Raw genomic sequence first — 115,343 nt, 5'->3', positions numbered from 1 at the left:
CTCGACACGCTCGAGGACCTCCTGCCGATCCTGAAGAAGATGCAGGATCTGGAGCCGACCGCCCCGAACGGCGCGAAGACCTACGCGATCTCCCTGTTCAAGGACTGGGACGGGAACATGATGGTCACGGCCAAGCAGCCGGCCACCTTCTACGGCTACGACGAGATGGGCTTCACCCTCGCCAAGGCCGACGGCTCCGACTATCAGAGCCTGCTCGACGACAAGGGCCAGTACCTGCGCGCCGTGAAGTTCTATCAGGAGGCCAACGCGATGGGCCTGGTCGACCCCGAGTCGACCACGCAGAACTTCGACACCATGCAGGCGAAGGTGAAGAACGGCCAGGTGCTGTTCTCGTGGTGGCCGTGGCTCGGCCAGGCCGCGTACAACACCGACGCGAACACCCAGGCCGGCAAGGGCTTCGAGATCGCCCCGGTCAAGGACATGAAGGTGTTCTCCTACGGTGCCGCGGCCTACGGCGGCACCCAGGTGCTGGCCATCGGATCCAAGGCGAAGGATCCGGAACGGATCGCCGCGTTCATCGACTGGCTGTACTCCGCCGAGGGTGCGTACAGCAACAACAGCCAGACCATGGGGGCCGCGGGCCCGAAGGGGCTCACCTGGGACGTCGACCCGTCCGGCAAGCCCCAGCTGACCGACTTCGGCAAGAAGGCGTTCCTCACCGGTGACGCCGATGTTCCGGCGGAATGGGGCGGCGGCACCTACACGAAGGGCGCCTCGGCACTGAACGTCACCACGGTGCTCCCCGTCGACATCGACAAGAGCACCGGGTACTCGTACAGCTACAAGGGCTGGCCGTCGTACCTCGCGCTCACGAAGACCCCGCTGAGCGAGGACTGGTCCGCACACATGGGCGGCGCGGCGACGACCATGGACTACCTGAAGGACAACCATCAGCTCCTGGTCGCTCCGGGCGCGAGCTTCACGACGCCGACCGACTCCTCGGAGATCCAGACGCTGCGCAACCAGATCAAGGCCGTCATCATCCAGTACTCGTGGCAGATGGCGTTCGCGAAGGACGACGCGGAGTTCACCTCCCTGAAGAAGGAGCTGCAGGAGAAGGCCAAGGGCCTCGGGTACGACAAGGTGCTCAAGGTCGACATGGCCAACGCCAAGGAGCAGAACGACCAGCGCCTGAAGGTCGCCAAGGAACTGGGCTGACCGGATCCGCACTTCATCGGGAACGCCCCGGGGCTTCGGCCCCGGGGCGCTTCCGTGTCCGCTCGGACCGGGATCAGGCGGCGGGGGAGTGGCGGCGGTGCACGCTGCGGAAGAGGTAGGCCGAGACGAACGCCCCGACCGAGAAGCCGATCGTGCCGACGATCACGAGGAACATCGGGAACAGGATCGACAGGCACACGAGCGTGACGGGGATCAGCAGGATCCCGAGGGTGCGCACCGGCTCAGCGGCCGTGAGCAGCAGCGCGTTCTTCAGGGTGCGCCGCACGCCGTCCTGGAACACGGCCACCAGGGACTCCCCCTGCAGGAACGCCGCGAACAGGAAGGCGGCGGCCGCGATCGAGACCACGCCCGCGGCGCCGCCGGCGAGCGAGGGCGAGGCGAACCAGTACACCGAGCTGAACGCGAGCATCGCCGCAGGCAGCAGCAGGATCAGGGCGACCAGACTGCCCCGGCGGAAGTTGCGCAGGAACGCCGGCAGATAGTCCGCGACGGGGCGGCCGCTCTCGTCATCCGAGTAGCGGATGGTGACCTCGTACAGCGCGCTCGTGGCGGCGCCGATCGTGACGATCGGCAGGCACGTGACGAGGTACATCACGTTGAGCGCGACGAAGGCGAGGAACGTGGACAGGCCGTGGACGGTCCTGCTGCTCGGGTCGATCTGCATCAGGGCATCTCCGGCTCGGGATCCGCCTCCGCCGGGACCGCCGTGGCGGCGCGCGAGGAGAGGAACACCGGCGGCAGCAGCTGCACGCGGGGGACGGGGGCGCCGCTGAGGAGGGCGAAGACCGTCCGCGTCGCGGCCTCGCCGATCCCCTCGGCAGGGATCTCGATGCTGTCGACGAGTCCGGGGACTGTCCCGGCGAGGTCGGCGGGGCACAGCGCGAGCGCCTCGATCCCGCCGATGTCCGCCGCCCGGGCCGCGACGTGCGCGAGCGCGCCCTCGTTGTGGATCAGCAGCCCGGTGACGCCCGGGTCCGCGGCGAGCACCTCGTCCAGCGCTTCCGCGCCCTCGACGCTGCTCGGACAGGGGTGCACGCTGCCGACGATCCCCGCGTCGGCACACGCCGCGAGGAAGCCGCGGTTCAGCCGATCCGCATAGGACGTGTGCCGGTCCAGCACCTCGCGCGGCGCGCCGAGCAGGGCGATGCGGGTGTGCCCGAGCGCGGCGAGGCGTTCGGCGGCCAGCCGGCCGGCCGCCTCGAAGTCGAAGTCGACGCAGGTCAGCTGATCCGATCCGGCGGGCAGGCCGATGAGCACGCTCGGCGTGGAGAGCTCGTGCAGCGTGCCCAGACGCGGGTCGTCGGACTCGACGTCCATGACCAGCAGCGCATCGACCATCGAGGCGCCGGCCGTGCGGCTGAGGCCCTCGCCGTCCTCGCTGGTCAGCAGCAGGATGTCGTACTGGTGGGCGCGCGCCTCGCGGACCACGCCCGCGACGATCTCCATCACGACGTGCACGTCGACGCCGGAGCGCAGCGGAGCCTGCAGGCCGATCACATTCGCGGACCGGGAGGCGAGCGAGCGNCATGCGGCCGGTACTCGAGCGCGTCGATGGCGGCCTCGACGCGGTCCCGGGTGTCCTGCGAGATGGTGCGCTTGCCGCTCATCACGTACGACACGGTGGAGATCGAGACGCCGGCCTTCTGCGCCACGTCGGCGATGGTCACCATCCGGACTCCTCAGGTTCGATGACAGCGGATTCACCCGCGGCGAGGTCCACGGTGCGGGAGCCGAGGCCCGGCCCGCTGACCTCCATTGTGACGGCGCGAGGGGCGTGCAGGCGCAGGCGCGTGACCCGCCTCTGCGACCAGTCGATGTCGACGTGCGCGCCGCCGCGGGCACGCAGCCCCCGGACGCGACCCTGCGCCCAGTCCGGGGGCAGGGCGGGCAGGACCCGGATCCTCCCCGCGTGCGATTGCAGCAGCGCCTCGGCGATGCCGGCGGTCAGGCCGATGTTGCCGTCGATCTGGAACGGCGGGTGCGCGCTGAACCCGTTCGGATACAGGCCCCCGCGATGCTCAGCGGCAGCGCCCGGCGTCCCGGCGGCGGGTTCGGCGGGGCGCAGCGCGAGGCGCACCTGCGCCTGCACCTGGGCGCCGTCGCCGAGACGCGCCCAGAGGGCCGTGCGCCAGGCGAGGGCCCAGCCGGTGGACTCGCTCCCGCGGGAGCGGATCGATGCGGCCGCGGCGGCGGCGAGCTCCGGGGTGCGCTCGGGATCGATCTGGTCGAAGGGGAACAGCCCGACCAGGTGCGACAGATGGCGGTGGGCGGGCTCGGCGTCGGGGCGCGGGCGGTCCCATTCGCGCAGCGTCCCGTCCGCCGCGACCACGGGATCGGGCAGGGCGGCCACGGCGTCCTCGAGGGCGCCGATCCACGCGTCGGTGCGGCCGAGGGCGTCGGCGGCGCCGCGGCACGCCTCGGCCAGCGCGCGCAGCAGCGCGACGTCCGCCGTGCACGACTCGCCCACCCCGGACGCCGTGCCGTCGGGCAGCAGGTAGTGGTTCTCCGGCGAGGTCGACGGGCTGGTGCGGGCTCGGCCGTCCGGATCCCGGAGGATCCAGGACAGCGCGAACCGTGCCGCGGACGCCAGCACCGGCCAGGTGCGCGCGCGCAGTTCGCCGAGGTCGCCGCCGAACAGGTGGCGTTCCCAGAGGTGCGTGCTCAGCCACGCGCCGCCGAGCGGCCAGAACGCCCAGGCCGGGTCTCCGTGCCCGGCGCCGACCGGGGCGGCGTGCGCCCACGCGTCGGTGTTGTGGTGCACGGTCCAGCCGTCCGCGCCGTGCAGGTCGCGCGCGACGATCGCTCCGGGGCCCGCGGCGAGACGGGCGATGAAGCGCAGCAGCGGCTCATGGCACGGGCCGAGACCGGTCGTCTCGGCGGCCCAGTACGCCATCGGCAGGTTGATGTTGGTCGTGTACGCGCTCGACCACGGCCCCGGCAGCTCCGCGTTCCACAGGCCCTGCAGGGTGAGCGGCAGCCCGGTGTGGCGCGAGGAGGACAGCAGCAGGTAACGGCCGTAATGGAAGGCCAGGGCGGCGAGCGCCGGGTCGGGGGTGTGCGCGGCGGCCGCGATCCGCTCGGCGAGGTCGGGAAGCGGGGCGTCCGCGTCGCCGGCGTCGCCGAGCTCGAGCGTGCACGCCCCGTACAGGAGCTCGTGCGCGGCGCGGTGGCGGGCGTGCCGGAGCTCGGCCTCGGCGGCGGGATCGGCGTGGGCGACGACGCCGAGCACGTTCAGCGCCCGGGTGACCGCGTCGGCCGCCGGATCCGGATCCGCCTCCCCGGGCAGGGAGGGGGCCGAGGCCGTGCCGATGACGAAGGTGTGCGAGCGGGCCGGCGCGGTGCGCAGGGTGCCGCCCTCGATCGTGGCGGGTCCGACCGGCTGCACGGCGATCGCGGCCTCGCGTCCCTCGCCGTAGCGCACTGGTTCCTCCGGGCTCTCATGCCCCGGCGCGACGTCGATCGGGAGCGCCCAGTGCGCGACGAGGGCGCCGTCGACGGACAGGTCGGCGGCGGCGCGGCGGAGCAGTCCGTCGATGCGCACGACGACCGAGACGGGTTCGTCGGCGTCGATGCGGTGCACGATCGCGCCGCCGTCGGAGTCGGCCCAGGTGCGGTGCCGGACGGATCCGCCGCCCGCGGTGTACGTGAGCGTCTCGGTCGCGGTGCGCAGGTCCAGCTCCCGGGTGCACGAGGGATCGGACGGGCCGGCGTCGACCTCGACGTCGATCCAGCCCAGAGGCAGGAACGCCTGCACCCACGGCGTCTGCTGGCGTTGCAGCAGGCGCTCGGCCTCGGCCGGGTCGTCGCGGGCGATCGCGGCCCGGGCGCGGTCGAGCAGCTCCGGCCCCGGTTCCACGACCCCGGCGAGCGGGTCTGCGGGCCGCCCGGACCACACGGTGATGTCGTTCAGATGCAGTCGGATACCGCCGGCGCGGCCCTGGCAGGAGGCGCCGCGCACCCCGTTCCCGACCGGGAACGCGTCGATCCAGCGGGCGGCGGGGCGCGACGAACGGAGCAGGTGAAGCGCGTCGCGACGCATCGTGGACATCGGCACATGGCTAGTATATGGTCCAACTGTTGAAGCGCTTCGACAATCGTCCGGAAAGGACGATGGTCCGGAAAGGGCAATCGTCCGGAAAGGACGGGGGAGCGGCGAGAAGATCGAGAAGATCGAGAGAGACATGTCGACGAGGACCACCGCGCCGGGCTGGGCCGCGCTCACGGCGGAGCGCGGACTGTGCTTCGGCGGCGACTACAACCCCGAGCAGTGGGGGCCGGAGATCTGGCGCGAGGATGTCGCGCTGATGCGGCAGGCGGGCGTGAACCTCGTCAACGTCGGCGTGTTCAGCTGGGCGCGCATCGAGCCCGTCCCGGGCGCCCGCGACTTCGCCTGGCTGGACGAGGTGCTCGAGCTCCTGCACGCCGGCGGCATCGCCGTCGACCTCGCCACGCCGACCGCCTCACCGCCGCCATGGCTGGGGATCCGGCACCCGGAGACGCTGCCCGTCGACCGTGACGGCGTGCGCCTGATCCCCGGCTCGCGCAACCAGTTCTCCCCGGCCTCGACCGTCTACCGCGAGCACGCGCTCGCGATCACCCGCGACCTCGCCGCCCGGTACGCCGGGCACCCGGCCGTGCGGATGTGGCATGTGGGCAACGAATACGGCCAGGTCGACTTCGGTGACGAGGCCGCGCGGGAGTTCCGCCGGTGGCTGCAGGAGCGGTACGGATCCGTCGACGCGCTGAACACCGCCTGGGGCACGACCTTCTGGTCGCAGCACTACGCCTCGTTCGAGGAGATCCTGCCTCCACGCCGCGCGCCCTACCTGATCAACCCCACGCAGTCCCTCGACTTCCGCCGGTACACCTCCGACCAGCTGCGCGACTGCTACGTCGAACTGCGCGACGCGATCCGCGACGTGGGGGCGACACAGCCGATCACGACCAACTTCATGGGCTTCTTCGCGCTCGCCGACTACTTCTCCTGGGCGGACGAGGTCGATCTGATCGCCGACGACCAGTATCCGGATCCCGCCCGTCCCGAATCGGTCGTGGACATCGCTCTCACGCAGGACCTGATGCGCTCCCTCGGCGGCGGCGCCCCGTGGCTGCTCATGGAGCAGGCCACGAGCGCCATCTCCTGGCGGGCGCACAACGCGCCGAAGAGCCCGGAGAAGGCGCGACTGGACACCCTGCAGGCGGTCGCCCGCGGTGCCGACGGCATCGGCTACTTCCAGTGGCGGGCATCGCGCGCGGGCGCGGAGCGCTTCCACGCCGCGATGCTGCCGCACGCCGGCGCCGACACCGACCTGTTCCGCGGGATCTGCCGCCAGGGTCAGGACCTGAAGCGGCTGCGTCCGGTCGTCGGCGGTCGGATCCGGGCCGATGCGGCGATCGTGTTCGACTGGTCCGCCTGGTGGGCGGCCGAGGAGCCGGCCCGCCCGACCGAGCGGCTCGACACGATGGCGCAGCTGAACCGCTGGTATCTGCAGCTCTGGCGCCGCGGGATCGCGGTCGACGTCGTCCCGCCGGACGCGGATCTGTCCGGATACCGGCTCGTGCTCGTGCCGCAGCTGTACATCCTCGAGCCGGACGCCGCGGCCCGCCTCGAGGCCGCGGTGCAGCGCGGCGCGCATCTCGTCGTCGGGCCCTTCAGCGGCGTGGCCGACCGCAACGCGCACATCCTCACCGGCCGCTCACCCGTGCTCCTGCGCGACACCCTCGGCGTCAGCGGCGAGGAATGGTGCGCGATCGTCGAGGACGCGGTGGCCCTGCACGACGAGGCCGGCCGGGCCGTGGCGGGAGCGACCGCCGCGATCCTCGGCGAGCGGATCCGCTCCGACGGGGCGGAGGTGCTGCTGCGCCACGCCGCGGGCGACCTCGCCGGCGTCCCTGCGGCGACCCGTCACCCGCGCGGCTCCGGTGCCGCCTGGTACCTCGGCGCGGTCGTCTCCGACGAGGTGCTGTCGCGCGTGATCGGCGACGCGGCCGCGCAAGCGGGCGTCCGCCGCGCGGTCGAGGGGATGGACCTGCTGCCGGACCGGGTGGAGGCGGTGCGGCGCGGCGACGTGCTGTTCCTGCTGAACCACGGATCCGCAGCACAAGACGTCCCGGTGCCGGCGGGTCTGGAAGACCTGCTCACCGGGCAGACGACCGGCGACGTCGTGACGGTTGCGGCCGGCGACGCCCGAGCACTGATCGAGAGGCACTGATGAAGTTCACCGACGGATACTGGCTGTTCCGGCCCGGGCTGACGCCGCTGTTCGCCGTGGAGGTCGACGACATCCGCGTCGACGAGCAGGCCGGCACCATGACCGTGTACGCCGCGACCACGCAGATCCGCCACCGCGGCGACACCCTGAACCGGCCGATGCTGACGATCACGTACTCCGCTCCGGCGGAGGGAGTGATCGGCGTGCGCGTGCAGCACCACGCGGGCGGCCTCGAGCCGCGGCCGGCGTTCGCGATCGAGGCGGACGGCTCGTTCACCCCGACGATCACGGTCGACGAGGCCGAGGGCGTGCTCGATGCCGGGAGCCTGCGGGTGCGCGTCTCCCGCGGCGCCTGGCGGGTCGACGTCGAGCGCGACGGCGGCGCCCCGGTCACCCACGCGCTGCCGCGCTCGACCGGCTACATCCGTGCCGACGACGGCGCGACCTGGGTGCACCAGCAGCTCAGCCTCGAGCCCGGCGAGCGCATCTACGGCCTCGGCGAGCGCTTCGGCGCGCTGATCAAGAACGGCCAGAGCGTCGACACCTGGAACGCCGACGGCGGCACCTCCAGCGAGCAGTCCTACAAGTCGATCCCGTTCTACCTGTCCAGCCGCGGGTACGGCGTGCTCGTGGACAGCCCCGACAACGTCTCGTTCGAGGTCGGCAGCGAGGTGAACACCCGGGTGCAGTTCTCGGTGCCGGGGGAGACGCTCGAGTACTTCCTCATCGCGGGGCCCACGCCCAAGGACGTGCTGCGCCGCTACACGGCGCTCACCGGGCGGCCCGCGCGGGTGCCCGCCTGGTCGTTCGGCCTGTGGCTCACCACGTCGTTCACCGCGGAGTACGACGAGGCGAGCGTCAACGAGTTCATCGACGGGATGGCCGAGCGCGACCTGCCGCTCAGCGTCTTCCATTTCGACTGCTTCTGGATGCGCGAATACCAGTGGGCCGACTTCGAATGGGATCCGCGCACGTTCCCGGATCCCGAGGGCCAGCTCGCGCGCCTGCATGAGCGGGGCCTGAAGGTCTCCGCCTGGATCAACCCCTACATCGCCCAGCGCTCGCGCCTGTTCGACGAGGCGAAGGAGCGCGGCTTCCTGCTGCGCCGCACGGACGGCGGCGTGTGGCAGTGGGACCTGTGGCAGGCGGGCATGGGGATCGTCGACTTCACGAATCCCGAGGCGACCGAGTGGTACGTCGGGCATCTCGAGCGTCTCATGGCGCAGGGCGTCGACACGTTCAAGACCGACTTCGGCGAGCGGATCCCCGAGACCGGCGTGGTCTGGCATGACGGGTCGGACCCGGCGCGGATGCACAACTACTACCCGTTCCTCTACAACCAGGCCGTGTTCCGCGCCCTCGAGCGGCACCGCGGCGAGGGCGATGCGGTCGTGTTCGCCCGGTCGGCCACGGTCGGCTCGCAGCAGTTCCCGGTGCACTGGGGCGGCGACAACGACTCCACGTACCTCTCCATGGCGGAGTCGCTGCGCGGCGGGTTGTCGCTCGCGCTCAGCGGCTTCGGGTACTGGAGCCACGACATCGGCGGCTTCGAGGGCACGCCCGACGCCGGTCTGTTCAAGCGCTGGCTCGCGTTCGGACTGCTCTCCTCGCATTCCCGGCTGCACGGCTCGGGCTCGCTGCGGGTGCCGTGGGCCTTCGACGAGGAGGCGGTCGACGTCACCCGGACGTTCACGCACCTGAAGATGCGGCTCATGCCCTACCTCATGGCCGCGGCCGAGGAGGCGCACACCGACGGCGTCCCGATGATGCGCCCGATGGTGCTGGAGTTCCCCGGCGACCGCAGCGGCTTCGACGCCGACGCGCAGTACCTCCTGGGCCCGTCGCTGCTGGTCGCCCCCGTGTTCTCCGGCACCGGCGATGTGGAGTACTACCTGCCCGAGGGCGAGTGGACCTCGCTCCTGGACGGATCCGTGCAGGACGGCCGGCGCTGGGTCGCCGAGAACCACGGCTTCGACTCGATCCCGGTGCGCGTGCGCCCCGGCACGGTGCTGCCCTGGGGTGCGGTCGAGGACCGGCCGGAGTACGACTGGGCCGACGGCGTCACGCTGCGCTGCTTCGCGCTGCCGGACGGCTACGACCAGGTGACGACCGTGCCCGGCGCGGACGGCACCCCGACGACCTTCCGCGTGCGGCGCGAGGGCGCGAGGATCATCGCGACCTCGGACGACGCCCGCGCGGAATGGTCGCTGCAGGCCGGATCCGCCCTCTCCCGCGCCGCCGGCGCCGGGGAGCTGACCGTCACGATCGAGAAGGAATCCCGATGACCGCTCCCACGCCCGTCGCCGACCTGTCGGTGCTGCCCTTCCGCGACGTCACGCTGTCCGTCGTGGAACGCGCGCAGGACCTGCTCTCCCGGCTCACCGCGGACGAGCGGATCGCCATGCTGCATCAGGCGACCCCGGCCATCGATCGGCTCGGCATCGCCGAGTACCGCACCGGCGTGGAGGCGCTGCACGGCGCCGCCTGGATGGGGCGAGCCACGGTGTTCCCGCAGCCGGTGGGGCTCGCGGCGACCTGGGATCCGGACCTCGTCGAGCGGGTCGGGAACGTGGCCGGCGAGGAGGTGCGTGCCAAGCGCGCCGCCGACCCGCTCACCAGCCTGAACGTCTGGGCGCCCGTCGTGAACACGCTGCGCCACCCCGCCTGGGGGCGCAACGAGGAGGGGTACTCCGAGGATCCGCATCTGACCGGTCAGCTCGGCGCGGCCTACGCGCAGGGCCTGCGCGGCCGGGACGAGCGCGTCTGGCGCACGGTTCCCGCCCTCAAGCACTTCCTCGCGTACAGCAACGAGACCGACCGCTCGGCGACGTCGTCCGAGATGTCGCTGCGCACTCTGCACGAGGAGGAGCTGCCGGCCTTCCGCGCCGCGATCGAGCAGGGGGCGGCGGGCAGCATGATGCTCGCCTACAACCAGGTCAACGGCACCCCGGCGCATACGCAGCCGGAGCTCGTCGCGGAGGCCCGGTCCTGGGCGCCCGGCTCGCTCGCGGTCGTGTCCGACGCCGGGGCGCCGACGTTCGTCGTCACCGTGCAGCGCGCCCAGCCCGACCACGAGCATGCCGCCGCAGCACTGCTCCGCAGCGGGATGGACTCGTTCACCGACCACGACGCCGACGCCGCCCCGACGATCGCGCACGTGCGCGGCGCGCTGGAGCGGGGCCTGCTCACGCCGGAGGACGTCGACCGCGCCGTGCTGCGCCTGCTCGAGATGCGGATCCGCACGGGCGAGTTCGACGCGGGCGCCGACCCGTACCGCGCGATCACCGCGGACGACCTCGACGCCCCCGCCTCCCGCGCGCTCGCCCGCGAAGCCGTCGCGCGCAGCGTGGTCGTGCTGCGCGACGACGCTGACGTGCTGCCGCTCGCCGCGCCGGCCTCGATCGCCGTCGTCGGCCCCCTCGCCGACCTCGTGCTCACGGACTGGTACGCGGGCACTCCGCCCTATGCCGTCGGCATCGCGCGGGGCCTCGGCGAGCGATACCCCGACGCCGCCGTCCGGGTGGAGACGGGCGCCGACACGGTCGCGCTGCTGGACACCGCGAGCGGCCGCTACGTCGCCGCGAGCGCGGACGGCGCACACGTCGACGCGTCCGCCGGACTGCCCTCCGACGCGGCGCTGTGGGATGTCACGGACTGGGGTGACGGGATCCTCACCCTCCGCGCGCACGCGAGCGGACGGCTGCTCACCGGCGGCGCCTGGCCGATGCGCGCCGACGCCGACCGAGTGGGCGGCTGGGTGGTGCAGGAGACGTTCCGCCGCACCGTGCACACGGACGGATCCTGGTCGCTGCTGCACCTCGGATCCGGTCGCTGGGTGCGCGTCGTGCGCGAGGTCGGGCTGCTGGCCGCCGAGGGGGTCACGCTCGAGCAGGCCGCCCGCTTCCACCGGCGCATCGTGCGCTCGGGCGAGGGCGCCGTGGCGGAGGCTGCGGCGGCCGCGGACCTGGTCGTGGTCGCGGTCGGCAACGACCCGCATCTCGCGGGACGCGAGACCGAGGACCGTCCGCATCTGTTCCTGCCGGATTCGGCGGTGGCGGTGTGGCGCGCGGCCCGCGAGGCCAACGCGCGCGCGGTGCTGACGATCGTGTCGAGCTACCCGTACGTGCTGGGCGAGGGCGTCGCGGACGCCGAGACGGTGGTGTGGACCAGCCACGGCGGGCAGGAGCTCGGCCGCGGCCTGGCCGACGTGCTCAGCGGCGACGTCGCCCCCACCGGCCGGCTCGCGCAGTCGTGGCCGGCGGATCCCGCTCAGGCCGGCGACCTGTTCGACTACGACACCCTGCGTCAGCAGGCGACGTACCGGCACCAGCCCGCGCCCTACGCGTTCGCGTTCGGACACGGGCTCACCCTGAGCGAGGTGTCCTACGAGGCGATCGCGCTGTCGACCGCAGCGGTCTCCGCGCAGGAGCCGACCCACCGCCACCCCGCGCTGGGTGCGACGGAGGCGGCCGACACGGTCCGCGCGACCGTGACCGTCACCAACCGGGGCGAGCGGGTCGCCGAGGAGCTCGTGCAGTTGTACTCCCTCGCGCCCGAGCACCTGGCGATCCCGACGCCGCGGCGGCTGCTCGTCGCCTACGCGCGCGTGCGTCTGCAGCCCGGCGAGAGCCGCGACGTGGAGCTCGCGTTCGAGCCGGCCCGCCTCGCGGTCTGGGACGACGCGGTGCGCCTCGACGGGGCGCCGCGCGACTGGCTGCACGCCGGTGCGCTGCGCGTGCAGCCGGGCGCGTACCGCATCGCGGCCGGCGCCTCCGCCGACGCCCTCGCGGTGAGCGCGGAGCTCGTGGTGACGGACTGAGCACCGGATCCCGGGCCTCTCGCCCGGGATCCGGCACCTCTGTTGCGGCACAGGACGGTCGGAGGGCTCGGCCTTGTAGGCTGACTCCCGCGGGGATCCGACGCATCTGCAACGTTGTAGAATGGCCGCGAGCAAGGGGGTGCGCATGGCGGTGACGTTGCACGACGTGGCGCGGGTCGCCGGCGTCTCGATCAAGACGGTGTCGAACGTGATCAACGACTATCCGTACATCCGTCCCGCCACGAAGCAGCGCGTCGAGGACGCCATCGCCGAGCTCGGCTACACCCCCAATCTCACCGCGCGCAATCTGCGCTCCGGGCGCACGGGCGCGATCGCGCTCGCGCTGCCGGACCTGAGCCTCGCCTACTTCGCCGAGCTCGCCGCCGCCGTGATCGCCGCCGCCGAGGCCTCGGGGGTCTCGGTCATCGTCGAGCAGACGGGTGCGGATCCCGTGAGGGAGCGCGAGCTGCTGCGGAGCCCCCGCCTCAAGCTCACGGACGGGCTGATCTTCAGCCCGCTGGGGCTGGGCCAGGACGATGTCGACGCCCTGGACGTGCCCTACCCGCTGGTGCTGCTCGGCGAGCGGATCTTCGACGGGCCGACCGATCACGTCACGATGCGCAACGTCGAGGCCGCACGTGCTGCGACCGCATTCCTGCTGGCGTCGGGTCGCCGCAGGATCGCCGTGGTCGGCGCGCATGAGGGCGAGGTGATCGGATCCGCAGCGCTGCGTCTGCAGGGATACCGCGAGGCTCTGGAAGCGGCCGGGGTCGCCTACGACGAGGACCTGATCGGATACACGACCTTCTGGCACCGCGCGAACGGAGCGCTGTCGATGCGCGAGCTGCTCGCGCGCGGAGTGGAGTTCGACGCCGTCTTCGGGCTGAACGACACCCTGGCACTCGGTGCCATGCGCGCCCTGCAGGAGTCGGGTCGGCACGTGCCCGCGGACGTCGCCGTGGTCGGGTTCGACGGGCTGGACGAGGCCGAGTACTCGATCCCGTCGCTCACGACGATCGATCCGGGACGCGAATGGATCGCCAAGACGGCGGTGAAGACGCTGCTCGAGCGGATCGCCGGAGCAGCGGACGAGGCTCCGCGGACGCTGCTCGCCGACTTCCGCATCCTCGAGCGCGAGTCCGCCCCCGCCGGCTGACCGCGCCCGCTCAGCTCGGCGCTTGGTTGACGCCGCCGCTCGGTGGACGCCGCCGTTCAGCGCCCCGACTCCGGCGCGCTGGATCCCGAGCTGATCGGCCGCTCCCGGTGACCGGGATCGGGACCGCGATCAACGATGTCGATCGGCGCGGTTGACAGCGCGTGCGTCGTGCCGCAGAATGCTTCTACAACGTTTACCAACAACGTTGTAGAACTGCCCGGATCCCTTCAGGATCCGGAGCGCGACATCGCCGTCATGCGTCCCCGAGAGGAAATCAGCACAATGAAGTCACGGGTCCTGGCAGCAGCGGGCATCATCGCCATCGCCGCCGCCTCCATCACCGGCTGCTCGTCAGCCGCATCGTCGTCGGACAGTCACGCGCTGACCTTCATGTTCCGCGGCAACGATGCGGAGAAGGCGGCCTACACGGCGGCGATCAAGCAGTTCGAGAAGGACAACGGCGCCACCGTCAAGATCATCATGACCACGGCGGACGACTACAACACCAAGCTCAAGGCCGCGATCACGGGCAAGAAGGTCCCCGACGTGTTCTATGTCGACCCGGGCAGCGTCCAGTCGTATGTGAAGTCGGGCATCATCCGCGACATCACGAAGCAGGTCGAGGCCGCGCCGACCTACGACGACATCTGGAAGTACGGCATCGACAGCTACCGCTACGACGGCAAGCTCGTCGGCAAGGGCGCGATCTACGCCGTGCCCAAGGACGTGGGCCCGTTCTCCTTCGGCTACAACAAGACCATGTTCGAGAAGGCCGGCGTCCCGCTGCCCGACAAGGACAAGCCGTACACCTGGGCCGAGTTCCTCGACGTCGCGAAGAAGCTCACCCAGGACACCAACGGCGACGGCAAGCCCGACCAGTGGGGCACGGGCCTCAACGTCACCTGGAACCTGCAGTCGTTCGTGTGGTCGAACGGCGGCGACTGGGTGAACAAGGACCGCACCAAGGTCACGGTCGACACCCCGGAGTTCACCGAGGCGCTGCAGTACTTCGCCGACCTGAGCGCGAAGGACGGCGTCACCCCGTCCGCGACGGAGGCGGCGAGCCTCGACACCTACCAGCGCTGGATGAAGGGCCAGATCGGGTTCTTCCCGGTCGGCCCGTGGGACGTGCCCACCTACGAGAAGCTGCCGTTCCAGTGGGATCTGATCCCCTACCCGGTCGGCAAGACCGGCAAGCCCGCGACCTGGGTCGGCACGCTCGGCATCGCCGTCAGCGAGACGGCGAAGAACCCCGATCTGGCCACGAAGCTCGCGCTCTACCTCAGCACCGACAAGACCGCGCAGAAGTCGCTCGTCGACGCCGGCGTGCAGATCCCGAACCTGAAGAGCGCGGCCACGACCTGGGCCTCCTCGTCCACGCTGCCGCCGGCCAACAAGCAGGAGTTCCTGAAGATCGTCGAGGACTACGGCCGCCCGCTGCCCGCGAACTCGACCTACAGCGGCGAGTGGTACGACGAGTTCTGGAAGAACATCCAGCCGGTGCTGGACGGCAAGGTCACGGCCGCGGACTACGTGAAGAAGGAGCAGCCGGCGATGCAGAAGCTGCTCGACAAGGCCAACCAGGACGCCAAGCAGGGCTGATCCGGCCGCGGGGGCGCCGTGCCGGCACCCCCGCACCCACCATCCGGATCCGTCCGGGCACGCTTCGTCACACCTCGGAGGTGGACCATGGCGGCACTGCCGCACGCCGCGCGTCGTTCCACGCTGCACCGGAGGGAGCATCTGGCCGCCCTCGCCTTCATCGCCGTGCCGGTCCTCGGGTTCCTCGTCTTCGTCGCGTTCCCGATGGTCTACGCGGTGTACATCTCGTTCACGAAGTGGAACGGGCTCACCGATCCTCGTCCGATCGGGATCCAGAACTACCTCGACATCGTGGCCGATCCCTACTTCTGGCAGGCGATGGGAAACACGATCTTCATGATGATCGGCATCCCGATCGGCCTGGTGCTCTCGCTGCTGCTGGCGCTCGCGCTGAACCGCAGGATGCGCGGCACCACGTTCTTCCGCACGGTCTACTACGTGCCCGTGATCTCCTCGCTCGCCGCGGTCGCGATCCTCTGGCAGCTGGCGTACAACGGCGATGTCGGACTGGTCAACCACCTGCTCGCGCTGGTCGGCATCGACGGGCCGAACTGGCTGCAGGATCCGCTCTGGTCCAAGCCCGCGATCATCATCATGGCGGTCTGGAAGGGCCTCGGCTTCTCGATGCTGCTCTACCTGGCGGCGCTGCAGTCGGTGCCCCGACACCTCTACGAGGCGGCCGCGATCGACGGCGCCGGCGCGTTCCGCCAGTTCCGCTACATCACCGTCCCGATGCTGCGGCCGGTGACCTTCTTCCTGGTCATCACGAGCATCATCGGCGGATCCCAGATCTTCATCGAGATCAACATCATGACCCCGACCGGCGGGCCCGAGTTCTCCACCGCTTCCATCGTCTGGTACATCTGGCAGAAGGCGTTCAACTACTCGCAGATGGGCTATGCGACGGCGATGTCGGTCGTGCTGGGCCTGCTGGTCTTCGTCGTCACGGCGATCCAGTTCCAGATCAACCGTCGGTCCCAGTTCTCCATCGAGTGAGGCAGCCATGACTCTTGACGCCCTTGACACCGTGGCCACCGTCGTCCCATCCTCCGCGGGAGACCGTCGCCGTCGCCGGCTCCCCGGCGCCCCGGCCGAGCCCTCGCGGGCAGGCACGCGCACGCGTCGGCACCGCCTCACCAACGCGATCCTCACGATCGTGCTCGCGCTCGGCGGGATCGTCATGATCGCGCCGCTCGTGTGGACCCTCAGCACCTCGCTCAAGTCCAAGACGGCAGCGCTGACGGATCCGCTGCAGTGGATCCCGGATCCCCTCCAGTGGGACAACTACCTGCGCGTGTGGGACGCGGGCCCGCTCGCCGCAGGCATCATGAACAGCGTCATCGTGTCGGTGAGCGTGACCGTCGTCGGCACCGGGTTCTCGGCCCTCGCCGCCTTCGCCTTCGCGAAGATGCGGCTGCCGTTCAAGAACGGCATCTTCCTCACGCTGCTCGCCGCGATCATGATCCCGTTCCCGACGATCATGATCCCGCAGTTCATGATGTTCTCGAACCTCGGCCTCGTGGACACGTTGTGGCCGCTGATCCTGCCGGGACTGTTCGGGAACATCGTGATGATCTTCTTCCTGCGGCAGTTCCTGGACACCGTGCCGGACTCGATCATCGAGGCCGCCAAGCTCGACGGGGCCGGATACCTGCGGATCTTCACCACGCTGATCTTCCCCGCGATCCGTCCTGCGGTCGCCGCGCAGTTCATCCTCTGGTTCATGGCGGTGTGGAACGACTACCTCGCCCCGGTCATCTACCTGAACACGCCGGAGAAGCAGACCCTGCAGGTCGTGATCGCGACGTTCAACGCGACGTACGCGACGCAGCGCGACTACCCGCTCATCATGGCGGCCTCCTTCATCGCCCTGATCCCGGTGCTCATCGTGTTCGTGGTGTTCCAGCGCCAGATCATCGAGTCGGTCGCGCTGACCGGGGCGAAGGGCTGAGCATGTCCACCGCATCCCTGACCGCCGAGGCGGCCGCCGCCCTCGCCGGCACCCGCGGCGCGCACGACCCCACCGTCGTGCGCGGCGAGAACGGCCTCTGGTACATGTTCGGCACCGACGCCGCGCCCGGCGTCGCCGACATCCCCGCGGGCGCGCACGTGCGCACGTCGCCCGACCTGGTGCGGTGGAGCTTCGCCGGCACCGCGCTCGACGGCGTCCCGGCCGCGGCCGCGGAATGGTCCGGAGCCTCCGGGCTGTGGGCGCCCGAGGTGGTGCGCTGGCCCTCCGGAGGGTGGCACATGTACTACTCGGCGTCGACGTTCGGATCCCGGACGTCCGCGATCGGGCTCGCGAGCGCCGAGACGCCGGCCGGGCCGTGGACGGATCGCGGCATCGTGATCGCCACCCGGCACGACCGCGACGCGCACAACGCGATCGACGCGGCCGTGACGTTCGACCGGGAAGGGCGCCCGTGGCTCGCCTACGGATCCTTCTTCGACGGGATCCGGATCGTCGAGCTGGATCCGGTGACGGGCCTGCGGGCCGGCGAGGAGCAGGGCGCGCTCATCGCGCGGCGCCCCGCCTCGGTCGACGGCGCGATCGAGGGCGCGTACATCCTCTATCGTGCCGAGGAGGACCGCTACGTGCTGTTCTGCTCGTACGACTCCCTCGCCAGCACCTACAGCGTGCGCGTCGGCGCCTCCCGCGAGATCACCGGCCCGTACCTGGACGCGAACGACCGACCGCTCGTGGCGGCCGAGGGGCAGGATCCGCTCGAGACCGGCACCAAGGTGCTCGGCGGTCACCGGTTCCCCGGCGGCACCGGACTGATCGCCCCCGGTCACAACTCGATCCTGCGCGACGGCGACGCGACGTTCATGGTGCACCACGTGCGCCTCGCCGACGACCCTGCGCAGCACGAGGCGCAGATCCGCCGGCTGCACTTCACCTCGTCCGGCTGGCCGGTGGTGTCCCCGCACCCGTTCGCGGGCGCGGAGCGCGAACTGCTCGACGCGCCGGCCGCGGTCGCCGGGCGCTGGCAGGTGATCCGCTGGGATCCTCGCGACGCCGGTATGCTCGCGTCCACCCGCGCCGAGGTGGTGCGCACCGGGCTGCTCACCGACGGCGAGCCGGCGTCCGCGACCCTGCGCCTGCAGGTCGACGCGACGGACGAGGGCGAGGGACGGCGGGTGGATCTCGACGCGGTCGTGTTCGGCGCCTGGGATCCGGTGGCCGCGCGCACCGTGCTCGTCTTCGGCGGCATCGACGCGGACGGGATCGTCTGGTCGGGATCGCAGGAGGCGATCGCATGAGCCTGGGATGGACCGGCCGGGTCATGCGCATGCTGCAGGTCGTCGTCACGCTCGTCGCGGTCGACCTGCTGATCCTGGGCGGGACGATCCTCGGTCTCGTCGTGCTCGGGCTGTTCCCGGCCCTCGTCGCCGGGGGAGCGGTGCTGCTGCGCGACGCCGGGGAGGGCGGCACGGTCCGCGGCTTCGCGCGCACCTACCGGGCGGAGTTCCGCCGGGCCAACCTGGTCGGTGCTCCCTTCCTCGGCGCGGCGGCGCTGCTGGCCGCCGACGCCGCCGTGCTGCCCCGCGTGGCCGGACCTCTCGGCGCGGCGCTGCTCGTGCTCACGATCGCGCTGTCCGCCGGGGTGCTCGTGACGGCCGCGGTCGCCGTCGCCCTGCTGGTCCGCTACGACGGAGGGCCGGCGACCGTGCTGCGGCACGCGGTGCTGATCGCCGCGGGCAGCCCGGGCACAGCCCTGGCGGTGCTCGTCACCGCCGTGGCCCTCGGCGCGGTCTGGATCGCCCTCCCCGTCGCCCTCGCGCTCGTCGGGGCATCCCTGCCGCTGCTGCTGGCGCTGCGGCTGATCGACCGCCGGCTCCTCCGGATCGACCAGGACCACCCGCTGCGCCGGCCCGATCCGGCCCCGGTCCTCGACTCCTGATCCCGCCCTTCCCGACCCGATGTCCTTGCACACCGGCGGCGTCCGCCGCCCCCTGCCGCTGTCCCCAGCCGGCCCGTCCCAGAAGGAAAGACACCCGTGACCACCGCACGCATCACCATCGACCGGAACGAGGTCGTCGCCCCGATCGACCGGCGCATCTTCGGATCGTTCGTCGAGCACCTCGGCCGCTGCGTCTACGACGGCATCTACGAGCCGGGACACCCCACCGCGAACGAGGACGGCTTCCGCCTGGACGTCGTCGACCTCGTGCGCGAGCTCGGCGCGACCACCATCCGCTACCCCGGCGGAAACTTCGTCTCCGGCTTCCGCTGGGAGGACTCCGTCGGCCCGCGCGACCAGCGCCCCGTCCGCCGTGACCTCGCCTGGCACTCGATCGAGACGAACCAGGTCGGCGTCGACGAGTTCTCCCGGTGGCTGAAGCTCACCGGATCCGAGCTGATGATGGCCGTCAACCTCGGCACCAGAGGCATCGAGGCGGCCCTCGACCTGCTCGAGTACTGCAACCACCCGTCCGGCACCGCGCTCAGCGACCAGCGCATCGCGAACGGCACCGTCGAGCCGCACGACGTGCGCATGTGGTGCCTCGGCAACGAGATGGACGGCCCCTGGCAGACCGGCTACATGACCGCGGACGACTACGGCAAGATCGCCGCCCGCACGGCGCAGGCGATGAAGGCCGCCGACCGCACGCTCGAGCTCGTGGTGTGCGGGTCGTCCGGATCCTCGATGCCGACCTTCGGCGACTGGGAGCGCACGGTCCTCGAGCACGCCTACGAGCATGTCGACTACATCTCCTGCCACGCGTACTACCAGGAGCGCGGCGGCGACCTCGACTCCTACCTCGCCTCCTCGCTGGACATGCAGTACTTCATCGAGACCGTGGTCTCCACCGCCGATCACGTCGGCAACAAGCTGAAGTCCAAGAAGAAGATCAAGCTCTCCTTCGACGAGTGGAACATCTGGTACCTCGACGAGCACCGCGAGTCGGACGAGGTCAACGACGAGTGGCGGGTCGCCCCGCGACAGCTGGAGGACGTGTACTCGGTCGCCGATGCGGTCGTGCTGGGCAACCTCCTGATCACGCTGCTGAAGAACCACGACCGCGTCGCCTCGGCCTCGCTCGCGCAGCTCGTGAACGTGATCGCACCGATCATGACCGAGCCGGGCGGCGACGCGTGGCGGCAGACCACGTTCTTCCCGTTCTCGGTGACCTCGCGGCTCGCGCGCGGCGAGGTGCTGCGCCCGCGCATCGACGCCGGCACCTACTCGACGGCGGTCTACGGTGCCGCCCCGCTGGTCGACGCCGTCGCGACGACCGCCGAGGACGGATCCGCCGTGTTCCTGGTGAACCGCAGCCGCAGCGAGTCGATCCAGGTCTCGATCGACGTCGCCGGCCTCGGCGTCTCGACGATCGCCGAGGCGGTCACCCTGTGGGACGACGACGTGTACGCGAAGAACACGCTCGCCGATCAGGACCGCGTGGGCCTGAAGGCGCTCGAGGGCGCCGTGCTCGACGGCGGCGTGCTCACCGTGACGCTGCCCCCGGTGTCGTGGTCGGCACTGTCGCTGGCGTGACCTGAACGGCTTCGNGCGACGGCAGGCGCCCGCCTGCCGTGAGGACAGTGGAGAGGACAATGATGTTTCGCAGACGCTCGAAGGTCAGGAACGTACTGCTGGCGGCGGCCGCGGCGGTCGCCGTCGCCGGCGCGGCACTCGGGATGAGCGCCGCCCCCAGCTCGGCGCACGCGGTCGCCGCGCAGCGGGTGGCGGTGCAGGGCGATCTCGTCGTGCACGACCCCGCGCTCGTGGCCGGCCGCAACGGCGCGCCCTGGTACGTGTACTTCACCGGTGACGGCGCGATCGGTGACGGCAACATCCGCATCAAGCGATCGACCGACGACGGCCGCACCTGGCACGACATCGGAACGGTGTGGGACACGAAGCCTGCGTGGGTGAAGGCGGCCGTGCCGAACGTCGACAACCTCTGGGCGCCGGAGATCTACCGCCACGGCAACACCTACTACCTGTACTACGCCGCATCGAGCTTCGGCTCGAACAACTCCGTCATCGGGCTCGCCACGAACACGACGCTCGACCCCTCGAGCGCGGATTACAAGTGGGTCGACCGGGGGCCCGTCGAGACGTCCTCGACCTCCGACGACTTCAACGCGATCGATCCGGCGATCGTGCAGGACCACGACGGAACGCCCTATCTGGCGTTCGGGTCGTTCTGGAGCGGCATCCGCATGGTGAAGCTGTCCTGGCCGACGGGTACGCGGGCGGACCAGGCCGTTCCGCTGCGCATCGCGGATCGGCAGTCGCCGCCGAACGCCGTCGAGGGCGCCGCCATCGTCCCGCACGAGGGCAAGTTCTATCTCATCGTGTCTCGCGACTTCTGCTGCCGCGGTGTGAACAGCACCTACAACATGGTGGTCGGGAGGGCGGACTCCGCGGCCGGGCCGTACTACGACAAGAACGGGGTCTCCATGCTCGCGGATGGTGGTACTCCGCTGCTGGCATCGAAGGGATCCGAGATCGGTCCGGGCGGAGCCTCGTACTCGCACGGATATCTCGCGTGGCACTTCTACGACGCTGACCACAACGGCGTGCCGACCCTCGCGCTCGCGAAGCTGGGCTGGGGCGCCGACGGCTGGCACGACGATCGGCTGAGAAGCCGGCAGGGGCCCGGAAGCGCCCGCCGGCGTGCCCCGCGTGACGGCGGCCGTTCCTGCTCGCGGGAACGGCCGCTTCACGCGGCGCGGCTCCACGGCATCTCCTGCCGGACCAAGGTCGGGCGCTGCCTCAGAACGGCGGCGGGTCTGCGGTGCGGAATCCGGTCGGGCTGGTGACTTGGACCGACCGGTCGGGGCGGCTGTCGAAGCGGAACCGGGTGCGATGGTTGCGCACGTGGTCCGCCGGGCACAGGGGGCGCAGATTGCTCGCATTGGTCGGGCCGCCGTGGGCCCACATGCGCTCGTGGTCGAGGTCGGCGTCGAGGGCGAGTCGTGTGCAGCCATCCCGTGCGCAGGTGCCGTGCTGGAGCACGAGCCAGTCGCGCTGCGCCTTGGTGGGCCGGTAGCTGCGGCGGTCCATGTCAAGGACGACGCCGCGGACCGGATCCGTGATCACCCGGCGGAACGCGGACGCGTCGAGGAACGCCTGCCGTGCGGTGAGCGGATCGATCGGGCCGTGTCCGACGAGCTGCGCCTGGCTGAGGGACGTGATCGGGTTCAGCGCTTCGCCGGGGCTCGAGAACCCAGTTCCCGAACCGCCGCCCCGGCCCGTCAGCAGTCCGACCGGAACGGTGACGAACACGCGGGTCTTGACCGCCGTCGATGTTCCCACCCCGCACAGCCAGTCCGTGAACAGATCGGCGTGGATCTGGTCACGCGTGCGCTGTTCCCGCGTGTCCTTCTTCAGGTGCTTCGCTGTCGCCGTCAGGCGCCGCTTGATCGCGAGGGCCTTGACCGTCGGCACGAGTGCCATGATCCAGCTCATCCCGTCGTCGATCTCCTCCAGCACGACCCGCCGATCCACCATGGCTCGTGCGTGCCGCACCTCGGCCGGAGCCGGGTCCAGCCGCTCCGTCAGCGCCTTCAGCCGGCGCCGGAACGCGGCGAGGGGCAGGTGCAGCACCCATCGCGCGCACGCCTGGTCGATCAACGCGATCGCCTTATCCGCATGTGCACGCTGCTCCGCGGTCGCGCCGACAGGTGCACGCAGTCGTAGCGCCGCAGCGACGGCCGCGTCGACGAACCTCATCGCGGCGACGCCGTCCGCCGCCCGCTGCCACATCAGTGGAAGCGATTCCTGAGCGGTCTCCGCCGTGCACAGGACCCGGCGCACCTCATTCTCGGAGACCTGCAACCGCAGCGCCACCTCGAACACGATCGACCGGATCGCGTGGTCCAGATCGTCTACCCCGTCGCCGACCGTGTAGATCTCGGGATGACGGCGGACATGCGCCACCACCTCCGCGATCCCGGCCGCCTGTTGGAACGCGCGACGATTGATCGCGAACTCGTCCTCGATCAACCCGTCCAGCATGCGCGCCGCCAGGAACGTCTCATCGACCTGCTCACGGACCACCTCGACGTCGGGGATCCGCACCCTGTCGTCGCCTTCTTCCGTGATGAACTCCATACTCCAGAATAGCATAGATGTCCGATTTAAGCTTAAGAAAGAGGAAAAAATCATAGAAGAAAAGTCGCACACGAGAGAGGGGTCAAGGTACGCCGACCGCAGCAATCTCGCGGCGCGAACGCTCGACGCAGCGGAAGACACCGTCTCACGCATCGCCACCGACGGCCGCCCCGTTACTGAGATGGCCGATGAAGTCATAGCCAGGGCCGGATGGCTGCCAGCCCGTGACACTGCCGAGGGCGTTGTGCCCGGCGGGCGCTTCTGACGTCCGGGCGCCGGCACGACGGAGGAAGGGGATCCGGCATCACAAGAACGGCCGTCCCCTTCTCAGGAACGGCCGACCTTGTGGCAAGGGACCGCGAGCGCGGCCCGACTCGGGGAGATTCAGGACCGCGCGACTTCGAGCTCGACCGCCGACCACGACAGGGCCGGCAGCGTCAGCCGCACCACGCCGTCGTCCAGCGCGACGCCCTCCAGCGGGCGCAGGCCGACCGTGCGCTGCGCGTCGAGCGTGTTCGCACTGTGCCGGTCGCCGCCGTCGGGCACGGCCAGCACCTCGGCCGAGTGCACCGCGGTGGCGGACAGCCCGCGCAGGTCGAGGTCGACCGTGGCCTCGGAGTCGAGCGAGCGGTTCGCCAGGAACAGCGCGATCCGGCCGGACTCCTCGTCCCAGGTCGCCACCGCGTCGACCTCGTCCACATCGCCGAAGCGAGCGGTCGGGGTCTGCGTCGACGAGACCGCGAGCCGCAGGATCCGCCCCTTCGCCATGCGGGCCATCCGGGCGAACGGCCAGAAGATCGCCTGCCGCCAGGCGGGCCCGCCCTCCTCGGAGAGGATCGGCGCGATCACGTTCACGAGCTGCGCCTGGTTGGCGATCTTCACCCGGTCGCCGTGCCGCAGCAGGCTGTGCAGCAGCGTCCCGACGACGACGGCGTCCGTGACGGAGTAGACGTCCTCGATGAGGCGGGGGTGCTCGTGCCAGCCCAAGGCGGCGATCGCCGCAGCCTCCACGTCGTTGTACCGCGAGGCGTACCAGACGTTCCACTCGTCGAACGAGATGTTCACCTGCTTGCGGTGCTTGCCGGCCGCCTTGACCGCGTCGATCGTCGACACGACGCCGTCGATGAACGTGTCCATGTCGACGCCCTCGGCGAGGAACGAGGCGACGTCGCCGTCGTGCTCCTCGTAGTACGCGTGCATCGAGATGTAGTCCACCTCGTCGTACGCGTGCGTGAGCACCGTGTGCTCCCAGGTGCCGAACGTGGGCATGCCCCGGTTCGAGGATCCGACCGCGACGAGCTCGATCGAGTCGTCGACGAGCTTCATCGCCTTCGCGGTCTCCTGGGCGAGCCGGCCGTACTCGGCGGCCGTCTTGTGACCGATCTGCCACGGGCCGTCCAGCTCGTTGCCGAGGCACCACAGCGTGATGCCGAACGGATCCTCGGCGCCGTTGCGGCGGCGCAGATCCGACCAGTACGTGCCGCCGGGGTGGTTGGCGTACTCGACGAGCGCCCGCGCCTCCTCGACCCCGCGGGTGCCGAGGTTGATCGCCTCCATGACCTCGACCTCGGCCTCGCGCGACCAGTCCATGAACTCGTGCAGGCCGAACGCGTTCGTCTCGATCGTGTGCCAGGCGCCGTCCATCCGCACCGGGCGATCGGCGATCGGGCCGACGCCGTCCTCCCAGCGGTAGCCGGAGACGAAGTTGCCGCCGGGGTAGCGGATCACGGTCGGGCCGAGCTCGCGGACCAGCTCGAGCACGTCGGTGCGGAAGCCGCGGGCGTCGGCCGCGGGATGACCGGGCTCGAAGATCCCGGTGTACACGCAGCGGCCCATGTGCTCGACGAACGATCCGAACAGGCGGTGCGGCACGTCCGCGATCGTGAAATCGCGATCGATGGTGATGCGGGCGTGAGTCATGCGGAGGGATCCCTTCGGGTCATTGGCCGCCGAAGCCGCTGGTGGCGACTCCCTTGACGATCTGCTTCTGGAAGATGAGGAACACGATGATGAGCGGCAGAGCCGCGAGCACGGCCTGGGCCATGACCTGGGCGTACTGGACGCCGTAGGCGCTGATCACGGTCTGCAGGCCGACCGGCAGCGTCATCAGGTTCGTGTCGTTGATGACGAGGAACGGCCAGAGGAAGTTGTTCCACGCGCCGATGAACACGAAGATCGCGACGGAGGCGAGGATCGGTCGCGACAGCGGCAGCACGATCGACCAGAACACCCGCAGCCGGCTCGCGCCGTCCACGCGTGCCGCATCCTCGAGCTCGATCGGGATCGCGTCGAAGAAGCGCTTCAGGATGAACACCATCGCCGGGGCGACGACCTGCGGCAGGATCAGGCCCCAGTGCGTGTCGATCAGGTGGAACGCGAGCATCTCGTAGAACAGCGGGATGATCAGCACCTGCGGCGGCACCACGATCGAGGCGATGATGACGACGAACAGCCACTTGCGACCGCGGAAGTCCAGGCGGGAGAACGCGTAGGCGGCGAGGGCCGAGATCGCGACCGTGATCACGGTGATCGCCGTCGCGGTCCACAGGCTGTTCCACGCCCAGAGGTAGACGTTGCCCTGCGACAGGATCGCGGTGAACGCCTGCACGGTCGGGCCGCTCGCGCCGATCCAGCTCGGGTCTCCCGACGCGGCGTCGGTCTCGGTCTTGAACGCGGTCGCGACCGCCCAGAGGAACGGCAGCAGCCATCCGATCGCGAGGATCAGCAGCACCACGAAGGCGAGCACGGTCAGAACGGTGAACCGGCGGCCGATCGGCCGGCGGGTGCGGATCCGGGAAGCACCCGGGGCGACGAGGGTGCTGGTCGCAGTGGTCATCAGGCGTCCTTCCGCCGACGGGTGATCAGCGCCTGGGCGACGCCGAGGATGATGATGATCGCGAAGAACACGTACGAGATGGCGGCCGAGTACCCGAAGCGGTAGCCGACGAAGCCGCTCTCGTAGATGTACTGCACGATCGATCGGGTGGTGTCGCTGGAGAGGCCGCCGAGCATCTGGTACGCCTGGTCGAACAGCTTCAGCGACGCGAGGATCTGCAGCAGGCCGATGAGAGTCGTGGCGGGGCCCAGCTGGGGGAGTGTGATCGACCAGAACTGCCGCCAGCCCCCTGCGCCGTCCAGCGACGCCGCCTCGTACTGCTGCGCCGGGATGTTCTGCAGGGCCGCGAGGTAGAGCAGGAAGTTGAACCCGACGGTCCACCACACGGTCGCGATGACGATCGCGAGCATGTTGACCTTCGGATCCTGCAGCCAGGCGATCGGCTCCAGCCCGAACGCCTTCAGCACGTTGTTGGCCGCGCCGATCTGCGGGTTGAAGATCCAGATCCAGATCTGCGAGATGACCGTCGAGGCGAGCAGGTACGGCATGAAGAACGACAGCCGCCACAGCCACTGGCCGGGGAGCCCGCGGTCGACGAGCACCGCCATGATCAGCGCGATGAGGACGAGCGGGATCGTGGAGAGCAGGGTGAACCACACGGTGTTGCCGAACGCGCCCCACATCACCGGGTCGGTGAGGGCCTCGGCGTAGTTGGCGAAGCCGACGAAGCGCCCGCCCGTGCCGGTGAGGGACTGGTCGGTGAAGCTCAGGTACAGCCCGTGCAGGATCGGCCAGACCAGGAACAGCGCGAACGCGATCAGGAACGGCGTGAGGAACGCCCAGCCGATCAGCTGCTCGGTGCCGCGGGATCCGCCCGCGTGCTTGCGGATCGCGCGGCTGGCGGCGCGTCCCGAGACGATGGTCGTGGTGGTGGGGGCGGCCGCGGTCATCTCCGTGCTCCTTCCGGATCGGCGGGATTGGGTTGGGCGAGGAACTGCTTCACGGCCTGCTCGAAGCGGTCCACGGCGTCGGACGCGCTGCCCCCGCTGAGCAGGGCGGGCTGGGCGGCCGCACCGAACTGGCCCTGGAAGTTCGAGCCGGATCCGGTGAACCAGGCGGGCGGGTCGTAGCGCACGTGCTTGGCGGCCTCGGCGTAGTGCGCCTGCGGCAGCAGCTTCGCGTACTTCGGGGATTCGGTGACGGGCAGGTAGGCGGGGATGTGCCCGGCCTCGGCCCAGCCGTAGGAGCCCTTGAGCATGTCCGCGACGAAGCGGTAGACCAGGTCGCGCTGACCGGAATCCGGAGCGGTCTGGTGCGGCAGCACGAAGGAGTGCGAGTCGGCGTAGGCGGTCTGCGTGCCGAACAGCGGCGGGATCATCGTCACGTCGAACGGGATCTTCGCGGCCTGCATGGTGCGCAGCTCCCAGACGCCGCTGAGGAACATGCCGCTCTTGCCGCCCGCGAACTCCGCCACCGCCGTGCCGTAGTCGGCCTGCTTGGCCGCGCGCTTGCCGTTCAGCAGCTTCTGCATGAACTCGAGCGAGGCGACGGCGGCGTCCTTGTCGATCGTGGCCGTGCCGCCCTGGGGCATCTCCATCTCGATGCCGTGCTGGGTGTACAGCGTGTAGAACAGCCGCCACATCTGGGCGCCGTCGCCGAGGTAGCCGTAGGAGAGGCCGTGGCCCCCGGTGACGCCCGCGATCGCGTCGACCATCGCGAGGAACTCGTCCGGCGAAGTCGCGACCTTGAGCCGGCCGTGCTGGTCGAGCACGCCCGCCTTCTTGCAGACGTCGGTGTTGTACATCAGCACGAACGGGTGCGCGTCGAGGGCGACGCTGAAGCGCTTGCCCAGGGCCTCTCCCTTCTTCCAGATCGGATCGGGGAAGGTGCTCTTGTCGACGCCGAGGTCGGCGAGGCGGCCGGTGTCCCAGGCGTCCAGCAGGCCGCCGGGCGCCCAGCCGAGCACGCGGGTGGCGTGCATGATCGCGACGTCGGGGGCGCGGCCGCCTGCCGCGGCCATCGCGAGCTTCGTGTAGTACGGCGTGCCCCAGGCGAGCACGGTGGGGCGGATCCGGTAGGCGGACTGCTTCTTGTTCACGCCGTCGAGCAGGCCGGTCATGGTGACGCCGTCGCCGCCGGACAGCAGGTGCCAGAACTGCAGCGTGCGGGGGCCGGTCGCAGATGCCGCGGCGGGGGCGCAGCCGGCGAGCAGGGCGGCGCCGGCGGTCAGGCCCGCCGCGCCGAGGAACTGCCGCCGGGAGAGGTCGAGCGATGGGGTCATCGTCACTCCTTCGTGGACGATCAGGGGGATGCGGACATCATTACATCGATGAAATGGGAGTGCAAGAGGAAACCGAGACCGGTCACGAGGTCGATCGCCCAGAGGGGGCGCGGTGCTTTGGCGTGGGCTGCGGCGTGCGGATGGAAAACGTCGTTCAGAGGGCCCGGGGAGGAGCGTTCTCCATCTCGGGGGGCCGGCGCGCGCCGGGGTCAGGACGCAGGAGTCCAGCCGCGGGGGGCGGCGTCGGTGCTGTCGCGCAGGACGAGCCGGTGCGGAACCGTGATCGAGCGGGACGTCCCGCTCGGATCCGCGATCCGCTCCGCAAGCAGGTCGACGGCGGAGCCGGCGAAGACGGCGCGGTCGATCCGTACGGTGGACAGGGCCGGATCCGTGTAACGGGACAGCTCCACGTCGTCGAAGCCAGTGACGAGCACGTCGTCCGGAACGCGGATCCCGCGGGCGTGCAGCACGTGCAGGGCGCCCGTCGCGAGGGAGTCGGTGAACCCGATCACGGCGTCGAACGGCACGCCTCTCGAGAGCAGCTGAACCGTGGCCTCGGCGCCGCCTGCGATCGTCCAGTCGGCGTGGTTCGCCGTGAGCCGGGGATCCGCGGGGAGCCCTGCCTCGGCCAGCGCCAGCCGCACGCCCTGCAGACGGAGCCGGCTCGTGGCGGTCGCGATCGCATGCTGGTCGTCGCCTCCGACGACCGCGATGCGGCGGGCACCGCGTTCGATGACATGCCGGGTCATCTCCGCCGCCCCCGCCACGCTGTCGATCCCGACGTGGTCGGCGAGGTTCTGCTCGACCTCGCCGATCAGCACGACGGGCAGTTGCCGGTCATCGTCGGTGAGGGCGCTGTCCTCCAGGCGGATGGGGTTCAGGATCAGGCCGTCGACGAGGTGCGCGCGGGCGCGGGAGAGCAGCTCGCGTTCGCGTCGCGGCTCGGATCCGGTCTGCTCGATCTGCACGGCGAAGCCCTTGATCCGGGCGGCCTGCACGATGTGGTCGAGGAGCTCGGCGGAGAACGAGGTCGCCAGGAAGGGAAGAGCGACCGCGATGACCCCCGAGCGACCGTTGCGCAGGCTCCGCGCGCTGAGGTTCGGCACGAAGTCGAGTCGGCGCATCGCCGCCTCGACGCGCTCACGGGTGTCCTCGCGCACGAAGGCGGCGCCGGTGACGACGTTCGACACGGTCTTCGCCGAGACGCCGGCGAGCGTCGCGACATCGCGCATCGTCGCGCGGGTGCTCCCTCCCATGCGCTCAGCCTATGCCCGCGCGGCACCGAACCCGGTCGCACGATTCCATCGATGTAACCCTGCCGGACTCCGACCCGCGCGTCGCGCCACCTCCGGAATGCGGGGCGCGACGGCGCACAGCGGTCCGCGTCGGCTAGAGCGCCGTGAGCGGGACCGGGGCAGGCCGCTCGACGGTGGACGAGACCGGTACGCTGCGGCCCTCTCCGGCCGACTGCAGCAGCGAGAGCATGACCTCGAGGACGTGGAACCCGACGGCGCCGGACGCGCGCGCGTCGCCGGGGTCGCGGGCGATCGCGCGGTCGTGCACGCCGACGCCGCGGCCCGCGCCGACGTAGCCCGCGGCGGGCGGCAGCGCGATCCACTCGCTCGCGCCCAGCGCGTGCAGCCGCGTCTCGCCGTCGAAGTTGTTGGGATCCGGCACGGTGAGCGATCCCGTCTCGCCGTGCACCTCGATGTTCGCGGAGTGGGTGGCGACCGCGTCGAACGACATCACGAGCGTCGACAGGGCGCCGGACTCGTGCGTGAGCACCCCGCTGATGTGCGTGTCGGTCTCGACCGGCACGCGCTCGCCCTCCCGCGGCCCGGATCCGATGACCCGCTCCGTGCGGAGGCGGCTCGCGGCCCCCGACACCTCGACCACGGGACCGAGCAGCTGCACGAGGGCCGACACGTAGTACGGGCCCATGTCCAGGAGCGGCCCGCCACCGGGCAGGTAGTAGAAGTCGGGATTCGGGTGCCAGCGTTCGTGCCCCGGCGTCACCATGGTCGCGGTCGCCGCGATGGGCCGGCCGATCGCTCCGTCGTCGATCGCCTTGCGTGCGGTCTGCAGCCCGACGCCCAGCACCGTGTCGGGCGCGCACCCGACCCAGAGCCCGGCGCGGCTCGCGGCCTCCAGGACGTCCCTGGCCGCGGGAAGCTCGGCCGCCAGCGGCTTCTCGCTGTAGACCTCCTTGCCCGCGGCGAGGATCCGCAGCGACACCTCGGCATGCGCGGCCGGGATGGTCAGGTTGACGACGAGCCGGATGTCGGGATCCGCGAGCAGCTCGTCGATGCTCATCGGCCGCACGCCCGGAACACGGGCCGCCACCTCGGCCGCGCGCTCTGGGACCAGATCGGCGACCGCGACCAAGTGCACGGTGTCGATCCGGGCGAACGTCTCCAGATACTGGGCGACGATGTTCCCGCATCCGATGATCCCGACGCGCAGCGGCGTCAACGGCTGGCCCACAGCATTCCCCTCTCGATGATGGTCTTGACGTTCTCGTCCTGCAGCACGTCGACCGAGTGCCCCGGGGTGGCGACGAAGATGCGGCCCTTCCCCCACAGCCGCGTCCACACCGCGGGCGAGGTGATCGGCCGGTGCCACGGGTGGTACGGCTGCGTCGGATGCGTGGTCGTGGCCAGCACGTCGATGAGGTCGTCGTGCAGAACCCAGTACTGCTCCGTCGTCAGCGGGAAGTCCTCGATGCCCGCCATGATCTCGTGCGTGCGCCCCAGATCGGTCAGCTCGACCGTGTACGGCAGGTAGTTGTCGGCCTGCTCGCCGTGCCGCTCATCGGGGTGCTTTCCCGGGTGCGTGGCGAACTGCCCGCCGATCAGTTGCAGGTAGTCGGCGCTGTTGCGGTACGAATCGGCGATCCCGCCGTGCCAGCCCGCCATGCCGGTGCCCGCCTCGATCGCGGCGCGCAGACCCTGCACCTCCGCGTTCTCGATCGTGTTCATGGTGTTGCACTGCACGATCAGATCCACGTCCGCCATCGCCTGCGCGTCGGCGTACACGGCCGGGCTCTCCTCGATCCGCACCCCGAACCCGTTGCTCTCCAGGAAGGGCAGGAACAGCTCCGTGGCCTCCACCGGGGCGTGCCCGTCCCACCCGCCGCGCACGACGAGTGCCGAGCGCGACGTCCTCCGATCCGTCATCTGATCACCTTTCGTATGAGTTCCGGTCGTCACTTGCTGAATCCCGCGGTCAGTCCGCTCACCAGCTGGCGGCGGCCGAACACATAGACCACGACCAGCGGCAGCGTCGTCAGCACGACGCACGCGAGCACGGCGGGGATGTTCACGCTGAACTCGCCCTGGAACGTCCACAGCGCGAGCGGGAGCACCCGAAGGTCGGGGCTCTGCGTGAGCACGAGCGGCAGGAGGAAGCCGTTCCAGACACCGAGGGCGTTGTAGATCGCCACCGTGACGATCGCGGGCCTGGTCAGCGGCATCGCCAGCCGCCACATGGTCGCCCATTCGCTGCAGCCGTCCAGGCGCATCGACTCGAACAGCTCGTTGGGCACGTCGCGGATGAAGTTCGCGAGCAGCATCACGCTCAGCGGGATCGCGAACGCGATCGACGGCAGCACGATCGCCAGCAGGCTGTCGTACAGGCTGAGCCGGATGATGATGAGGTAGACGGGGATGATGGTCGCCTGCAGCGGGATCGCGAGCCCCATCAGGAACGTGGTGTTGACGAGCCGGAGGAACCGCCCGCGGCCGCGGACGATCGCGTACGCCGCCATGAACGACAGGATCAGGATCGGCACCACCGCGCCGACCGTCACCAGCACGCTGTTCAGGAAGTACTGCGCGAAGTCGGCCTGCAGCACGGCTGCGTAGTTGTCCAGAGTCGGGTTCGCCGGCAGCGCGAGGGGATTCCTGCCCACGTAGTCGGACTGCTTCTTCAGGCTCGTCACCACGATGTAGTAGACGGGGACGATGATGATCGCGAGCCAGATCCAGCCCGCGAGACCGCCGAGCACGTTGGGCCGGCCGTTCGCCGTTCGCCGGCGGGCGCGCCGCCGATCGGCTTCCTTCGGGAGGATGACGGTGGTCGTCGTGGTCATCTCATGCTCCTTCCAGCTGGCTCGCAGAGAGATCTTTGCCGCCGAGGCGCTGCAGGAACAGCGCCAGCGCGAGGCCGAGCAGCACCAGGATGACGGCGATGACGCTCGCCAGACCCATCTGGTTCGCCTTGAACCCCGTGAGGTACATGTCCAGCGGCAGGATCCTGGTGGCGTTGGCGGGACCGCCGGCGGTGAGCACGAAGATCAGGTCGAAATAGGTCAGCGACCCCACCGTCATCAGCGTCGACGACGTGATGATCGTGTACTTCAGCTGGGGCAGCGTGATGCGGAAGAACTGCGCGATGCGTCCGGCGCCGTCCAGTTGCGCCGCCTCGTACATGGACTGCGGGATCTGGCGCACGCCGCCCTGGTAGATGAGCGTGTGGAACGGGACGAACTGCCAGGCGATCACGAAGATCACCACGCCCATCGCGAGGGCGGGATCGCCCAGCCAGTCCTGGGCGAGGAACGGCAGGCCCAGCCCTGCGGCGAGGCCGAAGTTCGGGTCGAGCAGGGCCTTGTACGCCACCGCGATCGCCGCGGAGGACAGCAGCAGCGGAAGGAAGTACAGCACGGCGAGCACGGCCCGGTACCTCTGGGCGCCTGCGGTGAAGACCCCCAGCAGCAGGCTGAGCGGGGTCTGCACCACCCAGGAGAGCACCATCACGAGGATGGTCAGCCCGAATGCGTGCCACATCCCGGGATCGGTGAGGGCGGATGCCCAGTTCCCGAGGCCGGAGAACGAGATCGCCCCGATGCCGTCCCAGTCGGTGAAGCTCAGCGCGAGCACGCCGACGAGGGGGAGGACCGCGAGCGCGAGGAAGTAGACGAAGGCGGGAACTGCGAGCCAGCCCAGGCCTCCCGTCGCCGAGCGACGGGAGGCCGTGCGCGCAGACGTCGCCGGTGCGCTGACGGTCATTTGCCGATCGTCTTGTTCATATTGTCGGCGAACTGCTGCGGCGTGATGGCGCGCGAGAACAGCTGGTCGATGTTGTTCAGCAGTGTCTCCGAGGCGGCCGGGCTGAGCGCCTGATCCCAGGACTGCTGGAAGCTCTTCGCGTTGCTGGAGAGCTTGTACACGAACGTGAGGTAGTCGGCGTCGTCCGTCTTGGCCAGCTTGTCCTCGATGCCGTTGACGATCGGCACCGCGCCGTTCTTGATGTAGGCGTCGACCTCGGCGTCGGTGAAGAGCCCGTCCTTGACGTAGGAGAGAGCCGTCTTCTTCTGCGCCTCGGTCGCCGTCGCGGAGATCGAGAGATAGTTCGCGGGATTGCCGGCGACGTCGCTCGGGTCGCCCTTGCCGCCCTCGACCGTGGGGAATGGGACGAATCCCAGATCGCCCTTCTGCACGAAGTCGCCGCCGTCGGTCTTCATGGATCCGAACGTCCAGCCTCCCTGCAGCATCATGGCGGCCTTGCCCGTGTAGAGCAGTGCCTGATCCGCGTTGGAATCGGCGGTGATGGTGGCGAAGCCCTTGATGAAGCCGTCCGCTGCGGCGAGCTCCTGGATCTTGGTCAGCGCCTCGATCGCGGCGGGGTTCGACCAGGCGTTCGGCTTGCCGTCGAAGATGTCCTGGAACACCTCGGGGCCGCCGATCCGGTCGAACAGGTACTCCAGCCACATCATCGAGGTCCACCGCGACTGGCCGGCGAGCGAGATCGGGGCGATTCCCTTGTCGTTGAACACCTTGACGTCCGCCATCAGGTCGTCCCAGGTCTTCGGCGGCTGGAGCCCGGCGTCCTTGAAGACCTTCTTGTTGTAGAACAGCACGACGGGCTGGACGTCCTGGATCGGCATCGCGTAGATCTTGTCGTCGACGGTGGCGGCGCCGAAGGCGCCGGGGAAGAGCCGGTCCTTGACCGCCGGATTGTCGGCGAAGAAGCTCGTGAGGTCCTGCACCTGCTTCGCCTCGACGTAGGACTTCAGCGTCCCGCCGCCCCAGCCGTAGATGAGCGTCGGCGCCTGGCCGGCGCCGATGGCGGTGCGGATCTTGGTCTTGTAGGCGTCGTTCTGGAAGAACGTGACGCTGAGCTTCTCGTCGGGGTGCGCCTTCACGAAGGCGTCGACCGTGTCCTGGCGGATGCCCTCCTTCGGCTGCCCCGACAGCGCCCACATGGTCGCGGCGTCCTTGCCTCCGGAAGCCTGGGGGCCGGACGTGCCGCACGCAGCGAGGGACAGGACGAGGGCGGGGATCGTCACGGCGGCGGCGAGCCGACTGCGACGGAAGGGGCGGGGGCTGCGTGGTGCCATCTCAGTTCTCCATTGAATGTGTGACGGGAAAGTGCGAAAGTGCGAGTAATTTTCGTCGAGAACTTTCGCGAGGTTCACGGTAGGGCACTGTTTCGTCCGCTGTCAACCCTTCCCGGCGACGCGCCTGCTTGCTGCTCAGGCGGATCCCCCGCACAATGAGGTCACGAAACTTTTCTTTGGAGGATGATGAGCGACACGAAGCGCACGGTGAATCTGGCGAGCATCGCGAAGGTCGCCGGCGTGTCCGTTCCCACGGTGTCGAAGGTCATCAACGGCCGCGAGGGGGTCTCTGCGGAGACCCGCGCGCGTGTGCAGCAACTCATCGATGACGCCGGCTACCGCTCTCCGAAGGCGAGGCGCAATCGCGCTATGAGCCGCGCCATGGTGGACCTCGTGATCGGCGAGGTGCGAGACGCCTACTCGATGGGGGTCTTCAACGGGATCCTCGACGCCGCGCGCGAGATCGGGGTCGACGTGGTCGTCTCCAGCGTGGAGCCGGGCAGGTTCCATCTGGCCAACGCGGACGAGTGGGCGGAGCGGATGGTCGACTCCGGACGCCGGGGTCTGATCGCCGTGACCTCGCGGCTGACGCCGGAGCAGCATGCCGCGTTCACCCTTCGGGGGCTGCCGGTCGTGGTGGTCGATCCGCTGAACGCGGGGGAGCCGGATCTTCCGAGTGTCGGCGCCACCAACTGGGCCGGCGGAAGGGCGGCGACCGAGCATCTCATCGCGCTGGGGCACCGGCGCATCGCGTTCCTCGGCGGACCGCCCGAGGCGGAGTCGAACCAGGCCAGGATGCACGGCTACCTGGCCGCGCTGATGGCGGCCGGGATCACGATGCGCCCCGAGTACCTGCCCGCGGGATCCGCCTACAACCGCCGCACGGGCCTCGCCGGCGCGAAGGCCGTGCTGTCCCTCGCCGAACCGCCGACGGCGATCTTCGCCGCCAGCGACACCATCGCCCTGGGCGTGCTCGAGGAGGCCAGCCGACGCGGCCTGGACGTGCCCGGCGACCTCAGCCTGGTGGGGTTCGACAGCACTCCGCTTGCGGAGCACACCCTGCCTCCGCTCACCTCCGTCGCCCAGCCGCTGCACGACATCGGGCGCACCGCGCTGCGCATGCTGTTGCAGATCGTCGCGGGTGAGCGGTTGGAGGCGTCGCGGGTGGAGCTGGCCACGGAACTCGTCGTGCGCGGCTCGTCGGCGCCTCCGCGCGACGTCACGCTCTGAGCTTCGTCGAGCCGGCCGGAGCGGTCGTGCGTCGCTGGACAGGCGTCGTCTGCGGCTATATGTTGTTGTAATCAACAATTGCAGCAACGGGATTCAGAGAGGATTCTCATGGGTGATTCGCTGCGCGTGGCCATGATCGGCCACGGCTTCATGGGGGCGGCGCACTCGCAGGGATGGCGGGTCGCGCCGCGGTTCTTCGACCTGCCGGCGACGCCCGAGATGCACCTCATCGTGGGGCGCGACGCCGCCGCGACCGACGCCGCCGCGCGGAAGTGGGGATGGGCCGAGAGCGCGACCGACTGGCGCGAGGCCGTCGCCCGCGACGACGTCGATGTGGTCGACATCGTGACGCCCGGCGACACGCACGCCGAGATCGCGCTCGCGGCGTTGAACGCCGGCAAGCACGTGATCTGCGAGAAGCCCCTCGCGAACACCGTCGCCGAGGCGGAGCGGATGACGAGCGTCGCGGAGGAGGCGGCGGCACGGGGCATCCGCTCGATGGTCGGCTTCTCGTACCGGCGGGTGCCCGCCGCCACGTTCGCACGGCGGATGATCGCCGACGGGAGGCTCGGCGAGATCCGGCAGGTGCGCGCCGAGTACCTCCAGGACTGGCTGAGCGACCCGGAGGCTCCGCTCACCTGGCGGCTGCAGAAGGAGCGCGCGGGATCCGGATCCCTCGGGGACATCGGCGCGCACGCGATCGACATGGTCGAGTTCGTCACCGGCTCGCGCCTGGAGGGCGTCTCCGGGATCCTGGAGACGCTCGTCCCGGAACGCCCGCTCCTCGGCGAGAGCGTCGGCCTGTCCGGCACGGCGTCGAGCGAGCGCGGCGCGGTCACCGTCGACGACGTCGCGCTGTTCCACGGACGCTTCGAGAACGGCGCGCTGGGCTCGTTCGAGGCGACGCGGTTCCGCACCGGGCGCAAGAACGCGTTCCGCTTCGAGATCTCCGGATCCCGCGGCGCGATCGCCTTCGACATGGAGCGCATGAACGAGCTGGAGTTCTACGACGCGACCGCGCCCGAGCTGGAGCTCGGGTTCCGCCGGATCCTGGTCACGGAGCACGAGCACCCCTATCTCGCGCCGTGGTGGCCGACCGGGCATCTGCTCGGCTACGAGCACGCCTTCTCGCACCAGGTGGCGGACTTCGTCACTGCGATCGCCGAGGGGACGCAACCGCGCCCGTCCTTCGCCGACGGCCTGCACGTGCAGCGGGTGCTCGAGGCGGTCGAGCGCAGCTCCGCAGCGGGCAGCGCCTGGACCACGGCCGCCCCTAGGATGTCCCGGTGAGCATCGGGACGAACTGGGCAGGCAATCTCCGCTACGGCGCCGCGGACATCGTGCGTCCGCGGGACCGCGACGAGCTGCGCCGCGCGCTGGAGGCGCCCGGTCCGCTGCGGCCGCTCGGATCGCGGCACAGCTTCAACACCCTCGCCGACACCACGGGCACGCTCATCGACCTCTCGGCGATGCCCGCCGTCGTCGAGCAGACGGCTCCCGACGCCGTGCGCGTGGCAGCCGGCATGCGCTACGGCGAGCTCGGCGCCGAGCTGCACCGGCGCGGGCTGGCGCTGTCGAACCTCGCGTCCCTGCCGCACATCTCCGTCGCCGGGGCGATCTCCACCGGCACGCACGGATCGGGCGACGCCACCGGATCCCTCGCCACCGCCGTGCGGGCGATCACCCTGGCCGGTCCGGACGGCGAGCGGACGCTGCGCCGCGGCGACGCCGACTTCCACGGCGCCGTCGTCTCCCTCGGCGCGCTCGGCGTGATGGTCGAGCTCGAGCTCGACGTGGAGCCGACCTACGACGTCGCGCAGACGGTGCACGAGGGGCCGGCGTGGGACGCGATCCTCCCGGAGCTCGACCGGGTGACCAGCCTCGGCACGAGCGTCAGCATCTTCAGCCGCTGGACGGACCGCGATCGGGCCGACCAGCTCTGGGTGAAGAACCGCGTGGGCGGGGTCGCGCTCGACGAGGACCTGCTCGCCCGGCTCGGCACGGTTCCGGCGACCGTGCAGCGGCACCCGATCCTGGGCTCGCCGGCCGAGGCGTGCACTCCGCAGCTCGGCGAGGCCGGCCCGTGGCACGGGCGGCTGCCGCACTTCCGCCTCGAGTTCACGCCCTCGGCGGGGGAGGAGCTGCAGAGCGAGTACCTCGTGCCGCGCCGCGACGCCGTGGCGGCGATCGAGGCGATCCGCGGACTCGCCGACCGGATCGCACCGCTGCTGCTCGTGAACGAGATCCGCACGGTGGCCGCGGACGACCTGTGGCTGAGCTCGTCCTACGGCGAGGGCGCGGTCGGGATCCACTTCACCTGGCGCCGGGACCAGCCCGCGGTCGAGGCGCTGCTGCCGGTGATCGAGGAGGCCCTGCCCGGCACCGCCCGCCCGCACTGGGGCAAGCTGTCCACGCTGGACGCGGCCGAGATCCGCCGCCGCACCCCTCGCTGGGACGACTTCGCGGCCCTGGTGGCGCGGACGGATCCCGCCGGGCGGTTCCGCAACGCGCACCTGGAGCGACTCGGGCTCTGAGGGCCGAGCAGGACAGCGACGCGTCGGATCCTACTTCCGGATCCACACCTGGTTCGGCTGTCCGCTGCACAGCCACAGGTCGATCGCGGTGCCGTTGCCGGTTCCGGCGCCCGCCGCGTCGAGGCACAGATCCGGCGCCGCGACCGGGCTGATCGTGCCGTCCGCGTTCGCGTTCCAGTGCTGCACGTCGGCGCCCGTGCACGCGGCGATGGTCGCCGGTGCGCCCGCCGTCACGGTGCTGCCGTCGGTGCCGGCCTGCAGGCACCGGTCGCCGTAGACCGTGAGCTGCTTGTCGGCGGTCGCGTTCCAGGACTGATTGCCGCCTCCGTTGCAGTCCCAGAGGTCGAGCGCCGTCCCGGGCGTCGTGCTGAAGCCCGGCACATCGACGCAGCGGCCGGACGCCTGGCCGACGAGCGCCTGCCCGGGAGGTGAGGCGGGAAGGTCGTTCACGGGCTCCTGGTCGCCGTAGCCGTAGCCCCACTTCAGCTGTGCGACGCCGGTGGCGCTGTTGTCCCTCAGCGTGCCGTCGGGCTGGAGCGACTCGATCGAGTACGAATCGCCAGCGCGCAGGCCCGGCCAGTACACGATCCCCATCCGGTGCGCGCGGGCGAAGTCGGTCACCGCGGCGAGGTAGGACGTGTAGACGTTGCCGTCGTGCGCGCCGTAGTTGAGCCCGATGGTCATCGGAGAGCCGGCCTCGTCGATGATCGTGCGGCCCGCGTAGACGCCGATCCGTGCGCTGAGGTCGGCGGTCCAGTCGGCCTCGGTGGTGTGCGACGCCCAGAACCCGTAGAAGTGCAGCGACAGCAGCGTTCCCTTCAGCTGCGGCGCGTCGCCGACCCCGACGACATCGTCGTTGTAGCCGGATCCGCTGATGACGACGCGGTTGCGCGGGACCTGCGGGTGATCCGCCAGCCACCCCGAGGCCACGCTCACCCACTGGTCGAGGGAGTACCCGTGCGGCTCGTTCATCGGCTCGAAGTAGACGTTCGGGGTGTGCCGGAACTCGTCCACGACGGTGTCCCACATCCGCTTCCACGACGGGACGTCGTCGATCAGGCCGTCCTTGCTGTCATCCGCCTCCCAGTAGCTGAGGATGACCTTGTCGCCGCGCGCCGTCGCGGCGTCGATGGCCGCCCGGTACGAGCTCCACCAGCTCGTGCCCACGCTGACCGGGTTGATCGGCAGGCGGACCGTGTTCGCGCCGAGATTCTGAGCGAAGCCCTCCAGGATCCGCTGCGACACGGCGAGCACCTGGTCGTAGTCGTCGGCGGCGCCGAGGCCGGTGGGGACGACGGCGTCACTCGCATAGTTGTCGCGCGGATCCGCCCAGTTCACCCCTTTGAACTCGGACGTGCCGGGACCGTGAGACGGGCCCGGCTGCTCGGCCTGCGCGGGGGCCGCGGCGCCGAGGCCGGCGAGCACGAGGGCGCCGGCGATCGCGACCGCCAGCCGGCCTCCTCCTCGTCGGCCCTTCATGGGAGTTGACGTCAACATATCAGGTCGCATGCGGATCCTCGTCGATCTTCGGTGGGGGGAATCGTCCCGGGGCGGTCTGTCTCGCGCCGGTGGCCACCGATCGTGCCACCGCTGAACCGGATCCGTCAAGGGACCGGTCACAGAATCCGGACGGGGCGGCCTCGTCACTCATCGCGCTGGTCCGCCGTCCGGGATCGGAGAAGCTCTTGTATCGCTACAGAACTTTCTGCTACTGTCTCGCAGAGTTAGATCAGGGGTTAGTTTTATCCCTGATGTTGCTCGGGCGGCTCGGACGCCCCACCCCACGCAGAGAGGCGGAGGATGTCACTGACAAAGGTGCCGGCGCGGCGGAAGTCGCTGTGGCGGCAGGTCAAGACCAGCAGAGTGCTGCTGCTGATGTGCCTGCCGGCCGTCGCGTTCTTCCTCGTCTTCAACTACGCGCCGCTGCCGGGGATCTGGATCGCGTTCACCGACTTCAACTACCGGGACGGCATCTTCGGCAGCCCGTTCGTGGGCTTCCGGAACTTCGAGTTCCTGTTCAAGTCGGGCCAGCTCTGGATCCTGACGCGCAACACGGTCCTCTACAACGTCGCGTTCATCGTGCTGGGCAACGCGCTGCAGATCGCGATCGCCATCATGTTCAACGAGATCCGCCTGAAGTACTTCAAGAAGATCACGCAGGGGATCATGTTCCTGCCGTACTTCATCTCCGTCGTGCTGATCGGCGTCATCGCCTTCAACATCCTGAACTACGACAACGGAGCGCTGAACAGCCTCATCAAGCAGGCCGGCGGCGACCCGGTCAAGATCTACAGCATGGCCGGGCTCTGGCCGCTCATCATCATCCTCGTGCAGCTCTGGCAGAGCACCGGCTACGGCTCGATCGTGTACTTCGCCGCCATCATGGGCATCGACAAGGGGCTGTTCGAGGCCGCGGAGATCGACGGGGCCTCGGCCTGGCAGCGGATCCGGTACGTGATCCTGCCGAGTCTCAAGCCCACGTTCGTCATCCTGCTGCTGTTCTCCCTGGGCGGGATCATGCACGGCAACTTCGGCCTGTTCTGGAACCTGATCGGCAACAACGCCCAGCTTTTCCAGACCACCGACGTCATCGAGACCTCGGTCTACCGGATGGTGATGTCGCAGAACAACTTCACCACCTCCACCGCGGTGGGCCTCTACCAGTCGCTGTTCGGGTTCGCGATCGTGATGACCGCGAACTGGATCGTTCGAAGGATGAACAAGGACTATGCACTCTTCTGACACGGCCACCGGAGCGACCAGAGCGATCATCCTGCCCCATCGCCGGCGCACGCTGTTCGAGCGCACCTCCCGTCGCCCGATCCGCCTCGACGCCAGCGATCGCTGGGTGCGCGGCATCTCGTACGTGACGATCAGCCTGTTCACCCTGTTCTGCCTGCTGCCGTTCGTGCTGATCCTGTCGGCATCGCTGTCCAGCGAGTCGGAGATCCGCAAGGACGGGTTCGGCCTGCTGCCGAAGGGCTTCACCCTCACGGCGTACGAGTACATCTTCCAGTCGCCGCGGCAGATCATCGGGGCGTACGTGGTCACGGTCCTGATGACGACGTTCGGAACCGCGATCGGGCTGTTCATCATCTCGATGACCGGCTACGCGCTGTTCCGGCAGGACTTCCCGTTCCGCAACGCGATCTCGTTCTTCATCTACTTCACGACGCTCTTCTCCGCGGGCCTCGCCCCCACGTTCCTGTGGGTGGGCAAGACCCTCGGACTGCGCGGCAGCTATGCGGCGGTGTTCCTGCAGCTGCTGATCACTCCGTGGCTGATCATCCTGATGAAGAACTTCATGCGCATCGTGCCGTTCGAGATCGTCGAGTCGGGCAAGATCGACGGCGCCGGGGACTTCCGGATCTTCGTGCAGCTCACCCTGCCGATGATGAAGCCCGCGCTCGCGACGGTCGGCCTGTTCCTTGCGCTCGCGTACTGGAACGAGTGGTACCTCTCCTCGCTCTACCTGGGCAGCACCGTCGAGTTCAAACCGCTGCAGTACTACCTCTACAACGTGATCAACACGGCGAACGCGCTGCAGAACTCGGTCGCGGGCGCCAACGTGAGCATCGCCGAGCTGCCCAGCAACACCCTGAAGATGGCGAGCGCGGTCGTGGCCACCGGCCCGATCCTCCTGCTCTACCCGTTCATCCAGAAGTACTTCGTCAGCGGCATCACCGTCGGCGCGGTCAAGGGCTGACCCCGCCCGTCCACCGAGCACCACCCTCCTGCACCACCCTCCTGCACCACCCCTCACCGAGAGACGAGTCGAAGGAGACTCCTATGAAGAGAAGGATCGTCAAGATCGCCGCCGCGGCGGTCACGCTCGGCCTCGCGGCCGGCGCGCTCGCCGGCTGCACGGCCGGCGGCGCCGGCGACAGCGGCGCCCCCACCAAGATCACCATGCTGGTCCTGGGCGACAAGCCCACCAACGGCCACCTCGAGGCCATGCTCAAGAAGCTCAACCAGCGGTTGAAGAAGCAGGCCAACGCCACCCTCGACCTGTTCTACGTCGAGTGGGCCGACTGGCAGACGCAGTACAACGTGCAGCTGCTGAGCGGTGACAGCAAGGTCGATCTGATCACCACCGCCACCGACTGGCTGTTCGGATGGGAGAACGCGCAGAAGGGCGCCTTCCTGCCGCTCACCGAGGACATGCTGAAGCAGAACGCGCCGAAGACCTGGGCGCAGGTGAACAAGGACAAGCACTGGGATCTCACCAAGCTCGACGGCAAGATCCAGTTCATCCCCGAGGACAACTACACGCAATACACCAACCACGGCTTCTTCTACCGCGGCGACTGGGCCAAGGAGGCCGGGTTCCCGAACGGCGAGATCACGAAGTACGAGGACTTCACGAAGTACTTCCAGTGGATCAAGCAGAACAAGCCGGGCGTCGTGCCGTGGGACGTGGCGGGCGCGAGCAACGGCGAGGCGGCCCTCACCGGCTACCTGCAGTCGCACACGGACGCGCTCCCGCTGCAGGGCGTGAGCGCGGGGAACTACGCCCCGTTCGAGACCTCCGAGTCCGACCCCGGCAAGCTCACCTCCTGGTACATGGAGAGCGATCAGCTGGTGAAGGCCGCGCAGCTCGCGAAGCAGTGGAACGACCTGGGCGTCTGGCGCCAGGACGCGGTGAACTACACCGGGACGACCCGCGACGAGTTCTACGCGGGACAGACGGGCACCGACCAGCACCACACGCAGACGTTCGTCGGCCAGATCTACAACAACATGACGACCAAGCAGCCGGGGTCCGACCCGAAGATGTACTACTTCGGCGAGGAGAACAAGAACCTCTACAAGGACATCCTCACGCACGGCGCGATGGCGGTCAGCGCGAACTCGAAGAACCCGGAGAAGGCGCTGCAGGTGTACGACCTCATCCGCAACGACAAGCAGGACTACGATCTGCTGAACTTCGGCATCGAGGGCACCGACTACGTCATGAAGGACGGCAAGCTCGGCTATCCCGAGGGCTACGACCCGTCCAAGGACGCCCTGGGCTCGAACTTCTGGGCCGGCCGGATGGACCAGTACGAGCCGCCCAAGGTCACCGACGACCCGCAGACGAAGGAGATCTACGCGGGCCTCGACAAGGTCGCGCGCGACTACCCGTACTCCACGCTGATCGTGAACAAGAGCGCGATCGACCCGGAGCTCGCCGCGATGGGCAGCGTGCTCTCCGAGTACATCCCGCAGCTCGAGTACGGCAAGTTCGACGACCCGGCCGCGGCCATCAAGGAGATGCGCCAGAAGCTGAAGGACGCCGGCTACGACGACGTCAAGGCCTCGATCCAGAAAGACCTGAACGCCTGGGCGAAGACGCACAAGCTGAAGTGATCCGCTGACCACGGAGTCCGGCCGGTCCGCACCCGCGGCCGGCCGGGCTCCGTTCCAGACCAAGGAGGAGCCATGACGAGCATCTTCGCCGAGGATTCCGCTCTCATGCGCGTGCTCACGCGCATCGCCGACCTGATGATCCTGAACCTGCTGTTCCTGGTCGCGTCGATCCCGCTCGTGACGCTGGGCGCGTCGCTGACCGCCCTGAACTTCACCGCGCTGCGGATCGGGACGGGCGAGTGCGTGTCGGTCTCGAGGGACTTCTTCCGCTCGTTCCGGCGCAACCTCCGGCAGGCGACCGTGATCCTGGGGATCTTCGTCGCGCTCGGGATCGTCTTCGCCGCCTGGTTCCTCGTGGTCACCCGGCTCGTGCCGAACACGCTGCTGCAGATCCTGCTGCTGGCCGTCTGGTACGTGCTGGTGGCGGTCGCCGGGCTCACCGCGTTGTACGCGTTCCCGTACCTGGCGACCTTCGACGACCGCACCCGCGAGGTGCTGCGCAACGCCCGGCTGCTGTCGTGGCGGCATCCGCTCACCTCGATCGTGGCCGTCGCGGTGATCGGCCTGGCGACGATCGTCACGATCTTCTCCCCGCAGGCGACCGGCTACGGCCTGGCCTGGTTCCTGATCGGCTTCGCCGGGATCGCCCTCGTGAACGGGGTGCTGTTCCGGCGGGTGTTCGACCGGTACATCCCCGCGGTCGCGCCTGCGCCCGCCAGACCCTCGGCCTGGGAGCCGACCGACGCCGCGCAGCGCGCGGAGGAGGAGTGAGCGGAGTGCCCGCATTCCCGATCGAGCGGTGGGCGTTCCTGCTCGCCGACGAGCCAGGCGCCTGGACGAAGGGCTTCGACGACAGCGCCTGGCGACCGGTGCGGGTGCCGCACGACTGGAGCGTCGAGCTCGACTTCTCGCCGGAGTGCGCGAGCGGGACCGGCTATCTGCCGGGCGGCATCGGCTGGTACCGCGCGCACGTCCCGATGGCCGCGCTGGGGCTGCGCCCCGGCGCGGGCGGGGCTGAGGCGGCGTGGTCGGGCGACGGGCCGCACGTGCGGCTGGTCTTCGACGGCGTGTACAAGAACTCCGACGTGTGGGTGAACGGCTACCACCTCGGCGGAAGGCCGTCCGGGCACACCGGCTTCTCCTTCGACGTGAGCGAGATCGTCTCCTACGCGCCCGATGAGGATCTCGTCGTGAGCGTGCGGGTGGACCGCACCGAGATCGCCGACGCGCGCTGGTACAACGGCGCGGGGATCACCCGCGGTGTGCGGCTCGAGGTGCACGACGCGGTCCGCGTGGACGAGCACGGCACCACGTTCGCAACTCTCGCCCTCGACGACGCGGCGGCGACGATCCGGATCGACCAGGTCGTCGTGAGCGACCTCGCGGCCCCCGTCGCCGTGCAGGCGCGGCACGAGCTGCGCTCGCTGAGCTCGGATCGCGTGCACGTCTTCGAGACGGAGGTCCTCGTGCCCGCGGGCTGCCGTGCTGCCTCCGCGGTCGTCGCGACCGTGCCGGATCCCGAGCGCTGGTCCGACGACGCGCCGCACCTGCACCGGCTGACCTCGGTGCTGACCTGGACGGCCGACGGCGTCGCGCGCCGGGCCGAGCACGCCGAGATCGTCGGGATCCGCACGATCGCGTTCGACCCGGACCGCGGCCTCCTCGTGAACGGGCTGCCGCGGGTGCTCAAGGGGGTGTGCCTGCACGAGGACGCGGGTCCCTTCGGCACCGCCGTTCCGGCCGACGTGTGGCTGCGCCGGCTGCTGACGCTGCAGGACGCCGGATGCAACGCGATCCGGATGGCGCACAATCCGCACGCGCCCGAGCTGTACGCGCTGTGCGACGCGCTCGGGCTCTTCGTGATCGACGAGGCCTTCGACGAGTGGGAGAGCCCGAAGAACAAGTGGTGGCAGGGGCACAACGTGTACCCGCCCAAGCACGAGGGGTACGCGACGCACTTCCCGGACTGGCATGGGCGTGATCTGCGCGCGATGGTCGAGCAGAACCGCAACCGTCCCTCGATCGTCGCGTGGAGCATCGGGAACGAGGTCGACTACCCGAACGATCCGTACGCGAGCCCGTTGTTCGCCGAGATGACCGGCAACAACGACGCCGCGAAGCCGGCCGAGGAGCGCCGCTACGACCCGGGCCGCCCGGACGTGCGCCGCCTGACGACGATCGCACGGCGTCTCGGCGCGATCGTGCGCGCCGCGGATCCCACCCGGCCGGTGACGCTCGCGGCCGCGTTCCCCGAGCTCTCCAGCCGCACCGGGCTCCTCGACGACCTCGACCTGATCGGCTACAACTACAAGGAGCAGCTGTACGACGCCGACCACGAACGCTTCCCGCGCACCCCGCTCCTCGGCAGCGAGAACGGGCACGGCTACGCCGAGTGGCGGGTCGTCGCGGACAACGACTTCGTCGCGGGGCAGTTCCTGTGGACCGGGATCGACTACCTCGGAGAGGCGCACGGCTGGCCCGTGCACGGGTCGGGCGCGGGGCTGCTCACGCTCGCCGGCTTCCCGAAGCACGGCTGGCACCTGCGCCGGAGCTGGTGGTCGGATCGCCCGACGGCGTCGCTCGTCGCGCGGCCGCTGCCCGGGCCGGGAGAGCCGCGGGATCTCTGGTCGCACCCCGTGCATCACGTCGTACCGGCGTCAGGGGAGATCGAGGTGCTCGCGTTCACCGCCGGCGGCGAGCCGCGCCTGTCACGGGACGGGAGAGTGCTGCCGCTCGAGTTCGACGCGGACGGCGGGTACCTGCGCACGGTCGTCGCCGCGGACGGCGGGCCGTTCGTCCTGGAGGTGCGCGACGCGGCCGGCTCGGTCGTGGCGCGCGACGAGCTGCACCCGCCCGGCGAGCCGGTGCGCCTCGAAGCCGTCGCGTGGACCGCGCCCGCCGCGGCCGTCGACCGCTGCCGTGCGGCGGGCATCGACGTCGGACGCGTGCTGCAGGTGGAGTGCGTGCTGCGCGATGCGCAGAACGCGATCGCGGTCGGCGACGTCGAGGTGTCGGCGCGGGTCGATGGCGGCGTGCTGCTGGGGCTGGAGAACGGGGACCTCGCCGACGTCACGCCGTACCGCAGCGACACCCGGCGCACCCACGGCGGCCGCCTCGTCGTGTTCGCGCGGCCGGAGGACGCCTGCGCCGTCCGGCTGGCCGCGGGACTTCTCCCGGCTGTTACGGTTCAGGGATGAGCATGCCCGCGCAACGGCGGACGTCGCGTGACATCCGCAGCGATTCCCGTCTCGACGTGCTGCACGCGGTGCTGTCGGCGGGCGAGACCACGCGCAACGCGATCGCTCAGGACACCGGGCTCAGCGCGGCGACCGTGGTCACGATCGTCGGCGAGCTGATCGACGAGGGCATCGTCGTCGAGACGAAGGTCACCGCGGGACGGGTGGGCCGCCCGACCGCGACGCTGGGCATGAACCCGCAGCGCGGCCGCGTGGTCGGCATCGACGTCGCGGAGACCTACGTGCGCGCCGTCATGTTCGACACGGCGCTGAACCGCATCGGCGAGGCGGAAGGCGCGGGGGACGAGCACGTGCTCGAGCCCGACACGATCGTCGAGGGGATCGGATCCGTGCTGGATCTGCTCCTGGCACAGGAGGGCGTCGCGCGGGAGAGCGTGCTGGGCGTCGGGATCTCGCTTCCGGGTCTCGTGCAGGGGCCCGACGGCGTGGCCGTGGTGGTGCCGAACTGGGAGTGGCGCAGCGTCGAGCTGGATCACCTGCGCGAGCGGGTCGGCATGCCTCTCGTCATCGACAACCCGCTCAGGGCCATGGTCGCCGCCGAGCTCTGGCTCGGCCGCGGACGTTCGGCGTCGAGCATGGTCACCGTGAATCTCGGCACCGGCGTCGGCGCGGGCATCGTGCTGGAGGGGAAGGTGCTGCGCGGCGCCACCAACTCCGCGGGCGAGTGGGGGCACTCGCTGCTGATGCTCGACGGCCGGCTGTGCCGCTGCGGTCGCCGCGGCTGCGTCGAGGCGTACATCGGCGTCCCCGGCATCCACCAGACCCTCCGCGAGCTCGCGCCCGCGCACCCGCTCGCCGAGGTCGAGCTGCAGCACGACTTCATCGTCTCCCTCGCGGAGTCCGCGCGCGGAGCGGATCCGGACGCGGCGGCCAGGGAGACGGTCACGCGCACGGCCTCCTACCTCGGATCCGCCCTCGCCGATCTCGTCGCCGTGCTGAACCCCGAGGTCGTCACGCTGACCGGCTGGACGACGTGGGCGCTCGGGGACCTGCTGGTCCCGGTCGCGCGCGAGCGTCTGCGCTCGGAGGCGCCGGGGGAGGCGGGCGCGGCCGTGCAGCTGGAGGTGTCGACCGTGAGCGGGAACTCGGTGGCGACCGGGATGGCGATGATCGCGCTCGAGCGCACCCTCGTCGACGCCGGACTGCTCACCACCAGGATCCCGGTCGCGCTCTGAGGCGAGCCCGTTCAGCGCAGCAGTCGCACGGTTCCGATCGCCGGGCCGGCGACCGTGACCGAAGCCTCGCCGACGGCGGCGAAGGAGAGCAGGATCGTCCCCGGCTCGCCGGCGGCGGCCAGGAGCTCGCCGATCGGGTAGTCGACGTCGTACACCTCGTCGCCGGCGTCGAGGTGCTGGGTCGCCACGACGGCGTCCCCGATCCGGATCGTGATCGCGGCCGGGTCGGCGCCCGTGCGGTATCGCACGCGCAGGGTGCGCGCGCCTTCCGCGCGCATCCGCACGGCGAAGCTCTCCGCGGTGGTGCGCCAGCGATGCCCGCCGTCCGAGAACGCCTCGGTCGCGGTGCCGCGGAACGCGTGGTCGGATTCCGGCTGCTGCTCGCCCAGGGCGACGACGTCGACGGTCGCGCCGTCGACGGCGAGACCCGCATCGAGCTGCTCCAGCTCCGCGCGCCGGGCCGCCGCGTCGCCGTCCGCCACGGGCCAGTACACGGTGTACCGGGCGTCATGGAGGGCGGCGAACGGCTCCAGCTCGACCGGGTCGGCGCCTGCCGGGCGCAGCAGGATCCGCCCGTCATCGGTGCGCTCGAGCTCGGCGGCGCCGGGGCTCGTGATCGGAAGGTCGGTGAAGGGCAGCAGCGGGCCGTGCGCGATGTGGCCCATCCTGCTGTCGTCCGCGCGCAGGCCGTCCAGCTGAGCGGCGCCGGCGCGCGCGGCGAGCACGGACGGGCCGGCCAGGAACGCCTGCCAGCCGGAGCCGTCCGGCAGCCGCTCGGCGCGCAGCCGCACCGGCAGCCGGAAGGTCACCCGGTCCCCGTCCGTCCAGGTGCGTGCGATGCGGATCGCGCCGGGCTCGGTGCGCACGTCGACGGATGCGCCGTTCACGCGCAGCTCGTGGAGCCCGCCTGCCCAGGACGGCGCGCGTACCCGCAGGGGGAAGGCGCGCGGACGGTCCAGCGCGATCGAGATCGCCACCTGGTCCGACTGCGGGAGATCCGCGTCGACGCGCACGCGCGCCCCGAACTCGGGCAGCTCCGCTTCCGCGGGCAGGAACAGGTTGACCGCGAGGGCCGAATCCTCCACGCCGAACGTCCACTCCGCGGCCGCGCGCGCCTGCGTCTCCAGGCCGGTGCCGACGCAGCACCAGAACGCGTGCTGCGGCTGCGAGTAGACCCGGTAGTGCCGCGGGCGCATCGGGGTGAAGTACACGAAGCCGCCGTGCTCGGGGTGCTGCGAGGCGAGCACGTGGTTGAACAGCGCGCGCTCGGCGTAGTCGAGGTGCTCAGGCCGCAGCTCGCGCTCGGCGAGGGCTCGGGTGAGCTTGAGCATGTTGGCGGTGTTGCAGAACTCCGGACCCTCGCGGTCATCGATCATCGGGGTGAAGTCGCGGGCGTCGTGGAAGTGCTCGCGCACGCTGTTGCCGCCGATCGCCACCGTGCGGCGCTCCACCACCGTGCGCCAGAACGTGTCGGCGGCCGCCAGGAACGAGTCGTCGCCGGTCGCAGCGGCCGTGCTCGCGTAGCCCACCGCCTTGGGGATCTGCGTGTTCGCATGCAGGCCGGTCAGGGCGTCCTCGCCGCGCAGCAGCGGATCCAGGATCGCGCGGTGCGAGAACCGGCGCGCGGCGGCGGCGTAGTCGTCGCGGCCGGTGAGCAGGGCGAGCTGCGCGTAGGCGTCGTTCATGCCGCCGTATTCGGTGTCGAGCATGCGCTCGAACGTCGCGTCGTCCAGCCGCGAGGCGATCGGAAGCCACCAGTCGGCGAGGTTCTCGACGACGGCGAGAGCCTGCGCGGATCCGGCCACGACATGGGCGTCGATGAGTCCCTGGAACGTCTTGTGCAGGTTGTACCAGGGCACCCAGTGCGCGCTGGACGCGAGCTCGGCCACGGCCGTCGGGCCGCCGGATCCCAGAGCCTCGAACAGCGCCTGACCGCCGGGCACGCCTCCGACGTAGCCGCCGCCGTTCGCGGCCTGGATCTCGGCGAGCTCGGTCACCATGCGCTCCAGTCGTCGCGGCGCCTCCTCGCCGACGCCGGCGGCGGTCAGGAACGCCAGCGCCGACAGGACGTGCCCGGCGGTGTGGCCGTCCAGGCCGGAGTCCTCCCAGTTGCCGTAGCTCGCAGCCCGGGCGGGCAGCCCCGCCTCGCGGCGGAAGGGCGCCAGGAGGCGATCCGGCTCCAGGGACATCACATAGCGGAGATCGAGGTCGCGGGCGTGCGCGAAGGGTCCTCCGGTGAGGCGGACACGGTGCAAAGGGAGGAATCTCATGACAGGTTGTAACGCTACACAGAACGTGGTTTTATCGCTACAAAGAGTCGTCGTCCTCCGAGGGAACCCATGATCCGCATCGCCCGCGCCGCCGGCGCCCCCACCATCGACCGCCGCATCTACGGCCAGTTCGCCGAGCATCTCGGCCGGTGCGTCTACGAGGGCCTGTGGGTCGGCGAGAACTCCGCCATCCCGCACCGCAACGGCATCCGCAAGGATGTGGTCACGGCGCTGCGGCACATCAAGGTGCCGGTCGTGCGCTGGCCGGGCGGGTGCTTCGCCGACGAGTACCACTGGCTCAAGGGCGTCGGATCCGATCGGCAGCCGATGGTGAACACGCACTGGGGCGGCGTCGTCGAGTCGAACGAGTTCGGCACGCACGAGTACTTCGAGCTGCTGCACCAGCTCGACGCCGAGGCCTACATCAACGGCAACGTCGGCAGCGGCACGGTGGCCGAGATGCAGGACTGGATCGAGTACATGACCCTCGACGCCACGGCTCCCATGGCCGAGCTGCGCAAGCGGCACGGGCGCGAGCAGCCCTGGCGCGTCGAGTTCTTCGGCGTCGGAAACGAGAGCTGGGGCTGCGGCGGGAACATGCTGCCGCTGCACTACGCCAACCAGTACCGGCAGTTCCAGACCTACGTGCGCCAGTACGGCCAGCACCCGATCTCGAAGATCGCGTGCGGCGCCAACGCCGACGACTACGAATGGACCGAGGTGCTCATGGCGCGCGCCGCGGGGCACATGGACGGGCTGAGCCTGCACTACTACACGCTGCCCACCGGCGAGTGGGACGTGAAGGGCGCCGCACTCGAGTTCACCGACCACGAGTGGCACGAGACGATCCGCCAGGCGCGGCGGATGGACGACCTCGTCGCCCGGCACGCCCAGATCATGGACAGGCACGACCCCGCCAAGCGGGTCGGCCTGATCGTCGACGAATGGGGCACCTGGTACGACGTGGAGACGGGCACCAACCCCGGCTTCCTGTACCAGCAGAGCACCCTGCGCGACGCAGCGGTGGCGGCCGTCACCCTGAACATCTTCCACCGGCACGCCGATCGGGTGCGGATGGCGAACATCGCGCAGCTGGTGAACGTGCTGCAGGCGATGATCCTCACCGACGGCGCGCGCATGCTCACCACGCCGACCTACCACGTGTTCGACCTCTACACCGACCACCAGGACGCGGAGTACGTCGACATCGCGCGCGGATCCCTCGGCGCCGAGATCGACGCGACCGCGTCGTACAAGGACGGCGCCTACGCGATCAGCCTCACCAACACCGCCCTCGACCGCGAGATCTCCATCGAGTTCGAGCTGCCCGGCCGGATCGAGGACGTGCTGCGCGCGCAGGTGCTCGGGGGTGCTGCTGCGACGGCGCACAACACCTTCGACGATCCCGAGACGGTCGGGCTCGTCGAACTGCCGGTGTCGGTCGACGGCGCGACCGTGCGGGTGGTGCTGCCGCCGCACGCCGTCGCCACCGTCCGGCTCGCCGTCGCGGAGTAGGATCCTCGCGATGACGACGATGCAGGACGTGGCCAGGCATGCGGGCGTGTCGGCGATGACCGTGTCGAACGTCATCAACGACCACCCGCACGTGCGCGCCGCGACCAGGGCGAAGGTGCTCGCCTCGATCGCCGAGCTCGGCTACCACGTCAACACCGCGGCCAGGACGCTGCGCCAGGGGCGCACCGGCGTGGTCTGCCTGGCCGTGCCGGAGATCGACCGGCCGTACTTCGGGCACCTCGCGAGCCTGCTGATCGATCGCGCGGCCGCACGCGGCTTCGAGCTCGTCGTCGAGCAGACCGCGGCGAGCCGCGACCGGGAGCTCGACGCGATCTCCCGGTCGCGCCTGCGCAACTACGACGGCCTGATCCTCAGCGCCGTGCAGCTGCACGACGACGACGCGGTGCTGCTGCGCGGGGACTTCCCGACGGTCCTCCTCGGGGAGCGCGGGTTCACCGGCCCGCTGGACCACGTGGTCATGGCGAACGAGGAGGGCGCGGCGCTCGCCGCGACCCATCTGATCGATCAGGGCTGCACGCGGGTCGCCATGCTCGGCGGCTACCACAGCGCGGTCGGCGCGGTCGACGTGTCCACGCTGCGCACGGGCGGGTTCGAGGGGGCGCTGCGCGCGCGCGGCATCGACGAGGCCGAGGCGCCGATCCGCTCCAGCCCGTTCTCCTTCGAGGGTGCCTACTCGGCCACCGCCGCGCTGCTCGCGGACGTGCCAGACGTGGACGGGCTGTTCTGCGCGACCGACGTCGTCGCGATCGGCGCGATCCGGGCCCTCGCCGATGCAGGGCGGCGGGTGCCGCAGGACGTCAAGGTCGTGGGCTTCGACGACGTGCCGCTCGCGAGCTACGTCACACCCTCGCTGACCACGATCGCCCCGGACCACGCAGCGATGGCGGACGCGGCGATCTCGATGCTCATCGACCGCATCGAGGGATCCAGGGCTCCGGACGATTTCCGCACGGTGACCGGGCCCGTGCGACTGATCGCGCGCGAGTCCAGCGCGCGCTGACCGCTCTCGGATCCGGCGAACGGGAATCCGATCCCTTCCGATGCTGAAAGGTGCATCCCATGCGCACGTCCTTCTCTCCGCGTCCCCCGATGGGCTGGAACAGCTGGGACTGTTTCGGCACCACGGTCACCGAGGAGGAGGTGCTCGCCAACGCCCGCTTCCTGGCCGAGCATCTGCTTCCGTTCGGCTGGGACACGATCGTGATCGACATCGACTGGTCGGATCCGACGGCCCGCAGCCACGGCTACAACGATGCGGCGCCGCTGTGCATGGACGACCACGGCCGGCTCGTGCCCGACCCGGGGCGGTTCCCGAGCGCGGCGGGCGGCCGCGGATTCGCCCCGCTCGCCGAGCGGATCCACGCGCTCGGCCTGCGCTTCGGCATTCACACCATGCGGGGGATTCCGCGCCGCGCCCTCACCGCCGACGCGCTGATCCTGGGCACGGACGCACGGGCCTCCGACGTGGCGGATCCGCACAACGTCTGCGAGTGGAACCCCGACATGGTGGGGCTCGACCATTCGCACCCCGCCGCGCAGGCCTACTACGACAGCACGCTCGCGCTGTACGCGGGGTGGGGCGTCGACTTCATCAAGGCCGACGACATGCTCTGGCCGTACCAGGCGGCCGACATCGAGGCGTACGCGCGAGCGATCGAGCGCACCGGCCGGCCGATCGAGTTGAGTCTCTCGCCGGGCCGCGACCTCTCGCTCGCGCAGCTGGAGCATCTGCGCGAGCACGCCACGATGTGGCGCATCTGCGACGACCTCTGGGACCGCTGGGAGGACATCGAGGCGAACTTCGCCCGCTTCGCGCGGTGGGCGCCGCATGCCTCGCCGCGCGGCTGGCCCGACGGCGACATGCTGCCGCTGGGCAGGATCGGGATCAGGGCAGAGCGGGGCGAGGCACGGCAGGACCGGCTCACCCCTGCCGAGCGGGTCTCGCTGCTCACGCTCTGGTACATCGGCCGCTCTCCGCTCATGCTCGGCGGCGACCTGCCCACGAGCGATCCTGCGACGATCGCGCTGCTGCAGAACGCCGAAGCGCTCGCGGTGCACCGCGACTCGATCGGCAACCGCGAGCTGTTCCGTGAGGGCGATACCGTCCTCTGGGGCGCCGAGCACGCCGACGGCACCCGGTTCGCCGCCGTGTTCAACCTCGCCGACGCGCCGCGGGAGCTCGTGCTGGATGTGCGCGCGCTCGCCTTCGAGGGTGGCGGCGCGATCACTGAGCTGTGGACGAGTGAACCGCTGCGCGCCGAGGCGGTGACCGAGCAGTCCGACGCGGCGCGCGGCGTCGCCCCGGGCAGCCGAGCCGTGCGCCTCGCCCTTCCCGCGCACGGGGCCGCGCTGCTCCGCTGCGACCCCGCGGATGGCGCCGCCCTGATCCGACGTCGGGTCCACGGCGCAGGCCGCAGGGCCGTACACTCACAGGCGTGAGTGACCGCAAGCCGCAGCGTGCCGTCGGGGTGCGGGACGTCGCCGCGCTCGCCGGCGTCTCCCGGCAGACCGTGTCGCGCGTGCTCAACGACCATCCCGACGTCGCGCCCGAGACCCGCGCCCGCGTGGTGGCCGCGATGGAGGAGCTCGGCTACCGCATGAACAACGCGGCACGCGCTCTCGGCACTCAGCGCACGCGCACGATCGGCGTGCTCGCCTCCGACGCGCTGCAGTACGGCCCCTCCCGCAGCATGGCGGCCGTCGAGGCCGCGGCGCGGGCGGCCGGCTACTGGCTCACCGCCGCTTTCGCCGACTCCGGCGATGCGGCGTCGGTGATGGCCGCGATCGAGCACCTGCAGGCGCAGTCGGTGGACGGCCTGGTGGTGTTCGCCCCGCACGCGCGCACCCTCGACGTGCTCGACGAACTGCGGATCGGCATCCCCACGGTGATCCTGCACGCGGCGGAGCGATCCGTGTTCTCGCTGGATCAGCGCGCGGGGGCGCGGATGGCGGTCGCGGCGCTGGCCGACGCGGGGCACACCCGCATCGCGCACCTCGCCGGGCCCGTGGACTGGCTCGAGGCGGAGGCGCGCGCGGCCGGCTTCGCCGAAGAGGTCTCCGCTCGCGAACTGCCCCCCGGTCTGGTCTTCGCGGGGGATTGGAGCCCGCGCTCGGGCCATGCCGCGGCGTCGGCCGTGATCGCCTCGGGCGCGACGGCGGTGTTCGCCGCGAACGACCAGATGGCGCTCGGGCTGATCGGCGGACTGCGCGCGGCCGGCGTCGCGGTGCCGGAGCGGATCAGCATCGTCGGCTTCGACGACATCCCGGAGGCGGCCTACGGCTGGCCGCCGCTGACGACGATCCGCCAGGACTTCGAGGAGGTCGCGCACCGGGCGGTCGCGCAGCTGATCGCGACTCCGGGATCCGCCGCCGCCGGCCCGGGGGCGTCGGATCCGATCGCCCCGGTCCTGGTCGTCCGCGACTCGGTGGTGCCTCCGACGGTGTGACCGGCGGCGCGCGACCGGCGGTGCGTGACCGGCCGCGCGTGACGGGGCAGTGCGCCCCGTGCCGTGACCGTCGCGAACGACCAGATGTCGATCGGGCTGCTGGCGCTCGGACAGCTGATGATGCAGAAGGTGCTGCTCGCCCTGGAGGAGCCGGACACGCTCACCGAGGACACGCCCATCCCGACCCAGCTCATCGTGCGCCAGTCGACGCGCGCGGCGCAGTGACGGCAGGGGCCCGCCCCTCTTCTTGACGCCGGCGCCGTCGGATGGCACAATTGCCGTGACCGGTCACAGTCGCCCAGGAGGATCCTCGGGCGGAACCCGAGAGGATCCGAATGACGACTTTCGCCCCCGAGGTGGAGCAGGCGATCGCCGCCGTCCGCGCGGACGTCGCGCGGCTGCACGCCGAGCTCGTGCGCTACGGCCTGGTCGTGTGGACCGGCGGGAACGTGTCCGGCCGCGTGCGCGTCTCCGAGGACGGCAGCGCCGACCTCTTCGTGATCAAGCCGTCCGGCGTGAGCTACGACGATCTCGCCCCCGAGAACATGATCCTCTGCGACCTCGACGGGAACGCGATCCCCGGCGCCGCCGGCTCCGAGCGGTCGCCGTCCAGCGACACCGCCGCGCACGCCTACGTCTACCGGAACATGCCCGAGGTGGGCGGGGTCGTGCACACGCACTCGACCTACGCGGTCGCCTGGGCCGCCCGCGGCGAGGAGATCCCGTGCGTGATCACCGCCATGGCGGACGAGTTCGGCGGCCCGATCCCGGTCGGCCCGTTCGCGATCATCGGCGACGACTCGATCGGCCGGGGGATCGTACAGACCCTGCATGGGCACCGCAGTCGTGCGGTGCTCATGCAGAACCACGGACCGTTCACGATCGGCGTGAATGCTGCGGACGCGGTCAAGGCCGCGGTCATGGTCGAGGACGTGGCCCGCACCGTGCACCTCGCGCGCGAGGCGGGACCCCTCGTCCCGATCCCGCAAGAGGCGATCGACAGCCTCTACAACCGCTACCAGAACGTGTACGGCCAGAACTCGGACGCCCGCCGATGAGCGCCCGCGACGACATCCTCGACGCCCGCACGAGCCTCGGCATCGAGCTCGGCTCCACGCGGATCAAGGCCTGCCTGATCGGATCCGATCCCGCAGACGTGCTCGCGACCGGATCCTTCGCGTGGGAGAACCGGCTCTCGGACGGCCTGTGGACCTACGGCCTGGACGAGGTCTGGGCGGGGCTGCAGGCGGCGTTGGCCGGCCTCGTCGCCGACGCGCACGACCGCTACGGCGTGCGCCCGGAGCGCTTCGGCGCGATCGGCGTCTCGGCGATGATGCACGGCTACCTCGCGTTCGACGCGGCGGGCGAGTTGCTCGTCCCGTTCCGCACCTGGCGCAACACGAACACCGGGGTCGCTGCGGCCGAGCTCACCGAGCTGCTCGGCCTGAACATCCCGCTGCGCTGGTCGATCGCGCACCTGCACCAGGCGGTCGTGGACGGCGAGGAGCACGTGCCGCGGCTGCACTCGGTGAACACGCTCGCCGGCCATGTGCACGAGCGCCTCACGGGTCGTCGCGTGCTCGGCGTCGGCGACGCCTCCGGCATGTTCCCGATCGACTCCGCGACCGGCGGCTACGACGCACGCATGGTCGCGGCCTACGACGCGCTCGCCGCGGGCCGGCTGCCGGCGCCGCTCACCGCGCTGCTGCCCGAGGTGCTGCCCGCGGGCGCCGCCGCCGGCGAGCTCACGGACGAGGGCGCGCGCTTGCTGGATCCGACCGGATCGCTCGCCGCCGGGATCCCGTTCTGCCCGCCCGAGGGCGATGCGGGCACCGGCATGGTCGCGACGAACTCGGTCGCACCGCGCACCGGGAACGTGAGCGCCGGCACGAGCATCTTCGCGATGGTCGTGCTCGAGCGTCCGCTCGCCGGGACGCACCACGAGCTCGACCTGGTCACCACGCCCGCGGGTGACGCGGTCGCGATGGTGCACTGCAACAACGGCGCCAGCGAGCTCGCCGCGTGGGCCGGTCTGTTCTCGCGCTTCTCCGCGGCGGCTGGGCGGCCGCTCGACGACGACACGGTCTTCGACGTGCTGTTCCGCGAGGCGCTCGCGGGAGAGGCAGACGCGGGCGGCCTGCTCGCCTACAACCACCTCGCCGGAGAGCCGATCGCCGGCCTCACCGAGGGAAGGCCGCTGCTCGTGCGCACGCCGGACAGCGCGTTCACGCTCGCGAACGTGCTGCGCGCGCAGCTCTACGGCGTGTTCGGCACGCTCGCGCTGGGCATGAAGGTGCTCGCCGCCGAGGGCGTGCAGCTGGATCGCATGTTCGCGCACGGCGGCATGTTCCGCACCGCCGGCGTCGCGCAGCGCTTCCTCGCCGCGGCGCTGGACGCGCCCGTCGCCGTGGGCGAGCTCGCCTCCGAGGGGGGAGCGTGGGGGATCGCGGTCCTCGCGTCCTACCTCGCGCACTCCGGCGACCTCTCCCTCAGCGACTACCTCGACCAGCGGGTGTTCGCCTCCGCGGCCCTCGCCGTCGCGGATCCGGATCCCGCCGACGTCGCCGGGTTCTCCGCCTACCTCGACCGCTACCGGGCGGGCCTGGCCATCGAGGCCGCCGCCGTCGACTCCCTGTAAGGACACGAACATGCCCACGCTCACCACCTCCCTCGACGGCTACGAGGTCTGGTTCCTCACCGGAAGCCAGCACCTCTACGGGCCGGAGACGCTCGCGCAGGTCGCCGAGCAGTCGCAGCAGATCGCGCGGATCCTGGACGAGGCCGCAGACGTGCCGGTGCGGATCGTCTGGAAGCCGGTGCTCACCGACGCGGCCTCCATCAAGCGCACCGCGCTCGAGGCCAACGCCGCCGACAACGTGATCGGGCTGGTCGCCTGGATGCACACGTTCAGCCCCGCGAAGATGTGGATCGCGGGCCTCGACGCGCTGCAGAAGCCGCTCGCGCACCTGCACACGCAGGCCAACGTCGAGCTGCCCTGGGCCGACATCGACTTCGACTTCATGAACCTGAACCAGGCGGCGCACGGCGACCGCGAGTTCGGCTACATCCAGACCCGCCTCGGCGTGCCCCGCAAGACCATCGTCGGCCACGCCTCCGACCCGCGCGTGCAGCGCGAGCTCGGCATCTGGCAGCGCGCCGCCGCCGGCCTCGCCGCGAGCTGCGACCTCAAGCTCGCCCGCTTCGGCGACAACATGCGCTTCGTCGCCGTCACCGAGGGCGACAAGACCGAGGCCGAGCTGCGCTTCGGCGTGCAGGTGAACACCTGGGGCGTGAACGAGCTGGCGGACGCCGTCGCCGCGGCGAGCGAGACCGACATCGACGCGCTCGTCGCCGAGTACGAGGAGCTGTACGAGGTCGCGCCAGAGCTGCGCAGGGGCGGAGAGCGGCACCAGTCCCTCCGCGACGGCGCGGCGATCGAGCTGGGTCTGCGCTCGTTCCTGGAGAAGGGCGGGTTCGGCGCCTTCACCACCTCGTTCGAGGATCTGGGCGCACTGAAGCAGCTGCCCGGCCTCGCCGTGCAGCGGCTCATGGCCGAGGGCTACGGCTTCGGCGCCGAGGGCGACTGGAAGACGGCCGTGCTCGTGCGCATCGCGAACGTCATGGGCGCGGGACTGCCCGGCGGCGCCAGCCTCATGGAGGACTACACCTACGACATGACCCCGGGCGACGAGCTGATCCTCGGTGCGCACATGCTCGAGGTCTCGCCGACGCTCACCACGCAGAAGCCGACCCTCGAGATCCACCCGCTCGGCATCGGCGGCAAGGACGACCCGGTGCGCCTGGTCTTCACGGCGGATCCCGGACCGGCCGTGGTCGTCGCGCTGAGCGACATGCGCGACCGGTTCCGTCTCACCGCGAACGTGGTCGAGAACGTGGAGCCGCGCGCCGCGCTGCCCAAGCTCCCCGTCGGCCGCGCGGTGTGGAAGCCGCAGCCCGACTTCACCACCTCGGCCGCCGCGTGGCTCACTGCAGGTGCGGCGCACCACACCGTGATGTCGACGGCCGTCGGGATCGACGCGTTCCGCGACTTCGCCGAGATGGCCGAGGTCGAGCTGCTCGTGATCGACGAGAACACGACGCTGCCCGAGTTCCAGAAGAACGTGCGCTGGAACCAGGCGTACTACCGCCTCGCGCAGGGCCTGTGAGGTCGGCCTCCGTGGTCTCTCCTGCTTCTGAGCCCGGGGGCGCGCGGCCGCGCTCCGGCCGTCAGCTCCGGATCGCGGCGCACGGCTACGAGGCGGACATCGCCTCGGTCGGCGCGACCCTGCGCGCGCTGCGATTCCACGGACGCGACCTGGTCGTGCCGTTCGACGCGGACGAGGTGCGGCCGGGGTACCGCGGGGTCACGCTCGCGCCCTGGCCGAACCGTATCGTCGACGGCCGCTACACGTTCGCCGGCGTCGAGCATCGGCTGCCGCTCACCGAGCCGGATCGCGGCCAGGCGCTGCACGGCCTGGTCGCGTGGAGCGAGTTCGCCGACCGGATCGTCGAGCCGGACCGCGTCGTGCTCGCGGCGACGATCGAGCCGCAGACGGGCTACCCGTTCCGCGTCGAGGTCGAGGTGGAGTACCGGCTCGGCGCCGACGGGCTCACGCAGACGGTGACCGGCAGCAACCGAGGTGCGGATCCCGCCCCCTGGGGCACCGGTCCGCACCCGTATCTGGTCGCGGGGGAGGGGCGCGTCGACGAGTGGACGTTCACCCTGCCGGCCTCGGCCGTGCTCACCGTGACCGAGGACCGGCTGAGCCCGATCGCCGTGGAACCCGTCGACGCGCACCCGGAGTGGGACTTCCACGTGCCGCGGCCGATCGGTCCGACCTTCATCGACCATGCGTTCACTGCGCTGTCGCGCACGGACGGATCCACCTCCGTCGAGCTGCGCACGGACGGCGGAGCGGGCGTCGCGATCACGTGGGGAGAGGACTGCGCCTGGGTGCAGATCCACACGGCGGACACCCCGTCCGCGCCGGGCACGCACCGGATCGGCCTCGCGGTCGAGCCGATGACCTGCGCACCCGACGCCTTCAACTCCGGCGCGGGGCTGATCGCCCTGGATCCGGGTGCCGCTCACGCCGCGTCCTGGCGGATCAGCGCCCTGGATTGACCGCTCCGCGGCGCCGCTCCGATCGCTAGAGTATGTGCCATGGTGAATGAGGGGGAGCCGCCGCAGGGCGGTCATCAGATCGATTTCGGATCCGGACCGCAGGATCCGCCTCCGCCACCGCCTGCGGCGCCCGCGCCGCCGACGGCGCCCCCGCAGCCCGAGCCCGAGCCGGACGGGGCGCAGCCCACCGAGGCCTATCCCGCCCAGCCGTTCCCGGCTCCGGCGGCGCCCGCCTACCCCGAGGCGCCGCTGGGGTTCCCCGGAGCCTCCGCTCCGCAGAGCCCCGCGCCGCCCGAGGCGTTCGGGTACGGCCAGCCGGAGCAGTACGGCCAGCCCGGCCCGCAGTACGGTCAGCCGGGCCCGCAGTACGGCGCGCCTCAGCCCGGTCCGTACGGCGCTCAGCCGGGTCCGGCGTATCCCGGTCAGCCGTACGGCGGCCAGCCCGGCCAGCCGGGCCAGCCCGGCCAGCCGGGTCAGGCTTACGGCGGCCAGCCCGGCGGCCCGAAGAAGTCGTCCAAGGGGCTGCTCTGGGGCCTGATCGGCGGCGGCGCGGTGGTGCTGATCGCGATCGTGCTGGTCGTGGCGCTGCTGGTGGTCCCGGCGATCACCCGCTCCTCGGTGACCGCGGCGGACGCCGTCAAGGGATATCTGACGGCCGTGTCGAAGAGCGACGCCAAGACCGCGCTCGGCTACCTCGAGGGCTCGTTCGACAAGGACCTCCTCACCGACGCGGTGCTGAAGGAGTCGAACAAGCTCGCGCCGATCAGCCACATCGCGGTGAAGCAGCGCACATCGGGCTCCACCATCGGCGACGTCGCGGCGACCTTCTCGGTGGGCGGAAAGACCGTCACGACCACGTACCAGGCGTACAAGATCAAGGACGACTGGAAGATCACCAACGGCGTCCAGATGGTCTCGTTCGACTCCCTGAAGGGGCTCGACGCGTCGGTCAACGGGGTGCCCACGGCCAAGCTCACCGAACCGTACGTCTTCCCCGGCACCTACAAGCTCACGCTCCCCTCGAAGTACTTCTCGTTCAAGGGCGACTCCACCTTCACGATCGTCGACGAGAACGACGCGTCCGGGCTCTACGACGTGCAGGTCGAGCTGAACGACACCGGCGTGAAGGAATACCGTTCCCTGGTGCGCACCGCCGTGGAGGTCTGCGTGGCGATGAAGACGCTCTCCACGCCGTGCGGCATGGACATCACGGCGATCGACCTGTCCGGCGCCACGCCCGTGGAGGGAACCGTCACCCGCACCCTCACGGCCGAGGGCAGCGCGGCACTCGACGCACTGCAGCCCGAGGTCTCAGGGGCCACGCCGACGGTGGTGTCCAGCTACGACTCGGTCAGCGTCGACATGACCCTGCAGGGCAACGACGGACAGACCTACTCGGTGACGTACGGCGGCTACCTCGACACGCCGACGGTGGACTTCGGCGCCGCGGATCCCAAGGTCGTCTGGGAGCAGTGACCCGCTGATCTCAGGATCGCGAGGGCCGGGTTCCGCGTCGGAGCCCGGCCCTCGTCGTTCAGGCCGCGCGCTGTCGCACACGAGAGGACCCCCGCCGACCCGATTCGGCGGGGGTCCTGCGGTTCGTGACCGCCTGGGCGCCCGAGCAGGAAAAGCCGGGCGCATCCCGTGGCGCGGGGCGACGAGCACCCGATCCGGTCAGCGTCTGCGTCCCGCGCACGATCGTTTGTACGTGCCGAAGGTGACCGGCAGGTGAACGCGCTGGCAGGTGTCGATGAATTACGTGGAACCCCTCCTAACTAGATGGACGGCCATGTAATCTGGATCCTGCGTCGACGACGACGCAGAAACAGGAGCACATGATGGTCCGCGACATCACCCACTTCATCGGAGGAACCGGAGTCCCCGGCAGCTCGGGACGCTGGGGGGAGGTGTTCGACCCCTCGACGGGCGCCGTGCAGGCGCGGGTGCCGCTCGCGAGCGCGGACGAGGTGCGCGCTGCGATCGCGAACGCCGAGGCCGCGCAGCCGGAGTGGGCCGCGACCAACCCGCAGAAGCGTGCGCGGGTGCTCATGCGCTTCCTCGAGCTGGTCCGCGACGACCTGGACGACCTCGCCGCGCTGCTCTCCAGCGAGCACGGCAAGACCCTGGACGACGCGCGCGGCGACATCCAGCGCGGCGTCGAGGTGATCGAGTTCTGCGTCGGCGCCCCGCACCTGCTCAAGGGCGAGTACTCGACCGCGGTCGGCACGGGCATCGACGTGTACTCGCTGCGCCAGCCGCTGGGCGTGGTCGCCGGCATCACCCCGTTCAACTTCCCCGCGATGATCCCGCTGTGGCAGATGGGCCCCGCGATCGCCGCCGGCAACGCCTTCATCCTCAAGCCCAGCGAGCGCGACCCCTCCGTGCCGGTGCGGATCGCCGAGCTGTTCCTGGAGGCGGGCCTGCCCGCGGGGATCCTCAACGTCGTGCACGGCGACAAGGAGGCGGTCGACGTGCTGCTCACCGACGAGCGGGTGCGCGCGATCGGCTTCGTCGGATCCACCCCGATCGCCGAGTACATCTACACGACCGCGAACGCGCACGGCAAGCGCGCGCAGTGCTTCGGCGGTGCGAAGAACCACCTCGTGGTGATGCCCGACGCGGATCTGGATCAGGCCGCGGACGCGCTGATCGGCGCCGGCTACGGCTCGGCGGGCGAGCGCTGCATGGCGATCTCGGTCGCGGTCCCCGTCGGTGCGGAGACGGCGGACGCACTCGCCGCGAAGCTCGTCGAACGGGTTAAGGCGCTCAAGGTCGGCCCCTCGGGCGAGCCCGGCATGGACTACGGCCCGCTCGTGAACCGCGCCGCCGTCGACCGGGTCACCGGCTACATCCAGCAGGGCATCGACGCCGGTGCGGAGCTGCTCGCCGACGGTCGCGGCTTCTCCGTCCCCGGCCACGAGGACGGCTTCTACCTCGGCCCCACCCTGTTCGACCGGGTCACCACCGACATGTCGATCTACTGCGAGGAGATCTTCGGTCCCGTGCTGGTGATCGCGCGGGCCGCCGACTACGAGGAGGCGCTGCGGATGGCGTCCGAGCACGAGTTCGGCAACGGCGTGGGCATCTTCACCCGCGACGGCGACGCGGCGCGGGACTTCGTGGCTCGGGTGAACGTCGGCATGGTCGGCGTCAACGTGCCGATCCCCGTGCCGATCGCCTACTTCACGTTCGGCGGCTGGAAGCGGTCGGGCTTCGGCGACCTGAACCAGCACGGCGCCGACGCCTTCCGCTTCTACACGAAGACCAAGACCGTGACCTCGCGCTGGCCGGCTGCCGGCGTGCGCGAGGGCGCGAGCTTCGTCATCCCGACAATGCACTGAGGGGGCCGCACATGACCATCGTCACCACCACCGCCGAAGAGCGCGCCGCCATCCTCGGCGCCGTCCGCGAGTTCGCCGAGACCGAGCTCGCCCCGTTCGCCGCCGAGCGCGACGAGAAGCACCTGTTCCCCCGGGACGCCCTGCGCAAGGCCGGCGAACTCGGTCTCGGCGGCATCTACGCCCGCGAGGAGTACGGCGGCTCCGGGCTGCCGCGCGTGGACACCGTCGCGATCTTCGAGGAGCTCGCGAAGGGCGATCCCACGATCGCCGCCTACATCTCGATCCACAACATGGTCGTCTGGATGATCGACACGTACGGCGCCGATGCGCAGCGCGCGCGGTGGCTCCCCGAGCTCACCGCGATGGACGGCGTCGGCAGTTACTGCCTCACCGAGCCCGGGGTCGGATCCGACGCCGCGGCGCTCGTCACGAGCGCGACCCGCGACGGCGACGACTACGTGCTGACCGGGGTGAAGCAGTTCATCTCCGGAGCCGGTGAGGCCGCCGTCTACATCGTGATGGCGCGGACCGGCGACCCTTCCGGTTCGGGGCAGGGCGGCGGCGCCCGCGGCATCTCCGCGTTCCTCGTGCCGGGGGACGCGGCGGGGCTGAGCTTCGGCGCGCTCGAGAAGAAGATGGGCTGGCACGCCCAGCCCACCCGCCAGGTCATCCTGGACGGCGTGCGCGTGCCGGCGAGCAGCATGCTGGGATCCGAGGGTCAGGGCTTCGCGATCGCGATGAGCGCGCTGAACGGCGGGCGGCTCAACATCGGCGCGTGCTCCATCGGCGGTGCGCAGTGGGCGCTGGACCGGGCGGTGCAGTACGTGCACGAGCGCGAGGCGTTCGGCGAGCCCCTCGCCGAGAAGCAGTCGATCCTGTTCGCGATCGCCGACATGCGCACGGACCTGCAGGCGGCGCGGCTCATGGTGCGCGACGGCGCGGAGGCCGTCGACGAGAAGGCGCCGGACGCCGCGATGCGCTGCGCGATGGCCAAGCGCTTCGCGACCGACGCCGGATTCGACGTCGCGAACAGGGCCCTTCAGCTGCACGGCGGCTACGGGTACCTTCAGGACTACGGGATCGAGAGAGTCGTCCGTGATCTGCGGGTGCATCAGATCCTGGAAGGGACGAACGAGATCATGAGACTCATCGTCGGGCGCGAGATGCTGCGCCCCGCCGGATCCGCCAGCCTCCAGCGAAGCGGCGGAGACCAGCACCAGCGAAGCGGCGGAGACCAGCACCAGCGAAGCGGCGGAGCCGCGGACGTGCGGAGCGCATCATGACCCGCATCGCGTTCCTCGGGCTGGGGCACATGGGACTGCCGATGGCGAAGAACCTCCTCGCCGCCGGGCACGACGTGGTCGGCTTCGACGTGGTGCCCGCCGCGGTCGACGCCGCCTCGGCGGCAGGCCTGCCCGTGGCGCAGTTCGGGGTCGACGCCGTGTCCGGCGCGGAGGTCGTCATCACGATGTTCCCTGCCGGCAGGCACGTGATCTCGGCCTATCAGGACGGGCTGCTGGCCGCGGCCGAACCCGGCACGCTGTTCATCGAGTCCTCGACGATCGCCGTCGACGAGGCCCGCACGGCGCATGCGCTGGCGATCGAGGCGGGGCACCGCAACATCGACGCGCCGGTCTCGGGGGGCGTCGTCGGGGCCGAGAACGGCACGCTCGCGTTCATGGTGGGCGGATCCGACGACGACTTCGAGGCCGCGCGACCGTTGCTCGAGGTCATGGGCAAGAGGATCGTGCACTGCGGCGGTCCGGGACTCGGCCAGGCGGCGAAGATCTGCAACAACATGATCCTCGGCGTCTCGCAGATCGTGGTCGCCGAGGCGTTCGTGCTGGCAGAGCGGCTCGGGCTCGAGCATCAGGCGATGTACGACGTGGTGTCGCAGGCGTCGGGGCAGTGCTGGGCGCTCACGACGAACTGCCCGGTGCCCGGTCCGGTGCCGACGAGTCCCGCCAACCGCGACTATCAGCCCGGATTCGCCGGCGCACTGATGGCCAAGGACCTCGGGCTCGCCCTGCAGGCGATCGAGGGCACCGGCACGGACGCGCGCATGGGCCGGCTCGCCCAGCAGATCTACGCCGCCTTCGCCGACGGCCCAGGGGCGGCCCGAGACTTCTCCGGGATCATCACCGACATCCGCGACGCGTCCTGACCGGAGCACGGCCCCGCCTCGGCGCGGACACCGTCCGTTCACGGGGATCGGGGATACTGGGAGGGCCGTGCCCTTCGACGGGCTGCTGAGCAAGTCGAAGCACAGGGACCGGCGGCGAAAGGAAGATCATGGCCACGAGCGAATACGAGACGATCCTCACGGAGCAGCGCGGACGCGTCGGCTGGATCACCCTGAACCGCCCGCAGGCCCTGAACGCCCTGAATTCTCAGGTCGCTGCCGAGGTCACCGCCGCCGCGGTCGCGTTCGACGCCGACGACAGCATCGGCGCGATCGTGGTCACCGGATCCGAGAAGGCGTTCGCCGCCGGCGCCGACATCAAGGAGATGGAGTCGATGTCGGCCGCGGAGATGGTCGAGACGGACCACTTCGGGGTGTGGCGCGACTTCGCCGCGGTCCGCAAGCCGGTCATCGCGGCGGTCTCCGGCTTCGCTCTGGGCGGCGGTTGCGAGCTCGCGATGATGTGCGACATCATCCTCGCCGCCGACACGGCGAAGTTCGGCCAGCCGGAGGTCAACCTCGGCGTCATCCCCGGCATGGGTGGCACGCAGCGGCTGATCCGCGCGGTCGGCTACTACAAGGCCGCCGAACTCGTCCTCTCCGGGCGGATCATGGGCGCTGAGGAGGCGGAGCGGGCGGGACTGGTCTCCCGCGTCGTGCCCGCGACCGAGCTGCTCGCCGAGGCCTCGGTGCTGGCAGAGGGTATCGCCGCGAAGTCGCTGCCCTCGATCGTCGCCGCGAAGGCCGCGCTCGACACCGCGATGGAGACCACGCTCGCGCAGGGGCTCGAGGCGGAGCGCGGGGCCTTCGCCGCCCTGTTCGACACGGCGGACCAGAAGGAGGGCATGGCCGCCTTCCGCGAGAAGCGCCCGCCGCAGTTCGTGAACCGGTGACGACCGTGGCGGATACACATTCCCGCGGATCCTTCGCGGATCCGCATCGCGCGACCGGCTCGCCGGCCGAGCAGGCGTCCAACATCGTGCCGCTCTTCGCCGACGGCGCCCTGCCCGACGTGACCGACCTGCGTCTCTCCGAGGACGACCGCCGCGAGCTGGTCGGCTGGACGATCGCGTGCGCCGAGCGGCTGCTGCCGCTGTTCCAGAGCGAGCGGCCGGACGACGACCGGCCCCGGCAGGCGCTCGCCGCTGCCGAAGCGTTCCTGCGCGGAGAGCTCGACATCGACGCGGTGCGCGAGAAGGCGTTCGCCTGCCACGAGGCGGCGCGGGCGGCGCAGGATCCGAGCGCGGTCGCCGCCGCCCGCGTGTGCGGTCAGGCCGTCGCGGTCGCGCATCTCGCCGGGCACAGCAGGCAGGTGCCGCGGCACACTGCGCGCGCCTTCCCCGGCGACCGCTCCCGCCGCGACGAGGAGCTGGCCTGGCAGCGCATGAACATCCCCGCCCGCTTCGACGCCTACGTCTACGACGGCGACTGATCCGCCGTCCGTTGAGACGAACGGCGCCGGGTCAGCCGCGCAGCTCGTCCACGGCCTTCGCGATGCGCCGCTGGCGGGTGGCGTCCTGCTTGGCGCCCGCCACCGAGACCGCGAGTTCCTTGCGGCGGGTGAAGCTGAGCGCGTCGAAGGCGGCGGTCAGCCCGGCCTCCTCGAGAGCCGCGGCGAGCTCGGCGGGCACCTCGACCGTGCGCTCCGCCGTGTCGGGGACGATCACCGCATCGAACTCGTCGCCGAGCTCCAGGCCGCACGCCTGCCGGTTGGCCTTGCTGAAGCCCACGAGGTTCTTGCCGCCCATGCGCGCGAGCCGCAGCCGCACCGTGTGCGCGCCGACGGTCACCGCCACGGGGAACGCCTTCGCCGTGCTGAGCTCGGCGACCTGCTCGTCGCTGAGCACGATGGCGCCGGCCGGGCCCATGGGCTCGAGGACGGTGCGGATCCGCAGTTCGGTCATGCGGGAAGCCTACGACGCGACGGCCCGAGCGGCGACGGTGCGCTCCAGGACGAAAGCGACCATCAGAGCGGATCCGGCTGCGGGCGCGGATCGGCGAAGTCTCCGGCCGCCTTGCGCATGCGCGCGACGATCGCGACCAGGTCGGCCGCGTCCTCCGCGGAGATCCCGGGATCGGCGAAGACCTCGTCGTTCAGGGCGGTCGTGGCGCGCTCGACCAGCGCACGGCCCTCCTCGGTGAGCTCGAGCAGGGCGGCTCTGCCGTCGTGCGGGTCGCGGTGGCGCAGGATCAGGCCGTCGCGCACGAGCCGGTCGGCGGTGCTGGAGACGCTGGTCGCGTGCACCTGCAGCCGCGCGACGACGCTGGACAGCGGCAGCACGCCGGTGCGGCTGAACGCCAGCAGCCGCAGCACCTCGAAGCGCGCGAACGACAGCGCGAACGGGCGCAGTGCCGCGTCCACCCGCGCGAGCAGCAGCTGCTGCGCCCGCATCACGGACGTGACCAGAGACATCCCGTCGGCCGCCTCGGTCCAGCCGTGCGCGAGCCATTGCCGCTTCGCCTCGGCCAGAGGATCGATGGGCAGCGGGTGCTGTCTTGCCATGCCCCTACGTTACCGATCAGGCCGGCTCCGCCCCGCGCCATCCGGGCCGTTCCGGTCGCGTTCGTGCCGCTCCGCCAAAGGCCCGGCGGGGATCGGGGCCGTCCTTGGAGGGTTGCGCCAGCGGGCCGCGAAGGTGGTGCGGCACGGGTCGGATGGCGTGCCCGCACTGGGGTACGCTGGCACCACGTTATCGCCCGGTAACCGGGCGACGCCTGTGCGACCGAGTGGTCGATGGACCTCGTGTGAGGAGGCTCGATGAAGATCTTCGTCCTGGTGAAAGAGGTGCCCGACACGTACGGGGACCGCCGGCTCGACCTGGAGACCGGGCTCGCCGATCGTGCGGCGGGCGACGTCGTGCTCGACGAGATCACCGAGCGTGCGCTCGAGGTCGCGCTGACCCACGCCGACGCGAACCCTGGCACCGAGGTCGTCGCCCTGTCGATGGCGCCGGAGTCGGCGACCGCGTCGATCCGCCGGGCGCTCGCGATCGGAGCGGGATCCGCGGTGCACGTCGCCGACGAGGCGCTGCGCGGCGCCGATCTGGGGCTCACCGCGACGGTGCTCGCCGCCGCTCTGAGGCGAGGCGAGCCGGATCTGGTGATCACGGGCAACCTGTCCACGGACGGATCGGGCGGGGTCATCCCCGCGATGCTCGCCGAGCACCTCGGGTTCGCGCAGGCCACCGCGATGAGCGCGGTGCAGATCGGCGCCGACGCGGTGACCGGCACCCGTGCGACGGACTTCGGATCCCAGCAGGTCACGGTGCCGCTGCCGGCCGTGATCTCGATCACCGAGGCGCTCCCGGATGCGCGCTTCCCCAACTTCAAGGGCATCATGGCGGCCAAGAAGAAGCCGCTCGAGGTGCTGTCGCTCGCCGATCTCGGCGTGAGCGCGGATCCTGCCGAGGCGCCGCAGACGATCCTCACCTCGGTCGCCGAGAAGCCGCCGCGCGCGGCGGGCGTGAAGATCACGGACGAGGGCGACGCCGCCGCGCAGCTCGTCGACTTCCTCGTGCAGAACAGGCTGGTGTGACATGGCATACCCCGACAACGCGATCCTCGTCCTCGTCGACGTGACGCCCGCCGGCGACGCCGCCCCGTCGACCGCGGGCCTGCTCGGAGCCGCGGCCCAGCTGGGCGCGCCCGTCGCACTCGTCGCCGCGCCCGCCGGCAGCGCGCAGGCCGCGGTGGATGCGGCAGCCGCCGCCGGCGCGCAGGTCGTGCTCACCGCCGACATCGATCCCGCCGTCGTCACCGTCCCCGTCGCGGACGCGCTGCAGGCGGCCTATCAGGCGGTGCGGCCGGACGCGGTGCTGGCGTCGAACTCGATAGCCGGGCGCGACGCCGCCGGCCGGCTCGCGGTGCGCGAGCGCCTCGCGCTCTCGGTCGACGCGATCGGCCTCTCCCGCGACGACGAGGGCGTCGTGGCGCGGCACTCGGTCTACGGCGGAGCGTTCCTCACCGACTCGGCGCCCACCTTCGGCGTCCCCGTGATCACCGTCCGCCAGGGCGCGATCGACGCGCGTGCGGAGGCGGTGGCCGACGCCCGCATCGAGGCGCTCGAGGTCCAGGCGTCCGGTGCGCCTGCCGCGACGGGGGACGCGATCGAGGCCGTCGAGGCCGCGTCGTCGCGTCCCGAGCTGCGGGGCGCCAAGGTCGTCGTGTCGGGCGGGCGCGGGCTGGGATCCAAGGAGAACTTCGCCCTCGTCGAGGAGCTCGCCGACGAGCTCGGCGGAGCGGTCGGCGCGTCCCGCGCCGCGGTCGACGCCGGCTACATCCCCTACGCGCACCAGGTGGGCCAGACCGGCGTCTCGGTGTCGCCGCAGCTGTACATCGCGCTCGGCATCTCGGGCGCGATCCAGCACCGTGCCGGCATGCAGACGGCGAAGACGATCGTCGCGATCAACAAGGATCCCGAGTCGCCCATCTTCGACGTGGCGGACTTCGGCATCGTCGGCGACCTGTTCACGATCGTGCCGCAGGTGGTCGAGGCGCTGCGCGCACGGAAGAAGTAGCCATGACCACGTTGCGCAGGGGACTGCCTCGCACTCCCGGCGGCGAGGCCTGGCCGCCCGCCGGCGTCGTGGCGGGCGTGTTCGGCGATGTCGCTCCCGGCGAGGACCGCGCCGTCGAGATGGAAGACGCCGCTCCGGGCGTTCCCGCGGCAGCGGAATCCATCTCCTCGTCGCCCGGTGCGGCGCCGGGGATGGAAGGTGCGGCGCCGGGGATGGAAAACGCCGCTCAGAATCTCGACGAAGAAGCGAAAACCATCTCGGCATCGGCGGATCCGGGTCATGGCACCGCCGCCGAGGTGGCGGCCGGATCCGCGCTGCGCCGCGGCCTCCCGCGGGTCGCGGGCGGCGAGCCGTGGCCTCCGGCGGCTGCCGCGCCTGTTGTCGCGACGAGTCCGGCCGCCCAGGCCGTCGAAGGATCCGCAGCCGGGGGGCCGCGCACCGCGAGTGCCTCGGCTGCCGAGGCCTCGCCGGCCGCTGCGGCACGTCCCGCGACGCCGGCCGGTGCGGCCGTTCCCGCGACGACGGCCGCGTCGAGTGCCGCCGCGTCCGCGGACGCTCCGGGCGCGACCGGATCCGCCCTGCGCCGCGGTCTGCCGCGCGTCGGCGGGGGAGAGCCCTGGCCTCCGGCCGGGACGGCCGCCATGGTCGCGGAGCGCGTGGTCGCGCCCGCCACGACCGAGCCGGCCGCCGTGGGATCCGCTGTCGCGACTGCCACGGCCCCGGCAGCGCCGTCGACCGCCTCGGTGCCGGCAGCTCCCACGACCGTCCTCGCCGCAGGCCCGGACGTGTCGGTGCCGCTGCCGTTCACGCGGACCGTGTGGGACGGATCCGCCCCTCGGCATGTCGCCGAGCCGGCGCCGTCGAGGCTCCGGCCGACCTGGCCGCAGGCGCTGGGCGGGCTCTTCGCCGCGGCCGGGCTCGCAGCCCTGGCCGGTGCGGCGGTCATGCTGGTGCGGGCCTTCCTCAGCCTGCCGTTCATGCAGGACTTCCTCACGACCTATCCGGGGGAGTACCGCCTGCCCGCGGGCGCGCCGGTCGGCATCCCCGGCTGGATCGGCTGGCAGCACTTCTTCAACGTGTTCCTGATGACGCTGATCATCCGCTCCGGGCTGCGGGTGCGCACGGAGAAGCGCCCGACCGCATTCTGGACCCCGCGCGGCAGGCCGAAGGGCAAGATCAGCCTCACGCTGTGGTTCCACCAGGCGCTCGACCTGCTCTGGATCGTGAACGGGGTGATCTTCGCGGTGCTGCTGTTCGTCACCGGTCAGTGGATGCGGATCGTGCCGACGAGCTGGGACGTGTTCCCGAACGCGCTCTCGGCGGCGCTGCAGTACGTCTCGTTCGACTGGCCGACCGAGAACGGCTGGGTGAACTACAACAGCCTCCAGCAGCTCGCCTACTTCACCATCGTGTTCCTGGCCGCGCCGGTCGCCATCGCGACCGGCTTCCGCATGTCCGGACTGTGGCCGAAGAAGGCGGAGGGGTTGTCGAAGGCGTATCCGATCGAGATCGCCCGTGCCGTGCACTTCCCGACGATGCTGTTCTTCACGGCGTTCATCGTGGTGCACGTGGCGCTCGTGCTGCTGACCGGCATGCTGCGCAACCTGAACCACATGTTCGCCGCGCAGGACGCCGTCACCTGGACCGGGTTCTGGGTGTTCGTGCTCTCGCTCGCCGTGATCGCGGTCGGGTGGATCGCCGCGCGCCCACTGGTCCTGGCACCGATCGCGAAGCTGTTCGGGCAGGTCTCGGCCCGGTAACTCCGCGCCCGGTGCCGCCCCGGATCCGGATCCGTCGTCCTCGCCCCCTCGCAGCGTCGACGCCCCCTTCCAGGGCCGCACGCCGGAGGGGGCGTGGATACTCAGAGGGGGCGTCGACGCCGAAGACCCGAGAGGTCAGAGGTCAGACGGCGGAGAGGTCAGCGCACGAAGCGGACCTCTTCGATGGTCTCGCCCAGAAACGGCTCCTGCTGCAGGGCGCCGTCGAGGGCGAACCCGTTGCGGACGTAGAAGCGGTGCGCGCGGGGGTTGTCCTCGGCGACCCAGAGGTAGCAGGACTCGTCCTTGGCGACCGCCGCGTCGAACAGGCGCTGGCCGATGCCCGTGCCGTGCCACGCGTCGAGGAGGTAGATGAAGTACAGCTCGCGCTCGGCGGGCGGATTCTCGTCGCGGGCGGGGCCCGATCCGACGAAGCCGACGATCTCGCCGTCGACGAGCGCCGCGCTCATGCGGTACTCCTCGCCCTGCGCCGCCCAGTGCGTCCACAGCTCCGCGAGCCGCTTGGGCGACACGGCCTCGAGCGCCGCCTTGCTGATCAGGTGGTCGTAGGTCTCGTGCCAGCACTGCGCGTGCACGCGGCCGAGCGCTTCGGCATCGACATCGCGAACAGGTCGGACGGTGACGGCGGGAAGGGCTTCGGCGCTCATGTTCGCGACTCTACGCGCGCCCCCGCGCTGACGCGAAATCGAGCGTTGCGGTGTTCCGAACGCGCCTGCAGACGACCAGAGGGACCTGTGCGGTTCCGACAAACGATCCGGGGGTTCCGTGCCGGATTCACTACGCTCCGTCGTGTGAATGTGATCTGGCGCACCCTCCTCGTGATCCTCTCCGCCCGCTTCCGCGTCCGGCGCAGCGGCCTGCTCGCGCCGACCGCGGTGGGGCGGATCCGGCTCACCACGCTGCCGACGGACATCGACATCCTGAAGCACATGAACAACGGGCGGTACCTGTCGCTGTTCGATCTGGGCCGCTGGGACCTGCTCATCCGCACCGGCCTGTTCGACGCGATGAAGGAGCGCGGCTGGTACGCCGTGGTCTCCAGTGAGACGGTGACGTTCCGCAAGTCGCTCGAGCTGTGGCAGCGCTTCGACGTCGAGTCGCGCTTCATCGGCCACGACGACAGGGCGATGTTCATGGAGCACCGCGCGGTCGTGGACGGGGAGGTCTACGCCAGGGTGATCGTGCGGGCGCGCATGCTGCGCCGCACCGGCGGCACGGTCTCGCACGAGGAGTTCTTCGGTGCGCTGGGCCGCCCGGAGGACGTGCCGGGGGTCGAGGACTGGATCCACGACTGGGCGTCCGCCTCGGCGCTGCCGCCCACCAAGGCGCCCGCGCCGAGCGTCTGGGCGGACTGAGGCCGCAGCGACGACGATCCCGCACCCCCGCGCGATCCTGGCCGCCGGCGCGAGGACCGCCGGCGCGAGGACCGCCGGGGCGTGGCATGGAGCCGGAGACCGCAGACCGCGGCATGCTGGAGGCAGGTGATTTCGCGCGCCCCGGCCAGGGGCGGAGAAGAGAGGCGATGCCGATGCCGCAGTGGCTGAACGACGAGGAGACAGAGCGCGCCCGCAGGGCCGTCGACCTCGCCCAGCGCTGGATCTCCGAGGCCGCGGAGGCGCACCCGGATCCTGCGGCCGCGCGGCTCGCGGGGGTGCTGCAGGATCCGAACGGGCTGCCGTTCACCCTCGGCTTCGTGGACGGGGTGATGCGCCCGGAGAGCCTCGGCGCGGCCGCCGCGAACCTGAACCGGGTGGCGCCGCTCGTGCCCGGCTTCCTGCCCTGGTATCTGCGCGCCGCCGTCCGTGCGGGAGGCCTGGTCGCGCCCGGCCTGCCGGCGCCGACCGTGCCGATCGCGCGCACCCTGCTGCGCGAGATGGTCGGCCACCTGGTCGCGGACGCGCGCCCGGCCAAGCTGGGCCCGGCGCTGGAGAAGCTCCGGCAGAGCGGGGCACGACTGAACCTGAACCTGCTCGGCGAGGCGGTGCTCGGCGAGGACGAGGCCCATCGCCGGCTCGACGGCATCCACGACCTGATCCGCCGCGAGGACGTCGACTACGTCTCGGTCAAGGTGTCCGCCGTGGTGAGCCGCATCTCGATGTGGGCGTTCGACGAGGTCGTGGAGCAGGTCGCGGCCCGCCTGCTGCCGCTCTACCTGACCGCGGCGACGGACGGCACGTTCATCAACCTCGACATGGAGGAGTACCGCGACCTCGACCTCACGATCGCCGTGTTCACCAGGATCCTGGAGGATCCGCGGCTCGCGCAGCTCGAGGCGGGCATCGTGCTGCAGGCCTATCTGCCCGACGCGCTGCCGGCGCTGCGCGAGCTCACGGCCTGGGCGCGCGACCGCGTCGACCACGGCGGAGCGCCGATCAAGGTGCGGCTGGTGAAGGGCGCGAATCTGGCGATGGAGCGCGTCGAGGCGGCCATGCACGGCTGGACGCCCGCGCCCTACGACACGAAGGTCGACACCGACGCGAACTACCTGCGCTGCCTGAGCGCGGCGTTGACACCCGAGTCGCTGCGGGCGGTGCGGATCGGCATCGCCGGCCACAACCTGTTCGACATCGCCTACGCCTGGCTGCTCGCGGGGGATCGCGGGGTGCGCCCCGCGCCCTCGATGAACCCCGATCCCTCGATGAATCCCGATCCTTCGGCCGCCGACGGGACCGCCGCGGGGGCCGGGGCGGCAGGATCCCCGCCGATCGAGTTCGAGATGCTCCTGGGCATGGCGCAGGGGCAGGTCGAGGCGGTGAGCCGCGAGGTCGGGCACGTGCTGCTCTACGTCCCCGTGGTCAAGCCGCAGGAGTTCGACGTCGCGATCAGCTACCTCGTGCGCCGGCTCGAGGAGAACGCCTCCAGCGAGAACTTCCTGTCCGCCGCGTTCCAGCTGCACGACGACCCCGACCTCCTGGACCGTGAGGTCGGCCGGTTCGCCCACTCGCTCGAGCGCTCCGCCGATCCCGCACTGCCCACCGGCCCGCGCCGGCGGCAGAACCGCCTCGCCCCGGTGCACGAGTCGATCGCGCGATCCGCCGACGTGGGCGCCGCGGACAGCGCGCTGACCCAGGCGGTGCTCGGCATCGCTGGCTCCGTCGACCGCAACGACACGTACGTGGAGACGGCGGTGTTCGCGAGCCGCGAGGACGACTCCGCCGTCGCCATCGGCGCCCCCGGCTTCAGCAACACCCCGGACAGCGACCCCGCCCTGCCCGCGAACCGGGAGTGGGCGGGGGAGATCCTGGCCCGGATCCCCGGATCCACGGCCGGGGAGGGGATCCTGCGCGGCGCCCGCATCGAGGACGCCGCGGTGCTCGACGAGACCGTGGCGCGCGTCCGCCGCGCGGCCGGCCGCTGGGGCACCAGGCCTGCCGCCGAGCGCGCCGAGGTGCTGCTGCGCGTCGCCGCGGTGCTCGACTCCCGCCGTGCCGAGCTGATCGAGGTGGCCGCGGCGGAGTGCGGGAAGGTGCTCTCCGAGGGCGACATCGAGGTGAGCGAGGCGGTCGACTTCGCGCGGTACTACGCGGCCAAGGCGCGCGAGCTCGACGCCGTGCCGGGTGCCGCGTTCACGCCGTCCCGCGTCACGGCCGTCGTGCCGCCGTGGAACTTCCCGCTCGCGATCCCCTCCGGCGGAGTGCTGGCCGCCCTCGCGGCCGGTTCCGGCGTCGTGTTCAAGCCGGCCCCCCAGGCCCGGCGCTGCGCGGCCGTGATCGCCGCCGCGCTCTGGGACGCCGGGATCCCGCGCGACCTGCTCGCGCTCGTCGACATCGAGGAGGGCGAGCTCGGCCGGCAGCTGATCGCCCACCCGGACGTGGACCGGGTGATCCTCACCGGCTCCTGGGACACCGCGGCGCTGTTCCGCAGCTGGCGGCACGATCTGCCGCTGCAGGCGGAGACGAGCGGCAAGAACGCGATCGTGATCACCCCGTCCGCCGACCTCGACCTCGCGGTCGCCGACCTCGTGAAGAGCGCGTTCGGCCACGCCGGGCAGAAGTGCTCGGCGGCGTCGCTCGCGATCCTCGTCGGTCCGATGGGACGCTCGCGCCGGTTCGCCCGCCAGCTCGTGGACGCCACCCGGTCGATGCGGGTCGGCTGGCCGGAGGATCCGCTCGCCGAGGTCGGACCGGTCATCGAGCGGCCGCAGGGCAAGCTCCTCTGGGCGCTCACCGAGCTCGAGGGCGACGAGAAGTGGCTGCTGAAGCCGCGGATGATCGAGCAGTCGGACGGCCGGCTGTGGACCCCGGGGATCCGCGTCGGCGTGCAGCCCGGTTCGCGCACGCACCGCGAGGAGTTCTTCGGCCCGATGCTCGGGATCATGCACGCGCCCACGCTGCCGCGCGCGATCGAGCTGCAGAACGCCGTCGACTATGGCCTCACCGCCGGGCTGCACACTCAGGATCCCGACGACCTGGCGCTGTGGCTGGACCGGGTGCAGGCGGGCAACCTCTATGTGAACCGCGGCATCACCGGTGCGATCGTGCAGCGTCAGCCGTTCGGCGGCTGGAAGCGCTCCTCCGTCGGCACCGGGACCAAGGCGGGCGGCCCGAACCACCTGATCGGCCTCGGATCCTGGCGGGACACCGGCGGCGGCGGGTCGACCACCCTGCACCTGCGCGGTCTGGACACCCGCATCACCTCGCTGATCGAGGCGGCGCAGCCGTCGCTCGACTACACCGCCTTCGAGTGGCTGCGCCGGGCGGCGCTCTCGGACGCGCTCGCCTGGGATCGCGAGTTCGGGCGGGTGCGCGACGTCTCCCACCTCGGCGTGGAGCGCAACCTGTTCCGGTACCGCCCGGTGCCCGTCGGCCTGCGCGCGACCGGTGAGGCGCCGCTGCGGGAGCTGCTGCGCGTCACGATCGCGGCCATCCGCAGCGGAGGCGACTTCACCGTGTCCGTGCCGGCCGGGCTGCCGGCGGCCGTGCGCCGGGTGCTCGGCGAGGCGGAGATCCCCGTGTTCGTCGAGAGCGACGCGGAGTGGATCCAGCGGTTCGCACCCCCGGCGGCCACCGACTCGGTCGAGGGCGCAGCCGAGGAACGGCAGCCCCGTCCCTCCCGCGTGCGCATCGTCGGGAAGCCCGGCGATGTCGCCGCCCTGCACTCCGCGCTCGCCGAGGCCGTGCAGGGGGATCCCGACCTCGCGATCCACGCCGGCGGGGTGACGACCGCGGGCCGGATCGAACTGCTCCCGTTCCTGCACGAGCAGGCGATCGCGATCACCGCGCACCGCTACGGCAACCCGGACGACTGGAGCGCCGAGGTCATCTGAGCAGGCGGGATCCGCAGGCGTGGCACGGTGGATCGCGTCGATCTGGCGGCGTTCAGGCTCGGGTGAGAGGATGGATCTCGGCGTGCCCGTGTCGCATCTTCTCCCCGCATCCGCCGATGCGCCGGATCGAAGGACCGCCGGGCCTGAGGACAGCGTCCGCCGAGACCGAAGATTCCCGAGGAGCCTCATGTCGACGCCCGAGACCGCCATCGCGACCGTCCCCGCCCGCACCGCCCACCACCGCCGCTACCTGATGTGCAAGCCGGAGCACTTCACGGTGAACTACAGCATCAACCCGTGGATGGAGCCGGCGAAGCCGACCGACACCGCGAAGGCCGTCGCGCAGTGGCAGAAGCTGTACGACCTGTACGTCGAGCTGGGCCACGAGGTCGAGCTGATCGAGCCGCTGGAGGGCTACCCGGACATGGTCTACACGGCCAACGGCGGCTTCGTGATCGACGGCCGCGCGTACGTGCCGTCCTTCCGCTTCGTGGAGCGTCAGGGGGAGGCGCCCGCGTTCGCCGAATGGTTCCGGGCGAACGGCTTCGACACCGTGCTGCCGGAGGAGGTCAACGAGGGCGAGGGCGACTTCCTGCTCGCGGGCGACATCATCCTGGCTGGCACCGGCTTCCGCTCCACCGGCGACAGCCACCGCGAGGTGGGCGAGGTGTTCGGCCGCGAGGTCGTCTCGCTGAACCTCGTCGACCCGCGCTTCTACCACCTGGACACCGCGCTCGCCGTGCTCGACCCCGTGGTCGGTGCGGAGAACGGCGGGCCGGAGGCGGCGAACATCGCCTACCTGCCGCAGGCCTTCGACGACGCCAGCCGCGCGATCCTCGAGGAGCGCTTCCCCGACGCGATCCTGGTCTCGGACGAGGACGGTGCCGTGTTCGGCCTGAACTCGGCGAGCGACGGCTACAACGTCGTCATCTCGCCGCGCGCGAAGGGCTTCGAGAAGCAGCTGCGCGAGCGCGGCTACAACCCGATCACCGTCGACCTCAGCGAGCTGCTGCTCGGCGGGGGCGGCATCAAGTGCTGCACCCTCGAGCTCAGGGCCGCACGATGAGCACGCCGGGGACGGTCGCCGGGCCGCCCGCCGCGCAGGATCCCGGCGCAGCGGCCGTGGAGACTTCGGAGCCGCAGTCGGTCGCGGAGCCGCACGTGGCGCGCAACTACGCACCCCTCGATGTGACGATCGCGCGGGCCGACGGCGCCTGGGTGACCGACGTCGAGGGCAAGCGCTACCTCGACCTGCTCGCGGCGTACTCCGCCGTGAACTTCGGCCACCGCCACCCCGCGCTGGTCGCCGCCCTCGAGGAGCAGCTCGGCCGGGTCGCGCTCACCAGCCGCGCGTTCCGCAACGACCGCCTCGAGCCGTTCGCCGCCGCCCTCGCGCGGCTGTGCGGCAAGGACCTGGTGCTGCCGATGAACACCGGCGCCGAGGCCGTCGAGACCGGGATCAAGGTCGCCCGCGCGTGGGGCTACCGGGTCAAGGGGGTCCGTGCGGACGCCGCGCGCATCATCGTCGCGGGCGGCAACTTCCACGGCCGCACCACCACGATCGTCGGCTTCAGCGACGACGAGTCGGCCCGCGACGGGTTCGGCCCGTTCACGCCCGGCTTCGACCTCGTGCCGTACGGCGACGCCGAGGCGATCGCGAGCGCGATCACCGAGGACACCGTCGCGGTGCTCGTCGAGCCGATCCAGGGCGAGGGCGGCGTGATCATCCCGCCGGACGGCTACCTGCGCCGGATCCGGGAACTCTGCACCGAGCGGAACGTGCTCTTCATCGCCGACGAGATCCAGTCGGGCCTCGGCCGGGTAGGGGAGACCTTCGCGTGCGACCGCGAGGGCGTCGTGCCCGACCTGTACCTGCTCGGCAAGGCGCTCGGCGGCGGTCTGCTGCCGGTGTCGGCCGTCGTCGGGGACGAGGACGTGCTGGGCGTCATCCGTCCGGGCGAGCACGGATCCACCTTCGGCGGCAACCCGCTCGCGGCGGCGGTCGGGCTGCGCGCGGTCGAGATGCTCGAGTCGGGCGAGTTCCAGGAGCGCGCCAGGGCCCTCGGCGAGCACCTGCGCGAGGGCCTCGAAGGGCTCCTCGGCCACGGCGTGACCGCGGTGCGCGTGGCCGGTCTCTGGGCGGGTGCGGACATCGATCCGGCGCGCGGCACCGGCCGTGAGATCGCGGAGAAGCTGCTCGACCGCGGCGTGCTCGTGAAGGACACGCACGGCCAGACCATCCGGATCGCCCCGCCGATCGTGGTGCGCGCGACCGAGCTGGACTGGGCGCTGGAGCAGCTGCGGCACGTGCTGGCGCACTGACGTCCGCGGCTGTCCGGATCCGCGAGAAACCAGATCCGGCATGAGACGCACCCCCAGCGGGCAGGTCTCATGCCGGATCTGGTTTCTCACATGAGCGGCGGCGCCGTCACGGCGGGCGGGCGCCGTCGTGCCGCCGCTGGGAGGCGCGGTGTCACTGCGCCAGGCGGTGCTCCGCGCGGTAGGTCTCCCATTCGTCGACGAGCTCGGGCATGCGCCGTGCCATGAAGCGGAAGAACTCCGCCATCTCGGTGGCCCGCGTGCGCGCGATCGGATCGTCGGTGTGCTCGGCGCCGATCGCGTCGATGTGCGTCGCCATCCGGTCGTAGATGGGGCTGTTGTTCGTCATCATCGCGTACCAGGTGTCCTCGACGATGATGTAGCGGTCGCGGCGCTGATCGGCCCGGGAGACGCGGTGCACCACGTGCAGGGTCTGCAGGTAGCGCACCGCCCCGGAGACGGCGGCGGCACTCACGCCGAGCCGGTCCGCGAGCTCCGCGGCGGTGTACCCCTCGGCGGGCGCCGCGATCAGCGCCATCATCACCCGCCCCGGCATCCGCGGGAAGCCGACGGCGGTGATCATGGCGGCGGCGGACTCCGCGGCATCGACCCCGCGGTGCGCCGACGGGGCCGCGTCGTTCTGCTCGGTCATCGCTCTCCCTCCCTCTCCATCATGGCCTTCCCCGGCGCGGACACCGCCGCGAGACGGATCCGGCCCCGTCCGGCACGCCCGTCACGCGGCGGTCCCTTCGTCCGGCATCCCTGTCACCCCGCGGTCTGCAGCTCGCGTCGGCGCATCAGGCTGAGGGCCGCCGCGGCGCCCAGAGCGACCACCAGCACCAGCCACCACGTGCCGCGCAGGTCCGCACCGCCGTTCGTCACGATCGGGGTGACCGCGAACGGCGAGAACCGCGTGGTCCACTCCGGCAGCCCGAACAGCGGTCCGAAGAGCCCGAACACCGTGGCGAGGAGCACGAGCGCCCAGGCGACGCCGATCGTGCCACGGGGGAGCAGCACGAAGACGAGCGCGGTGAGCGCGGTGAACACGCAGGCCGCGAGCCCCTGTCCGAGCCCGACCACGGTGACGACGTGCGCCAGCGACGACGCGTGCGCGTTGCCGGCCAGCCCGGCGTAGGCCGCCAGCATCGCCGCCACCACGATGATCGCGATCGCGAAGGTCGCCACGAGCAGGTAGTCCAGCAGCCACCGCACCCGCCCGACGGGCCGGGACAGCACGCTCTCGGCGGTGCCGTGCGCCTCCTCCTGCCGGGCACGGACGACGATCTGCACCGCCGCGCACGCCGCGAGAATCCCCATCATCGTGAAGAACACCGTCACGACCGTCTCCTCGAGGTTGCCGGCCCTGCCGATCTTGTCGAGGATCTGCTGCACCGCCGGGTTCTGCCCGGAGATCTGCCCCGCGAGCCCGGACAGCCTGGTCGCCAGCACGCCCGTGAGCGCGCCGCCCACGGCCCAGCCGATGATCGCGCCGCCCGTGAGCCGCCAGACGAGGGCGTGCGGGGTCGACAGGGCGGGGCCTGCATGCACCCGGCCAGGCCGCGCGGGGATGAAGCCCTCGCCGAGGTCGCGTGCGGACTGCAGCAGCGCGGCGAGGAGCGCGAGGACGAGACCGGCGGCGAGTCCGAGCAGTGCCGGTGCCCAGGCGTCCGCGTCATAGGGGCGGGCCTGCTCCGCCCAGCCGAACGGAGACGCCCACACCAGCCCTGAGCTTGTGATGCGGGTGAGGTCGTCGCTCGGGGTGCCCGCCACGTTGCCGATCCCGTTGATCAGGAACGTGCCGACCAGGATCCACACCGTCAATGCGTTCGCCCCGCGCGAGGTGCGCATCAGCTGGGCGGCGATGAGGCCGATGCCGAGGAACACGATCCCGGTCGTCGCGGAGGTCGCCCCCATGAGCCAGGATCCGCTCGCGTCGAGCTTCGATCCGAGCAGGGCGAGCGCCACCAGCACGCCCAGGACGACGTTCGCCGCGATGCCGTGGATGATGGTGGCGACCGTCGGCAGGGCGCGGCCCGCCGGCGTCGCCGCGACGAGCTCGGCGCGGCCGGCCTCCTCGTCGCCTCGGGTGTGCCGGACCGCGAGGAACGTGCTCATCAGCGCGGCCAGCATCGTCAGCCATGGCAGGATCTCGAACGACAGGAACTGCCCCTGCGAGGCGCCGGACGGGAGCCCGCGGAACATCATGATGACGGGGTTGGCCATGACGGCGGCGAGGACGTCGACGCGGTCCTTGAGCGTGGCATAGGACTGTGTGACGCCCGCGAAGCCCGCGTAGGCCATGAGGACCGTCGCGAGGATCCACAGCAGCAGCTGCAGCCAGTCCCGGCGCAGGCGCTGGCGCAGCAGCGCGCTCACCGGGACTCCTTCACGACCGCGCGGCGCGAGGCGCGGGTGCCGGTCGGCGAGCCGGGCGAAGAGCCCTCTTCCGCGTCGCGCAGCGAGGCGAGGTCGTCGCCGTAGTGGCGGAGGAACAGCTCCTCGAGGGAAGGCGGCTCGATCCGCAGGCCGGTGACCCCGCGCTCGGCGAGGACCGGGAGCACCGCCGCCATCGCATCGCTGTCGACGGTGAAACGCGCCCGGCCCGCATCGAACGCCTCGTCGTGCGTCTGCGGGATGCCGCTGAGCGCGGAGGAGTCCGCGGCCTCGAAGGACACCTCGGTGCGGGTGAGGTGGCGCAGCTCGGCGAGGGTGCCGGACTCGACGATCCTGCCGGCGCGGATGATGCTGACCCGGTCGCAGAGCAGCTCGACCTCGGAGAGGATATGGCTGGAGAGCAGGACGGTCGCCCCGGTGCGGCGGATCCGCTGCACCTCGTCGCGGAAGACGACCTCCATGAGCGGATCCAGCCCGCTGGTCGGCTCGTCGAGGATGTACAGGTCGGCGGGGACGGCGAAGGCCGCGATGAGCGCGACCTTCTGCCGGTTGCCCTTCGAGTAGGCGCGGCCCTTCTTGCGCGGGTCGAACTGGAACGCCGCCATCAGCCGTTCCCGCTCGGCGCGGTAGGCGGCGTCCTTCGTCCTGGCGCCGCGCAGGCGCGCGAGGAAGTCGATCGCCTCGCCTCCGGAGAGGTTCGGCCAGACGCTCACGTCACCGGGCACGTACGCGACGCGGCGGTGGATCGAGACCGCGGAGGTCCACGGATCCTGCCCGAAGACGGTGGCCGCGCCGCTCGTCTTGCGGGCGAGGCCCAGCAGGATCCTGATCGTGGTGGACTTGCCGGCGCCGTTCGGGCCGAGGAAGCCGTGCACCTGGCCCTCGTCGACGCGGAGATCCAGCCCGTCGAGCGCACGCACGGAACCTTTTCCGAGCGGGCCGTAGTGCTTCGTGAGGCCGTCGGTGCGGATGATCGTGGTCATGCCGGTGATGCTACGCCGATTTCACAAATTCGTGAAGCAAATGAAGAAAGTTGCTCACGAGGGTCCGGATCAGCCGTTCACGGTCACGCTCACGGTGTGCCAGCCGGTCGCGCCGTCGGGTGCCGGGGGCGCCATCTGCGGCGTCTGCACCGTGCCGTCGGCGCCGGTCGCACGGCATCGGATCACGCGCTGTCCGGCGGACGCCTGCCACGGCAGCCGCCACTGCACCCAGGTGTCGGCCGAGATCGCCGAGGCCAGCTCGGCCCGCTGCCACGGTCCGTCGTCGACCTGCACCTCCACCGCGGAGACCCCCGCGTGCGGCTGCCAGGCCACGCCCGCGATCACGGTCCTGCCCGCGGCGATCGCGCTGCCCTCCCGCGGCACGTCGATGCGCGATTCGAGCTTGATCGGGCCGCGGGCGGACCAGCCGCGGTCCGTCCAGTATGCGGTCGCGCGATCGAACCGGGTGACCTCGAGGTCGGTGACCCACTTTGTCGCGGAGACGTAGCCGTACAGCCCCGGCACGACCATCCGCACCGGGAAGCCGTGCTCGAACGGCAGCGGCTCCCCGTTCATGCCGATCGCGAGCAGGGCGTTGCGGTCGTCGGTGAGCGCCTCGAGCGGCGTCCCCGCGGTGAAGCCGTCGACCGAGGTGGACAGCACCATGTCGGCGCCCGCAGCGGGCTGCGCCTTCGCCAGGAGCTCGCGGATCGGGTACCCCAGCCAGACGGCATTGCCGATGAGGTCGCCGCCGACCTCGTTCGACACGCAGGACAGCGTCGCCGCCGCCTCGACGAGAGGCAGCGCGAGCAGCTGATCCCAGGTCAGGGTCACCTCGTGCGCGACCATCCCGTGGATCCGCAGCCGCCAGTGCGCCGGATCCAGCTGCGGCACGACGAGCGCCGTGTCGATGCGGTAGAAGTCGGGGTTGGGGGTGATCAGCGGACTGATCCCGGGAACGTCGAGGGAGGCGCCGGCGGGGATCGCCGGTGCCGGGGTGACCGGCTTCGGCAGGCGCAGGGCGGTGCGCACGGTGGTCGCGACGGCGGTCCCGGCGCGCCCGGCCGAGGCGACCACCGCGGCCAGGACGCCGGCCGCGGCGCTCGCGGCGGCCCATGCCAGGAACCGGCGGCGGGACGGTTCGGCGCGCCCCGGAATCGCGGCCGGATGAGCGGCCGGGGGATCGTTCTCCGGGCGCAGCATCCGCACCAGGAGATGCAGAGCGGTGCCCGAGATCAGCCCGGACAGCAGCGAGGGCAGCCAGGACAGCGTCCCCGCATCCGCCCTGGTCGGCGCGAGGAGCGCCACCGCCAGTCCGATCACGATGAGGCCGGTCACGCCCGAGCGGCGCCAGCGCAGCTCGCACATGCCGAGCGCGGCCGCCAGCACGAGCAGCACGAGCGCGATCCCGGTGAGCAGCGCGGCCTTGTCTCCGGTGCCGAACCACGCGATCGCCGTGTTCTTCGCCCAGGCGGGCGCCGCGTCGATCAGCGCGCCGCCGACGACCGCGAACGGGCTGGACGAGGGCGCGATCATCGTCGCGGCGAGCTCTCCCGCGCCGGCGCCGAGCAGGGTGGCGGCGACGCCTGCTGCGGCGGCCATCGCGCGGCGGCGCGGCGGGGATCCGGTCATGCTCTCAGCGTAGGAAGCAGGCGGATCCGCCGGCGCGCAGATCACGAACTCGTAAGAACTTCGCGGTTTCGCGGTCTCGTGCGTCCCAGCGGCGAACCGGGTCAGGTCTGCGAGCGCGCACGGCGCCCGGCGACGGCGAGGACCAGGAGCGCCAGGGTGAAGGCCGCGAGCATCGTCGCACCCATGAGCACGGCCGAGACCCCGGCACGGGACAGCAGCGGCGGCACGAGCGCGCCGAGCAGCGCGGCGAGGGTGCCGAGCACCGCGGACGCGGATCCGGCGCCGTGGCGGATCCGGCCGAGCGCGAGCGCCGTGAGCGTCGGGTTGTTCACGCCGTGCAGGGCGACGAGCAGGAAGAGCGGGGCGAGCAGCCACGGCAGCGCGCTGTGCAGGAGACCGGTGGCCAGCACGGCGGCGGCCGCCGTCGTGCCGAGACCGAGCGAGCAGAGCACGAGGCGCCGGCCGTCGGTGCGCCCAGCCAGGCGGCGGCTGAGCCGGGCGCCGAGCACGATGCCGGCCGAATTCAGCGCGAAGATGAGCGCGAAGCCCTACGCACCCACGCCGTACTCGTTCTGCAGCACGAACGACGACATCTGCAGGTAGGTGAAGAACCCGGCGGTGGCGAGCCCGAGAGTGACTGCGAACACCAGGAACGGGCCGTTGCGCAGGGCGGCGCCGATGCCGCGCAGATCGTTGCCGACCCCGCCGGTCGTGCGCTCCACGGGCGGCAGGGACTCGGGGACGAACAGCGCCGCGACCAGCAGCAGCGCCGCCCCGATCACGGCGAGCGCGACGAACAGCCCGCGCCAGTCCGTGACGGAGAGCAGCACGCCGCCGAGCAGCGGGGCCAGCACCGGCGCCGCCCCGGCGATCGCGGTGAGCGTCGCGAATCCGGCCGTGGCCTCCGGGCCGTCGAACAGATCGTGGACGACGGCGCGGCCGATCGCCATTCCGGCCGCTCCGCAGATGCCCTGCACGAGGCGGATCCCGATCAGGATCCCGATCGACGGGGCGAAGGAGCATGCGATCGACGCGACCGCGAAGCCGGCGACGGCCCACAGCATCGGCCGGCGCCGGGCGTACCGGTCGCTGACCGGCCCCCACAGCAGCTGTCCCAGCGCCAGGCCGATCAGGCACGCGCTCATGGTCAGCTGCGCGAGCGCGTCGGTGGTCGCCAGGTCGCGACCCAGCTGCGGGAGCGCGGGGATGTACAGGTCCATCGAGATCGGCCCGAACGCCGAGAGCGCGCCGAGCGCAGGCAGCAGTGCGCGACGGGATCCGGCGTCGCCAGGGCCCGCCGCCAGACGGCCGGCGTGGATCACTCGCGGTCGTCCTTCGGGTCGCCGTGGTCGCCGGCGCCCCTGTCGGCGCCGCTCTCGGGGCGGCCCTTCTCGGCGTCGCCCATCTCGGCGTCGCCCTTCTCGGCGGTCGCCAGCTCGGTGCGGATCGGCGTGGTCGCGCTCGTGATCGGCGTCGTGGGGGAGACCGCCGGCGGCGTCACGGCGCGATCCATCGCCTCGACCACGGTGACCGGCCGCGTCTCGTCCAGGGTGAGCAGGAACCGGGCGTCCTCGCGGCGGTGCAGCCGGCCCGAGTACAGCATCCACCCCGCGCCGATCGCGAACGAGAGCAGCCCGGCGACGCCGCCCACCGAGATCGCGGCGCGGGGCCCGAACGTGTCGGCGACCCAGCCGGCGATCGGCGCCCCGATCGGCGTCGCCCCCATCACGACCGCCATGTACAGTGCCAGCACCCGCCCGCGCAGCGCCGGATCCGTCGTGGTCTGCACATAGCCGTTCGCCGTGGTCAGCATGGTCACCGTCGAGAAGCCGACGAACACGAGCGTGATCGCGTACCAGAGGTAGCTCGGCATCTGCGCCGACACCAGCGATGCGGCGCCGAACCCTCCTGCGGCCAGCATCAGCACGCGCACCCTGGCGCGGTCGCGGCGGGCGGCGAGCAGCGCGCCGGTGAGGGACCCGATCGCGAGCACCGAGCTGAGCACGCCGTAGCCGTCGGCCTGGCGGTGGAACTCGAGCGCCATGGTCGAGGCGAAGATCGGGAAGTTCATGCCGAACGCGCCGATCAGGAACACCATCACGAACACGACCGTGAGATCCGGACGGCTGCGCACGTAGCGCAGGCCCACCATCAGCCCTCCGGCGCGGTGGTGTCGTGGGCGCGGCACCAGCTCGCGGGTGCGGATCAGCAGCAGGGCCACGATCATCGCGAGGAACGTCGCCGCGTTCGCCACGAACACCCAGCCGGATCCGAGTCCGACGATCGCGAGCCCGCCGACGGCGGGGCCGATCAGGCGCGCCATGTTGAACGAGGCGGAGTTCAGGGCGACCGCGTTCGAGGCGTTCTCCATCGACACCATGTCGGACACGAACGTCTGCCGGGCCGGCGCGTCGAACGCGTTCGCGATCCCGAAGCACGCCGCGAACACGAGCATGAGCGGCAGCGTCATGACGTTCGTGAGCAGCAGCGTCGCGACGCACAGCGCGAGCAGCATCAGCGTCGACTGCGTGACGAACAGGATCCGGCGCCGGTCGAAGCGGTCGGCGACCCGGCCGGTGAGCCCGACCAGCACGAGGGGAGGGCCGAACTGCAGCGCCATGGTCGCGCCCATCGCGGTGGCGTCGTGGCGGGTGAGCTCGGTGAGCACGACCCAGTCCTGCGCGGTGGACTGCATCCAGCCGCCGACGTTCGAGATCATCGCGCCGAAGAACCAGACGCGGTAGTTGAACACCCCGAACGATCGGAACATCTGGCTCACTGCTCGGCCAGCTTCCGCATCAGCATGCTCGCCTCGTGCAGGGTCCGCAGCTCGTCGTCGCTGAGGCCGAGCTCGACGATCTCGGCCTCGAGCAGCTCGGTGCGGCGCTCGAAGGTCGCCACCACGAGGCCGACTCCGTCGGGGGTGATCTCGACGTGCACGCGGCGGCGATCCTGCTCGTCGGGGATCCGCGTCACGTAGCCCTGCTCCTCGAGGCTCGAGACGAGCGCGCTCATGGTCGGGGCGGTGACGCGCTCCCGGTCGGCGAGGGCGGTGAGGGAGTGCCGGCCGTGCGTGCGCAGCGCGGCGAGCACGGCGAGCTGAGCGTCGCTCATCGCCGAGTTGCGGCTGTCCAGCGGACGGACGGAACGGAGCCTGCGGGCGAGGCGGAAGGTGGCGAGACGCAGTTCGGTCGCGGTCTCGTGCAGGGTGTCGCGGTCCATATACTTAGTTAGCCTACCTAAGCATCTGCGCGAAGGAAAGCGCATAGCACGCGTGCGTGACGGGATCCCGGCGCGGATCCGTAGACTCGGGACATGGCTGAGCCCCGCACCGCCGAGTTCACCGACGCGCACGGCATCGCGATCGTCTACGACGTCCATCCGGCGACCGCGCCGGCGAGGGGAGTCGTGCAGCTCCTGCACGGCGTCGGCGAGCACGCCGGGCGCTACGCGAAGACGATCGCGGCCCTGACCGGCGCCGGGTTCACGGTATACGCCGACGACCACCGCGGGCACGGGCGCACCGGCATGAAGCAGCACGGCGACGCCGCGCGGCTGGGGCGCCTCGGCCCCGGCGGCATCCGCGCCGTGGTCGCCGACGAGTGGCAGCTCACCGAGCTCATCCGCGCCGAGAACCCCGGCCTCCCGCTCGTGCTGCTCGGGCACTCCTGGGGATCCTTCCTCGCGCAGATGGTGCTGGATGCGCACCCCGACGCGTACGACGCGGTGATCCTCACCGGCTCGGCGCATCGCACCGTGCGAGACCTGAACTCGATGCCGCTGAACGCGCGCTGGAAGGGGCCGGACGCCACCGGCCTGGAGTGGCTGTCGCGGGATCCGGCGGTGTGGAAGGAGTTCTCCGAGGATCCGCTCACGACCGAGGAGCCGCTGCTCAAGCTGTTCGGCGTGGTCGAGTCGCTGCGGCTCTACGGCCGCCCGGGCAAGGCGTATCCGCACGACGTGCCGGTGCTGCTCATGGTCGGGCGGGACGATCCTGTCGGCGGCCCGCGCAGCGTGCACCGCCTGGCCGACGACTACCGCTCGCGCTCCGGGCTGACCGACGTCACGACCCTCGTCTATCCCGAGGCGCGGCACGAGATCTTCAACGAGCTGCAGCAGGACGAGGTGCGCTCCGACCTGCTCGCCTGGCTCGACAAGCACATCCCCTCGCGCGGCTGACCGCCGCGGACGGTCCCGGTCGCTGAGCCGAGCCGGACCGCGCGGAGCGGGCGCCCGCGTAGGCTGGAGCGGTGCACGGTGAGTACAAGGTTCCTGGCGGCAAGCTCGTCGTCGTCGACTTCGAGGTGACGGACGGCGCGATCGCCGACTTCCGGCTCGCCGGCGACTTCTTCCTCGAGCCCGACGACGCGCTCGACAGCATCAACGGCGCGGTCACCGGGCTGCCGGCCGAGACCGATGCGAGCGCGATCGCGTCGGCCGTCCGCGCCGCGCTCCCCGAAGGCGCCCAGCTGCTCGGGCTCACCCCCGACGCGGTCGGGGTCGCGGTCCGCCGCGCGCTCGTCACCGCCCCCGGCTGGCGCGACTTCGACTGGGAGATCCTGCACGAGAAGGCCGTCTCGCCGCGCATGAACCTCGCCCTCGACGAGGTGCTCACGACGCGCGTCGGCGCCGGGCTGCGCCGCCCGACCCTGCGGATCTGGGAGTGGGACGAGTCCGCGGTGGTGATCGGATCCTTCCAGTCGTACCGCAACGAGGTCGACCCGCAGGGCGCCCTGCGGCACGGCTTCGACGTGGTGCGTCGGATCTCAGGCGGCGGGGCGATGATGATGGCCGCAGGGCAGATCATCACCTACTCGCTGTACGTGCCGGCGTCGCTCGTGCAGGGGATGACCTTCGCGGACTCGTACGCGTTCCTCGACGACTGGGTGCTGCAGGCGCTGCGCTCGCTCGGCATCGACGCCACCTACCAGCCCCTCAACGACATCACCGGCCCGAGCGGCAAGATCGGCGGGGCCGCGCAGAAGCGTCTCGCCAACGGCGGCGTCCTGCACCACGCCACGCTGTCGTACGACATCGACGGGCAGACGATGACCGAGGTGCTGCGGATCGGCCGCGAGAAGCTCAGCGACAAGGGCACCGCCTCGGCAGCGAAGCGGGTGGACCCGCTGCGCAGCCAGACCGGTCTCAGCCGCGCCGAGATCATCGAGCGGTTCAAGGACACCTTCCGCGGGATCACCGGTGCCGAGGACGGCTCGATCTCCGCCGACGAATACGAGGCCGCGGAGGAGCTGGTGCGCACGAAGTTCTCCACCGAGGCCTGGCTGCACCGCGTCCCGTGAACGACTCATCGGAGCCGGTCGTCGAGGCGGACGCGGCGCCCGCGGGGATCGGTGCCGTCGAGATCGTGCACGGCGAGGCGCTCGACGTCGCCCGGACCCTTCCCGGCGGGTCCTTCACGCTGGTGTACCTGGATCCGCCGTTCAACACCGGGCGCACGCAGGAGCGGCACGCGGTCTCGACCCGCCGTGCCGACCGTGCGGCCGACGCAATTCAGGATGGATCGGTCGAGGTCAACCACGGCTTCCACGGGCACCGCTACGAGCGGGTGCGCGAGCTGCTGCACGCCTACGACGATCGCTTCGACGACTACGGCGACTTCCTGATGCCGCGGCTGGAGGAGGCCTGGCGGCTGCTCGCCGACGATGGCACGCTCTACCTGCACCTCGACTACCGCGAGGCGCACTACGCCAAGGTTATGCTCGACGCGGTGTTCGGCCGGGACTGCTTCCTGAACGAGCTGATCTGGGCGTACGACTACGGGGCGAAACCGCGCACGCGCTGGCCCACCAAGCACGACACGATCCTGGTCTACGTGAAGACGCCGGGCGGGCACGTGTTCAACGTCGACGACGTCGAGCGCGAGCCGTACATGGCGCCGAGCCTGGTCAGCGCCGAGAAGCGCGAGCGCGGCAAGCTCCCCACCGACGTGTGGTGGCACACGATCGTGCCGACCTCGGGCCGTGAGAAGACGGGATATCCGACGCAGAAGCCGGAGGGGATCCTGCGTCGCATGATCCAGGCGTCCAGCCGGCCGGGGGACCGGGTGCTCGACCTGTTCGCCGGATCCGGCACGACCGGCGCCGTCGCCGCCGCCCTCGGACGCGACGCCCTGCTCGTGGACGTGAACCCGGAGGCGATCCGGATCATGCGACAGCGGATCCCGCACGCCACGGTGCACGAGGCCTGAGCGGTCGCGGTCGCGGGCGAACGCCGCCGGGCCGAGCGGAAGCGCGTCCCGGATCCGCGCGGCGTTCCGAGTCCGGTCGCGGTCGGTGCGGGCTCAGAAGTACGCGGCGAGCATGAGCAGACCGCCGATCCCGCCCAGCACCATGCCGGCGATCGCGAGGCCGCGCACCGCGCCCGCACGGGGGCCGGCGAAGCGGCTCTGCCGCAGCGCGCCCGAGCCCAGAGCGATCGGCAGGATCACGATCCACACCCAGATGAACCGGTAGTTGAAGGCGCCGAGCAGCTCTGCGAGCGAGAACAGCGTCAGCAGTGCGCCGATCACGACGCTCGCGACCGCGCTGCCGAAGCCGGTCTTCGCGCCCGCCGAGGGGACGCCGTAGGGCGCACCGCCGTAGGGCGCACCGCCGTACGGCGCCTGCGGGGACTGCGGCGGGACGTACTGCCCGTACTGCGGCGGCACGGATTGCGCGTACTGCGGCGGGGCGGGGTGCGCGTACTGCGGCGGAGCCGGCTGGCCGGGATGACCCGGCTGCGGCGGGGCGTAGGGGGAGGCGCCGCCCGCGGGCGGGGCGCCGAAGATCGGCGCCTGCGGCAGGGGCGCAGCGAGCTGCGGACCGGCGGCCGGCTGTCCGTAGGCGGGCGGGGGCGGAGGGGGCGCGTAGCCCGGCGTGACAGGGTCACTCGTCGGAGCCGCCGCGCCCTGTGGCTCCGGGACGGGCGGAAAGGAGTTCGGCTGCGACATGTGTCCCCCTGCTGTTCGTGCCGAGCATAGCGGCTTCCCCGGCTCCGGGCGCAGGGTCCGCGGGTCGCTGGATGCGGGGCCGCGCTCCCGTCAGCGCGGGCGACGGCTCGGCGCGAACGCCTCGACCAGAGCCGCGCGGACCGCGGCGACGCCCTCGGACGCGCGGGTGCCGGCTCGCACCGCGGTGAAGACCTGTCGCACCGGGGATCCGGGAAGCTCGGCGAGCACCACCGGCGCCGGCGTGTCCCCCCAGATCAGATCGGGCAGCATGCCGACCGCGTGCCCGGCCTCGATCAGCCGCACGTGGGCGGTGAGGTCGGCCGCCTCGAAGCGCACGTCGGGCTCGAATCCCGCGGCGCGGCACTGCTGCACCGCCCACTGCCGCGCCGCGGATCCGACGGGTTCGAGGACCCACGCGCGGTCCTGGAGCGCGCCGAGAGGCACGGGGGACCGCCCCGGGGGCAGCGCCAGGCGGATCGGATCCTCGCCGACCAGCTCGTGCTCGGTCCCCTCCCGGCGCTCCCTGGTGTGTCCCGGATACTGCTCGGCGATCACGAGGTCGAAGCGGCGGGCGGTCAGCTCGAACAGCCCCTCCTCGGGCGGCGACTCGGTCATCTCGACCCGCAGCTGCGGATGCGTCGTCGCGAGGGCGGTGAGCGCGGCCGGCACGATCGTCTCGGCGGCGGTCGGCATCGCGCTGATCCGGATGGTCTCGGCGGGGGCCTGCGCGAGCGACTGCCTGGCCTGTTCGTCGAGCTCGAGAGCGCGGGCGGCGTGCTCCGCGAGCAGCCGGCCCTCGGCGGTCAGCCGGATCCGCCGGCCGTCCGGCTCGAGCAGCGGGACGCCCGCTTCGCGCTCGAGCAGGGCGAGCTGCTGCGACACCGTGGACGGGCTGTACGACAGCGATCGCGCGACCTCGGCGACCGTGCCGCGCAGGGCGAACTCGTGCAGCAGGCGGAGTCGGCGGAGCTCGAACACGGCCTCTCCTATCGTTCGGTTCCTACGAATGATATCTGTCGCGAACGATCGCTTTTCCTGCAGGGAATTCGGATCCATGCTGAGAACATCCCCCGCGCGTGCGCGAAGAACTCCCGAAACCCGAGGAACCATGACCGCCACCGAATCCGCGAGCACCGCTGCCCGCGACTCCGCCGCCCCCGCCACCGCCCTCTCCGCTCTCGCCGAGGACGCCGTCGCCCTCGTCCAGAAGTGGCTCGCGGAGAGCCGCGAGGTCCCTGTCGACGCCGCGGGTCAGCGCCTCGCCGGCGTGCTGCGCGACCCCCACGGCCTCGACTTCACCGTCGGCTTCGTCGACGGCGTGGTGCGCCCGGAGGACCTCGACGTGGCGGCGGCCAAGCTCAAGGACCTCGTCCCGCTCACGCCCGGGTTCCTGCCCGCGCCCATGCGGGCCGCGATCGGCCTCGGCGGCGCGACGGCGAAGATCGCGCCCCGCCTGGTCGTCCCGGCAGCGCGTGCGGTGCTGCGGCAGATGGTGCGGCACCTGATCGTCGACGCCCGTGACGAGAAGCTCGGCAAGGCCATCGCGCACATCCGCGAGACGCAGGACGTCAAGCTCAACATCAACCTGCTCGGCGAGGCGATCCTCGGCCGCGAGGAGGCCGCCCGCCGCCTCGAGGGCACTCGCCGCCTGCTCGAGCGCGACGACGTCGACTACGTCTCGATCAAGGTGTCGTCCACGGTCGCCCCGCACAGCCCGTGGGCGTTCGACGCGGCCGTCGCCGACGCCGCCGAGGCCCTGCTGCCGCTGTACCGGATCGCGCTGAAGGGCCCTTCGACAGGCTCAGGGACCGGTGCCTCGACAGGCTCAGCGACCACGAAGTTCATCAACCTCGACATGGAGGAGTACAAGGACCTCGACCTCACGATCGCCGTCTTCACCTCGATCCTGGACCGTCCCGAGTTCCACAGCCTCGAGGCAGGCATCGTGCTGCAGGCCTACCTGCCCGACGCGCTCGGCGCCATGATCCGGCTGCAGGAGTGGGCCGCGGCACGCGTCGCGAACGGCGGGGCCCCGATCAAGGTGCGTGTCGTCAAGGGCGCGAACCTGCCCATGGAGACCGTCGACGCCGAGTCGCACGGCTGGCCGCTCGCGACCTGGTCGACGAAGCAGGAGTCGGACGCCTCGTACAAGGCCGTGCTCGAGTACGCCCTGCGCCCCGAGCACATCGGCAACGTCAGGATCGGCGTCGCCGGCCACAACCTCTTCGACATCGCGCTGGCCTGGCTGCTCGCCTCCGACCGGCAGGTCACCGAGGGCGTCGAGTTCGAGATGCTGCTGGGCATGGCCGCGGCACAGGCGCAGGTCGTCAAGCGCACGGTCGGCTCGCTGCTGCTCTACACGCCGGTCGTGCACCCCGACGAATTCGACGTCGCGATCGCCTATCTGATCCGCCGCCTCGAGGAGGGCGCGTCGCAGGAGAACTTCATGTCGGCGGTCTTCGACCTCGACGCGGATCCGAAGCTCTTCGAGCGCGAGAAGGAGCGCTTCCTCGCCTCGGTCCAGGCCGTGCCGACCGAGGTCCCGGGGCCGAACCGGGTGCAGAACCGGCAGCTGCCCGCCCCGCCGGCCCCGGCCGACGGGTTCGAGAACACCCCCGACACGGACCCGTCGCTCGCGGCGAACCGTGCCTGGGGCGACGCGATCCGTGCCCGCATGAGGGCGTCGACGCTCGGCGACGACACCGTCGCGGCGAACACGCTGAACGCCGCCGAGCAGGTCGACGCGGCGATCGCGGCCGCCGTCGCCGCGGGCGAGGCCTGGCGCACCCTCGGCGCCGAGGGGCGTGCGGCGATCCTGCACAGGGCAGGGGACGTGCTCGAGGCGCGTCGCGCCGACCTGCTCGAGGTCATGGGATCCGAGGCCGGCAAGGTCATCGAGCAGGGCGACCCCGAGGTGTCCGAGGCCATCGACTTCGCGCACTACTACGCCGAGAGCGCTCGCGCGCTGGCGCACGTCGACGGAGCGACCATGCAGCCGGTCGGGCTGACCGTGGTCACCCCGCCGTGGAACTTCCCGGTCGCGATCCCGGCCGGATCCACCCTGTCGGCGCTGGCCACCGGATCCCCGGTGATCATCAAGCCCGCCCGTCAGGCCCGCCGCTCCGGCGCGGTCATGGTCGAGGCGCTGTGGGAGGCCGGCGTGCCGCGCGAGGTGCTGCAGTACGTGCAGTTCGAGGGGCCGTCGCGGAACGAGCTGGGCGCGAAGCTGGTGAGCGATGCGGCCGTGGGACGGGTGATCCTCACCGGCGGCTACGAGACGGCCGAACTGTTCCGCGGCTTCCGCGCCGACCTGCCGCTGCTCGCCGAGACGAGCGGCAAGAACGCCATCATCGTCACCCCGTCGGCCGACCTCGACCTCGCCGCGAAGGACGTCGCGTACGCCGCGTTCGGCCACGCGGGCCAGAAGTGCTCGGCGGCCTCGCTCGTCGTGCTCGTCGGATCCGCGGCCCGCTCGGAGCGGTTCCGCCGCCAGCTCGTCGATGCGGTCCGCGCCTACGACGTGGGCTCGCCCGAGGACGGATCCAACCGGATCGGCCCGCTGATCGGTCCGGCCGAGGGCAAGCTCCTCGGTGCGCTCACCACGCTGCACGCAGGCGAGAGCTGGCTGCTGAAGCCGGAGAAGCTCGACGACGCCGGACAGCTCTGGCGGCCCGGCATCCGCGACGGCGTGAAGCGCGGCAGCGAGTTCCACCGCGTGGAGTACTTCGGTCCTGTGCTCGGCATCATGACCGCGGACTCGCTCGCCGAGGCGATCGACATCGTCAACGACATCGACTACGGCCTCACCTCGGGCCTGCACTCGCTGGACGACGACGAGATCCAGCAGTGGCTCGCGTCGATCCAGGCGGGCAACGTCTACGTCAACCGCGGCACCACCGGCGCGATCGTGCAGCGCCAGCCGTTCGGGGGCTGGAAGAAGGCCGCGGTCGGCGCCGGCTCCAAGGCGGGCGGACCGAACTACCTCGTCGGCCTCTCCGCGTGGACGGACGCGCCCGTGCGGACGACACGCGAGCTCGACGCGCTGGCGACCTCCGCGGTGGGAGCGCTCGCCGCCTCCGGCGACGCCGACGCCGACATCGCCTGGCTGCGTGCCGCCCTCGCCACCGACATCGACGCCTGGACGGGCGAGTTCGGCGTGGTGCGCGACGCGACCGGTCTCAGCACCGAGCAGAACGCACTGCGCTACCAGGCGGTGCCCGTCACGATCCGCTTCGAGGGGGCGCGCGTCGCCGAGCTCGTGCGCGTGGTCGCCGCCGGGCGCCGCGCTCGCGCCCGGGTGACGGTGAGCACCGCGACGCCGCTGCCGTCGACGCTGCTGACCTGGCTCGGCGCGCAGGACGTCACGGTCGCCACCGAGGACGCCCGGACCTGGGCCGCGCACGCGCAGCGCCTCGCCGCACGGGGCGGCCGCGTGCGCCTGATCGGCGCCTCGTCCGCCGCGACCGCTGCCGCCGTAGAGGGATCGCCGAGCCTCGCGATCTACGCGAACCCGGTCGTCTCGGCCGGACGCGTGGAGATCCTGACCTTCCTGCGCGAGCAGGCGGTCTCGGTCACCGCGCACCGCTTCGGCACCCCGCACCGCCACGAGATCCCGCTGCTGGAGCCGATCGCCTGAATCGGACCCGGATCCACTGGGGCCGTCGAGCGCCCTTCGTCTCGCCGCGCGCCGGGAGACGGCGCGCGTCAGACGGCGCCCTGCTCCGGGGTGCCGGCGGGGAGCGGGACCATCGTGGTGACCGTGGTGGGCGAGGCGAGGTGCGGCCCCACCGCCGCGTCGAGCGCGGCCACCGCCGGCCCCTCGGCGTGGGCGCGCAGCAGGTCGCGGGACTCCCATTTCTCGAGCATCGTGATCGTCCCGTCCTCCGCGTCGTGGATCGCATAGAGGTGGCACCCGTCCTCCTCGTGGACCGCGGGGATGCAGGCGCGAAGAGCGTCGACGAGCCGCTCCCCGTGGCCGGGGAGCGGGTGGAAGACGGCGGTGACGACGACGGTCATGGTGTTCCTCAGGATGAAGGGGCGGGCGCGGACGTGCTCGATCGCCGCACGAACTCCGCGGCGACGTCTGCGTGCCGCGGGCCCTCGCTGAGATGGCCCTTGGCCCGCCCGACGGCGAGTTCCACGGAGTGCAGCGCCAGCATGTCGATGGGCTGGCGGACGACGGTGAGCGGAGGCGAGACGAGCTCGGTCCAGGGGTTGTCGTCGAAGGCGACCACACTGAGCCGCCCTGGCATGTCGATTCCGCTCTGCTTGAGCCGGCGCAGCGCGGAGCGCACCTGCGCGGTGTTGCCGATGATGAGCCCCGTCGGCGGCGCCGGCAGGTGCAGCAGGGTTCCGACGGCGTCGCTCCCGGCGTCGCCGCGGAAGGGGATCGCGTGCACGAGCTCGTCGTCGACGGCGAGCCCCGCCTCCGCCATGGTGTCGCGGAATGCGGCGACGCGGTCGCGACCCGTCGACGTCGTGAGGGGTCCCGAGATGAAGGCGATGCGCTCGTGGCCGAGATCGATGAGATGCTGCGTGGCCGCCGCGGACGATGAGCGGTTGTCGATCGTCACGACGTCGATCCCGTCGAGTTCGTCGATCTCGCGATCGACGAAGACCACGCTCACGCCCAGCTCCGTCAGGCGCTTCCACTTGTCCACGTTGCCGCCGGTCGGCGTCGCGATCACGGCGGAGACGGATCTGCCGACGAGGGTGTCGATCGACGCCGCCTCGAGGTACGGATCCTCCTGCGTCGTGAGCAGGATGACGTGCACTCCGCGCGCCCGCGCCTCCCACACCACCCGGTCGGCGAGGCGGGCGAAGAACGGGTTCGTCAGGTCGGCCAGCACCAGGCCGATGGTGGAGGTGCCTCCGCCCTGCAGCTCCCGTGCGGCCTCACGCGGACGATAGGCCAGCCGCTCGATGACCTCGACGACCTTCGCCCGGGTGTGCGCGGCGACCGGGCCGGTGTCGTTGAGCACCCGGGAGACCACCGCGACGCTGACTCCCGCCTCACGGGCGACATCGCGGATCGTCGCTGTCTTGCGCACTCCGACCTCCTCCGATCCTGCCCAGCCTAGTGATCCGGAACTTCGTGTTTGACCTCGGTCACCCCTGGTGGTACAAAAGTGTAACCGTTACCATTCACGATAGCGAACGACGAGGGAGTCGGGCCGTCACGGCCATCGATCCGGCGTCGCCGCTTCAGGACAACAGGAAAGGCGATCGTGAATCTGCACAATCTCCTCCAGCAGCGCGAGGCCGAGGGGCGTCCCATTCGGGTGGGTCTGATCGGCGCCGGCCGATTCGGGACCATGTACCTCTCGCAGGCGCGCAACATCCCCGGGATCCACGTCGTGGCGATCGCCGACATCAACGTCGCCCGGGCGCAGGGCGCGTTCGAGCTCGTCGGCTGGCCGGCGGATCAGATCGCGGCCGACATCGACGAGGCGCTCGCCCGCCGCGCGACGACCATCGTCCCGGACGCCTCGGCCCTGTTCGAGGCCGACATCGACGTCATCGTCGAGGCGACCGGCAACCCGATCGTCGGGATCGACCACGCCCTGCGCGCGATCGAGACCGGCAAGCACATCATCATGGTGACGGTCGAGGCCGATGCCCTGGCCGGCCCCGCGCTCGCCAAGCGCGCGGAGCAGGCCGGCGTGGTGTACTCCATGGCGTACGGCGACCAGCCGGCGCTGATCATGGAACTCGTCGACTGGGCGCGCACCTCCGGGTTCGACGTCGCCTGCGCGGGCAAGGGCGCGAAGTACCTGACGCACTACCACGAGATGAACCCCGACAACGTCTGGGAGAACTGGGAGTTCTCGAAGGAGCTCACCGACTCCGGTCAGCTCAACCCGTACATGCACACGTCGTTCCGCGACGGCACCAAGGCGGCGATCGAGATGGCGGCGGTCGCGAACGCCGCGGGCCTGACCCCGTCCGACGACGGGCTGACCTTCACACCGGGCAACATCGAGGAGATCGCGACGATCTGCCGGCCTGCGGACGTCGGGGGAGTGCTCGCGCACGAAGGATCCGTGGACGTCATGTCGAGCGTCACGCGCGAGGGCGAGTGGATCCCGTTCAACACCCAGGAGGGCGTCTTCGTCGTCGTCAAGGCGACCAACGACTACGTGTCCGGATGCTTCACCGAGTACCCGTGGCATCCGGATCCCACCGGTCAGTACGCGGCGCTGTTCCGTCCGTACCACTACGTCGGCCTCGAGCTGAACATCTCCATCGCGAACGCCGTGCTGCGCGGGATCCCCACCGGTGCGCCGATCGGCTTCTACGGCGACGTGGTCGCGACCGCGAAGAAGGATCTCGCGGCCGGGGAGTTCCTCGACGGCGAGGGCGGTTACACGGTGTGGGGCAAGCTGGTCTCGGCGGCGACGTCGGTGGGCAGCGGATACCTCCCCGTCGCGCTCGCCCATCACGTCGAACTGCGCAACCCCGTCGCGAAGGGCGCGTCCGTGCGCTGGGACGACATCGTCATCGACGAGTCGCTCAGCACCGCACTGGAGCTCCGCCGCGAGACCGAAGCACTGTTCTCCCCCGTCCACTGACACCCGAAGTCCTGACAGATCCCGAAAGGCTCATACCCATGAAGCGACGACTGACCGGCATCGCCGCCGGCATCGCACTCGCGCTCACCGCGTCCGTCCTCGCCGGATGCTCATCCGGCGCGCACGGCTCGACCGTGACCGTCAAGCTCTCGATCCCCGACCCGATCACCTCCTCCGTCGGCATGGCGGCGCAGCACTTCGCCGACGCCGTCGGCAAGGAGTCGCACGGCGCGGTCAAGGTGACGGTCATCCCCAACGGCACGAGCTTCGGCGGCGACCAGACCGCGGCCGTCACCCGCGTGCAGAACGGGTCGCTGGACGGCGTCATCCTGTCGACCTCCGTGTACGCGGCGTCCGACAAGCGCATGAACGCGATCAGCCTTCCCTACCTGTTCTCGTCGACCGACCAGGAGGTCCAGTATCTGAAGGGCGAGCCCGGCAAGTCCCTGCTCGCGGATCTCGACGGGATGAAGACCAAGGGCCTGGCGCTGCTGTCGCGGACCCCGCGGGTGGTGACCAACAACGTCCGCCCGATCACGTCGGTCGCCGATTTCAAGGGCCTCAAGATCCGCGTGCCGGGCAACCCGCTGTGGACCACGTTCTTCGCCAAGGTCGGCGCGAGCCCGACGCCGATGGCGTTCTCCGAGGTGTACACGGCCCTGCAGACCGGCGCGATCGACGGGCAGGAGAACCCGGTCGAGGTGCCCGCGTCCAACAAGTTCGCCGAGGTCCAGAAGTACATCTCGATGACGAACCACATGAGCGACGCGTTCATCCTGGCGCTCAGCGACAAGAAGTGGAACGCGCTGGACAAGGCCGCGCAGAAGGCCGTGCAGGCGGCGGCCGACGACACGGCGACGTACAAGACGAAGAACGACGCGTCGCTCGCCGACAAGCAGCTCAGCCAGCTCGAGGCCGCGGGCATGAAGAAGAACGATCTGCCCGCCTCCGCGGTCACGCAGCTGAAGGGCATCGCGCGCTCGCTCTACCCGTCCTTCGCCGGCGACGTCGGCGGCCAGGAGTTCCTCACCAAGACGGTCGATTTCGTCGACGCGCACCAGTGACGACACCGGACGGGTCCGCGCGACGGCGACCGCGGACCCGTCCCTCACCGATCACCACCACGCCGGAAGGTCAAAGATGACGAACGAACCGCTCGCGGATACCGCGGATCTCGAGCACGCCACGCCGAGCACCACGATCCTGCATCCCTCGATCAACGCACCCGCGCGCGCCTGGAGCGGCGCGCGGCCGCTGGACCTCGTCCTCGAAGGCATCGTCGGCGCCGCCATCGTCGTCGAGCTGCTGGTGGTGCTCGCCAACATCGGCTTCCGCTGGATCACCGGGAACTCGATCATCTGGTCGCAGGAGGTGTCGGAGATGGCCATCTACGTGGTGGCCTTCATGGGCGGAGCCATCGCCTACGCCCGCGGCGCGCACATGTCGATCGAGTTCGCCGTCGCCAAGCTCCCCTCCGCATGGCGGCCGTTCCAGCAGGCGCTCGCGGAATGGCTGGTCTTCGGGATCGCCGCCGCCTCCCTCGTGTACTTCGTGCCGGTGCTCGTCGATCGGGCCGACGAGACGACGCCGGTGCTGCACCTGTCCGCCTCGATCATCTCGTTGCCGTTCGCGATCGGGATGGCCATGACGGCCTTCTTCGCGGTGGTCCGCCTCGTCCGCATGAAGGTCAGGGCGACGCTGGTCGGGCTGGGCGTCGCCGTCGCGATCATCGTGCTGGTCGCCGTGCTCCAGCCCGTGCTGGCGCTGGCCTCGCCGGAGGGGCAGATGGCGGTCGTGCTCGTCTTCCTCTTCGTGATCCTGTTCCTCGGGGTGCCGATCTCGTTCGTGCTCATTCTCGGTTCCGGGGTGTTCGTGTATTGGGGCGGCCTGTCCGACCTCGTCGCCATCCCGATGGGCATGCAGTCCGGAGCCAACTCGTTCCTGCTGCTCGCGATCCCGTTCTTCATCCTGGTCGGGGCGCTGATGAGCCTGGCCGGCCTCACCGCGCCGCTCGCCCGCGTCATCGACGCGGTCCTCGGACGCGTCCGCGGCGGCGCGCTCATGGCGGTGGTCGCCACCATGTACATCTTCTCCGGCATCTCCGGATCCAAGGTGGCGGACGTCGCCGCGGTCGGGACGACCATGCGCGACATGCTCGACGAGCGCAAGGTGCCGCGCCCCGAGACGGTGGCGGTGCTCTCGGCGTCCGCCATCATGGGCGAGACCGTGCCGCCGAGCCTGGTGCTCCTCGTCCTGGGATCGATCACGTCGCTCTCCACCACCACGCTCTTCATCGCCGGGCTCGTGCCCGCCGCGGTCCTCGGCCTGTGCGTGCTCGCCCTGATCTTCCTGCGGGCGCGCAAGCTGGGCATCGCGCCGGCCCCCGCGACCTCTGCGGCGGAGAAGGGCAGGTCGGTGCTCTTCGCCCTGCCGACGCTGCTCCTGCCGGTGGGTCTCGTGGTCGGCATCGTCGCCGGCCTCGCGACGCCGACCGAGGTGTCCGCGCTCGCCGTGGCGTACGGGCTCGTCCTCGCCCTCATCGTGCGGCGGGGCCGCCTGGCCGTCACCGGCAAGGCGCTGCGCGAGACGATCACGACGGCCGGCATGGTGCTGTTCATCATCGCGGCGGCCGCTCCGTTCGCGCAGACCCTCGCCTCCGCGGGAGTCTCCCAGTCGATCGCCGATTCGCTCGGCGGACTGTCCGGATCCACCGTGCTGTTCATGCTGCTCAGCATCGTCGTGCTGATCGTCATGGGGCAGCTGTTGGAGGGCATGCCCGCGGTGCTGATCTTCGCGCCGCTGCTCATGCCGATCGCAGAGCAGTTCGGGATCAACCCGGTGCAGTTCGCCATGGTGCTGATCATCTCGATGGGCATCGGATCCTTCGCGCCCCCGGCCGGGATCGGCTTCTACGTCGCCTCCGCGACGGGACGCGCCAGCGTCGAGGAGAGCGTGCGGCACTTCCTGCCCTATCTGGCGGTGCTGGTCGTGGGCGTCCTCCTGGTCGCGTTCGTCCCGTGGTTCAGCACCGTGCTGCCCGAGCTGATGGGACTGAGCGTTGGCTGACGACGTGGGGATCGTCGGGCTCGGCCCGATGGGACGTCCCATCGCGGAACGGCTCGTGGACGCGGGCATCCCCCTGACGGTCTGGAACCGGACGGCCGCGGTGGCGGCGCCGTTCGCCGCACGCGGCGCGGCCGTGGCGAGCGATCCGGCGGGGGCGGCGAGGCCCATCGTCCTGGCCGTGCTCCCCGACCTTCCGCAGCTCGAGCAGGTGCTGACCGGAGAGGAAGGGCTGCTGCGCGGCTGGGAGCGGAGCGGGACGGTGCGCCCGCTGCTCGTCGTGCACAGCACGGTCTCGGCCTCGGGCGTGCGCGAGCTGGCGGACAGGGCGCGGACGGAGTGGGGCGTCGACGTCGTCGATGCGCCGCTGAGCGGGGGCACCGCCGGCGCGCGGGACGGCCGCCTGAGCATCATGGTCGGCGCCGACGAGGCCCTGTTCGCGCGGCTCCAGCCGCTGTTCGCGCACTACGGCAGCACGATCGAGCGCATGGGCGGAATCGGATCAGGGTCGATCGCGAAGGCCTGCAATCAGATCGTCGTCGCGAGCACTGTCACCGCCGTCGCGCAGGCGCTCGCGGTCGCCCGCGCGAGCGGACTGGACGACGGCCGGCTGGTGCGGATCCTGGAGGGCGGGCTCGCGGACTCGGAGGTCCTCCGGCAGAAGGCCGGCAAGTGGCTGCACGACGACTACGCCGAGGGCGGCAGCGCGAAGAACCAGCTCAAGGACCTGGACTTCGCCCTCGACGCGGCGCACCAGGCGGGTGTGGACGACACGCTCGTGCGCGCGGTCCACGACCTGTTCTCGCGCATGGTCGCCGCGGGCGACGGCGAGCTCGACCACACCGGCATCATCCGCACCCTGACCGCGATCGCCTGACCGGATCCTGTCCGGAGCCGGATCTCAGGCGGCCGCGGGCTGAGCCTCCTCAGAGGTGTCGTGCGGCAGCACGATCACCCGGTTGTTGGCGATGAGGAAGTAGATGACGCCGGCGAGCGGGGCGCCGATGAACCAGCCGAAGTCCTTGATCGCGGAGAACCACGGCAGCAGCGCGATGCTGAGCGCGACGATCGCGGACGGGATGAGCGCGTACAGCGCGTACCGGCTGACGCCCTTGTTGTAGTAGTAGATCGACTTCGGGCTCGGCAGGTACATGTGCCGGATCGAGAACTTCTGCTTGCGGACCAGGAAGAAGTCCACGATGAGGATCCCGAAGAACGGGCCGAGCAGGGCGCCGAGGCTGCCCAGGAAGTACCCGACGACGATGGGGTTGTCGAAGTAGTTCCACGGCGTCACGACGATGGCCGCGATCGCCGTGATCAGACCGCCCGTGCGGAAGCTGATCCGCTTCGGGTTGACGTTGGAGATGTCGAACGCGGCCGACACGAAGTTCGCGACGATGTTGACGCCGATCGTCGCGAACACGAAAGCGCCGGTGAAGAGGTAGAACATCACCGAGTTGTCGATGTGCGAGATCAGGATGCCGGGATCCTTGATCTGGTTCATGTCCGCGTGCAGCACCTTGGCCGCGGCGGCCGTGGTGATCACGGAGGTGACCGCGAAGGCCGTCCAGTTGATCGGCAGCCCCCACAGGTTGCCCGTGACGACCGCCTTGCGGCTGGGCGAGTAGCGCGCGAAGTCCGCGAAGTTGAGCATCAGGGTCGCGAGCGTGCCGACCGTCTGCGCCATGGCGATGAGGATGTTGCGCGTCTGCTCGCCGCCCGAGATCGACTTTCCGCCCGGGCCGGAGAACCAGTTGAAGCCCCAGCCGGCCTTGCCGAGGAAGTAGAACATCAGCGCCAGCATGACGATCCAGATGATCGGGCCGGCCAGACCCTGGAAATGCCGGACTGCCTCCATGCCGTTGCGCACGATGATCAGCTGGATGAGGGACAGCAGGATGAAGCAGATCCAGCCGCCGACCGACAGGCCGAGGATGCTCGGGGACGTGGCGGTGCTCAGATCGCGGAAGGCGGGGATCGCGCGCGAGAGCAGCGCGTTCAACGCGATCGAGGCGAGATACGTCTGCACGCCGTACCAGGCGATCGCGACGATCCCGCGGACCAGGGCGGGGATGTTCGCACCCCAGATGCCCCACGTGATGCGGCTGATCACCGGATACGGGGTGCCCGTGGCATGGCCCATGAACCCGGAGAGGGTGCAGCCGATCAGGATGATGATCGAGCCGAGGAAGATGCCGAGGGTGACGTCGAACGCGCTCATCCCGAGACCGACGAAGAGGCCGGCGGCCCAGGTGTAGTTGCCGGCGTTGTGGGCGTCGTTCATCCACAGGGAGAAGAGCTGGTACGCGTTCCACTTGCGATGCGACGGCTGGGCGGGTGCCAGATCCTCGTTGTACAGGCGCCCGTCCGGGTCCTGCGCCTGCAATTCCGCGTCGCTGACATCGTGCACGAACTGATCCGACATGACTGCCTTCTTTCAGGTGGGCCGGTCTCGCTCCTTTGCGGCCGGCGAGTTCTGAGGGCCCCCTCCCCGTTGACTGCCCCATCCGGAAGCCGGGCCCGGATGGTATACCTCGGAGCATAGGCTTCCCGCGGAGGCTCGACAATGACCGGCGCGATCACGATTCGGCCGCTGTCGGACGGCCGCCGCGCGGACCCCGGCGAGCTGCCGGCGGAGTAGGAGGCCGTGCGCCCTCAGGCCAGCGGCAGGGCGTCGTCGAAGGCGTTCGTCGACAGTGCAGGCGTGTCCGGCCCCGCGCCGAAGACGCGGGAGACGCCCGGGTTCGTCCGCCACGCGGGCCAGCCGGGGTCGCCGTCGCACACGAATCGCACGGCCGCGGCGTGCATCTCGGTGGCGAGGTGCTGCGGCGGCGTGGGGCCGGTGAGCGCCGGCACATGCGGCTCCTGCAGCACGTCGAACCAGAACGGCACGTCGAGGCAGTGGCAGGACCAGCCCTTGGCGGGGGAGACCCAGGCGAACCGGTAGGTCCAGGTGGGGGCCTCGGCTCTGGCCTCGGCCGTGCGCACGACGAGGGCGCGGAAGACCGTGTCGGTCACGAACCGTCCGAGCAGGGCGGCGGTCCCGCGGCGGCGCTGCGGCCGGTTGGCCCGCAGATAGGCGCGGCGCAGCGCGCCATCCCGGGTGAGCAGGCGCAGCGCGAGGCCGGCGGGCACGAACCGCAGCAGCTTCGGCGCGCGGTCGAACGCCATCGTGAACTCGTCGTCGGTCGCGCCGAGCAGCAGCGGCTTGCCGGATCCGATGCCGGAGCGGATCGCGTCGATCGCCGGCTGCGGGACGACCTCGCCGTCCACGACCGGCCCCCAGGGCAGCCCGGTCACGAGCGGATCGATCAGGGCGCGCAGCCCGGTCGCGCCGCGCAGGGCGGCCGTGGGCTGCTTCTGCATCACCCGGCGCTCCGGCACGGAACGGAATCCCTCGACGGTCGGCGCGCAGCCGAGCAGCTCCGCGAGCCGGCCGGTGCGCTCGTGCGCGGTGTGTGGGCCCACGTCGGCGAGAGCGGGGGAGAACGCCATCGCGGCGCGGAACAGGTGCTGCGCGCGCTCGAGCCCGAGCAGCGTCAGCACCGCCCCGCCGCCCGCGGACTGCCCCGCGATCGTGACCCGATCCGGATCCCCGCCGAACGCGGCGACGTTGCGCCGCACCCATTCCAGCCCGGCGATCCAGTCCTGCACCCCCCGGTTCGGCGTCGCGTCGTCGATGAGCCCGAAGCCGTCGAAGCCGAGCCGGTACGACAGCGTGACGGTCACCACGCCGTCGCGGCTGAACGCGGCGCCGTCGTACCAGGGGCTCGCCGGGGAGCCGTCGACGTATCCGCCGCCGTGGATCCACACCATCACCGGCAGCGACCCCGCCAGGCCGGGAGTGAACACGTTGACGTTGAGCGTCGCGTCGCCGGGGATGCTCGGCTCCGGGATCAGCGTCTCGCCCTTGTCGCCGCGCTGCGCGGTCGGGCCGTACGCGGTGGCCTGGCGCACCTCGCTCCACGGCTCAGGATCCTGCGGGGCGGCGAAGCGCAGGTCCCCGGTCGGAGCAGCGGCGAACGGGACGCCGAGGAATGCGGCGGATGCCCCCGGCTCGCCGGGGCGGCCGCGCCAGTACCCCTGGACCGGGCCGGAGGAGGTCTCGACGACCGGGGACGGATCCGGGAGCGCGGTCATACAGGAAAGGCTAACGGTGCGGAGCCGAGGCGCCCGTGATCAGCTCAGGCGCTTCACCCGGCGCAGGTGCGGCAGCCGCATGCCGGCCCGCTCCTCGACCTTCGTGCCGCCGTCCTCGAGCCAGCCGTGCCGCTCGTAGAACGCGGCGGCGCGATCGTTGCCCCGCAGCACCCACAGGTACGCCGAGGCGCGGCCCTCCGTGCGCAGGGTGTCCTGCACGTGCGAGATGAGCGCGTGCCCGACCCCGCGGGACCAGGTGCCCGGATGCGCGTACAGGCCCCAGAGCTCTGCGCCGGGACCCGCTTCGTCGCGCGCGTCGCCGAACGTCGCCCAGCCGAGGATGCGGTCGTCCTGCGCGGCGACGACGGTACGGGAGCGCGGCCCCTCCTGTGCGGAGCCGTCCCCCGCCGCGGTGAGCGTCCGCAGCCAGGCCTCCTCGCGCGCCGCCACGGAGAGCTCGTCCAGCACGGCCTGCGGCAGGAGACCGCGATACGCCTCCTGCCACGAGCGCACGTGCACCACCGCGATCCCCTGCGCATCCTCGGGGGTCGCCGGACGGATCACCATTCGCCGAGCCTAACCCCGGCCGTCCGCCGGGTCACCGCCGGTCGCGGGGACGCAGCCCCGCCGCGGCGTCAGCCCGCGTTGCGGCGGGCCTCCCAGCCGGAGCGGACCATCTCGTCGACCGTGTGCCGCATCGTCCAGTCCAGGTCGCGCGCGGCGAGCTCACCGGTCGCCACGATCTGGTCGGGGTCGCCCGGGCGGCGCGGGCCGACCTCGGGGACGAAGTCGATCCCGGTGACGCGCGCCATGGCGTCCATGATCTGCCGGACGGAGAGGCCGTCGCCCGAGCCGAGGTTATAGGCGGGCTCGAGCGGCTCGCCGGCGATCATGCGCTGCGCGGCGGCGACGTGGGCGAGCGCGATGTCGCCGACGTGCACGTAGTCGCGCACGTTGGTGCCGTCCTCGGTGTCGTAGTCGTCCCCGTTGATGCGCGGCGTCTCGCCGGCCAGCAGCTTCTCGAAGACGATCGGGAACAGGTTGTGCGGGCTGACGTCATAGACGGTCGGATCCGCGGAGCCGACGACGTTGAAGTAGCGCAGGGAGGTGTGCACGAGGGGGTGCTCGGATCCGGCGGTCGCGACCGCCTCGTCGCGCAGCAGCCACTCGCCGATGAGCTTCGACTCGCCGTAGGGGCTGGCCGGGCGCTTCTCGGTGCCCTCCACCACGAGCGGCACGTCCGGCGTGCCGAACACGGCGGCGCTCGAGGAGAACACGATGTTCGCGACGTCGGCGGCGGCCATGGCCTCGAGGATGACCCTGGTGCCCTCGACGTTCTGCGCGTAGGTGTGCAGCGGTCGCTGCACCGACACTCCGGCGTACTTGAAGCCGGCCACGTGGATCACGCCCTGCACGTCGTGCGCGCGCAGCGTCTGCTCCACCAGGTCGCGATCCAGGATGCTGCCCTCGACGAGCGCGACACCCTCGGGCACGAACGACGGACGGCCGCTGGACAGGTCGTCGAGCACGACCGGGGTGAGCCCGGCTCCTCCGAGGGCGCGCACCACGTGCGATCCGATGTAGCCGGCGCCGCCGGTGACAAGCCAGGACATGGGTCTCCTTCCGTCGCGCGATCGCGCGAGTTCATTCTGACAGGGACCGGCTGAGGATCGCCGGGCCCGCCCGGGAGCGTGCGGTGCCCCGGGCCGCTCAGGTGTCCCGCGCCGCTCAGGCGTCGCGGCGGGGGCCGGCGGAGGGCGTGACCGTGAACAGGTGCGGCGGCGCGAAGCCGGCCGCCGCGAACGCATCGCGCACGGCCTCCGAGACGGCCGGGACCCGGTCGTGGTCGACGAGGGCGATCGCCGCGCCGCCGAAACCGCCGCCGGTCATGCGTGCGCCGATCGCGCCGTGCGCGAGCGCCGTGTCCACCGCCGTGTCGAGCTCGGGGACGGAGATCTCGAAGTCGTCTCGCATCGACGCGTGCGAGGCCACGAGCAGTTCGCCGATCGCGCGCGGACCCTGCTCGGTGAGCGCCGCGACGGTGTCGAGCACGCGCTGATCCTCGGTCACCACGTGCCGCACGCGGCGGAAGTCCACGTCGTCCAGCAGCTCGGCCGCGCGCGGCAGATCCTGCACGGCCACGTCGCGCAGTGCGGGAACGCCCAGGGCCGCCGCCCCCCGCTGGCACGATTCCCGGCGCTCCCGGTAGCCGCCGGTCGAGTGCGCGTGCTTCACGCCGGTGTCGATCACGAGCACCTCGAGCCCGGCCTCCGCGAACCTGGTCGGGATCGAGCGGGTCTCCAGCGTCCGGCAGTCGAGGAAGGTGACCGCGTCCGCGACGCCGAGCATCGACGCCATCTGATCCATGATCCCGGTGGGGGCGCCGACGGCCTCGTTCTCGGCGCGGCGGCCGGCGGTCGCGAGCGTGACCGCATCCAGCCCCAGACCCCACAGCTCGTTCAGCGCGGATCCGGCCGCACCCTCGATCGCGGCGGACGACGACAGGCCGGCGCCCACCGGGACGTCCGAGGAGATCGCGATGTCGACGCCGGGGAAGGAGGCGCCGGGGGCCAGGGCGCGCAGCGCCCAGGCGACGCCGAGCGGGTAGGCGGCCCACTCCGGCATGTCACGATCGGCGCCCTGATGCTCGACGGGGAACAGGCTCTCCAGCGCGTCGAGGTCGCACTCGACGGCGAGCGGCGCGAAGGTCGAGGCGACGCGGATCCGTCCGTCCGTGCGCAGGCGCGCCGCAGCGAACGTGCGGTGCTGGATCGCGAACGGCAGCACGAAGCCGTCGTTGTAGTCGGTGTGCTCGCCGATCAGATTCGCGCGGCCGGGGGCCGACCAGACGCCCTCCGGTGCCGATCCGGTGAGCTCGCGGAAGAGGTCGACGGCGGCGTCGGCTCCCTGCGGCCTGGTCTCGGCGGCGTCGCGCAGGGTGGTCATCGGGTCTCCTCGGGGGTGGTGGCGGCGTGGGTGTCGGCGGTCGGAGCGGGCACCGACGCGATCGCGTCGCGCAGACGGGCGGCGGCGTCCTCGGGCAGGATCTCCGCGGTCCATGCCCCCATGGCCGTCTCGGAACCGGCCAGGAACTTCAGCTTGTCGGCGGCGCGGCGGGGGCTGGTCAGCTCGAGCCGCATCCGGATCGCCTCCCGGCCGAGTCTGACCGGCGCCTGGTGCCAGGCCGCGATGTAGGGCGTGGGCGTGCCGTAGAGGGCGTCCACCCCGCGCAAGAGGCGCAGATAGACGGGGGCGAGCTCGTCGCGCTCCTCGCTCGACAGCGCGGTGAAGTCGGGCACGTGCCGGTGCGGCAGCAGCTGCACCTCGAGCGGCCAGCGTGCGGCGAACGGCACGAACGCCGTCCAGTGCTCGCCCTGCAGCACCACCCGGCTCGACGCCTGCTCGATCTCCAGGATCCGGGCGAACAGGCTGCGGTCGGTCCGGTCGATGCTCTCCCGCAGCCGCTGCGTGCGCGGGGTCACGTACGGGTAGGCGTAGATCTGCCCGTGCGGGTGCGGCAGGGTCACGCCGATCGCCTCGCCGCGGTTCTCGAACGGGAACACCTGCTCGATGCCGGGCAGGGCGGAGAGCGCCGCCGTGCGGTCCGCCCACGCCTCGATCACCGTGCGAGCGCGGGTGACCGACTGGGTGCCGAAGGATCCGGCATGCTCGGGGCTGAAGCACACCACCTCGCAGCGGCCGACGCTGGTGCGGGTCCGCTCGAGGCCGAGGGCCTCGAGGTCGTCCTGACCGCGCGGCGGGTTGAGCGCCGCCGGCGCGGTGCCGGCGGCCTCGGCGAGGGCCGGCCCGAAGGACGGCGAACGGTTCTCGAACACCGCGACGTCGTAGCGCGAGGGCACCTCGGACGGGTTGGCCGCGGTCTGCGGGGCGAGCGGATCCGCGTCCGCGCTCGGCAGCATGACGCGGTTCTGCCGCTTGGTGGCGAACGTGATCCAGTCGCCGGTGAGCACGTCCTGGCGCATCATCGCGGTCTCGGGGCGGGGATCCAGGACACGGGCGTCGATCGAGCGTTCGGCGGGCAGCGCGGTGCCGGGGTCGTCGTAGTAGACGAGCTCGCGGCCGTCGGCCAGGCGGGTCGCGCGGCGCACGACGCCCGCGCCGAGCTCGGTGACCTCAGCCGCAGCCCAGGGCTCCCCGTCGGCGGTTCGGGCTGCGCCGGCGGACGGGGCCGCATCGGCGTCGGCGCCGGCGGACCGGGAGGCCGCACCGAATTCAGGATCGATTTCCATGTTCACGTAAACACGGTACGTCAGCGAGCGTGGTAGCGTCAACACTCCTGAGTTGCGCACGAGCCGGATCGGGCGCCGGGCGGTCGAGAGGGCGGGCCATGCCGAAGCGCGACGACGAGCTGCGCGAGCTCCAGGCTCTGGCCGCCGGCGAAGGCGGCCTCGGCCGCTCCCGTCGCGGTCCGCAGCCCAGCGGCCGTGTGTCCATGGCCGTGGTGGCCGCGCGTGCCGGCGTCTCCGGGCAGACCGTGTCGCGGGTCGTGAACGACAGTCCTCGCGTCGATCCGGAGACCCGCGCGCGCGTGGAGGCCGCGATGGCCGAGCTCGGCTACCGCCCGCACCGCGCCGCGCGGGCCCTGCGGACAGGGCGCTCGCGCACGATCGGCGTGGTCGCGCAGACCCTCGCCACCGTCGGCAACTCGGCCCTGTTGCAGGCGATCGCCGAGGCGGCGGAGTCGCGGGGCTACGCGCTGGCGGTGGTCACCCTGGGTGTGCAGGGGAGGATCGGCGAGGCCTTCGACCGGCTGCACGAGCAGGGCGTCGACGGCGCGATCGTGCTCAACGAGGCCTCAGCGCTCGCGCGCGATGCGGATCCCGCCGGGCTCGCGCTGGTCGTCGTGGACGCTCCCGCCGACGCTCGCTTCGCGGTGATCGGCACGGACCACGCGGCCGGGGCCAGGGCGGCGACCGCGCACCTGCTCGACCGGGGCGCGCAGACCGTACACCACCTCGCCGGACCGGCCGGATCCTTCGCCGCGGCGGAGCGCGAACGCGGCTGGCGCGAGGAGCTCGCGGCGCGCGGCGCGACCCCGCCCGAGCCGCGGCGCGGCGACTGGAGCGCCGCGTCCGGGCACCGTCTCGGCGAGGAGCTCGCGGCCGATCCGTCCGTCGAGGCGGTCTTCGTCGCCAACGACCAGATGGCGCTCGGCCTGCTGCGCGCCCTCGCCGACGCCGGTCGTCGCATCCCGGAGGACGTGGCCGTGCTCGGCTTCGACGACATCGCCGACGCGGCGGAGTTCCGCCCGCCGCTGACGACCGTCCGCCAGGACTTCGCCGCCCTCGGCGATCAGGCCGTGCGTCTGGTCGTGGACCGCGCCGAGGGGCTCGGCGCGGAGGCGTCGGATCCGCCCCTGCTCGTACCGGCGCTGGTGGTGCGGGCGAGCTCCTGACCGCTCGGGTGGTACCGCAGCGGCGGTTCGGAGGCGGCCACGGCCGTGCGGAGCTGCTCCAGGCTCGCCTCGCCGAACCAGCCGTGCGCGCGCGCCTGCACCAGCACGTTGCCGAGCGCCGTGGCCTCGACCGGGCCGGCGAGAACAGGCAGACCGGAGCGGTCGGCGGTGGCCTGGCAGAGCAGGCGGTTCAGGGACCCTCCGCCCACCAGGTGGATCTCCTCGATCGTGCGGCCGGTGAGCGCGGCAGCGGTGGCGACGGCGTCCGCGAACGCCGCGGCGACGCTCTCCACGATCGACCGGACGAACGCCGGCCGGCTCGCGGGGACGGCCGATCCGCCTGCCCGCAGCACCTCCGCGATCCGCTCCGGCATCCTTCCGGGAGCGGAGAGCGAGGGGTCGTTCGCGTCGAACAGCGGCACGGATCCGGCGACGTCCTCGGCGGCGGCCAGCAGCGCGCCGAGGTCGATCGCGGCCCCGTCCGCCTGCTCCCACGCGCGCACGGTCTCGCTCAGGAGCCAGAGCCCGGTGACGTTGTGCAGGAACCGGATCCGCCCGTCGACGCCGCGCTCGTTCGTGAACCCGGCGTCGCGTGCGGCGGCGGTGCGCACGGGCTCCGCGAGCTCGAGCCCGACCAGGCCCCAGGTGCCGCAGGAGATGTACGCGGATCCGGGGCCGGACAGGGGAGCCGCGGCGACCGCCGAGGCGGTGTCGTGCGATCCGACCGCGACGACCGGCACGGCCGCGCCGATCCGGTCCAGGGCGGACCCGCTCACCACGCCGATGCGCTCGCCCGGATCCACGAGCGGAGGCAGCAGGCGCTCGGGAATGCCGAGGATCCCGGCGAGGTCGCGGTCCCAGCCGGCACCGTCGACCGCGAGCAGGCCGGTGGTGGACGCGTTCGTGCGCTCGGCGACGCGTGCGCCGGTGAGCAGGTGCGCCACCAGATCGGGGATCAGCAGCATCGTGTCGGCGTCGGCGAGGCGGGCGTCGGCGGCCCACTGGTACAGCGTCGTGAACGGCAAGAACTGCAGCCCGTTGCGCGCGTACAGGTCGGCGAACGGGATGGCCTCGTGCACGACGTCCGCCCCGCGGGCGCGGGCCTCGTCGCGGTAGTGGAACGGCTCGCCGAGCAGGGCGCCGTCGCGCAGCAGCCCGTAGTCGACCGCCCACGAGTCGATGCCGATGCTCGCGACCGCGGGCTCGCGGCGCAGCGCCTCGGCGAGGCCCTCGAGCACGTGCTCGTACAGGGCCGTGAAGTCCCAGTGCAGGCCGTCCGCGCCGGGCACGGGGCCGTTCGGGAAGCGGGCGACCTCCTCGAGCGCCACCTGGCCGTCGCGGATCCGTCCGATCATGACTCGGCCGCTGGTCGCACCCAGGTCGACGGCGGCGACGGCCCGCACGGATCCGTCCTCGGTCATCGCAGGAAGGCGGCGGCGACGCCGGAGTCGACGGGGATGTGGAGTCCGGTGGTGCGGGTGAGGTCGGGGCCGGTGAGGACGTAGACGGCGTCGGCGACGTTTTCGGGGATGACTTCGCGTTTCAGGATGGTGCGGTTGGCGTAGTACTGGCCGAGGTCTTCTTCTTTGACGCCGTAGGTCGCGGCGCGGTTGGCGCCCCAGCCGGAGGCGAAGATCCCGGAGCCGCGGACGACGCCGTCGGGGTTGATGCCGTTGACGCGGATGCCGTGTTCGCCGAGTTCGACGGCGAGGAGGCGGACTTGGTGGGCTTGGTCGGCTTTGGTGGCGGAGTAGGCGATGTTGTTGGGTCCGGCGAAGACGCTGTTCTTGGAGGAGATGTAGATGATGTCGCCGCCGAGTTTCTGCTCGATGAGGATCCGCGCTGCGGTCTGGGAGACGAGGAAGGATCCTTTCGCCATCACGTCGTGCTGCAGGTCCCAGTCCTTCTCGGTGGTTTCGAGGAGGGGTTTGGACAGGGACAGGCCGGCGTTGTTGACGATCAGGTCGACTCCGCCGAACGCGAGCACGGCTTCATCGAGCGCGGCCTGGACGGCGTCGGCGTCGGCGACGTTCGCGGCGACCCCGATCGCGACATCCGTGCCCCCGAGCTCGGCGGCGGCGGCTTGGGCTTTGGTGAGGTCGAGGTCGGCGATGATCACGCAGGCGCCTTCTCGGGCGAGGCGGGTGGCGATGGCTTTGCCGATGCCACTCGCGGCGCCGGTGACGAACGCGATCCGCCCCTGGTGGGAGCGCGGTTTCGGCATGCGCTGCAGTTTCGCTTCCTCGAGCGCCCAGTACTCGATGCGGAACTTCTCCGCGTCCGAGATGGGGGTGTAGGTGGAGAGGGCTTCCGCGCCGGCCATGACGTTGATCGCGTTGACGTAGAACTCGCCCGCGACGCGGGCGGTCTGCTTGTTGGCACCGTAGGAGAACATGCCGACGCCGGGGATGAGGACGATGAGGGGGTCCGCGCCGCGGATCGCCGGGCTCCCGGTCCCTGAGCCTGTCGAAGGGACGGCGTGCGCGTCGTAGTACGCCTGGTACTCGGTCCGGTACTCCTGGTGCAGCTCGGTGAGGCGCGCGATCTGCTCCTCCACCGTGGCCGTCGCGGGCAGGTCCAGGATCAGCGGCTTCACCTTGGTGCGCAGGAAATGATCCGGGCAGCTCGTGCCCAGCCCGGCCAGGCGGGGGGCGTTCTCCGACGCCAGGAAGCCCAGCACCACGTCCGTGTCCGTGTAATGCCCCACCATGGGGTGATCGGTCGACGCGAGGCCCCGGATGGTGGGCGCCAACGCCGCCGCCCGGGCCCGCCGCTCGCCGTCAGGCAGCGCTTCGAACCCAGCCCGGGCCCCGCCGAACGGCTGAGCCTTCCCGTGCTCGGCGATAAACGCCGCCGCGGTCTCGATGATCCACCGGGAGTGCGCCTCCGCCTCCTCCGACGTGTCCCCCCAGGCGGTGATCCCGTGCCCGCCCAGGATGCACCCGACCGCGTCCGGGCTCGCCGCCTTGATCGCCGCGATGTCCAGACCCAGCTGGAACCCCGGACGCCGCCACGGCACCCACGCCACCCGCCCCCCGAAGATCCGCGCCGTCAGCGCCTCCCCGTCCGCAGCGGTCGCGATCGCGATCCCACTGTCCGGATGCAGGTGGTCGACGTGCGCGGCATCCACGAGCCCGTGCATAGCCGTGTCGATCGACGGTGCCGCACCCCCCTTGCCATGCAGGCAGTAATCGAACGCGGCGACCATCTCGTCCTCACGCTCCACCCCCGGGTAGACGTCGACGAGGGCCCGCAGCCGGTCCAGCCGCAACACCGCCAAACCCTGCTCCGTCAGCGTCCCCAGATCACCCCCGGAACCCTTCACCCACAACAACTCCACGGGCTCACCGGTCAC

At 71.2% G+C, this 115,343-nt stretch carries 93 protein-coding genes (1 of these 93 running past the window's edge); 53 read left to right on the top strand and 40 right to left on the bottom strand.

Annotated features, from left to right (window positions below; all coding sequences use genetic code 11):
- Positions 1-1,179 carry the 3' portion of an ABC transporter substrate-binding protein gene (locus tag ACTJJZ_RS03860; RefSeq protein WP_440719858.1) on the top strand. The gene continues 573 nt to the left of window position 1, outside the view, so only the last 1,179 of its 1,752 coding nucleotides appear in the window; its start codon lies beyond the left edge, outside the window; it ends in the stop codon at positions 1,177-1,179.
- 73 nt (positions 1,180-1,252) lie between these two features.
- Here ACTJJZ_RS03860 and ACTJJZ_RS03855 read toward each other — a convergent pair whose 3' ends face one another.
- The 4 genes from ACTJJZ_RS03855 to ACTJJZ_RS03840 form a co-directional block, all read right to left on the bottom strand.
- The gene (locus ACTJJZ_RS03855) at positions 1,253-1,864 is read right to left on the bottom strand and encodes a DUF624 domain-containing protein (RefSeq protein WP_440719857.1); all 612 of its coding nucleotides are present in this window, start codon (positions 1,862-1,864) and stop codon (positions 1,253-1,255) included.
- Positions 1,864-2,697: a LacI family DNA-binding transcriptional regulator gene (locus ACTJJZ_RS03850; RefSeq protein WP_440719856.1), complete on the bottom strand. Its 834-nt coding sequence runs from the start codon at positions 2,695-2,697 to the stop codon at positions 1,864-1,866. Before ACTJJZ_RS03850 ends, ACTJJZ_RS03855 begins: the two co-directional genes overlap by 1 nt.
- Entirely contained in the window at positions 2,694-2,870 is a 177-nt protein-coding gene (locus ACTJJZ_RS03845; RefSeq protein WP_440719855.1) for a LacI family DNA-binding transcriptional regulator, read from the bottom strand. The genes ACTJJZ_RS03850 and ACTJJZ_RS03845 overlap by 4 nt, the downstream gene beginning before the upstream one ends.
- Positions 2,864-5,248, bottom strand: a complete 2,385-nt coding sequence (locus ACTJJZ_RS03840) for a glycosyl hydrolase family 95 catalytic domain-containing protein (RefSeq protein WP_440719854.1) — start codon at positions 5,246-5,248, stop codon at positions 2,864-2,866. Before ACTJJZ_RS03840 ends, ACTJJZ_RS03845 begins: the two co-directional genes overlap by 7 nt.
- 133 nt (positions 5,249-5,381) lie before the next feature.
- Here ACTJJZ_RS03840 and ACTJJZ_RS03835 point away from each other — a divergent pair, with 133 nt between their 5' ends.
- From ACTJJZ_RS03835 to ACTJJZ_RS03785, 11 genes are all read left to right on the top strand, one after another.
- A complete protein-coding gene (locus tag ACTJJZ_RS03835) occupies positions 5,382-7,412 on the top strand; it encodes a beta-galactosidase (RefSeq protein ID WP_440719853.1) in 2,031 nt (676 codons plus the stop codon).
- Positions 7,412-9,697, top strand: coding sequence for an alpha-xylosidase (yicI, locus tag ACTJJZ_RS03830; RefSeq protein WP_440719852.1), 2,286 nt, complete (start codon positions 7,412-7,414; stop codon positions 9,695-9,697). Before ACTJJZ_RS03835 ends, yicI begins: the two co-directional genes overlap by 1 nt.
- Complete coding sequence (locus tag ACTJJZ_RS03825) at positions 9,694-12,231, top strand: glycoside hydrolase family 3 N-terminal domain-containing protein (protein WP_440719851.1); 2,538 nt, start codon at positions 9,694-9,696, stop codon at positions 12,229-12,231. The genes yicI and ACTJJZ_RS03825 overlap by 4 nt, the downstream gene beginning before the upstream one ends.
- Before the next feature lie 145 nt (positions 12,232-12,376).
- Complete coding sequence (locus ACTJJZ_RS03820) at positions 12,377-13,387, top strand: LacI family DNA-binding transcriptional regulator (RefSeq protein WP_440720060.1); 1,011 nt, start codon at positions 12,377-12,379, stop codon at positions 13,385-13,387.
- Between the two features lie 282 nt (positions 13,388-13,669).
- A complete protein-coding gene (locus ACTJJZ_RS03815) occupies positions 13,670-14,989 on the top strand; it encodes an ABC transporter substrate-binding protein (RefSeq protein WP_440719850.1) in 1,320 nt (439 codons plus the stop codon).
- An 87-nt stretch (positions 14,990-15,076) separates the two neighbouring features.
- On the top strand, positions 15,077-15,985 hold the full coding sequence (locus ACTJJZ_RS03810; protein ID WP_440719849.1) for a carbohydrate ABC transporter permease: 909 nt from the start codon (positions 15,077-15,079) through the stop codon (positions 15,983-15,985).
- 7 nt (positions 15,986-15,992) lie between these two features.
- Positions 15,993-16,940, top strand: a complete 948-nt coding sequence (locus tag ACTJJZ_RS03805; protein ID WP_440719848.1) for a carbohydrate ABC transporter permease — start codon at positions 15,993-15,995, stop codon at positions 16,938-16,940.
- Between the two features lie 2 nt (positions 16,941-16,942).
- The gene (locus ACTJJZ_RS03800) at positions 16,943-18,253 is read left to right on the top strand and encodes an arabinan endo-1,5-alpha-L-arabinosidase (RefSeq protein ID WP_440719847.1); all 1,311 of its coding nucleotides are present in this window, start codon (positions 16,943-16,945) and stop codon (positions 18,251-18,253) included.
- A complete protein-coding gene (locus ACTJJZ_RS03795) occupies positions 18,250-18,894 on the top strand; it encodes a YesL family protein (RefSeq protein WP_440719846.1) in 645 nt (214 codons plus the stop codon). The genes ACTJJZ_RS03800 and ACTJJZ_RS03795 overlap by 4 nt, the downstream gene beginning before the upstream one ends.
- Positions 18,895-18,990: 96 nt before the next feature.
- On the top strand, positions 18,991-20,490 hold the full coding sequence (gene arfA, locus ACTJJZ_RS03790; protein WP_440719845.1) for an arabinosylfuranosidase ArfA: 1,500 nt from the start codon (positions 18,991-18,993) through the stop codon (positions 20,488-20,490).
- Positions 20,491-20,549: 59 nt separating this feature from the next.
- Positions 20,550-21,764: an arabinan endo-1,5-alpha-L-arabinosidase gene (locus ACTJJZ_RS03785; protein WP_440719844.1), complete on the top strand. Its 1,215-nt coding sequence runs from the start codon at positions 20,550-20,552 to the stop codon at positions 21,762-21,764.
- Here ACTJJZ_RS03785 and ACTJJZ_RS03780 read toward each other — a convergent pair.
- A complete protein-coding gene (locus ACTJJZ_RS03780; RefSeq protein ID WP_440719843.1) occupies positions 21,718-23,058 on the bottom strand; it encodes a DUF222 domain-containing protein in 1,341 nt (446 codons plus the stop codon). The two genes, ACTJJZ_RS03785 and ACTJJZ_RS03780, sit on opposite strands and share 47 nt — an antisense overlap.
- On the opposite strand from ACTJJZ_RS03780, the gene ACTJJZ_RS03775 reads away from it, so the two are divergent.
- A complete protein-coding gene (locus ACTJJZ_RS03775) occupies positions 23,045-23,323 on the top strand; it encodes a hypothetical protein (RefSeq protein ID WP_440719842.1) in 279 nt (92 codons plus the stop codon). The two genes, ACTJJZ_RS03780 and ACTJJZ_RS03775, sit on opposite strands and share 14 nt — an antisense overlap.
- A gap of 119 nt (positions 23,324-23,442) precedes the next feature.
- Here ACTJJZ_RS03775 and arfA (ACTJJZ_RS03770) read toward each other — a convergent pair whose 3' ends face one another.
- The 10 genes from arfA (ACTJJZ_RS03770) to ACTJJZ_RS03725 form a co-directional block, all read right to left on the bottom strand.
- Complete coding sequence (arfA, locus tag ACTJJZ_RS03770; RefSeq protein ID WP_440719841.1) at positions 23,443-24,978, bottom strand: arabinosylfuranosidase ArfA; 1,536 nt, start codon at positions 24,976-24,978, stop codon at positions 23,443-23,445.
- A 19-nt stretch (positions 24,979-24,997) separates the two neighbouring features.
- The gene (locus tag ACTJJZ_RS03765; protein WP_440719840.1) at positions 24,998-25,894 is read right to left on the bottom strand and encodes a carbohydrate ABC transporter permease; all 897 of its coding nucleotides are present in this window, start codon (positions 25,892-25,894) and stop codon (positions 24,998-25,000) included.
- Positions 25,894-26,844 (bottom strand): carbohydrate ABC transporter permease, encoded by a 951-nt coding sequence (locus ACTJJZ_RS03760; protein WP_440719839.1) that lies wholly within the window; start codon positions 26,842-26,844, stop codon positions 25,894-25,896. Before ACTJJZ_RS03760 ends, ACTJJZ_RS03765 begins: the two co-directional genes overlap by 1 nt.
- Entirely contained in the window at positions 26,841-28,175 is a 1,335-nt protein-coding gene (locus tag ACTJJZ_RS03755) for an extracellular solute-binding protein (protein ID WP_440719838.1), read from the bottom strand. The genes ACTJJZ_RS03760 and ACTJJZ_RS03755 overlap by 4 nt, the downstream gene beginning before the upstream one ends.
- A 209-nt stretch (positions 28,176-28,384) precedes the next feature.
- Positions 28,385-29,431, bottom strand: a complete 1,047-nt coding sequence (locus ACTJJZ_RS03750; RefSeq protein ID WP_440719837.1) for a LacI family DNA-binding transcriptional regulator — start codon at positions 29,429-29,431, stop codon at positions 28,385-28,387.
- A 133-nt stretch (positions 29,432-29,564) separates the two neighbouring features.
- On the bottom strand, positions 29,565-30,659 hold the full coding sequence (locus ACTJJZ_RS03745) for a Gfo/Idh/MocA family protein (protein WP_440719836.1): 1,095 nt from the start codon (positions 30,657-30,659) through the stop codon (positions 29,565-29,567).
- A complete protein-coding gene (locus ACTJJZ_RS03740; protein ID WP_440719835.1) occupies positions 30,644-31,351 on the bottom strand; it encodes a ThuA domain-containing protein in 708 nt (235 codons plus the stop codon). Before ACTJJZ_RS03740 ends, ACTJJZ_RS03745 begins: the two co-directional genes overlap by 16 nt.
- Positions 31,352-31,380: 29 nt before the next feature.
- Positions 31,381-32,265, bottom strand: coding sequence for a carbohydrate ABC transporter permease (locus ACTJJZ_RS03735; protein ID WP_440719834.1), 885 nt, complete (start codon positions 32,263-32,265; stop codon positions 31,381-31,383).
- A 1-nt stretch (position 32,266) separates the two neighbouring features.
- Positions 32,267-33,184, bottom strand: a complete 918-nt coding sequence (locus ACTJJZ_RS03730) for a carbohydrate ABC transporter permease (RefSeq protein WP_440719833.1) — start codon at positions 33,182-33,184, stop codon at positions 32,267-32,269.
- The gene (locus tag ACTJJZ_RS03725; protein WP_440719832.1) at positions 33,181-34,515 is read right to left on the bottom strand and encodes an extracellular solute-binding protein; all 1,335 of its coding nucleotides are present in this window, start codon (positions 34,513-34,515) and stop codon (positions 33,181-33,183) included. Before ACTJJZ_RS03725 ends, ACTJJZ_RS03730 begins: the two co-directional genes overlap by 4 nt.
- A gap of 186 nt (positions 34,516-34,701) precedes the next feature.
- On the opposite strand from ACTJJZ_RS03725, the gene ACTJJZ_RS03720 reads away from it, so the two are divergent.
- The 3 genes from ACTJJZ_RS03720 (at position 34,702) to ACTJJZ_RS03710 (ending at position 38,279) form a co-directional block, all read left to right on the top strand.
- Positions 34,702-35,745 (top strand): LacI family DNA-binding transcriptional regulator, encoded by a 1,044-nt coding sequence (locus ACTJJZ_RS03720; RefSeq protein WP_440719831.1) that lies wholly within the window; start codon positions 34,702-34,704, stop codon positions 35,743-35,745.
- Positions 35,746-35,877: 132 nt separating this feature from the next.
- Positions 35,878-37,035 carry a Gfo/Idh/MocA family protein gene (locus tag ACTJJZ_RS03715; RefSeq protein ID WP_440720059.1) on the top strand — a complete coding sequence of 386 codons (1,158 nt, stop codon included), beginning with the start codon at positions 35,878-35,880 and terminating at the stop codon, positions 37,033-37,035.
- Entirely contained in the window at positions 37,032-38,279 is a 1,248-nt protein-coding gene (locus ACTJJZ_RS03710) for an FAD-binding protein (RefSeq protein ID WP_440719830.1), read from the top strand. Before ACTJJZ_RS03715 ends, ACTJJZ_RS03710 begins: the two co-directional genes overlap by 4 nt.
- Positions 38,280-38,309: 30 nt before the next feature.
- On the opposite strand, the gene ACTJJZ_RS03705 is transcribed toward ACTJJZ_RS03710, so the two are convergent.
- Complete coding sequence (locus ACTJJZ_RS03705) at positions 38,310-39,758, bottom strand: ricin-type beta-trefoil lectin domain protein (RefSeq protein WP_440719829.1); 1,449 nt, start codon at positions 39,756-39,758, stop codon at positions 38,310-38,312.
- Positions 39,759-40,079: 321 nt separating this feature from the next.
- Here ACTJJZ_RS03705 and ACTJJZ_RS03700 point away from each other — a divergent pair, with 321 nt between their 5' ends.
- The 6 genes from ACTJJZ_RS03700 (at position 40,080) to ACTJJZ_RS03675 (ending at position 48,060) form a co-directional block, all read left to right on the top strand.
- Positions 40,080-41,021, top strand: a complete 942-nt coding sequence (locus ACTJJZ_RS03700; RefSeq protein WP_440719828.1) for an ABC transporter permease — start codon at positions 40,080-40,082, stop codon at positions 41,019-41,021.
- Positions 41,008-41,985: a carbohydrate ABC transporter permease gene (locus tag ACTJJZ_RS03695; protein WP_440719827.1), complete on the top strand. Its 978-nt coding sequence runs from the start codon at positions 41,008-41,010 to the stop codon at positions 41,983-41,985. Before ACTJJZ_RS03700 ends, ACTJJZ_RS03695 begins: the two co-directional genes overlap by 14 nt.
- An 83-nt stretch (positions 41,986-42,068) precedes the next feature.
- Positions 42,069-43,628 (top strand): ABC transporter substrate-binding protein, encoded by a 1,560-nt coding sequence (locus ACTJJZ_RS03690; protein WP_440719826.1) that lies wholly within the window; start codon positions 42,069-42,071, stop codon positions 43,626-43,628.
- Positions 43,629-43,700: 72 nt separating this feature from the next.
- Complete coding sequence (locus ACTJJZ_RS03685; protein WP_440719825.1) at positions 43,701-44,399, top strand: YesL family protein; 699 nt, start codon at positions 43,701-43,703, stop codon at positions 44,397-44,399.
- A gap of 5 nt (positions 44,400-44,404) precedes the next feature.
- Positions 44,405-46,825, top strand: coding sequence for a glycoside hydrolase family 2 TIM barrel-domain containing protein (locus ACTJJZ_RS03680; RefSeq protein WP_440719824.1), 2,421 nt, complete (start codon positions 44,405-44,407; stop codon positions 46,823-46,825).
- Complete coding sequence (locus ACTJJZ_RS03675) at positions 46,822-48,060, top strand: ROK family protein (RefSeq protein WP_440719823.1); 1,239 nt, start codon at positions 46,822-46,824, stop codon at positions 48,058-48,060. The genes ACTJJZ_RS03680 and ACTJJZ_RS03675 overlap by 4 nt, the downstream gene beginning before the upstream one ends.
- Positions 48,061-48,071: 11 nt before the next feature.
- On the opposite strand, the gene ACTJJZ_RS03670 is transcribed toward ACTJJZ_RS03675, so the two are convergent.
- Complete coding sequence (locus tag ACTJJZ_RS03670; protein ID WP_440719822.1) at positions 48,072-50,330, bottom strand: beta-L-arabinofuranosidase domain-containing protein; 2,259 nt, start codon at positions 50,328-50,330, stop codon at positions 48,072-48,074.
- A gap of 69 nt (positions 50,331-50,399) precedes the next feature.
- Between ACTJJZ_RS03670 and ACTJJZ_RS03665 the strand changes: the two genes are divergently transcribed.
- The 15 genes from ACTJJZ_RS03665 to ACTJJZ_RS03595 all read left to right on the top strand — a co-directional run bounded on the left by ACTJJZ_RS03665 (position 50,400) and on the right by ACTJJZ_RS03595 (position 67,392).
- Positions 50,400-51,845 (top strand): alpha-N-arabinofuranosidase, encoded by a 1,446-nt coding sequence (locus ACTJJZ_RS03665; protein ID WP_440719821.1) that lies wholly within the window; start codon positions 50,400-50,402, stop codon positions 51,843-51,845.
- Positions 51,846-51,855: 10 nt separating this feature from the next.
- Complete coding sequence (locus tag ACTJJZ_RS03660; RefSeq protein ID WP_440719820.1) at positions 51,856-52,866, top strand: LacI family DNA-binding transcriptional regulator; 1,011 nt, start codon at positions 51,856-51,858, stop codon at positions 52,864-52,866.
- A gap of 59 nt (positions 52,867-52,925) precedes the next feature.
- The gene (locus ACTJJZ_RS03655; protein ID WP_440719819.1) at positions 52,926-54,305 is read left to right on the top strand and encodes a glycoside hydrolase family 27 protein; all 1,380 of its coding nucleotides are present in this window, start codon (positions 52,926-52,928) and stop codon (positions 54,303-54,305) included.
- Complete coding sequence (locus tag ACTJJZ_RS03650; protein WP_440719818.1) at positions 54,302-55,312, top strand: LacI family DNA-binding transcriptional regulator; 1,011 nt, start codon at positions 54,302-54,304, stop codon at positions 55,310-55,312. Before ACTJJZ_RS03655 ends, ACTJJZ_RS03650 begins: the two co-directional genes overlap by 4 nt.
- A gap of 63 nt (positions 55,313-55,375) precedes the next feature.
- Complete coding sequence (locus ACTJJZ_RS03645; RefSeq protein WP_440719817.1) at positions 55,376-55,537, top strand: hypothetical protein; 162 nt, start codon at positions 55,376-55,378, stop codon at positions 55,535-55,537.
- A gap of 110 nt (positions 55,538-55,647) precedes the next feature.
- The gene (locus ACTJJZ_RS03640) at positions 55,648-56,370 is read left to right on the top strand and encodes an L-ribulose-5-phosphate 4-epimerase (RefSeq protein WP_440719816.1); all 723 of its coding nucleotides are present in this window, start codon (positions 55,648-55,650) and stop codon (positions 56,368-56,370) included.
- Positions 56,367-57,950 (top strand): xylulokinase, encoded by a 1,584-nt coding sequence (locus ACTJJZ_RS03635; protein WP_440719815.1) that lies wholly within the window; start codon positions 56,367-56,369, stop codon positions 57,948-57,950. The genes ACTJJZ_RS03640 and ACTJJZ_RS03635 overlap by 4 nt, the downstream gene beginning before the upstream one ends.
- 10 nt (positions 57,951-57,960) lie before the next feature.
- Positions 57,961-59,478 (top strand): L-arabinose isomerase, encoded by a 1,518-nt coding sequence (gene araA, locus ACTJJZ_RS03630; protein ID WP_440719814.1) that lies wholly within the window; start codon positions 57,961-57,963, stop codon positions 59,476-59,478.
- Positions 59,479-59,489: 11 nt separating this feature from the next.
- Positions 59,490-60,437, top strand: coding sequence for an aldose 1-epimerase family protein (locus ACTJJZ_RS03625; RefSeq protein WP_440719813.1), 948 nt, complete (start codon positions 59,490-59,492; stop codon positions 60,435-60,437).
- Positions 60,438-60,476: 39 nt separating this feature from the next.
- Positions 60,477-61,913, top strand: a complete 1,437-nt coding sequence (locus tag ACTJJZ_RS03620) for a hypothetical protein (RefSeq protein ID WP_440719812.1) — start codon at positions 60,477-60,479, stop codon at positions 61,911-61,913.
- 362 nt (positions 61,914-62,275) lie between these two features.
- On the top strand, positions 62,276-63,778 hold the full coding sequence (locus tag ACTJJZ_RS03615) for a CoA-acylating methylmalonate-semialdehyde dehydrogenase (RefSeq protein WP_440719811.1): 1,503 nt from the start codon (positions 62,276-62,278) through the stop codon (positions 63,776-63,778).
- Positions 63,779-63,789: 11 nt separating this feature from the next.
- Complete coding sequence (locus ACTJJZ_RS03610; protein ID WP_440719810.1) at positions 63,790-65,061, top strand: acyl-CoA dehydrogenase family protein; 1,272 nt, start codon at positions 63,790-63,792, stop codon at positions 65,059-65,061.
- Positions 65,058-65,942, top strand: coding sequence for a 3-hydroxyisobutyrate dehydrogenase (mmsB, locus tag ACTJJZ_RS03605; protein WP_440719809.1), 885 nt, complete (start codon positions 65,058-65,060; stop codon positions 65,940-65,942). Before ACTJJZ_RS03610 ends, mmsB begins: the two co-directional genes overlap by 4 nt.
- A 128-nt stretch (positions 65,943-66,070) precedes the next feature.
- Positions 66,071-66,853 (top strand): enoyl-CoA hydratase-related protein, encoded by a 783-nt coding sequence (locus ACTJJZ_RS03600; RefSeq protein WP_440719808.1) that lies wholly within the window; start codon positions 66,071-66,073, stop codon positions 66,851-66,853.
- A 5-nt stretch (positions 66,854-66,858) separates the two neighbouring features.
- Positions 66,859-67,392: a putative immunity protein gene (locus ACTJJZ_RS03595; RefSeq protein WP_440719807.1), complete on the top strand. Its 534-nt coding sequence runs from the start codon at positions 66,859-66,861 to the stop codon at positions 67,390-67,392.
- A gap of 31 nt (positions 67,393-67,423) precedes the next feature.
- Here ACTJJZ_RS03595 and ACTJJZ_RS03590 read toward each other — a convergent pair whose 3' ends face one another.
- Complete coding sequence (locus ACTJJZ_RS03590; RefSeq protein ID WP_440719806.1) at positions 67,424-67,864, bottom strand: YdeI/OmpD-associated family protein; 441 nt, start codon at positions 67,862-67,864, stop codon at positions 67,424-67,426.
- Between the two features lie 62 nt (positions 67,865-67,926).
- Positions 67,927-68,463, bottom strand: a complete 537-nt coding sequence (locus ACTJJZ_RS03585; RefSeq protein ID WP_440719805.1) for a MarR family winged helix-turn-helix transcriptional regulator — start codon at positions 68,461-68,463, stop codon at positions 67,927-67,929.
- A 255-nt stretch (positions 68,464-68,718) separates the two neighbouring features.
- Between ACTJJZ_RS03585 and ACTJJZ_RS03580 the strand changes: the two genes are divergently transcribed.
- Genes ACTJJZ_RS03580 through ACTJJZ_RS03570 form a run of 3 tightly spaced genes read left to right on the top strand, consistent with a single transcriptional unit; the run spans position 68,719 to position 72,237 of the window.
- Positions 68,719-69,495: an electron transfer flavoprotein subunit beta/FixA family protein gene (locus ACTJJZ_RS03580; protein WP_440719804.1), complete on the top strand. Its 777-nt coding sequence runs from the start codon at positions 68,719-68,721 to the stop codon at positions 69,493-69,495.
- A gap of 1 nt (position 69,496) precedes the next feature.
- The gene (locus ACTJJZ_RS03575; protein ID WP_440719803.1) at positions 69,497-70,477 is read left to right on the top strand and encodes an electron transfer flavoprotein subunit alpha/FixB family protein; all 981 of its coding nucleotides are present in this window, start codon (positions 69,497-69,499) and stop codon (positions 70,475-70,477) included.
- A gap of 2 nt (positions 70,478-70,479) precedes the next feature.
- Complete coding sequence (locus ACTJJZ_RS03570; RefSeq protein ID WP_440719802.1) at positions 70,480-72,237, top strand: cytochrome b/b6 domain-containing protein; 1,758 nt, start codon at positions 70,480-70,482, stop codon at positions 72,235-72,237.
- A gap of 158 nt (positions 72,238-72,395) precedes the next feature.
- On the opposite strand, the gene ACTJJZ_RS03565 is transcribed toward ACTJJZ_RS03570, so the two are convergent.
- The gene (locus tag ACTJJZ_RS03565; RefSeq protein WP_440719801.1) at positions 72,396-72,902 is read right to left on the bottom strand and encodes an N-acetyltransferase family protein; all 507 of its coding nucleotides are present in this window, start codon (positions 72,900-72,902) and stop codon (positions 72,396-72,398) included.
- 144 nt (positions 72,903-73,046) lie between these two features.
- On the opposite strand from ACTJJZ_RS03565, the gene ACTJJZ_RS03560 reads away from it, so the two are divergent.
- The 4 genes from ACTJJZ_RS03560 to rocD all read left to right on the top strand — a co-directional run bounded on the left by ACTJJZ_RS03560 (position 73,047) and on the right by rocD (position 79,843).
- Positions 73,047-73,610: an acyl-CoA thioesterase gene (locus tag ACTJJZ_RS03560; protein WP_440719800.1), complete on the top strand. Its 564-nt coding sequence runs from the start codon at positions 73,047-73,049 to the stop codon at positions 73,608-73,610.
- Positions 73,611-73,777: 167 nt separating this feature from the next.
- A complete protein-coding gene (locus ACTJJZ_RS03555) occupies positions 73,778-77,521 on the top strand; it encodes a proline dehydrogenase family protein (protein WP_440719799.1) in 3,744 nt (1,247 codons plus the stop codon).
- 187 nt (positions 77,522-77,708) lie between these two features.
- Positions 77,709-78,587, top strand: a complete 879-nt coding sequence (gene ddaH / locus ACTJJZ_RS03550) for a dimethylargininase (RefSeq protein WP_440719798.1) — start codon at positions 77,709-77,711, stop codon at positions 78,585-78,587.
- Positions 78,584-79,843 (top strand): ornithine--oxo-acid transaminase, encoded by a 1,260-nt coding sequence (gene rocD / locus ACTJJZ_RS03545; RefSeq protein ID WP_440719797.1) that lies wholly within the window; start codon positions 78,584-78,586, stop codon positions 79,841-79,843. The genes ddaH and rocD overlap by 4 nt, the downstream gene beginning before the upstream one ends.
- A gap of 151 nt (positions 79,844-79,994) precedes the next feature.
- Here the strand turns inward: rocD and ACTJJZ_RS03540 are convergent, their stop codons facing one another.
- The 8 genes from ACTJJZ_RS03540 to ACTJJZ_RS03505 all read right to left on the bottom strand — a co-directional run bounded on the left by ACTJJZ_RS03540 (position 79,995) and on the right by ACTJJZ_RS03505 (position 88,071).
- Complete coding sequence (locus tag ACTJJZ_RS03540) at positions 79,995-80,492, bottom strand: GbsR/MarR family transcriptional regulator (protein WP_440719796.1); 498 nt, start codon at positions 80,490-80,492, stop codon at positions 79,995-79,997.
- Positions 80,493-80,605: 113 nt separating this feature from the next.
- Positions 80,606-82,216 (bottom strand): ABC transporter permease, encoded by a 1,611-nt coding sequence (locus tag ACTJJZ_RS03535; protein WP_440719795.1) that lies wholly within the window; start codon positions 82,214-82,216, stop codon positions 80,606-80,608.
- Positions 82,213-83,217, bottom strand: coding sequence for an ABC transporter ATP-binding protein (locus tag ACTJJZ_RS03530; protein WP_440719794.1), 1,005 nt, complete (start codon positions 83,215-83,217; stop codon positions 82,213-82,215). Before ACTJJZ_RS03530 ends, ACTJJZ_RS03535 begins: the two co-directional genes overlap by 4 nt.
- 69 nt (positions 83,218-83,286) lie before the next feature.
- The gene (locus ACTJJZ_RS03525; protein WP_440719793.1) at positions 83,287-84,849 is read right to left on the bottom strand and encodes a molybdopterin-dependent oxidoreductase; all 1,563 of its coding nucleotides are present in this window, start codon (positions 84,847-84,849) and stop codon (positions 83,287-83,289) included.
- A gap of 101 nt (positions 84,850-84,950) precedes the next feature.
- Complete coding sequence (locus ACTJJZ_RS03520) at positions 84,951-85,358, bottom strand: hypothetical protein (RefSeq protein WP_440719792.1); 408 nt, start codon at positions 85,356-85,358, stop codon at positions 84,951-84,953.
- A gap of 39 nt (positions 85,359-85,397) precedes the next feature.
- Entirely contained in the window at positions 85,398-86,171 is a 774-nt protein-coding gene (locus tag ACTJJZ_RS03515) for an MFS transporter (protein ID WP_440719791.1), read from the bottom strand.
- Positions 86,168-87,619 carry an MFS transporter gene (locus tag ACTJJZ_RS03510; RefSeq protein WP_440719790.1) on the bottom strand — a complete coding sequence of 484 codons (1,452 nt, stop codon included), beginning with the start codon at positions 87,617-87,619 and terminating at the stop codon, positions 86,168-86,170. The genes ACTJJZ_RS03515 and ACTJJZ_RS03510 overlap by 4 nt, the downstream gene beginning before the upstream one ends.
- A 5-nt stretch (positions 87,620-87,624) precedes the next feature.
- Positions 87,625-88,071: a MarR family winged helix-turn-helix transcriptional regulator gene (locus ACTJJZ_RS03505; protein ID WP_440719789.1), complete on the bottom strand. Its 447-nt coding sequence runs from the start codon at positions 88,069-88,071 to the stop codon at positions 87,625-87,627.
- Positions 88,072-88,164: 93 nt separating this feature from the next.
- Between ACTJJZ_RS03505 and ACTJJZ_RS03500 the strand changes: the two genes are divergently transcribed.
- From ACTJJZ_RS03500 to ACTJJZ_RS03490, 3 genes are all read left to right on the top strand, one after another.
- The gene (locus ACTJJZ_RS03500) at positions 88,165-89,028 is read left to right on the top strand and encodes an alpha/beta fold hydrolase (protein ID WP_440719788.1); all 864 of its coding nucleotides are present in this window, start codon (positions 88,165-88,167) and stop codon (positions 89,026-89,028) included.
- Between the two features lie 71 nt (positions 89,029-89,099).
- Positions 89,100-90,149: a lipoate--protein ligase family protein gene (locus ACTJJZ_RS03495; RefSeq protein WP_440719787.1), complete on the top strand. Its 1,050-nt coding sequence runs from the start codon at positions 89,100-89,102 to the stop codon at positions 90,147-90,149.
- The gene (locus ACTJJZ_RS03490) at positions 90,146-91,057 is read left to right on the top strand and encodes a DNA-methyltransferase (protein ID WP_440719786.1); all 912 of its coding nucleotides are present in this window, start codon (positions 90,146-90,148) and stop codon (positions 91,055-91,057) included. The genes ACTJJZ_RS03495 and ACTJJZ_RS03490 overlap by 4 nt, the downstream gene beginning before the upstream one ends.
- Before the next feature lie 93 nt (positions 91,058-91,150).
- Here ACTJJZ_RS03490 and ACTJJZ_RS03485 read toward each other — a convergent pair whose 3' ends face one another.
- Positions 91,151-91,798, bottom strand: coding sequence for a hypothetical protein (locus ACTJJZ_RS03485; protein WP_440719785.1), 648 nt, complete (start codon positions 91,796-91,798; stop codon positions 91,151-91,153).
- Between the two features lie 90 nt (positions 91,799-91,888).
- Positions 91,889-92,776 carry a LysR family transcriptional regulator gene (locus ACTJJZ_RS03480; protein WP_440719784.1) on the bottom strand — a complete coding sequence of 296 codons (888 nt, stop codon included), beginning with the start codon at positions 92,774-92,776 and terminating at the stop codon, positions 91,889-91,891.
- A gap of 130 nt (positions 92,777-92,906) precedes the next feature.
- On the opposite strand from ACTJJZ_RS03480, the gene ACTJJZ_RS03475 reads away from it, so the two are divergent.
- Positions 92,907-96,434 carry a bifunctional proline dehydrogenase/L-glutamate gamma-semialdehyde dehydrogenase gene (locus tag ACTJJZ_RS03475; protein WP_440719783.1) on the top strand — a complete coding sequence of 1,176 codons (3,528 nt, stop codon included), beginning with the start codon at positions 92,907-92,909 and terminating at the stop codon, positions 96,432-96,434.
- A 68-nt stretch (positions 96,435-96,502) separates the two neighbouring features.
- Here the strand turns inward: ACTJJZ_RS03475 and ACTJJZ_RS03470 are convergent, their stop codons facing one another.
- The gene (locus ACTJJZ_RS03470; RefSeq protein ID WP_440719782.1) at positions 96,503-96,814 is read right to left on the bottom strand and encodes a putative quinol monooxygenase; all 312 of its coding nucleotides are present in this window, start codon (positions 96,812-96,814) and stop codon (positions 96,503-96,505) included.
- Between the two features lie 8 nt (positions 96,815-96,822).
- Positions 96,823-97,848, bottom strand: a complete 1,026-nt coding sequence (locus ACTJJZ_RS03465) for a LacI family DNA-binding transcriptional regulator (protein ID WP_440719781.1) — start codon at positions 97,846-97,848, stop codon at positions 96,823-96,825.
- A 177-nt stretch (positions 97,849-98,025) separates the two neighbouring features.
- Here ACTJJZ_RS03465 and ACTJJZ_RS03460 point away from each other — a divergent pair, with 177 nt between their 5' ends.
- The 4 genes from ACTJJZ_RS03460 to ACTJJZ_RS03445 all read left to right on the top strand — a co-directional run bounded on the left by ACTJJZ_RS03460 (position 98,026) and on the right by ACTJJZ_RS03445 (position 103,309).
- Positions 98,026-99,369, top strand: coding sequence for an NAD(P)H-dependent oxidoreductase (locus tag ACTJJZ_RS03460; protein ID WP_440719780.1), 1,344 nt, complete (start codon positions 98,026-98,028; stop codon positions 99,367-99,369).
- 38 nt (positions 99,370-99,407) lie between these two features.
- Positions 99,408-100,433 (top strand): DctP family TRAP transporter solute-binding subunit, encoded by a 1,026-nt coding sequence (locus ACTJJZ_RS03455; protein ID WP_440719779.1) that lies wholly within the window; start codon positions 99,408-99,410, stop codon positions 100,431-100,433.
- A 76-nt stretch (positions 100,434-100,509) separates the two neighbouring features.
- Positions 100,510-102,435: a TRAP transporter large permease gene (locus ACTJJZ_RS03450; protein WP_440719778.1), complete on the top strand. Its 1,926-nt coding sequence runs from the start codon at positions 100,510-100,512 to the stop codon at positions 102,433-102,435.
- Entirely contained in the window at positions 102,428-103,309 is an 882-nt protein-coding gene (locus tag ACTJJZ_RS03445; protein ID WP_440719777.1) for an NAD(P)-dependent oxidoreductase, read from the top strand. Before ACTJJZ_RS03450 ends, ACTJJZ_RS03445 begins: the two co-directional genes overlap by 8 nt.
- 24 nt (positions 103,310-103,333) lie before the next feature.
- Here the strand turns inward: ACTJJZ_RS03445 and ACTJJZ_RS03440 are convergent, their stop codons facing one another.
- From ACTJJZ_RS03440 to galT, 6 genes are all read right to left on the bottom strand, one after another.
- Entirely contained in the window at positions 103,334-104,857 is a 1,524-nt protein-coding gene (locus ACTJJZ_RS03440; protein WP_440719776.1) for an NCS1 family nucleobase:cation symporter-1, read from the bottom strand.
- A gap of 230 nt (positions 104,858-105,087) precedes the next feature.
- Entirely contained in the window at positions 105,088-106,572 is a 1,485-nt protein-coding gene (locus ACTJJZ_RS03435; protein WP_440719775.1) for a carboxylesterase/lipase family protein, read from the bottom strand.
- A gap of 39 nt (positions 106,573-106,611) precedes the next feature.
- On the bottom strand, positions 106,612-107,139 hold the full coding sequence (locus ACTJJZ_RS03430) for an N-acetyltransferase family protein (RefSeq protein WP_440719774.1): 528 nt from the start codon (positions 107,137-107,139) through the stop codon (positions 106,612-106,614).
- A gap of 68 nt (positions 107,140-107,207) precedes the next feature.
- The gene (gene galE / locus ACTJJZ_RS03425; protein ID WP_440719773.1) at positions 107,208-108,185 is read right to left on the bottom strand and encodes a UDP-glucose 4-epimerase GalE; all 978 of its coding nucleotides are present in this window, start codon (positions 108,183-108,185) and stop codon (positions 107,208-107,210) included.
- A gap of 115 nt (positions 108,186-108,300) precedes the next feature.
- Entirely contained in the window at positions 108,301-109,518 is a 1,218-nt protein-coding gene (gene galK / locus ACTJJZ_RS03420; protein WP_440719772.1) for a galactokinase, read from the bottom strand.
- Positions 109,515-110,828 carry a galactose-1-phosphate uridylyltransferase gene (galT, locus tag ACTJJZ_RS03415; RefSeq protein ID WP_440719771.1) on the bottom strand — a complete coding sequence of 438 codons (1,314 nt, stop codon included), beginning with the start codon at positions 110,826-110,828 and terminating at the stop codon, positions 109,515-109,517. Before galT ends, galK begins: the two co-directional genes overlap by 4 nt.
- A gap of 197 nt (positions 110,829-111,025) precedes the next feature.
- Here galT and ACTJJZ_RS03410 point away from each other — a divergent pair, with 197 nt between their 5' ends.
- A complete protein-coding gene (locus ACTJJZ_RS03410) occupies positions 111,026-111,988 on the top strand; it encodes a LacI family DNA-binding transcriptional regulator (protein WP_440720058.1) in 963 nt (320 codons plus the stop codon).
- On the opposite strand, the gene ACTJJZ_RS03405 is transcribed toward ACTJJZ_RS03410, so the two are convergent.
- Both ACTJJZ_RS03405 and ACTJJZ_RS03400 read right to left on the bottom strand, forming a co-directional pair.
- The gene (locus ACTJJZ_RS03405; protein ID WP_440719770.1) at positions 111,886-113,409 is read right to left on the bottom strand and encodes a rhamnulokinase; all 1,524 of its coding nucleotides are present in this window, start codon (positions 113,407-113,409) and stop codon (positions 111,886-111,888) included. The two genes, ACTJJZ_RS03410 and ACTJJZ_RS03405, sit on opposite strands and share 103 nt — an antisense overlap.
- Positions 113,406-115,343: bifunctional aldolase/short-chain dehydrogenase (locus ACTJJZ_RS03400; RefSeq protein ID WP_440719769.1), on the bottom strand; the 1,938-nt coding region annotated here is incomplete at its 5' end. The genes ACTJJZ_RS03400 and ACTJJZ_RS03405, both read right to left, overlap by 4 nt.

It is taken from the genome of Microbacterium sp. 22242, assembly GCF_052045495.1.
GTDB lineage: Bacteria > Actinomycetota > Actinomycetes > Actinomycetales > Microbacteriaceae > Microbacterium.
This window is presented reverse-complemented; position numbering and strand designations above follow the sequence as displayed.

Excerpts from the sequence above, each read along its gene's own strand:
- ACTJJZ_RS03855 (WP_440719857.1), bottom strand. The coding sequence starts at position 1,864 with ATGCAGATCGACCCGAGCAGCAGGACCGTCCACGGCCTGTCCACGTTC.
- ACTJJZ_RS03840 (WP_440719854.1), bottom strand. The coding sequence starts at position 5,248 with ATGTCCACGATGCGTCGCGACGCGCTTCACCTGCTCCGTTCGTCGCGC.
- ACTJJZ_RS03835 (WP_440719853.1), top strand. The coding sequence starts at position 5,382 with ATGTCGACGAGGACCACCGCGCCGGGCTGGGCCGCGCTCACGGCGGAG.
- yicI (WP_440719852.1), top strand. The coding sequence starts at position 7,412 with ATGAAGTTCACCGACGGATACTGGCTGTTCCGGCCCGGGCTGACGCCG.
- ACTJJZ_RS03825 (WP_440719851.1), top strand. The coding sequence starts at position 9,694 with ATGACCGCTCCCACGCCCGTCGCCGACCTGTCGGTGCTGCCCTTCCGC.
- ACTJJZ_RS03820 (WP_440720060.1), top strand. The coding sequence starts at position 12,377 with ATGGCGGTGACGTTGCACGACGTGGCGCGGGTCGCCGGCGTCTCGATC.
- ACTJJZ_RS03815 (WP_440719850.1), top strand. The coding sequence starts at position 13,670 with ATGAAGTCACGGGTCCTGGCAGCAGCGGGCATCATCGCCATCGCCGCC.
- ACTJJZ_RS03810 (WP_440719849.1), top strand. The coding sequence starts at position 15,077 with ATGGCGGCACTGCCGCACGCCGCGCGTCGTTCCACGCTGCACCGGAGG.
- ACTJJZ_RS03805 (WP_440719848.1), top strand. The coding sequence starts at position 15,993 with ATGACTCTTGACGCCCTTGACACCGTGGCCACCGTCGTCCCATCCTCC.
- ACTJJZ_RS03800 (WP_440719847.1), top strand. The coding sequence starts at position 16,943 with ATGTCCACCGCATCCCTGACCGCCGAGGCGGCCGCCGCCCTCGCCGGC.
- ACTJJZ_RS03795 (WP_440719846.1), top strand. The coding sequence starts at position 18,250 with ATGAGCCTGGGATGGACCGGCCGGGTCATGCGCATGCTGCAGGTCGTC.
- ACTJJZ_RS03785 (WP_440719844.1), top strand. The coding sequence starts at position 20,550 with ATGATGTTTCGCAGACGCTCGAAGGTCAGGAACGTACTGCTGGCGGCG.
- ACTJJZ_RS03780 (WP_440719843.1), bottom strand. The coding sequence starts at position 23,058 with ATGGAGTTCATCACGGAAGAAGGCGACGACAGGGTGCGGATCCCCGAC.
- arfA (WP_440719841.1), bottom strand. The coding sequence starts at position 24,978 with ATGACTCACGCCCGCATCACCATCGATCGCGATTTCACGATCGCGGAC.
- ACTJJZ_RS03765 (WP_440719840.1), bottom strand. The coding sequence starts at position 25,894 with ATGACCACTGCGACCAGCACCCTCGTCGCCCCGGGTGCTTCCCGGATC.
- ACTJJZ_RS03760 (WP_440719839.1), bottom strand. The coding sequence starts at position 26,844 with ATGACCGCGGCCGCCCCCACCACCACGACCATCGTCTCGGGACGCGCC.
- ACTJJZ_RS03755 (WP_440719838.1), bottom strand. The coding sequence starts at position 28,175 with ATGACCCCATCGCTCGACCTCTCCCGGCGGCAGTTCCTCGGCGCGGCG.
- ACTJJZ_RS03750 (WP_440719837.1), bottom strand. The coding sequence starts at position 29,431 with ATGGGAGGGAGCACCCGCGCGACGATGCGCGATGTCGCGACGCTCGCC.
- ACTJJZ_RS03740 (WP_440719835.1), bottom strand. The coding sequence starts at position 31,351 with ATGACGGATCGGAGGACGTCGCGCTCGGCACTCGTCGTGCGCGGCGGG.
- ACTJJZ_RS03735 (WP_440719834.1), bottom strand. The coding sequence starts at position 32,265 with ATGACCACGACGACCACCGTCATCCTCCCGAAGGAAGCCGATCGGCGG.
- ACTJJZ_RS03730 (WP_440719833.1), bottom strand. The coding sequence starts at position 33,184 with ATGACCGTCAGCGCACCGGCGACGTCTGCGCGCACGGCCTCCCGTCGC.
- ACTJJZ_RS03725 (WP_440719832.1), bottom strand. The coding sequence starts at position 34,515 with ATGGCACCACGCAGCCCCCGCCCCTTCCGTCGCAGTCGGCTCGCCGCC.
- ACTJJZ_RS03720 (WP_440719831.1), top strand. The coding sequence starts at position 34,702 with ATGAGCGACACGAAGCGCACGGTGAATCTGGCGAGCATCGCGAAGGTC.
- ACTJJZ_RS03715 (WP_440720059.1), top strand. The coding sequence starts at position 35,878 with ATGATCGGCCACGGCTTCATGGGGGCGGCGCACTCGCAGGGATGGCGG.
- ACTJJZ_RS03705 (WP_440719829.1), bottom strand. The coding sequence starts at position 39,758 with ATGAAGGGCCGACGAGGAGGAGGCCGGCTGGCGGTCGCGATCGCCGGC.
- ACTJJZ_RS03700 (WP_440719828.1), top strand. The coding sequence starts at position 40,080 with ATGTCACTGACAAAGGTGCCGGCGCGGCGGAAGTCGCTGTGGCGGCAG.
- ACTJJZ_RS03695 (WP_440719827.1), top strand. The coding sequence starts at position 41,008 with ATGCACTCTTCTGACACGGCCACCGGAGCGACCAGAGCGATCATCCTG.
- ACTJJZ_RS03690 (WP_440719826.1), top strand. The coding sequence starts at position 42,069 with ATGAAGAGAAGGATCGTCAAGATCGCCGCCGCGGCGGTCACGCTCGGC.
- ACTJJZ_RS03685 (WP_440719825.1), top strand. The coding sequence starts at position 43,701 with ATGACGAGCATCTTCGCCGAGGATTCCGCTCTCATGCGCGTGCTCACG.
- ACTJJZ_RS03675 (WP_440719823.1), top strand. The coding sequence starts at position 46,822 with ATGAGCATGCCCGCGCAACGGCGGACGTCGCGTGACATCCGCAGCGAT.
- ACTJJZ_RS03670 (WP_440719822.1), bottom strand. The coding sequence starts at position 50,330 with ATGAGATTCCTCCCTTTGCACCGTGTCCGCCTCACCGGAGGACCCTTC.
- ACTJJZ_RS03665 (WP_440719821.1), top strand. The coding sequence starts at position 50,400 with ATGATCCGCATCGCCCGCGCCGCCGGCGCCCCCACCATCGACCGCCGC.
- ACTJJZ_RS03660 (WP_440719820.1), top strand. The coding sequence starts at position 51,856 with ATGACGACGATGCAGGACGTGGCCAGGCATGCGGGCGTGTCGGCGATG.
- ACTJJZ_RS03655 (WP_440719819.1), top strand. The coding sequence starts at position 52,926 with ATGCGCACGTCCTTCTCTCCGCGTCCCCCGATGGGCTGGAACAGCTGG.
- ACTJJZ_RS03640 (WP_440719816.1), top strand. The coding sequence starts at position 55,648 with ATGACGACTTTCGCCCCCGAGGTGGAGCAGGCGATCGCCGCCGTCCGC.
- ACTJJZ_RS03635 (WP_440719815.1), top strand. The coding sequence starts at position 56,367 with ATGAGCGCCCGCGACGACATCCTCGACGCCCGCACGAGCCTCGGCATC.
- araA (WP_440719814.1), top strand. The coding sequence starts at position 57,961 with ATGCCCACGCTCACCACCTCCCTCGACGGCTACGAGGTCTGGTTCCTC.
- ACTJJZ_RS03620 (WP_440719812.1), top strand. The coding sequence starts at position 60,477 with ATGGTGAATGAGGGGGAGCCGCCGCAGGGCGGTCATCAGATCGATTTC.
- ACTJJZ_RS03615 (WP_440719811.1), top strand. The coding sequence starts at position 62,276 with ATGGTCCGCGACATCACCCACTTCATCGGAGGAACCGGAGTCCCCGGC.
- ACTJJZ_RS03610 (WP_440719810.1), top strand. The coding sequence starts at position 63,790 with ATGACCATCGTCACCACCACCGCCGAAGAGCGCGCCGCCATCCTCGGC.
- mmsB (WP_440719809.1), top strand. The coding sequence starts at position 65,058 with ATGACCCGCATCGCGTTCCTCGGGCTGGGGCACATGGGACTGCCGATG.
- ACTJJZ_RS03600 (WP_440719808.1), top strand. The coding sequence starts at position 66,071 with ATGGCCACGAGCGAATACGAGACGATCCTCACGGAGCAGCGCGGACGC.
- ACTJJZ_RS03590 (WP_440719806.1), bottom strand. The coding sequence starts at position 67,864 with ATGACCGAACTGCGGATCCGCACCGTCCTCGAGCCCATGGGCCCGGCC.
- ACTJJZ_RS03585 (WP_440719805.1), bottom strand. The coding sequence starts at position 68,463 with ATGGCAAGACAGCACCCGCTGCCCATCGATCCTCTGGCCGAGGCGAAG.
- ACTJJZ_RS03580 (WP_440719804.1), top strand. The coding sequence starts at position 68,719 with ATGAAGATCTTCGTCCTGGTGAAAGAGGTGCCCGACACGTACGGGGAC.
- ACTJJZ_RS03575 (WP_440719803.1), top strand. The coding sequence starts at position 69,497 with ATGGCATACCCCGACAACGCGATCCTCGTCCTCGTCGACGTGACGCCC.
- ACTJJZ_RS03570 (WP_440719802.1), top strand. The coding sequence starts at position 70,480 with ATGACCACGTTGCGCAGGGGACTGCCTCGCACTCCCGGCGGCGAGGCC.
- ACTJJZ_RS03565 (WP_440719801.1), bottom strand. The coding sequence starts at position 72,902 with ATGAGCGCCGAAGCCCTTCCCGCCGTCACCGTCCGACCTGTTCGCGAT.
- ACTJJZ_RS03555 (WP_440719799.1), top strand. The coding sequence starts at position 73,778 with ATGCCGATGCCGCAGTGGCTGAACGACGAGGAGACAGAGCGCGCCCGC.
- ddaH (WP_440719798.1), top strand. The coding sequence starts at position 77,709 with ATGTCGACGCCCGAGACCGCCATCGCGACCGTCCCCGCCCGCACCGCC.
- rocD (WP_440719797.1), top strand. The coding sequence starts at position 78,584 with ATGAGCACGCCGGGGACGGTCGCCGGGCCGCCCGCCGCGCAGGATCCC.
- ACTJJZ_RS03540 (WP_440719796.1), bottom strand. The coding sequence starts at position 80,492 with ATGACCGAGCAGAACGACGCGGCCCCGTCGGCGCACCGCGGGGTCGAT.
- ACTJJZ_RS03530 (WP_440719794.1), bottom strand. The coding sequence starts at position 83,217 with ATGACCACGATCATCCGCACCGACGGCCTCACGAAGCACTACGGCCCG.
- ACTJJZ_RS03525 (WP_440719793.1), bottom strand. The coding sequence starts at position 84,849 with ATGACCGGATCCCCGCCGCGCCGCCGCGCGATGGCCGCCGCAGCAGGC.
- ACTJJZ_RS03510 (WP_440719790.1), bottom strand. The coding sequence starts at position 87,619 with ATGTTCCGATCGTTCGGGGTGTTCAACTACCGCGTCTGGTTCTTCGGC.
- ACTJJZ_RS03505 (WP_440719789.1), bottom strand. The coding sequence starts at position 88,071 with ATGGACCGCGACACCCTGCACGAGACCGCGACCGAACTGCGTCTCGCC.
- ACTJJZ_RS03500 (WP_440719788.1), top strand. The coding sequence starts at position 88,165 with ATGGCTGAGCCCCGCACCGCCGAGTTCACCGACGCGCACGGCATCGCG.
- ACTJJZ_RS03485 (WP_440719785.1), bottom strand. The coding sequence starts at position 91,798 with ATGTCGCAGCCGAACTCCTTTCCGCCCGTCCCGGAGCCACAGGGCGCG.
- ACTJJZ_RS03475 (WP_440719783.1), top strand. The coding sequence starts at position 92,907 with ATGACCGCCACCGAATCCGCGAGCACCGCTGCCCGCGACTCCGCCGCC.
- ACTJJZ_RS03470 (WP_440719782.1), bottom strand. The coding sequence starts at position 96,814 with ATGACCGTCGTCGTCACCGCCGTCTTCCACCCGCTCCCCGGCCACGGG.
- ACTJJZ_RS03455 (WP_440719779.1), top strand. The coding sequence starts at position 99,408 with ATGAAGCGACGACTGACCGGCATCGCCGCCGGCATCGCACTCGCGCTC.
- ACTJJZ_RS03450 (WP_440719778.1), top strand. The coding sequence starts at position 100,510 with ATGACGAACGAACCGCTCGCGGATACCGCGGATCTCGAGCACGCCACG.
- ACTJJZ_RS03440 (WP_440719776.1), bottom strand. The coding sequence starts at position 104,857 with ATGTCGGATCAGTTCGTGCACGATGTCAGCGACGCGGAATTGCAGGCG.
- ACTJJZ_RS03435 (WP_440719775.1), bottom strand. The coding sequence starts at position 106,572 with ATGACCGCGCTCCCGGATCCGTCCCCGGTCGTCGAGACCTCCTCCGGC.
- ACTJJZ_RS03430 (WP_440719774.1), bottom strand. The coding sequence starts at position 107,139 with ATGGTGATCCGTCCGGCGACCCCCGAGGATGCGCAGGGGATCGCGGTG.
- galE (WP_440719773.1), bottom strand. The coding sequence starts at position 108,185 with ATGTCCTGGCTTGTCACCGGCGGCGCCGGCTACATCGGATCGCACGTG.
- galK (WP_440719772.1), bottom strand. The coding sequence starts at position 109,518 with ATGACCACCCTGCGCGACGCCGCCGAGACCAGGCCGCAGGGAGCCGAC.
- ACTJJZ_RS03410 (WP_440720058.1), top strand. The coding sequence starts at position 111,026 with ATGGCCGTGGTGGCCGCGCGTGCCGGCGTCTCCGGGCAGACCGTGTCG.
- ACTJJZ_RS03405 (WP_440719770.1), bottom strand. The coding sequence starts at position 113,409 with ATGACCGAGGACGGATCCGTGCGGGCCGTCGCCGCCGTCGACCTGGGT.